Here is a 115343-nt window from a genome sequence, read left to right on the forward strand (position 1 = left end):
ATGAGCGACACGGGCGGATTCGAAAGCCCGGTACCGGATCACCGCAGAAATCGGGAGCCGGTCCAGCTTTCGCTGTTTCTGAATATCGACGGGTTCGAAGGGCCCATCGACGTGTTGCTGCAGCTCGCCCGCGAGCAGAAGGTGGATCTAGTCCACGTCTCGGTTCTCCAGCTCGCCGAGCAGTATCTGGCCTTCGTCAATCAGGCACAGCAGCTCAATCTGGAGCTCGCGGCGGATTATCTCGTTATGGCTGCCTGGCTGGCTTACCTCAAATCCCGGCTTCTTCTCCCTCCCACGGAAAAGGAGGAGGAAGAACAAACGCCGGAAGAGATGGCGGAACTGCTTCGCTTCCAGCTGATGCGCCTTGAGGCGATGCAGCAGGCCGGCGAGGCGCTGATGGCACGTCCCCAGTTCGGCAGCGATTTCTTCGCGCGCGGGCAGGGCGACCGTATCTCGGTGAAGCGCCGTCCGGTCTACGACGTGACTCTCTATGAGTTGCTGAAGGCCTACGCCGACCACAGGGTCCGCCACGACCGTCAGGCGCTGAAGATCGAGGCGACTCATCTCTATTCCGTCGAGGACGCGGTACAGCGGCTGAGCCGTGTTCTGGGCGCCGTGCCGGAATGGCAGACAATATTCTCCTTTCTTCCGCCGGGAATCCGCAAGGGTTTGCGGATGCGTTCCGCCATGGCTTCGACCTTTGTGGCCTCGCTGCAGCTGGTGAAGGACGGCAAGGCCGAGATCAACCAGGCCGGCACGTTCGCGCCGATCTATTTCCGCTCCCGGGAGGGCGATGCGTGAGTTCCGATCAGACCGAGACCAACGGGCCGAGCCGGGCCGAGCGGATCGTCGAGGCCCTGCTGTTCGCCAGCAAGGACCCGCTGTCGCCGGCTGAAATCGACGAGCGGTTACCGGATGGTGTCTCTGCAGACGCGATCCTCGAGACGCTGCAGAAACGCTATGCCGATCGCGGTATCCACCTGGTGAAGATAAAGGACTGCTGGGCGTTCCGGACCGCGCCCGACATTGGCGAGGCCTTGCGGATTGAGGTCGCGGTGCGCCGCAAGCTTTCGCGGGCGGCGCTCGAGACTCTCTCCATCATCGCCTATCACGAGCCGGTCACGCGCGCCGATATAGAGGAGATCCGCGGTGTCGCGGTCAGCAAAGGAACGCTCGATGCCCTTCTGGAAGCCGGCTGGATCCAGCCGCGGGGACGGCGGCAGGTTCCCGGTCGCCCGCTTACCTGGGGCACCACAGAAGCGTTCCTCGATCATTTCGGCCTGAGTTCGCTCGGCGATTTGCCGGGCCTTGAAGAGCTGAAGGCCACCGGCATGCTCGACAAGCGTCCCGGCCTTACATCCATCGCGATGGGCGACAAGGACGATCTCGATGATGACGAGGAAGAGGATGACGGCCAGTTCGAACTGCTCGAAGCAGAGGACGGGTCGTAAGGGTTTCTTCTCCGCTCTCGCCGGTTCGCCTTGAGCAGGTTCCCCCGTTCTGATACGCCCGGTTCTACAATGAGCGTGATGTTGAGATATTGGCCATCATCGGGACTTCGTGCGGTTCCGGCTCCGTCCGGAACACTCCCGGAATGAGCCCCGTGCTGCGCCTCGAGGGCGTAACCCATCGGTTTGACGGTATCCCGGTCGTCGACAATCTTTCCCTGGAGATCGCCTCCGGCGAAGTTGTATGCCTGTTGGGACCATCCGGGTGCGGAAAGACCACGGCCTTGCGGCTTGCGGCCGGGCTCGAACAGCTCCAGACCGGACGCGTTACCCTGGGTGACAGGGAAGTTGCGGCGCCAAGCCAGCAGATTCCACCAGAAGAGCGCGGAATAGGGCTCGTTTTTCAGGATTACGCGCTGTTCCCGCATCTCAACGTGGCCGACAATGTCGCTTTCGGTCTGACGAGCCTTCCGAAACCCGCCCGCCGTGAGAAGGCGCTGCTCGAACTCCGGCGTGTCGGCATGGAAGGCGCGGCGGAGAAATTCCCGCACGAGCTGTCAGGCGGCCAGCAGCAGCGGGTTGCACTCGCGCGGGCCCTCGCGCCGAACCCGCGGATCATTCTTCTCGATGAACCTTACTCGGGACTCGATACCGCTCTGCGTAGCCAGGTGCGCGACGATGTACTCCATCTCCTGAAAGAAAGCGGGGCCGCGACCCTGATGGTCACGCACGATCCTGAAGAGGCCATGTTCATGGCCGACCGGATCGCTGTGATGCGCGACGGCCGGATCGTTCAGGAAGGCTCTCCGCACACGCTCTACTGCTATCCGAATTCTGCTTTCGTTGCGGGTTTTTTCGGCGAAGTGAATGTGTTCAGCGGTCCGGTGAAGGATGGTGAGGTGGAGACTCCGATCGGACCCGTTGCGGCGGGAGGCCTCAGTGAAGGCACAACAGCAACCGTCGTGGTCAGGCCGGAAGGTCTGCGGGTCACGACACTGCAGGCAGGACAAAGCGATTATACAGCACGTGTTATGCAGGCCCGTCTGCTCGGTCGCAGCAGCCTGATCCATTTGCATGTTCAGTCAGGCGAGAACGGCGGCAGCATCGAATGGCACTTCCATTCGCGCATGCCCGGAATATTTCTACCCGAGACCGGCACTCGGCTGCGGATCGATCTCGATCCGGGGCAGATTTTCGTGTTTCCCGCGTCCAACGGGGGCGCCACGTGAAATTGCGGCGGTGCGGGACGTTGCAGTGGCGCTATGAACATGCCTATATACCGCAAAAGTCCCGTAGCGGGACGGAACGAATTGAGACGAATGGGAGCGTGACCTTATGGGTGCGATGAGTATTTGGCACTGGCTGATCGTGATCGCTGTCGCCCTTTTGCTGTTTGGCGGCGGTGGCAAGATCTCCTCGCTGATGGGCGATTTCGGCAAGGGCCTGCGCAATTTCAAGAAGAGCATGAAGGAAGAGGGCGACGAGCAGGGCTCCGAGACGGAGAGCGCGAAGAGCCTGAAATCCGAAGAGTCCGCCGGGACCGAGTCCAAGGCCGATCAAGCTCAGAAAAGCTGACCGGACTGTCTTCTAATGGTCGCCCGGCATCACAGTGCCGGGAACGGATTCGCCCCGTACGGGCGGTCCGCAGGTGTGACTGATGGTATGCGCTGATGTTTGATCTCGGCTGGCAGGAATTCATGCTGATCGCGTTCGTCGCGGTGGTCGTCGTCGGCCCCCGCGACCTGCCGCGCGTGGTCCGCTCGGTCAGCACCTATATCCGCAAGGCAAGAAGCGTTGCGCGCGAATTCCAGAACAGTCTGGAAGAGGTTGCGCGTGAGGCGGAATTGGACGACCTGCGCAAGGAAGCCAAGAGTATCTCCGGCGGGAATCTTGAGAAGAAGATGAACGAATGGGTCGACCCTTCCGGGGAAACCCAGAAGGAGATGGAGCGCATCGCCAGCCAGGCGAAGGACGTGGCATCGTCCCGCCCAGTCGATAGCCCGGCCGAAGACAAGCCCGACGCAAGTCCGGAACCGGCCGCCGAACAGCCTCCCGCAGCGGAGGAGAAGCCGAAACCGGAGACCAAGAGCGCTGAGAAAAGCGCCGCGGCGGGACAATAACCGATGAGTGAAGATATCGAAGAAAAGCGGATGCCGCTGCTGGACCATCTGGTCGAACTGCGCACTCGCCTGATCTATTCCTTTGCCGCGTTTCTCATCGCTTTCTTCGCCTGCTATGCCGTTTCGGAGCAGATCTTTTCGATCCTGGTGGCGCCGCTCGCCGAGCTGACCGAAGGCGAAGCCGGACGCCGGATGATCTACACCGCGCTGCACGAGGCGTTCTTCACTTACCTGAAGGTTGCCTTTTTCGCTGCAGCCTGCGTCGCGTTTCCCGTGATTTCCGTTCAGATCTGGCAGTTCATTGCGCCGGGGCTCTACAAGGATGAGAAAGCGGCGTTCCTGCCATTCCTGATCGCGACCCCGTGCCTCTTCGCCCTCGGCGCTGCGATGGTCTATTTCCTGGTGATCCCGCTCGCTTGGCAGTTCTTTCTAGGCTTCGAGCATCCGGGCACCGACGGCTCTCTGCCGCTCGTTCTGGAGCCCAAGGTCGACCAGTATCTCTCGCTCGTCATGCGGCTGATCTTCGCATTCGGTGTCTGTTTCGAACTGCCGGTGCTGATGATCCTGCTCGCCAAGGTCGGGATCGTGACCTCGAAGGGGCTCGCCTCGAAGCGGAAATACGCGATCCTGATCGCGTTCGTCGTCGCAGCGATCCTTACCCCGCCGGACGTCATTTCCCAGGTCCTGCTCGCCATCCCGGTCGCGATTCTCTACGAGATTTCGATCATAGGTGCCCGCATTATCGAGAAGAAACGCGGATACGAGCCCGACAATTTCGACGATGACGAGGACGAAGACGAGACTTCGTCTAGCACCGCCACCTGACGCCGCGGCGCGCCGTTCTTAGGACCGGCCCCGCCGCTGGACCCGTCGGGTGGCACTGCCTATAAGAGTTCACCGGATTTCCGAACAGAATGGACGTGTGAGATGCACGATATCAGATGGATTCGCGAGGACGGAGCGGCCTTCGACAAGGCCATGGCGCGCCGCGGTTTCGAGCCGCAGGCCGGCGCCATCCTCGAGATTGACCAGAAGTGGCGCGATGCCACGACCGAGCTGCAGACACTGCAACAGCGGCGCAACGAGGCCTCCAAGGAGATCGGCAAGGTCAAGGGGCAGGGCGGCGACGCCGACGCGTTGATCAAGGAAGTCGCCGACATCAAGGCCCGCATGCAGCAGCTGGAAGACGAGGAGCGGGCGCTTTCCGAGCAGCTCGACGGCGCGCTGTCCGCGCTGCCGAACATCATGGCCGATGACGTGCCGGACGGTCCCGACGAGAGCGCGAATGTCGAGATCCGCAAGGTCGGCGAGGCAACACAGAAAAACGCGGCGTCGCCGGATCACGTGGCGATCGGCGAAAGTCTCGGGATGATGGATTTCGAGGCTGCGGCCAAGCTTTCCGGCGCCCGGTTCACGCTCCTGAAGGGCCAGCTCTCGCGCCTTGAGCGTGCACTCGCCAATTTCATGCTCGATATTCATACCGGCGAGTTCGGCTATACGGAGGTTTCGCCGCCCTACATGGTGCGCGACGCCGCGCTTTACGGGACGGGCCAGCTTCCGAAATTCGGCGATGACCTCTTCAAGACGACGGGCGATCACTGGCTGATCCCGACCGCCGAGGTGCCGCTGACCAATATCGCCGCCGGTGAAATCCTCGCGGAGGAGGAACTCCCGCTCCGCTTCACCGCCTATACGCCCTGTTTCCGTTCGGAAGCCGGTTCGGCCGGACGCGACACGCGCGGCATGATCCGCCTGCATCAGTTCAGCAAAGTCGAGCTCGTCTCCGTCACCCATCCGGACAAATCGGAGGAAGAGCACGAGCGGATGACGAATTGCGCCGAAGAGGTCCTGAAACGGCTGGGTCTGTCCTATCGCGTGGTCACCCTCTGCTCGGGCGATACCGGCTTCGGTGCCCGCAAAACCTACGATATTGAGGTCTGGCTGCCGGGACAGGACGACGGCAAGGGCATGTATCGCGAGATTTCGAGCTGCTCCAATTGCTGGGATTTCCAGGCGCGCCGGATGAAAGCCCGGTATAGGGAGGCCGGGGGGAAGAAGACCGCCTTCGTGCATACCCTGAACGGCTCGGCCCTCGCGGTCGGACGGACGCTGATAGCGGTGCTGGAGAATTACGCGGAAGAGGACGGTTCGGTTTCCGTGCCGGAGGCGCTGCAGCCCTATATGGGTGGCCTCACGCGGATCTCCGCCGCCGGCTGAGGGGGACTGCAACATGGCCTGGTCGCTCGATCTTTCGAAGCCACGCATCCTGATCTCCAACGACGATGGCTTCTACGCACCGGGGCTGCAGGTCCTGGTGCGTATGGCGCTCTCGATCTCGGAGGATGTCTGGGTTGTCGCCCCCGAGACCGAGCAGAGCGGGGCAGGACATTCGCTGACATTGCGCAGGCCGCTCCAGGCCCGTGAACACCAGCCGAACTGGTATTCGGTCAACGGCACACCGACCGATTGCGTACTCCTCGCGGTGAACGAACTGATGAAGGGCAAGCGCCCGGACATCGTCCTCTCCGGCGTGAACCGTCATGGCAACCTTGGCGAGGACGTGACCTATTCAGGCACGGTTTCCGCAGCCATGGAGGCGACCATCCTCGGGGTGCCGGCGATCGCCTTCAGCCAGGAACTGATCGACGGCGAGGCGGCGGACTGGAGCCCGGCGGAGACCTACGGTCCCGATCTGCTGCGCCGGGTTTTGAAACAGGGCTTCCCGCCACACACGCTGCTCAACGTCAATTTCCCGCCGGTTCCGGCCGACCGCGTCCGGGGCGTTCGTGTTACCAGTCAGGGCAAGCGGAAGAACGGCGACGACATTTTGGAAGTGATTGATCCCCGGGGCGCCAGGCACTACTGGATCGGCCATATCCAGAGCATGCGTCCCTTTGCCGAAGGAACCGATCTCGAAGCCGTCGACGACGGTTATATCTCTGTAACGCCGATCAAGATGGACATGACGGACCAGGAAACTCTGGCCGAGCTGCAACGCGCGTTCGGACCGGGAGGCCACTGAACGGCGATGACCCTCGACGAAAGCAAGATCCGCCTGATCATGGAACTGCGCCGCGAGGGGATCGCGGACAGTGCCGTGCTTGGCGCGATCGAGCGGACGCCGCGCGAAATCTTCATCCCGACGCCGATCAAAACCTTCGCCTACGACAACAGGGCGCTGCCCATCGGTGCCGGACAAACCATCAGCCAGCCTTATGTCGTCGCCTATATGACGCAGGCGCTGAAGCTCGACGACCGTTGCAAGGTTCTGGAGATTGGCACCGGTTCCGGCTATCAGACCGCCATCCTCGCAAAACTGGCGCGCCGGGTTTACACGATCGAACGTCACAAGAGTTTGGCGGAAGAGGCGGGCGAGCGTTTCAAGGAACTCGACCTGCACACGATCTCCACCCGCGTCGGTGATGGGAGCAAGGGATGGCCGGAACAGGCGCCGTTCGACCGCATCATCGTGACCGCGGCCTCGGAAGACGTTCCGGAAACCCTGCTGGAGCAGCTTGCGGTCGGCGGGATCATGGTGGTTCCGATCGGCCCGCAGGACGGCACACAGCATATTTACCGCTTCACCCGGACCGAGCACGGCTTCGAGCCGGAAAAGCTGCTTCCGGTGCGATTCGTGCCGCTGGTCGAAAGCGAAGTGCGCGACAGCGCCTGATTTTCCAGCCCTTACCGCCTGTTAGCGAACCGTCAACGGCGCCGCTTGAGCGCACATTCGGCAAAACCTAAACTCTGGCCATGGCTGAAAGGCGCTCCCCATTTTTTGCAGTGGCAGTGTTGTCGCTACTGCTTTCCACTCTGCTCGCGGCATGCGGCGGAACCGGCCCCCGGCTGGCGAATGACCGTCCGGGTGCATCCGTGCGCCTCGCCATTCCGCCGGGCGGGCGGATCAGCGCCGGTCCGAACGACACGGTCTATGAGATTTCCCGCCGCTACGGTGTGCCGGTCCGGGACATCATTCTCGCCAACGGCCTGCAGCCGCCCTACAAGCTTGATGTGGGGCAAGATCTGCGGCTGCCTGCGCCGAGCAACTACCTCGTGCGTCCCGGAGACACGGTTTTTTCGATTTCCCGCCGCTTCAATGTCGACATGCGGACGGTTGTCCAGATGAACGGCATAGCGCCTCCGTATCAAATTCGGGTCGGCCAGGAACTGCGCCTGCCTTCGCGCGAAGTTGCTGTTGCGAGCGCCGCTTCGCCTGCGACCTTACCCGAAGGACCCGGCGCTCGCGGCGACCGCACCCGCACGGCGCTTCTCTCGCCCGGAAATGTCGCATTGCCGGCCCCCAATCCGCGCGCCGGAACCTCGGTTGCTTCCGCACCGGCACGTCCGACGGTGCCCGCTCTGGCACCGGTACAGCCAAAGAGAAGCGCGACGCCAACGCCGAAGCAAAAGACCGGGCTCGAGGTCGCCAGGATCCGGCCGCCTGGCCGGGCCGGCTCGACGTTCCGCTGGCCGGTGAGGGGGCGGATCATTGCGAATTTCGGTCCGCGGGCAGGCGGTTTGCACAATGACGGGATCAATATCGCGGCGCCGCGTGGCGCGCCGGTCGGTGCGGCGGAGAACGGCGTGGTGGCCTATGCCGGCGACGGCTTGCCCGGTTTCGGAAAGCTGCTGCTACTCAAGCATTCGGGCGGCTGGATCACTGCCTATGCCCATAGCGACAAGCTGCTGGTGAAGCGCGGCGATGTGGTCCGCCGCGGTCAGACGATCGCGACGGTTGGCTCAAGCGGCAGCGTGGACCGGCCCCAGCTGCATTTCGAGGTGCGCCGGGAAAAACGCGCGGTCGATCCGCGCGACTACCTGGAAAAGTCCTGATTATAGGTAGTTAGGCGAGTTTCTTTCCAAGATCGCCAGCCAGATCCTGGATGAATTGCCAGGCGACGCGGCCGGAGCGCGCCCCACGGGTGACCTGCCACTCCTTCGCCCGGGCGCGCAGATCCTCTGTCGAGATCGGCAGGTCGTATGCGGCCGCATAGCCTTCGATCATGGAGAGGAAGGTATCCTGGTCGCAGGCATGGAAGCCGAGCCAGAGGCCGAACCGGTCGGAGAGAGAAACCTTTTCCTCAACCGCTTCGCCGGGATTGATCGCCGTCGAACGCTCGTTGTCGATCATGTCGCGGGCCATGAGGTGGCGGCGGTTCGAAGTGGCGTAGAAGAGGACGTTGCTCGGACGGCCTTCGACGCCGCCTTCCAGCACAGCCTTCAGCGATTTGTAGGAATTGTCCGCGAAATCGAAGGAAAGATCGTCGCAGAAGACGATCAGCCGACGATCCGTGTCGCGGGCCAGATTGAGAAGACGCGGCAGGGTTTCGAGGTCCTCGCGATGGATTTCGACCAGAGCCAGTATTCCGTCGCGCTTGCTGTTCACCTCGGCATGTACGGCTTTGACGAGCGAGCTTTTGCCCATACCGCGCGAGCCCCAGAGCAGGGCATTGTTCGCGGGCAATCCCTGCGCGAAGCGGTCCGTATTCTCGTAGAGCTGGTCAAGCTGCGGGCCGACGCCTTTCAGGAGGGCGATATCGACCCTGTTGATCTGCCGCACCGGATCGACCTGGCCGGCTTGCGCGTTCCAGACGAACCCTTCGGCATCCCCGAGATCGGCGGCCTTGGCCGGGGGCGGAGCGATCCGCTCCAGCGCGTCTGCGATACGGGCGAGGATCTCGAGCTCACGGGCGTCGGACATGTCACTGAACCTTGGGCAGAAATATCGAACCAGTTCCCGTTGCGGAGGCTCCGGGGCGGCGGGAAAGTATCACACGCCGCCGCGCCGTCAATTCCGCGGGGTTCCGGCCATTGAAATTGCCGGGCGGGGCTTTATAGTCCGCCGTTCCGTGTTTTCGGCTGCAACCGGCTTAAATGGCTGGCAGCGAGGCCGCGAACCGACTATGTGAGCGGGGTATGTGCAGAGGCGCAATGACCCTGCGGCAGTTTGGGAGAACTTGATGCTCATTTCACCGGCCTATGCCCAGGCGGCTGGCGGAGCCGGCGGCGGCTTCGATCTGATGGCGTTCCTGCCTCTGATCCTGATTTTCGTCGTCTTCTATTTCCTTCTGATTCGTCCGCAGCAGAAGCGGGTTAAGGAACACAAGGAGATGCTCTCCAAGGTGCGCCGGAACGACGTGATCGTGACCAATGGCGGCCTGGTCGGCACGGTCACCAAAGTGATCGAAGACAAGGACGAGCTGCTGGTTGAGATCGCCGACGGTGTAAAGGTCCGTGTCGTGCGCAGCATGATCACTGACGTGCGGGCGAAGACCGAACCGGCGAACACGGATGCCGCCGGCAAGAAGCCGGCCTCGGACGAGAAAAAAGAAGAGAAGAAGTAAGACGGTATCGGCGCCGGCAACGGCGCCGACCGCATTCTGTCTGCCTGATCCGGCTAGAGGCACTTAAGAGATGCTCCAATTTCAGCCTTGGAAGATCACACTCGTGGCGCTGGTATGTGCCCTGGGGGTGTTGTACGCGGCGCCGAATGCCATTGAGCGCGACCTGACGCAGGACTTGCCGTCTTCCTGGCTGCCAGGGAAGAAGATCAATCTCGGCCTCGACTTGCAGGGCGGCTCGCACCTGCTTCTGGAAGTCGATGTCGACGTGGTGATCGCCGAGCGCCTCGAATCCATTGTGGATCAGGCGCGCCGTAATCTTCGTGAGGAACGCATCGGATATCGCGGCCTCGGGGTGAACGGGGAGAGTGTCCGCTTCACGGTCCGCAGCCCGGAAGATCTCGACAAGGCGCGGGAAGCGGTGCGCCGGATAGATCCGCAGACACTAACGGAAACCGATAACGGCAATCACGTTCGCATAACGCTTACCGAAACCGCGATCCGGGATCTGAAATCACGCGCGATCTCTCAGTCCATCGAGATTGTCCGCCGCCGGATCGACGAAACGGGTGTGCGCGAGCCGACGATCCAGCGCCAGGGCGACGATCGTATCCTGTTGCAGCTTCCCGGTGTCGACGACCCGGAACGGATCAAGGCCCTGTTGGGGCAAACCGCGAAGTTGACCTTCCGCATGGTAGATCCCACCGCCTCGGTTCAGGACGCGCTCCAGGGCCGTGTGCCGCCGGGCTCTCAGCTTCTCGAAGCGGCTGACGAGCGTCCGGGCGCGCCGCGTCATTACGTGGTGAAACGCCGCGTGATGGTCAGCGGCGAGAACCTCGTCGACGCCCAGCCCAGCTTCCAGGACGGCCAGCCGGTCGTCAGTTTCCGCTTCGACAGCGTCGGCGGCCGCCGCTTCGGTCAGGCGACATCTGAGAATGTCGGCCGCCCCTTCGCCATCGTGCTCGACGGCAAGGTGATCAGCGCACCGGTTATCCAGACCGCCATTCTCGGCGGCGCCGGGATTATTTCGGGCAGTTTCACGGTGCAGGAGGTTCAGGACCTGTCTCTGCTGCTGCGCGCGGGTGCGCTTCCGGCACCGTTGCAGGTTCTTGAAGAACGTACCGTCGGTCCGGGGCTCGGTGCCGACTCGATCGCCGCCGGCAAGATCGCGAGCGTGATCGGCCTGCTTCTGGTGATCGTCTTCATGATCGTTTCCTACGGGTTCTTCGGCCTGCTCGCGAATATCGCTCTGTTCTTCAACATGGCGCTGATCGTTGCCGTGCTATCGACCCTACAGGCGACGCTGACCCTTCCGGGTATCGCCGGCATCGTGCTCACCATCGGCATGGCGGTCGACGCGAACGTGCTGATCTTCGAGCGCATCCGGGAAGAGATCCGCAACGGCCGTACGCCGATGGCCTCAATCGAGGCCGGCTACAAGCGGGCCTTCAGGACCATCGTTGATTCGAACCTGACGACCTTGTTCGCTGCCATGTTCCTCTATTTCGTCGGCTCCGGGCCGGTGAAGGGCTTCGCTGTGACGCTGGGGATCGGAATCCTGACCTCGATGTTCACCGCGACCATGGTGACGCGCTTGCTCGTCGTGCTCTGGATGCGGCGCAGCCGTCCGAGCGAACTTCCGATCTGAGGGAACAAAGAGATGTTCAAACCGCTCCGCATCGTTCCCCACGGAACCAATTTTCCTTTCGTCCAGAACCGGACCAAGGCGTTCATTTTCTCGCTCGCCCTGATGCTGGCCAGCCTCGGGGCACTGCTCGTCAACGGGCTGAATTTCGGCATCGATTTCCGCGGCGGCATCCTGATGGAAGTGCAGACCGAGGGACCGGCCGACATTCCGGCACTGCGGACGGAGCTCGGCGCGCTCGCTCTCGGCGATGTCAGCATCCAGGAATTCGGCGCCGAGGATGAGATCCTGATTCGCATCCAGCGTCAGGACGGGGCCGAGGCCGAGCAGCTCGCAGCCGTCGATACTGTGAAGGCGACCCTTGGCGAGAAGGTCGAGTACCGGCGCACCGAGTTCGTCGGACCGACGGTCGGTCAGGAGCTGATCGAAGCCGGTCTGTTCGCCATGCTTGGCGCTCTTGGCGCCATCCTGATCTACATCTGGTTTCGCTTCGAGTGGCAGTTCGGCGTCTGCGCCCTGATCGCGCTCAGCCACGATGTCTTCTCGACCTTCGGGCTCTTTGCCCTCAACGGGCACGAGTTCAATCTTCCGACGGTCGCTGCGATCCTGACCATTGCCGGGTACTCGATCAACGACACCGTCGTGGTGTTCGACCGGGTGCGGGAGAATTTCCGCAAGTACAAGAAGATGACGCTCGTCGACCTGTTCAATCTCTCGGTCAACGAGACCTTGTCCCGCACAACGATGACCTCGCTCACCACTTTGCTCGCGCTTCTGGCTATCTATTTCTTCGGAGGAGCGGTGCTGGCGGATTTCGCACTGGCGATGATCTGGGGCGTGGTGATCGGAACCTATTCCTCGGTCTTTATCGCGGTCCCGTTGCTGCTCTATCTCGAGCCGCGGCGCGGTGACGAGGAAGACGAGGACGGCGTGCCGGGCGTCGCGGCACAGGGAGCCGACGGCCAGAAGGACTGATCCAATGGACGTAACGCCCCTGATTCCGGAAGGCCGCCAGCTGATCGAGGCTTACGGCGACGGGGCGTTCCGGATCACCGGGGAGCGCTATGCCGGACCCGTCATCGTGTTTCCGGAGGAAACGCTGGACTGGAACCCGGCCGAGGTTGCGGATCTGACGCTCGCCGATTTCGTCCCCGTGACGGGCCGGGAGCCCGCTCCCGAAATCCTGCTTTTCGGCACCGGCGCGCGGACCGAATTCGTGCTCCCGTCGCTTCGTGCGTCGATCCGCGAGAAAGGCCCGGTCGTCGATATCATGGATACCGGCGCTGCCTGCCGCACCTACAATGTCCTGCTGGCGGAAGGGCGCCGGGTCGCGGCGGCGCTTCTGCCCGTTGACTGAGCTCGCCGGAGCGCGGGATATCGCATTTTGCCGCGAGATTGCGGGTCGCGCGAATGCCAATCTGTTGCATGCGGCCCGTCTCTTGCCCCAGTCGCGGCAAGCATTCTTTTTCGCAAGCTATGCTGCAATGAGGCTGATCGACGACGCGGTCGACGATGGTTTCCTCGTGCGCCCTGCGACAGATCGCGCCGCGGCCAGAAGCGAAATGCTGGCTGCTATCGATCACTGGGAGGCGCAATGCCTCGGGAGGGCAGAAGAGGGACCGCTGCCTGCACCGGTCCAGCGCGCGCTCCGGAGAATCGTCCGGATATCGGATCTCGGAGACACGCCGTGGCGTGGCCTCGCGGAAGCCATGCGCCGCGATGCCCGCGAGACGCCAATGGTGGAGTGGGAGGATTTTCTCGCCTACGCATCGGGCGCCACGGTCGCGCCGGCGACAATCTTCATCTACCTGCTCGCAGCCGACCCGAGCGAAGAGGGTTTCCGTTGGCGCCTGCCGTCTCCGCCCGAGGGCTATGCGGAGGATCTTGGCATCTTCTGTTACCTGGTTCATATCCTGCGCGATCTCGCCAAGGACGCTGAGCGTTCAGAGCGGCTCGTCACCATTCCCGAAAGTCTGCTTCGTCGTGCGGGGATCGCAAAGACCGAGTTGTCCGAGGCGGTCAAGCAGCGCGACGGCCGAATTTCAATACTTGCGGCGGATTTGCGGGAGCGTGCGGCCGCTCATCTGGTAAAAGGCCGGGGAGCGCTTGCAGAGCTGGGTCCCCTGATTGGCCGGCGGGAATATCTCGCGCTGAAAGGCTTGATCCGGATTTATGTGTCGCTTTTCGAGCGGTTCGGTACCGACTTCTTTGAGGGGATGGCGGCCGCGCCGGGACTGGAGACGGCATTGCGGGCCGAACTTCTGGTCGCCGAGGCAGAAGAATGACGCCGGACCAAACCGGATTGTCACCGGCGGCAGCGCTGCTTCGCCGGCAGGACCCGGACCGGTTCCGGTTCGCTCTATTCGCTCCGCCTTCCGCCCGCGAGGCACTGTTCACGCTCTATGCCTTCAATCACGAAGTCGCCAAGACGCGCGAAAGTGTGAGCGAAACCATGATCGGCGGGATCCGGCTGCAATGGTGGCGCGAGAGCATCGAGGGCATCTATGGCGGCGTACCGCGCCAGCATGAGATCGTTCTGCCGCTCGCAGCCTGTATCGAAGCCTATTCGCTGTCCCGCAACGCGTTCGACGGGTTGATCAATGCCCGCGAAAGGGATCTGGAAGACCGTCCGATGGACGATCTGAGCGAGGCGGAGCGTTATCTGCGTGCGGCCACGGAACCGCTCATAGAGCTTGCGGGGATGATTCTCGATCCTGCCGGTAAGTTGGAGCGCAACGGTCTCGCTGATATCGCCGCCGGGCATGCCTTCATGGGCAAACTGCGTGCAACCGGTCATCTTGAGGCGGCCCGCAGGCCGTTCTTCCCGCGCAGTCTTCTGGAAAAGCATGGCGGCAGCCCCCGGAAGTTCTCCGAACTCAAGATGGATGAAGGATGCCGTTCGGCCGTTCGTGAGATGGCCGATCACGCGCTTGCCCTGACAGCGCGCGGACTTGCCAGAACCCGCAAGGAAAGAACGCTGGCTCCGCTGCTGCTCCCCGCGCGTCAGACCCGGTCGCGCGGCAGCCAGCTTGCAAAACTTCGCTATGATCCGTTCGACATGCGCTTCGCCGGGCCGGATCCGCTGGAAATCTGGCGCTTCTGGCTCTCCCGGTTCTCCGGCCGGTATTGACCCGTTATTCGGCGGCCTGACGCGTTTCGGCCAGCCAGGCATCGAGATCGCGCAGGGCACGGCCGGCCATGGCAGCCTTTCGGTCCCGGCCTTTCAGCTTGCGGCGCTTGCCGTTCGGTGTGATCTCGGGCTCGACGGGCGGAAAAAGCCCGAAATTGACATTCATAGGCTGGAAGGTCTCGGCGTCCGCATCGCCGGTGATATGCGAGAGCAGGGCGCCGAGTGCCGTCGTCCGGGGTGGCAGGGAAGGATTCTGGCCCAGCCGTTCTGCCGCGGCGAACCGCCCGGCGAGCAGACCGATCGCGGCGCTTTCGACATACCCTTCTACTCCGGTTATCTGTCCGGCGAAACGGAGCCGTGTCTGCGCCTTCATTCGGAGCGTGCCGTCGAGCAGGGTCGGGGAATTGATGAAGGTGTTGCGGTGAATCCCGCCGAGACGTGCAAATTCGGCTTTTTCCAGCCCCGGGATGGTACGGAAGACCTCGGTCTGGGCGCCGTAACGCATCTTGGTCTGGAAACCCACAATGTTGTAGAGCGTGCCGAGCGCATTGTCCTGCCGTAGCTGGACGACCGCATGGGCCCGGGTACCCGTCCGCGGATCCGTCAGACCGACCGGCTTCATCGGCCCGAAACGGAGGGTTTCGCGGCCACGCTCTGCCATCACCTCGATCGGCATGCAGCCGTCGAAATAGGGCGTGTCCTTCTCCCACTCACGGAACTCCATTTTTTCCGCGGCAAGCAGAGCATCGATGAAGGCCTCGTATTGCGCCTCATCCATCGGGCAGTTGATATAATCCTTGCCGTCGCCGCCCGGACCGACCTTGTCATAGCGGGACTGGAACCAGGCGATGTCGAAATCGATGCTGTCCTTGTGCACGATCGGCGCGATAGCATCGAAGAAAGCCAAAGATTGCTGTCCGGCCAATTTTGCCACGGCTTCCGACAATCCAGGCGAGGTGAGGGGGCCGGTTGCGATAATGACCGAATCCCATTCCTCCGGCGGCAGTCCTCCGATCTCACCGCGGTCGACCGTGACCAGCGGGTGATCCGCAAGAGCCTTCTCGACCGACGCAGAGAAATGATCGCGATCCACCGCGAGTGCGGATCCTGCAGGAACCTTGTGCTCATCCGCGGAGCGCAGGATCACGGAGCCGAGCCGCCGCATTTCCTCGTGCAGAACGCCGACCGCATTGCCTTCCGCATCGTCGGAACGGAAAGAGTTCGAGCATACCAGTTCTGCGAGGCCGTCGGTCTGGTGCGCCTCGGTTCCGCGCTCTGGGCGCATTTCGTGCAGCACCACGGGCACGCCCGCGCTCGCGAGCTGCCAGGACGCTTCGGAGCCGGCAAGGCCGCCGCCAATGACGTGGACCGGAGAAATATCGCTCATCGGGATTTCCGTGTTTCGCGTTGGACGCCAAGTGGCGAAGAGATAGCCCCTCCATCCCCGAACATCAACGCGCGGACAATTCTTGATATCCCGTTAACCAGTTTTTCAACTGTTTTCGGCATGATAGAGAGGATAAGACCATGATTTGCAAATTCGATCCCGATCAGCACAAAACGGCCTCATGAGCGACACCGGGTATTTCGAAAGTTTCGACCGTCAGAAGCTGGACCCTACCGACAAGGACGGCTTCAAGACCGCGATGATCGATTTCTGCCGCAGCAACAAGATGGCGGCGGATGCGCTTCTGGCGGGCAATGTCGAAATGCTCGGTCTCGAAAACCTCAAGGAGCGGTTCGGCGATAACTGGGTCAAGGTCCGCGGCAAGGTTCACTTGCTTACCGAGACCATTATCAAGAAAGTCATCACGCCCCACGACGTCTACGTTCTCGCGAACGCTGAGCAGTTCATCGTCCTGTTCGGAAAAGACGATCGCGCCACGGCGCAAATGAAAGCGCAGCAGATCGCCAAGGAGGTCAATCGCCGCCTCCACGGTGCCGGTCCGGATAGCGGGTTCGAAGGCGTTGTCGTCAAATCGATGATCTTCGAGGTCCCGCGCGACGAGCCGGAAAAGCTGACTGGGGTCAAGGAACTGACCGAAACTGTTGAGGAGGCACGGCAGAAGAAGCAGGACGAGGAGACCGAGGCCTTTGAAGCGGCCAAGGAAACCATCCGACTGCATTACTGGCCGATCACCAATATCCGCAAGCGGCTGGTCTCGATGTACCGTGCCGAGCTGACGATCCCGGACGGGATGATGCCGGACGACGGCAGCGAGACCGGAGCGCTGGAATGCGCCATGGATATCGCCACGGTCCAGCTGGCGCGCTCGACGCTCGAAGACAATCCGCGAGCGAAACCGTTTCTTCTGATGCCCCTCCATATGGACACGATCACCAGCAAGCAGTTTCGGGAAGCGATTCTCGTCGAATTGAAGCTCCTGCCCGAGTGGGCGGAAAAACGTCTCCTGCTTTACGTCATAGGCATTGACGACGATGTGCCGCAGACCGTCCTGCACAACAACTTTACCTACCTCTCGCCATTCTGCGCCGGGTTCGTCGGCAGTTTCTCTCGGCAGTTCAAACGCGCCGACCAGCTGCAGGGCGCCGGCCTGATCGGCACGGCCTGTACCGCCGGAGATGCGAAGGAAGTCACGCCCAGCCTGGTCGAGGAACTCAGCAATTTCGTCGTGAACAATCACGGCGGGCGCAACAGAACCTTCTTTTTCGGGGCTCCGGATCTGGACACCGCGACCTCGGCCCGGAAGGTTCACTACGACTATGTCGACGGTCCGGGTGTAGCGCCGGCGCTCGGCAGCTTCGGACCGGTGTTCAGCGTCGCCTGATAATGACTCGCTAAACGAGCACAATGATCGCGGCGCCGGTCACGGCGAGCAGGGCGCCAGCTGTGGCGCGCGGCGACGGCCTCTGTCGCTCAACGATCCAGACCAGAGGCAGGATCAGGACGGGAGCCAGAGAGCCGAGGACGGCCGCGACGCCTGCCTGCGTATGCGCGAATGCGTAGAGAAGTAGCGGGGTCGAAAAGCTGTAGCCCATCAGACCGGGTAGAATCGTGCGAAACAGAAGATTGGGCGTGACTTCGCGCGCCGAGACGCTTCTCGTCTGGTGCCAGAGGCCCGCAAGCGACACAAGCAGTGAGGCGCCGAGTAGTCGGACGGCTCCGAGTGCCATCGGCTCCGTACCGGATTGCATCGCGGGCTTGAGGCACAGAAATCCGATTCCCTGACAGAGAGCCGAGGCGAGTCCGAAGAAAAGCACTGGAGCGACGGAGCCGCGTGTCCCGTTCGAATGCGTGGCGGTAACCGCGAGTGATACACCGCCAAGAGCGATTAATCCGCCTGCCAAGTCGGCCGGTTCAAGCGTCTCATCGTACCAGAAATACGCCATTGCCGCGATGATTGGCGCCTTAAGAGAGATGACCAGTTCGGCGTTTCTGGGCCCACCACGGCGCAGGCACTCCACCATGGCAAGGTTCCCGAGAATGACGCCGATCGAGATACTCACCAGGAAGCTCGGCCAATGCTGCCAGTTCACGCTTGGCCATTGCCCGAGCAGGGCCACCAGCAGTCCGGTAACCAATCCGGCGACCAGGAGCTGGATACGGGTAAATTCGAAAGCACCGAGTTGTTGGGCTGGGCCGTGAGCAAGCACCATGCCCGCAGCCCAGCCGAATGACGCCGTGGTTGCGGCCAGCGCCCCAAGCATGATCATGAGGGCCGAACCCGGGGTGATATTACGACGTGCATACGGCGATTGGCGGTACTGACCAGATAGACGGCAACAGAGATCAGTCCGAGCGCAATGACCGAACTCGCTTTGAGCGGCTCCCCGAGAAGAGCGACGCCGAAGAAGGTTCCGAGCGCCGGAACGAGGAAATTGATCTGCTGCATGCGTCCCGCGCCAAGCAGCGGCACCAGATGGAAATAGATCAGCGTCGCGATCGCGGTCGAACACACACCGAGGTAGAGCATGGCGAGGACCGGAGCTGCGGTCGGCATTTCTCCGGAAAACGGCGCCTCGAAGAGAAAGGCGCCGCTGCATGCGGCCATCGCGCCAAGGACGAGCGATCCGGTTGCCATCTGCAATGGCGGGACGGTGACGTAACGCCGGACATACAGAGTGGTTCCCGTGTAACAGAGCGCCGCACCCAGGATCGCGATCTGGCCGGCGAAGTGCCCACCGATGCCGGAAAGTGCGCTGACGCCAACGAGCGCGACGAGGCCGGCGACACCGAAAAGAATTCCGAGCACCGCACGTGGTGTCAGAAATTCGTTGGGAAGGATCATGGGCGCCAGAAATACCGTCGCGACCGGGGCGATCCCCATCAAGAGGGCGGCAAGACCGCTCTCTACGTAGAGTTCGCCGTAACCGATGAGCAGGAACGGAAACACGTTTCCGAACAGCGCCGAGACGCCGTAGGCAACGAGAGCCGACCTGTCGGTTCTAAGCGTTTCCGAGCGCAGTTTGAGCACGAAATAGAGCAGACAAGCCCCGATCACCATTCTTTGCGCGACAATGGTCATCGGGCCGAATGAGTCGAGACCGATTTTTACAGCCACGTAAGATCCACTCCAGAAGACGGCGAGCAGGAGCCAGAGCGCCAAGAGATGCATGACGACCTCCTTATTTGCGGCTGGTAATCGACGGCCGCAGTTGCTACGATATCAGTAGCAAAAATCGCTACACTTTTAATAGCGCTATGGCAAGAGAGAAACTTACCGACATTCCGCTCCCGGGAGGGCCGGTGCGGGGATCCCGCACCGGGCAGCCCATCATGGTGCTGTTCGATTTGCTGGGACGCCGCTGGGCGCTCGGAATCCTCTGGAACCTAAGCGTGGAACCATTGACCTTCCGCGACCTTCAGAGCCGTTGCGAGTCGGTTTCGCCGACCGTGCTAAACACGCGCCTGAAGGAACTCAGGACCGCGGGGCTGGTCGAGAAGACGGATGCGGGCTACGACCTGACCGAAGACGGAAAGACACTGTTCCGGCATCTTGAGCCGCTCGGGGACTGGGCGATGGGATGGGCGCCAACCCTCTAACAGCGGGTTCTATGCGCTCTTCTTCGCTCGAGCCGCGTCGAGATAGGGCGCGAGATATTTGCCCGTATAGCTGCCGGAGGTCTGCGCGACATCTTCCGGGGTGCCTTCGGCGACGATCTTGCCGCCGCCCGACCCGCCCTCGGGGCCGAGATCGACGATCCAGTCGGCGGTCTTGATCACCTCCAGATTGTGTTCGATCACGATCACCGTATTCCCCTGCTCGACAAGGGCCTGCAACACTTCAAGCAGCTTGCGCACATCCTCGAAATGCAGGCCGGTCGTCGGCTCGTCGAGAATATAAAGCGTCTTGCCGGTCGCGCGGCGCGAGAGCTCCTTCGAAAGCTTGACGCGCTGCGCCTCGCCGCCCGAAAGGGTGGTCGCAGCCTGGCCGATCTGGATATAGCCGAGCCCGACCCGTTCCAGGGTCTCCAACTTGTCCCGGATCGACGGCACCGCCTTGAAGAACTCGGCACCTTCCTCGACCGTCAGCTCCAAGACCTCGGCGATCGACTTGTCCTTGTAGGTGATCTCGAGGGTCTCGCGGTTGTAGCGTTTGCCTTTGCAAACGTCGCACTGGACGTAGACATCCGGCAGGAAGTGCATTTCGATCTTGATGACGCCGTCGCCCTGACAGGCCTCGCAGCGACCGCCTTTCACATTGAAGGAAAAACGGCCCGGCTTGTAACCGCGGGTCTTGGCTTCCGGCAGGCCGGCGAACCAGTCCCGGATCGGGGTGAAGGCGCCGGTATAAGTCGCCGGGTTCGAGCGCGGCGTGCGGCCTATCGGCGACTGGTCGATATCGACCACCTTGTCGAGGAATTCGAGCCCCTCGATGCTGTCGAACGGCCCAGGATGTTCCCGCGCGCCATGCAGCTTTCGGGCGATCGCCTTCCAGAGTGTTTCGATGATGAGCGAGGATTTGCCGCCGCCGGAAACGCCGGTGACGCAGGTGAGGGTGCCAAGCGGTATCGAGACGGAAACATCGTCGAGATTGTTCGCCGTCGCGCCGGTCAGCGTGATGTGCTTGCCTTTCTTGGCCTTGCGCCTCTCGGCCGGGATCGGCACCTGTCGGAACCCGGTCAGATACTGGCCGGTCAGGCTCTGCGGCGCGCGCATGATCTCTTCCGGCGTGCCGGCGGCGACCACGGTACCGCCATGGACACCGGCGCCCGGCCCCATGTCCACGACATAATCGGCGGAACGGATCGCATCCTCGTCATGCTCGACCACGAGCACGGTGTTCCCGAGATCCCGCAGACGGACCAGCGTGGCCAGCAAGCGATCATTGTCACGCTGATGCAGGCCGATGGAGGGTTCGTCCAGAACGTAGAGCACGCCCGTCAGACCGGAGCCGATCTGCGAAGCGAGACGGATGCGCTGGCTCTCCCCGCCGGAGAGCGTTCCCGAAGCCCGCGACATGGTGAGATAGTCGAGCCCGACATTGTTCAGGAAGCCGAGTCTCTCGTTGATTTCCTTCAGGATCCGCTCGGCGATTTCCGCCTGCTTGCCGGTGAGGTTCCCGGTCAGGGCGGTGAACCAGGCGACCGCTTCCGAAATCGACATCTCTGTGACCTCGGAGATGTTGAGCCCGGCGATCTTCACCGCGAGCGCTTCCGGCTTCAGGCGCTGCCCGTGACAGGCGTCGCAGGGCGCGACCGACTGGTATTTGGAGAGTTCTTCCCGGCTCCAGGCCGATTCCGTCTCCCTGAAGCGCCGTTCCATGTTCGGAATGATGCCTTCGAAAGGCTTGTTGGTCTGATAGCTCCGGAGCCCGTCATCGAAGGTCATGACGACGCGCTCGCTGCCGGTGCCGTAGAGCAGGGCGCTTTGCGCCTTTTCCGGCAGATCCTCGTAGGCGGTGTCGAGCGAGATATCGAGATGCTTCGCCAAGCTCTCCAGCGACTGCATATAGTATTTCGAGGAGGAGTTCGCCCAGGGTGCGATCGCCCCCTTGCGAAGGCTCTTGGAGCCTTCGGGAACGATCAGGCCCGGATCGAAATACATGCTGCTGCCGAGCCCGTCGCAGCTCGGACAGGCGCCGAACGGGTTGTTGAAGGAGAACAGCCGGGGCTCGATCTCGTCGATGGTGAAGCCGGAGACGGGGCAGGCGAACTTGGCGGAGAAGGTCGTGCGTTCTCCGCTTGAGGCGTCCTCCGCAATCAGCAATCCGTCGGAGAGATCGAGCGCGGTCTCGACGGAATCGGCCAGCCGGGTCGCGATGCCCTCGCGGACCACGAGCCGGTCGACCACAACCTCGATATCGTGCTTCAGCTTCTTGTTGAGGGCCGGAACCTCGTCGATCTCGTAGAGCTCGCCGTCGACCTTCAGACGCTGAAAGCCCTGTTTGCGCAGCTCCGCCATCTCCTTGCGGTACTCGCCCTTGCGGCCGCGCACGATGGGGGCAAGCAGATAGAGCCGGGTGCCATCGTCCATCTCCAGAATTCGGTCGACCATCTGGCTGACCGTCTGGCTCTCGATCGGCAGTCCCGTCGCGGGAGAGTAGGGGATGCCGATGCGGGCATAGAGCAGACGGAGATAGTCGTAGACCTCCGTCACCGTGCCGACCGTGGAACGCGGGTTGCGCGACGTCGTCTTCTGTTCGATGGAGATCGCTGGCGAGAGCCCCTCGATCAGGTCCACATCCGGCTTCTGCATCAGCTCCAGGAACTGGCGCGCATAGGCGGACAGGCTTTCGACATAGCGCCGCTGGCCCTCGGCATAGATCGTATCGAAGGCGAGCGAGGACTTTCCGGAGCCGCTGAGACCGGTCAGGACGGTCAGGGAGTTCCGCGGGATCGCGACATCGACGCCCTTCAGATTGTGCTCCCGGGCACCCTGAACGCGGATATCTTTCGGTTCGGAAGAGGCTGACATCGGCGGAAATCCGGATTAAGAACGAAACAGAAACATTTATAGGTCGCGCGGCCGTGCTTGGCCACCATGATTTTGCGGGTGCAGCAATTCCGCGCGCCCTCGGGTTTCAAAGGATCGCGACTGGATTAGCGCTCCCGGATATGGGACAGTCCGGCAACAAATTCCCCGAGGGGCAAATTCGTAGAGTGGAATTAGAACCATGGCAGGCAGCGTCAACAAGGTCATTCTCGTCGGCAATCTCGGTCGCGACCCGGATATCCGGAGCATGCAGGACGGCAACAAGGTCGTGAACCTCTCCGTCGCAACGTCGGAGACCTGGCGTGATCGGAACAGCGGCGAGCGCCGCGAGCGCACGGAATGGCACAGGGTGGTGATCTTCAACGAGAACCTCGCCAAGGTTGCCGAGCAGTATCTTCGCAAAGGCTCGAAGGTCTATGTCGAAGGTCAGCTGCAGACCAGGAAATGGACCGACCAGTCGGGACAGGAGAAATACTCGACCGAGGTCGTGCTGCAGCGTTTCCGCGGCGAGCTCCAGATGCTCGATGGGCGCGGCGAAGGCGGCGGCGGTCAGGGCGGCGGCTATGGCGGTGACGACGGGTTCAACCAGGGCGGCGGGTACGGCGGCGGCTCGGGTGGCGGATATGGCGGTGGCAGCGGGGGCGGCCAGCCTCCGGTTGGCGGGCCGGGCGATCTCGACGACGAGATCCCGTTCTGAACACGCTCACAATCGCATGAAACGAGCCCGGTCGGATCGTCCGTCCGGGCTCATTCTTTTTTGAAGCGCCGGTTATCGCACACGTCGATGCCGGCATGAAGATTATCGATTTCCAAGATTGCTACCGTCATGGGCCAAATCTCCCGACTGACAATTGGGAGAAAGAAAGATGGTGCAACGGGAAATTCTGAAACGCGAAATCAAGGCGCTGGTCTTCGATCAGTACGGAACGGTCGTGGACATGCAATCCGGCCTGACCGAAATCGCGGCGCCATTCCTGAAAGCCAAAGGGTGGGACGGCGAAGCGCACCGTTTTGTCACCTGGTGGCGCCGGACGCATTTCGAAAACTCCATGATCGACGCGCTTTGCGACCGGGGACACACGCCGTATCGCCAGATCGGGCACAGAGCCGTTTCCTACGTGCTTGATCGTTGCGGGATCACTTATTCGCAAACCGAGATCAAGTGGCTGGTTTCCGAGATCGAAAAACTCCCGCCGTTCCCGGATGTCCTGAGAGCACTGAGCGCGCTACGAACGGCGGGATACAGGCTGGTAATCCTCTCGAACGGTGACAGTGACATGCTGCAGGCGGCGAAGTCTCATATCGGCTTCGAATTCGATGCGGTGATCTCGGTCGATCAGGCCGGGTATTTCAAACCGCATTGGAAGACCTACGCCAAGGCCGAAGAAGTCATCGGGCTCGACCGGTCGAGCTGCCTGTTCGTCGCGAACCACGCCTTCGATTGCATCGGAGCGAAATCCTACGGCATGCGGACAGCCTTCATCGACCGGCGAAAGCGGCCATTCGGCGAAACGCCGCATCAGCCGGACATCACCGTCGCCGACTTCGCCGAACTCGCGTCCACGATGTGCGATGACGGACATGAGACCGCTTGACGGTATCCGCGTCGTCGATCTGACCCGTGTTGTGTCCGGTCCGTTCTGCACCATGCAACTCGGCGATTTCGGCGCAGACGTCCTAAAGATCGAGCGTCCCGGAACGGGCGATGACGCTCGTGCTTTCGCCCCGCCGTACCAAGGGGATCAGTCGGCCTATTTCCTTTCGGTGAACCGGAACAAGAAAAGCGTCGTGCTCGATCTCAAGGCAGCCGCGGACCAAGAGGCGCTCTGGCAACTCATCGGAAGTGCCGATGTCCTGGTGGAGAACTTTCGTTCCGGCGTCATGGAGCGGATCGGATTCGGGTACGAGGAGGTACGCCAGCGGCGCCCGGAACTTGTCTATGCCTCGATTTCAGGTTTCGGGGACAGCGGTCCGGGAAAGGACCGCCCGGGCTATGACGTCATCGTTCAGGGAGAGGCCGGCCTGATGGATCTGACCGGCCCGGAAGACGGTTCTCCCTTCAAGGTCGGCACCTCGATCGCGGATCTGGCATCAGGTCTAGTCGCCTCGCAGGCGATCATCGCGGCGCTCTATGCGCGTCAGCGCGGCGGTACCGGGCAACACATACAGATCTCGATGTACGAAGTCGTCGCATCGCTGCTGACCTTCAATGCCGGCATCTATTTCGCCACCGGCCAGACACCTCGGCGTCGAGGGAACGCGCATCCGACGATCGTGCCATACGAGCCATTCGAGGCGAATGATGGGTGGATCAATCTCGGCATCGCCAATGATGCGCTCTGGACCTCCTTCTGTCGGGCGATCGAACGCCCGGATCTTGCCGTGGACCCGCGGTTCCTTCAGGCGGAAGAGCGGGTGCGCAACAGGAAGGCCCTGACCCCCGTCGTAGCCTCCATCATCGCCGGGAGGAGCCGGGACGACTGGCTGAATTTGCTGAGTCCTCTCGGGATTCCCTGCGGGGCCATCCGAACGGTTGCCGAGGTCTGCGACGGCCCCGTTCTGGCCGCACGCGATATGATCGCGGAAATGCAGCACGGTACTGCCGGGCGCGTCAAAAATATCAAAAATCCCGCGAGGATGGGCGGAACGCCGCTTGAGGTCTATCGCGCCCCGCCGACGCTGGGAGAACATAGCGAGGAGGTCCTGAGTGCACTTCGGGAAAACAGAGAGAATGGTCATGGCGCGGACAAGTGAGTGTCTGGCCGATATGATGGCGGCATGAGCCTGCACAAGACTGATCTCAATCTTCTCAAGGCTTTCGATGCGCTAATGCAGACGCGCCACGTCTCGAGGGCTGCCGCGCTCATCGGTATGGGGCAACCGGGAATGAGCGCGGCGCTGAGCCGTCTCCGGGCGACGTTCCAGGACGAACTTCTGGTCAAGCAGGGTGGGGAGATGGTGCCGACGCCGCGAGCCCTCGCTCTAGAGCCGGATGTCAGACGGATGCTGCGGGAAATCGGCCGGCTGGTGACGGAACCCGATCCATTCGAGCCGAAACTGAGCCGTCGCTGCGTTCCTGTGAGGCTGTCGGATTTGTTGTCTCGCCTTCTGTTGCCGGAGCTGCTCGAACGATTCGACAGAGAGGCTCCGGGCATGAGCCTGGAAATCCTGCACCTGGGACCTGACGCCACGGTCGACGGACTTGAGAGAAACCTGGTGGAACTGGCCGTGAGCACCGACCTGCACGCGCCGAAATCGATCCAGAGCGAGTTTTATTTCCGGGACAATGTGGTCGTTGTGGCTCGCAACGGGCATCCGGCACGCGAAACGCTCGGAACGCTCGAAGGCTTTCTCGCGGCGCCGCAGGTCAAGATTGCTCAAAGCCCGATCGACGACCGTTTTGCCGACCGTCAGCTCGCGCGCATGGGCCGAAAGCGCAAAATTCGGGCAACTGTGCCGCATTGGCTTGCGGTTCCGGATATTGTCGCGCGCACAGATCTGGTTGCGATCCTGCCACGGAGCATTGCCGGCAAGGAGCAAGAAAATTATGGCCTGATGTTGATCGAACCGCCTTTCGAGGACAGCTCATTCGATTGGTCGCTTTACTGGCGTCGCCGCCTTTCCGACGACCCGGCCATACTCTTCCTGCGTGACATGTTTCTGCGGATCAAGCCCGACTGACGATGCCTCCCCGAGCTTGCCAATAGACCGGAAGTTCCATACTCAATGGTCCAGTCCGAAATGCAGGCCGGTTGTCGGGAAGCCAATCGGACAGTCTCTCGGGGTGGAGAGTGCAATGGACCGGTTTCTGGAAGCCAACAGGCGCAAATGGAATGAGCTGGCGGAGGTTAACTTCTCTTCCTCCAATAGCGACTATGACGTCGGATCATTCATCGAAGCCCCGGATGGAATCGAGGGGCTCCACAAGACAGAGCGTGAGGAACTCGGTTCGGTCGAGGGGCTCGATATCCTCCATCTGCAGTGCCATTTCGGTAAGGACACCATCCGCCTGAAGCGTTCCGGCGCACGTAGCGCAACGGGACTGGACTTCTCCCCGGTCGCAATAGAGAACGCACGCGCATTGGCGGGGGCGACAGGAACCGACGTCACCTTCGTGCAAGGCAACCTCTACGACGCTCCGAAGCTGATCGACGGCAAATTCGATCTCGTCTATGTCACGTGGGGGACGATCTGCTGGCTGCCGGATATCGAGGAATGGGCAAGGATCGTGGCCCATTTTCTGAAACCGGGAGGACGGTTCTATTTCCTGGACCAGCATCCGGTGGCCCTGAGTTTCGACGATCTGGCGCCGGCCCCTCATGCCCCTGTCTACGACTACTTCCACAAGCCCGAACCGATCACTTTCGACGGAAGCGAGGCCTATGCCGACGAAACGGCGGTTCTGAAAACCGAACGGAGTTACGAGTGGACTCATCCGGTCGGCGAGGTTGTAACCGCGCTGATCGAAGCCGGGCTCGGCATCGAGTATCTCCACGAGTTCGATACGGTTGCCTGGAAGGCATTTGCGTATCTGGTGCCGTGCGAGGGCGGCTTGTTCCGATTGCCCGAAGGGATGCCGCGGCTTCCTCTCAGCTATTCGATCTCGGCGCGGAAACAGGACTGAATCGGCGCTTCAGGCGTCGAATTCGAGATGGAAATGCTGCGGATGCGGAGTGCCCCCTGAATCGATCTGGCCCGCTGCCCCCGGGGCCCGCCGGAGGTTCCTTTGCTTCAGCAGCGGTTTCAGGATTGCCGGGATAAGCGCCGCGTTGATGATGGCGCCGAAACAGGTGTGCATGCCATAACCCCAGATGATGTAGTCCTCCCAGGGGCGGTCTGTCCGGAAGCTGTTGGCATCCCGGATCTGGTAATTGTCGAACATCGCCGAAAGCGTGGCCGCGAAGACGAGGGTGCCTTTCCTGATCGTGACCTGCCGGAGCGTCGACGGGGCGATAACGGCATCGCGTGTCGCACGCCGGTAGATGACCGGATTGTGCGGATTGAAACGCAGGGCTTCCCAGATATAGCTCGCCATGCGGGTGTCGTCGTTCGCCTGTGCGGCCTCCTGCGCCCCACGTAGCGCGTCGGGGCGGTTCAGGAGTTCGTCCATGGCAAAGCAGCAAGCCTTGGAAATCGTCGGGATGGCTCCGATCAGAAGGCCTAGCAGATTGTTCCGGATACCAAGATCGTCCATGCCGGGAGTCCCGGCTCCCTGCAACGCGAGGCAGCGGTTCAGCAGGTCTTCCGATTCTGCAGGCGCCGCCTTGCGCGCGGCGATCGCCTGGTCGAGATAGCTCCGCATCCGTTCGGCATAGGTCATTGCCTTGGTGTCGAACGCTGGGTCGGCAGCAAGGTCTTCGAACAGGTACCAAAAAAGAATGGTGGTCCAATCCTGCATTGTGGCCGCGTCCGGCCCGCCGACACCGAAATAACGGTCGGTCATGTCCCACGGCACCGGCAAGGTCAGGCCCGGGGGGAGATCTATTTTTCCTCCCGACTGATTCACAAGGCGCTCGGCAAGGGCCGCTGCACGGGGGGCGAGAACCTCGGCGACATCGGTGTCACGCATCGCCAGATGCATGGCGGACGTATCTCGGGTGTAGTCCCAGCCTGGCTGCATGCCGAGAAAGAAATTGTTGCCACCGGTCAGTTTGCGCATCCGGGGTCCGTAGACGACCTCGAAATCGGCGTTCCGGTTCAGCACATCCAGGCAGTCCTCGCGCAGAGAGATCACCGCGGTGCCGTCATTCTCGTAGGCCTTCACGAAACGGCGAGAGAGCGTCAGGTTGGGCCAGAAGGCTCTCAGAACCGCAAGCGCTCGTCGCTGATTCAATGGAAGAGCGAAAGCGGCGGCGATGTTCTTCTTGAAGCCGCCAGCCTTTGTCAGCGCTCTGGCGCCAACGCAGAGCAGGGCGGCAATGCCCGCCAATCCGCGGCCCCATGCCTGCAGATGCCGAAAGACCCAGATGAAGGGAGTGAAAAGTGCCGCCATGCTTCGGCCGATCAGGTCGGGTCGACCACGCCCATCGCGATCATTCGCAGGGCGGTCAGCGAGGGAATGAAAAAATAGTCCCCGCCACGGCATTCGACGAAGGTTTTCAATTTGCTCATCACATAGGGCGGTTTCTCTGAAACCGGATCGGAAGGGATCGTGTGTCGCTTGTGATGGCTGTGGTCGCCGAGCAGAGGACAGGTGTTGTTGCCTTGATGAAAATCAAGTCCGTACTGGATCCAATGTTGCTGCACGAACTCGAACTGACGGAAAAGGCTGGCGCAAACCAGCATCATTGCCACGCCCTGTTCGGTTTCGTCGGATTTTTGCTCCAGATTGGAAGGCCCGTATGGCAGGCCGCGGCGCAGGATGCGGCGGCGCTTGTTGAGCTGGCTCGTCGCTGCCGCGTTCTTGTATGGCTTCCCGGTCTTCGGATCGGTTCCGATCTTATTTAGGGGGTCGAGATAATCGCGGGTGCTCATGCGCCTCAGATGGGCGCCGACCGGGCATTTGAACCCCTCCATATCATCGGCGTAACGAAAATCGGAGGCTTCCGTCGAGCGAATGAACTTCAATTGGTTCTCAAGCGCTTTCGCCGGATTTGGGTCATCGAAACCGCGATCCTTACGGAAGTCCTGCCATTCCGGATAGGTCGGAACCGTGGCGAGCGGCACCCCGTCCTTCCAGCGCCCGCACATCTTCGCACGAAGGGTTTCCCTCGCCTCCGTGGCAGAGACCCCCATGACAGACCCGTAGCGTGAGGTTTCCTCTTCCAGAACCTCGTCAAAGGTCGCCACATTCTCGTGCAATTTGCGGAACGCCATGAAGCTCCCGTTCTTCATGAATTCCGGCGGCATCGCCGTCGGAGGAAGTTCCTGACTTTCGTCCGAATGCCCGAGGAGAAACTCGCCGGCCGCGAGGGGCTTCCACTCACCGTCCTCCCGTTTACCGCGTCCGATTACGGCCGTGGCCATTTCCGACGGCCGGAGCTGTCCCTCGAACACCGGGTCACCGATGCCGTCCGCAAAGCCGAGATGCTCCATAGCGGTCGGGAGTTTCTGACCGTCGAAATCGTCAAACACCGCAGAGGCCGCTTGGAAATCCTGCGTTCCGTCGCGCCCGATTCCCGAAAGAATGCGCACACCGCCATCCGAGGCAGCGCACAGGTCACGCAACCACTCGGTCTTCTCTTCCAGTGCATCGACGGGTTCCGCCAGACCCAATTGTTTCAGCTGGGCATTGAGCGAGATCCAAATATGGACATTGTCGCTATCGTCGCCGCCGACGCGGTTGCGCCGCCATATAGGGTCCCAGTGCCGATCCCAGTCCGCGTCCTGCTCGGCCGTCTTTGTGACGTCCCGATCGCCCAGAATGAACGCTCTTGCCTTCATACCCTCGATGAATTCGTCCGGCATGCCCTGCAGCGTGCGTGTCGGCAATTCGAGTTTGAGCAACCCCATGAAAGTGAAAGCGATATTCACCGTGCAGGCGGGTTTCTGCGCATTCTCCGGCCAGCGCGCCGCCGTTGTGACCTGGCGTCGAACGGCATCGACAAAAGCGCGGCCCTTTGCGGCATCGGCAATGTTCAGAAAAAAATATCGGGCGAAGGGAAAGGAATATCGTCCATAGGCGCGGGGGATATTTCCCTGAATGTCGGCAAGATCAAGCGTCGCTGTCATGGCTGACGTCCGGTTCTGTCAAATGATATGGCTTTCATGGGGAGCGGATGACGCCGGGCTCCTGTGTCGGCCCTGACCTGTCTCCGAGCCTTGTCCGCTCCAGGAACGCACCGAACTCCCGGTAGAGATCGTCTGCACTCGCTCCTTGCTGCTCCACGAAGAAATCGCTGAATTTCTGCTGCACGTAGAGCGCTTTCAGCACCGATGGCAGATCGTCGAATTCGCCGGGAGCAAGGGGTCTCGCACCGTTTGCGAGGGCGAAGCGGACCGCGAGCAGGAATGAAAGCCCAGTGACCGCGGCCGCCGCGACCGCAGTCCAAAGCGTGCTCCAGCCAAGTACGGGGACGGTAAGGCAACCTAGTATGCGTGCGGCCAACGCCAGAATGGCGATCACTGCCGGTACGGCAACCGCTGCGATCAGCCCTTTGAACGGCAGATCGTGGAACCTGGGCAGCTTCAGATAGTAGTCATGGAACGGCATCGTGGTTTCGACATGGCATTTGTCGAGATAGGCCGCGAACCTGTCAGCGCTGTCGACCTCGTCGAACCCGACGCAATTGCTGTAGATGGCGCGAAGTTCGCTCTCCATCGTTTGCCAGAGTTCGCGCGCATAGGCCGCGCGGACCTCTTTCTGCTGTGCGGGCGAGAGGGAAGTCGGAAGTGGATCGCCATCCTTGGTAATGGCGTCGATATCTGCGCAGAAGACGAGATAGGGGGTTGTAAGCCGGTCTACCTTCTGCGGATCAATGGGATCCTCGCCCTTGATCGTCCCGACGATCGGATTCTGCCCGACGCGGCCGTTGTAAACCACATCGCTCAACACAAACATGCGCGCCAGATGGTTGCGCTTATTGCGGGCGAACGGGCTGTTTCTAGGCGCGTTCACCGTTGCCGGCGACTGCAAAGCTGTTGGCAGCTTGGCAAGCGCGACGCGAACCTTTTGTTCGAAGGACGTCGGCGACTTGTCGGACTTCGTATAGGGCTTGATCGGCGCCAGCGTGGTCAGAAAAATATGGCCGGTATCCAGATCTGGCATTGCGATTTTCCTTTCCGTGGCTAAATCCGGTTTTTTCCGAGAACAGCCTATTCTTGGTGGGTGTATCGCAGGCGGTTGATATCGGCCCGCTCCGTGGCGAGGCTGGCGACGGGGCCGAACCCCGGATCGCCGAGACCGAGCTGGATCTTCAGGCATGCGGCGAGGTAGCTCTTCCGGAACTCTTCCGGGCTTTGCGATCCATGCGCCTGTTCCAGTTTCAGCAGGGCGTCGTAGATCGCCAGACTTGTTTTGATGTCTCTTTGGGCCGCGCCCGGGGTCGCGTTGTAATAATAGTCGGTGCCGATCTGGTTATGGGTGATGTAGTCCTTGAACGGCGTTACCGGGATCGAATACGGGTACTTCGTCGCCGAATACCAGAAAAGGTCGAGGCCACTCGGTATCCCGTCCGAGAACGCGTCGATATATTGATCCCAGGTGCCGTTGAAATTGGAGCAGAACAGCGTGTAGTCGTTCTTCAGAGACTGCTTGCCTTGGCCGAGATCCGGCCATTCGTCCCGCTTGATGATCACCCAACGGGCGAAATGGATTAGAGACAGACCGAGCAACCCCATGAGGTTCTGCGGTAAGCCGCGTGCCGCCATAAATAGCAGGCGATTGATCCAAGTGATCTTGGGATCGCTCGGTGTCACGACATTCATCGCGTACGCTTTTCCGGCAATATTCGTCATATCCAATCCCACGTATCGTGACATCCGAAGGGACTAAACGAAGATGCACAATTTTTGATTGCTTACGATGAAAAATTTTTCTCTTTTATGCAGTCGCCGCGTTTGAAATCTCCTCAATGCCGTGCAGGGGATTCGGAGGGGTGGAACGGACCCTCCGGAGGGGACCAGAGTGCTTCGCCGTGCAAAAATTGAACTTTAGCCTATAACTTGTTGAAATTATGGAAAGAAATGCCGCAACAAAAATGCTCGAAAGATTGTTCCTACGTTGCAGTTCTGTTATAAGAAGAGTGATTCTAAATGTCTGTCAGCACAGCGGAATTCAGAGACTGAAAACACCTTTCCGCAGTCGCCTACACCAACCGGAAATCGCTTGAATTGACCTCGTCAGACACTTCCTCCTTCGACATTTCGCCTGTCTCCATCGAAGACGAAATGAAGCGCTCCTATCTCGATTACGCGATGAGCGTTATCGTTTCGCGGGCGCTCCCCGATGTCCGTGACGGTTTGAAACCGGTTCACCGCCGCATCCTCTACGCGATGAAGGAGGGCGGTTACGACTGGTCCAAGCCCTACCGTAAATCGGCGAACATCGTCGGTGCTGTCATGGGGCAGTATCACCCGCACGGCGACAGCGCGATCTACGACGCCATGGTCCGCATGGCGCAGGAATTTTCCATGCGCCTACCGCTGGTCGACGGGCAGGGCAATTTCGGCTCGATGGACGGCGATCCGCCGGCGGCCATGCGGTATACCGAGGCCCGCCTCGCGAAGGCCGCGGAGGGCCTTCTCCGGGATATCGACAAGGATACGGTCGATTTCGTCCCCAACTATGACGAGACCACGGAAGAGCCGGGCGTGCTGCCGGCCGAATACCCCAATCTCCTGGTCAATGGCGCCGGCGGTATCGCAGTCGGCATGGCGACGAACATCCCTCCGCACAATTTGGGAGAAGTGATCGACGCCTGCTGCGCCTATGTCGACAATCCCGGAATCACCATCGACGAGCTGATCGAGATCGTCCCGGGCCCGGATTTCCCGACCGGTGCGATGATTCTCGGCAAGAACGGGATCCACTCCGCCTATCACACCGGCCGCGGCTCGATCATGATGCGCGCCAAGGCGGACATTCAGGAGATCCGCAAGGACCGCACGGCCATCGTCGTCAGCGAAATTCCGTATCAGGTGAACAAATCCCGCCTGATGGAGCGGATCGGCGAACTTGTGCGGGAAAAAACCGTGGAAGGCATCGCCGAGCTCAGGGACGAGAGCGACCGCGAGGGTGTGCGCGTCGTTATCGAGCTGAAGCGCGACGCGGTGCCGGATGTGGTGCTGAACCAGCTCTACAAGTTCACCCCGCTGCAGACCAGCTTCGGCGTCAACATGCTGGCGCTGAACGGCGGCAAGCCGGAACAGATGAACCTGCGCGACGTGATCGTCGCCTTCATCGCCTTCCGCGAGGTCGTCATCACCCGCCGGACCCGGTTCCTGCTGCGCAAGGCGCGCGATCGGGCGCATGTCTTGGCCGGTTTGCTCGTCGCGGTGAACAATATCGACGAGGTCATCCGGGTGATCCGCGCCTCGCGCGATGCCGCCGATGCCCGTGAGCAGTTGATGGGCCGCGACTGGCCGGCGGAGGAGGTCGAGGAGTTCATCGGCATCATCGACGATCCGGGGCACAAGGTCGTCGATGGCAAGTACCGGCTTTCAGACGCCCAGGTCCGCGCCATCCTGGAGCTGCGCCTGCAGCGCCTCACCGGCATGGAACGCGAGAAGCTGATCGAGGAGACCAAGGAACTCGCCGCGAAGATCGCCGAGTACCTGGAAATCCTGCAGTCGCGTCCGCGGATGATGGAAGTGCTGCGTGAGGAACTGGTGGCGGCGAAAGAAGCCTATGCCACGCCGCGCCGGACCGAGCTCGTCGAAGCCGAGTTCGAGCACGACATGGAAGACCTGATCCAGCGCGAGGACATGGTCGTTACGGTCAGTCACAACGGCTATATCAAGCGCGTCCCGCTCTCGACCTACCGGGCGCAGAAGCGTGGCGGCAAGGGGCGTTCCGGCATGTCGACGCGGGACGAGGATTTCGTCAGCCGGCTGTTCGTCGCCAACACCCACACGCCGATCCTGTTCTTCACCTCGCGCGGCATGGTCTACCAGATGAAGACCTACCGCCTGCCGATCGGCACCCCGCAATCCCGGGGCAAGGCGCTGGTGAACCTGCTGCCGCTGGAGCAGGGCGAGTGGATCCAGACCATCATGCCGTTGCCCGCGGAAGAGGAGGAATGGGCAAACATGCATGTCATGTTTGCGACCTCGGCCGGCACCGTGCGGCGGAACGCGCTCTCCGATTTCACCAATATCAAGCGCAACGGCAAGATCGCCATGCGGCTGGACGAAGGTGACCGCCTGATCAACGTGCAGCCCTGCATGGAGGCGGACGACGTCTTTCTCACGACGCGTGACGGCAAGGCGATCCGCTTCCGGGCGACTGATGTACGTCTGTTCCGCGGACGCGATTCGCTCGGCGTTCGGGGCATTCGACTCGCCAGCGGCGACGAAGTCGTGTCGATGTCGATCCTGCATCACGTGGACTATCAGGATGTTCCGGGGTCGGATGTGCTGGAACGCGATCTCTACCTGAAGCTCGCCGGCCAGATGCGAAGGGCGACGGGCGAAGGCGAGGAAGAGGTCGAGGCACCGTCCGGCGATATCTCGCAGGAGCGTTTCATCCAGCTCAGCGCGGAGGAAGAGTTCATCCTCACCGTGACCGAAAGCGGTCTCGGCAAACGTACCTCGGCGCACGAGTATCGCATTACGAATCGCGGCGGTCAGGGGATCGCCAATATGGAACTGACCAAGCGTAGCGGCGGCGTGGTGGCCGCATTCCCGGTGACCGACACCGACCAGATCATGCTCGTCACCGATGGTGGGCAGGTGATCCGCTGCGCCGTGAACGAAATCAGCATCACTGGGCGTAGAACCCAGGGTGTCTGGATCTTCCGCGTCGATGAAGGCGAAAAAGTCGTATCCGTCAGCCTGACCGGCGAAGAGAACGGAAACGGCGCGGAGGACGCGGAGGAATCGGAAGCCGACGACAGCGGTGACGGAGACGCCACCGAGAGCTAACGGGGGACTTGGAAACATGAGAGTAGGCGTATATCCAGGCACGTTCGATCCGATTACGAACGGGCATCTGGACATCATTCGGCGTGGCAGCAAGCTGGTCGACAAACTGGTCGTCGCAGTTGCGCGCAACGCCGGAAAAGGACCGCTTTTCAGCCTCGACGAGCGCGTCGAGATGGTTCAGGACGAGATAGATCTGCTCAACAAGGCGCATGCCGAAAACGGCGTCCACGGCGAAATCGTGGTGATGTCTTTCGGTAACCTGCTGATGCATTTTGTTGAGGAGAATGGGGCTGCAACAATCATTCGCGGTCTGCGTGCGGTCTCTGACTTTGAGTATGAGTTTCAGATGGTGGGGATGAATGCGCGGCTGAATGCGAATGTCGAGACGGTCTTCCTGATGGCCTCCGACCGCAACCAGTTCATCTCTTCGCGTCTGGTCAAGGAGATCGCTCATATGGGCGGCGCGATCGATCAGTTTGTACCCAAACGCGTGGTGGAACGGGTCGAGGACAAGTTCCGGTAACAGCGCGGAAAAAAACTTGTCGGAAGTGGTTGACCGCCGGGCCCTGTTTGCATAGGTTCCGGCTTCCTTTCGGGGGCGCGTAGCTCAGCTGGTAGAGCATCTGACTTTTAATCAGACGGTCACAGGTTCGAATCCTGTCGCGCTCACCATTTTCCTTCAGATATCCATTTTGAAAGTCTCATTCGCTGTTCTGCGGGTGGTCGGCGTTCGCGTGCTGCCGTTAAATAAAATACAACGCAAAAATCGTTGTAATTTTTAAGTAAAAAATACCCTGATCCCAAAGTGGCTTCAAAGTTCAAACACGCAAGATAGATCAAGGACCCAGGACAGAAGCGCTTTGCAGCGGATTTCCAGCGCCTTAAGCGCTAACTTTAGAGTGATTATTTAGCCGCATCATCTTGATACTTGAAAATTACGCTCAATTTGACGATAGTCTGAATCATGGACGCAACACGCTGAAAGACTTCGGTGTTGAGAGGTTTCTCGGCCACTGGAAAACGGCGTGTAATCGGCTACCTTCTTGACACAAAGACGCTGAACTGGCGCGAACGGCGAAAGGGACTCGGGCGTGGGGCTCCTTGACTTCCTGAAGATCACCGCGGACTCGAAGAAAAAGACGTCGCGGCCAACCAAGGCTCAGGGCATCAAGAGTGTCAAAGCCAAGGGCAAGCTCGATTCCTGTGGAATCGTCAAGATCGACAGCTTCACCTTCAATGTTAAGGACTATAATCTGAAGGGCTTTATCATCGAGCCCTACGACAAGGATCTGTTGATCAAGAGTCAGCGTTTCCGCTTTGAAATCGACGTTTCCAAGGGCCAGCATAAAATGAAAGGCTCTGCGGAAGCCGTAGTGACAAAGGTGACCGAAAACGCGCTCGCCGCGGCGTTCACCATCAAACCTTTTGAACATTGAGACGACGGCCGGTCCATTCTGGTACCGTTCTTGCTAATCATGTCGGCGAAACCGTCCGCCAGAGCGGACATCGCGACCGGCAGGGAGATCCATCGTGGATGAACGCAAGAAACTGCTGCTGATGATGCGGGAGATCCGCAAGAAGATCGACCCCAAGGTCCTGGAGCGCGCCCATCAGGCGGCGTTGATCCAGATGGGCGAGAAACCGGCGCCGCTGCGGGATAACGAGGCATCGCGCCTTTTCAAACTCGCCCGGGCGGACAACGGAGCCCGCAAGAGCGAGGTTCTTGCCTTCCTTGAGAAGAAATTCCGTAACAAGCTGAATTGACGGCTCTACCGGGCGAGGGCTTCGATCGCCTCTGCCAACCGCTCATAGTCGGTCAGCTCGTTGTAGATCTGCGCCGAAAGGCGGCACCAGAGGGTGCCCGTCAACGGATTGATCGGGATCTGCACCCGAAATTCGTCGATCAGGCGATCGCGCAGCGCTTCCGCATCTTCCCGCGTGCTGCCGAACCCATCCGGCAGACGTACCATTGCCATGTGGCCGGTCAGTTCCGGACCGGCACCGCGTTCGGTTTCCCAGCGCGCCGCCAGCATGTCGGCAGCACCGTTGACGAGCGCTTTGTTGTAGCCTCGGATCGCATCGATCCCGAACGCGTCGATGAAGGCGAGGGCGCTTGGCACGCAGAGTTGGCTTGAGGCGTCGCGCGTTCCGACATACTCGAACTCCTCGCCATATCCCTCCTGATACCAGTGAGAAATGGCGAGAGGATGGGTCGATTTCCGCCGTGCCTCGGCGGTCCAGAGGACGCCGCAGCCTTTCGGCGTAAACATCCATTTGTGCAAGTTGCCAGTATACCAGTCGCAGGGTAGCTCCGAGAGATCGAGATCGAGCATCCCCGGCGCATGCGCTCCATCGACCAGAACCAAAGCCCCGGCGTCTCGCGCGGCCGCCGCCATCTCCTTCAGCGGAAGCACCAGAGCCGTCGGTGACGTGATGTGATCGAGGATCACGAGTGCCGGGGCCGGATCCAGAGCTCTTTTGTATGCGGAAAGAATCTCTTCCTTCGAGTTGACCGGGAAAGGCAGGGTAACGCTGTTTAGCTCCCAGCCATTGCGGGCGCTCAAGTGCCGGGCGGCATTTTTAACCGCCCCGTAGGTCTGGTCCGTGATCAGGATTCCGGAGCCTGCCGGCAGATCGAGTTCGCGCAAGACCGCGTTCACCGCCTGAGTTGCGTTCTCGACGAGTGCGAGACCGTCCGTATCGACCTTGAACCTTGGCGCGAGCGCTGCGATCGCCGCCCGCATCGCCGGCTTGTAGTCTCGGCGCATGAACCGGCTCGGCTCCAGTTCCAACTTGTCCTGCCAGATCCGCTGCGCGGCCAGCACCGCGACCGGAGTCGCGCCGTAGGACCCGTGATTAAGCTGGGTGTAATCCCGCTCAAGGGCAAAGGATCCGCGGACCGCGGCGCCGAAACGGGGCGCCGTGTTGCTGAGGGAGGCGGGACGCTGCATGGTGATCTCCAAAGGCCGGAGCTTGAGAGTGCCACGGTCGGAAGAGGGAGCGCAGCAGAATGTTTCATGGGTTCGAGCGGAAAAGCATCCGGACATCCGGGACCGAGATCAATCTGGTCACCGGCGGTCACGGCCCGGGGCTCCTGCTGCTGCACGGCTATCCGCAGACCCACGCGATCTGGCACAAGGTCGCGCCGAAGCTCGCGGAGCACTTCACCGTGGTCGCGGCGGATCTGCGCGGCTACGGCGACAGCGGCAAGCCTCCGACGGACCAGCGGCACACGCCCTATTCGAAACGGGAGATGGCGCGCGATCAGGCGGAAGTGATGAGCGCGCTGGGTATCGAGCGGTTTTCCGTCGTTGGACACGATCGCGGCGCGCGGGTCGGGCATCGGCTGGCACGGGATTACCGGGAACGGGTGGAGAGGCTCGCCGTGCTCGATATCTGCCCGACCTTGGACATGTACGAGACCACGGATATGGCCTTCGCCTCCGCTTACTATCATTGGTTCTTCCTGATCCAGCCGGCGGACTATCCGGAACGGATGATCGGCGCCGACCCGGATTTCTATCTCTCGAAGAAGCTGAAATACCTCGCCGACGAAAGCGCGATTACGGACGAGGCAATGGCCGAATATCTCCGCTGTTTCCGCGATCCGGCGACGATCCATGCGAGCTGCGAGGATTACCGTGCTGCAGCCGGGATCGATCTCGACCATGACCGGCAAGACCGGGACGCGCCGCTCGATATTCCGGTCCTCGCGCTCTGGGGCGAAAAAGGGATCATCGGCAAGCTCTATCGGCCGCTCGAGGTCTGGCAGGACTACACGACCGGGCCGGTGACCGGCGGCGCGGTTCCGTCCGGCCACTACATCCCGGAAGAGGTTCCGGAGCGCCTTCTCGCAGAGCTTTCGGCCTTTCTGGAGGGCTGAGCAGCAGCGATTGCGTCCCGCCCCGGCGTGCCTATATGGTCAGGCTTGGGACAGGGAGTATCTCGCACATGACCAAGGACAATCCCGGCATCGTTCGGCCGACCTTTTTCGGGCGGCTCAGGGCCTATCTGCTCGCCGGCATCCTGGTCACCGCGCCGATCGGCATCACGCTTTACCTCACTTGGGTGATCATCGATTTCATCGACGGCCAGGTGATGCCGCTTTTGCCGGCGCAGTACCATCCGGACAATTACCTGCCGTTCTCCGTTCCCGGCATCGGCCTGATCGTAATGCTGGTCTCGCTGACCGTGATCGGCTGGCTGACGGCAGGCATTCTCGGCCGCTGGATGATCCGGCTGAGCGAGCACCTGATGGCCCGCATGCCGGTGGTCCGCAATGTCTACGGCGCCATCAAGCAGATCATGGAAACCGTGATGGCGCAGCAGTCGAACGCGTTTCGCGAGGTGGTGCTGATCGAGTATCCGCGCCGCGGGATCTGGGCGATCGGCTTCATCACCGGCGCAACCCACGGCGAGGTGCAGAACGCGACGGAAGACGAGATGGTAAACGTCTTTCTGCCGACGACACCGAACCCGACATCCGGCTTTCTTCTCTTCGTACCGGCGCAGGATATCTACCGGCTGCACATGACGGTCGAGGAAGGGATCAAGATGGTGATCTCTGCCGGCATCGTGACTCCGCCTGACCGCCGCCCGAAACAGAAGCAAGCCGAAGTCCTGATCAAGGCTTCGTCCGAGAATTCACCCATATCGGACGAAAACCCCTGAGAACCCGCTTTCTGAACGGAACATCCTATGACGCGTAAACTTGTGTCCTCGGGCTCTTACCTCGAGCCCGAAATCGGTTTCAGCCGGGCCGTCCGCTCCGGTAATTTCATTGCCATCGCCGGAACGGCGCCGATTGGCGCCGACGGCAAGACCGACGGGGTGGGCGACGTGTACCGGCAGACCGTCCGTTGCCTCGAAATCATCCGAAAGGCGATCGAAGATGCCGGCGGGTCGATGGAGGATGTCGTTCGTACCCGTATCATGCTCACCGATGCCAAAACCTGGAAGGAGGCCGCGCGGGCGCATGGGGAGGTGTTCGCCGACATCCGACCCGTGACCACCGTGATGGAGGTCTCTGGCTTCGTCGATCCGGACTGGCTGGTGGAGCTGGAGGTCGACGCGGTCTGCCAATCCGAGGGCTAACCGCCCCTCAGATAGCGGATCGCGGCATCCCGCTCGAAAAGATAGAGCAACACCCGAAGGGCGTCGCCGCGTTCTCCCTTGAGATCCGGATCGTTCGTCAGCACAAGCCGCGCGTCGTCCCGCGCCGCCGCCAGAAGATCGTCATGAACGGCGAGATCGGCAAGGCGGAAGGTCGGCAGGCCGCTCTGCTTAGTACCAAGGATTTCGCCGGCGCCGCGCAGATTCAGATCCTCCTCGGCGATCCGGAAACCATCCTCGGTCTCCCGCATGACCGCGAGCCTTGCGTGACCGGTCTCGGAAAGCGGGGCGCCATAGAGCAACAGGCAGGTCGACGCCTTGCTGCCGCGCCCGACCCGGCCCCGAAGCTGGTGCAGCTGAGCCAGGCCGAAGCGTTCGGCATGTTCGATCACGATCACCGTCGCGTCGGGAACGTCGACGCCGACCTCGATGACGGTCGTGGCGACGAGGATATCGACCGGTCCATTCTTGAACCGGTCCATGATCTCGTCCTTCTCGGCCGCCTTCATCTTACCGTGCACCAGCCCGACGCGGCCCGGATAGAGCGTGCTCAGATGCTGGAAACGTTCCTCGGCCGCGGCGACGTCAAGTTTCTCCGATTCCTCGACCAGCGGGCAGACCCAATAGGCCTTGTTGCCGGACGCGGCGGTCCGGCCGACGGCTTCCGCCACCTCGGACAGACGGCCGAGCGGGATGGTACGGGTATCGATCGGCTGACGCCCCGGAGGTTTCTCGGTCAGACGTGAGACGTCCAAATCGCCGTAGGCCGTCATCGTCAGGGTGCGCGGGATCGGCGTCGCGGTCATCACCAGCGTGTCCACGGCCGCTCCTTTCTCACCGAGACTCATGCGCTGGTGCACGCCGAAACGGTGCTGCTCGTCGATCACCGCGAGTGCCAGATCCCTGAAGGCGACGGTTTCCTGGAAGAGGGCGTGCGTGCCGACGACGATATCGACTTCGCCGCCCGCGATCCGCGCAAGCAGTTCCGTCCGGCTCTTGCCCTTGTCGCGCCCTGTCAGAACCGCCATCCGGACGCTCGCGGCCTCCGCCAGCGGCTGCATCGAGGCCATATGCTGGCGGGCCAGGATTTCAGTCGGCGCCATCAGGGCCGCCTGCGCCCCGCACTCGACCGCATTCAGCATGGCGAGCAGGGCGACCACGGTCTTTCCGCTGCCGACATCGCCCTGGATCATCCGCAGCATCCGCTCCTCGGCGCCCATGTCGCCATAGATATCGGCGAGCGCGACGGTCTGCGTATTGGTCAGCTTGAAGGGCAGGGCCGTCTCGGCCTTGGACCGCAACCGGCCGTCGCCCTTCAGGACGCGGCCCTTGCGCCGCTTCTGATGCGCGCGGACCAGCGCCAGCGCGAGTTGGTTGGCGAGCAGTTCGTCGTAGGCGAGGCGCTGGCGCGCGAGGGAGGAGGGATCGATATCCGCCATTGATCCCGGCGCGTGGGCCGCCATGAGCGCTTCGCGCCAGGCCGGGAATTGCCGCATGGCGAGGAACGGCTTGTTGCCCCATTCGGGCAGCTCCGGAACCTCCGGGAGGGCGGCCGTAATTGCCTTGCGCAGGGTCTTTTGCGTCAGGCCATGTGTCAGCGGATATGTCGGCTCCACCTGCATGACGCTCTGGATCTCGGCTTCCGGAACCATATGATCCGGATGGGTCATCTGCAGACGATTGTTGAAATGCTCGACCTTGCCGCTGATGGCGCAGCGCGTGCCGGTCGGCAGCATCTGCGAGATGTAGTCCGCCTTGGCGTTGAAGAAGACGATTTCCATCTCGCCGGTCTCGTCCCAGGCACTCACCCGGTAGGGCTGCTTGCGGCTGCGCCCCGGCCGGTGCTCTCCAATCGTCACCACCAGTGTCGCGACCACATCGTCTGGCGCCTCGGCGATCTTCGGATTGAAACGGCGGTCGATGATCCCGCTAGGCAAATGCCAGAGCAGATCGATCACCGAACGGCCGGCGAGCGTCTCCAGCAGTTTCGCGATCCTCGGACCGACGCCGGGCAGGCGCGTCGTGTCGGCAAAGAGGGAATAGAGAATTTCCGGTCGCAAGTTATCCGCCGATGCTATTAAGTGCGCGGCTCCAGGTCGCGGGCCGAGGGCTGACACGCCAAGGCTTCGATTTATATCCTAGCCGATGCTTCAGACAAACCGGGAGTGAGACCGATGAGCGGGCTCGACGATCGCCGCAAGAAACTGATTTATCGAAGCGCCTATACCGGCACCAAGGAAACCGACCTCCTGCTCGGCGCCTTTGCGCGCACGCATATCGCCGAGCTTGATGAAGAGGGCCTGGACACCTATGAAGCGCTGCTCGAAATCCCCGATCCGCGGCTCTACAAGTGGATCACCGGGCAGGAAGAGGCGCCGGAGGAATACGAGACGCCAATCCTCGCAATGATCCGAAACTTCAAACTCGTCGACTAGTCTCTTGATCTACAATAAGCCTCTCCTCGAAGGGACCGCGAAGGTCGCTTTCTCCGCTGCGCCGGAAGGCCACGATGCTCGGGCATTGCTCGAAATCGCAGAGACTCACGGCGGCATCGTACATGTCGCCCGTGACGACTCGCGGCTCGCTATCCTCCGCCAGTCTCTCGCCTTCTTTGCTCCGGATGCGACGGTTCTTACGCTCCCTGCCTGGGACTGCCTGCCTTATGACCGCGTCTCGCCGCACGGAGACCTGATCAGTCAACGCGTGGAAACCCTTGCGCGGCTTGCTTCAAGTGGTCTTCAGGGCGGCGCGATCCTCCTGACGACGGTGAACGCCTTGCTGCAACGTGTTCCGCCGCGGAGTTTTTTCACCGATGTCGGTCTTGCGATCGCGCCCGGCGAAAGCAAACCGGTCGAGGAGATAGCCGCTTTTTTTGAGGCGAACGGTTACCACCGGGCCGCAACTGTCCGCGAGGCGGGCGAATATGCCGTGCGCGGGGGCATCGTCGACGTCTTCCCGCCGGGCGCCGAGGAACCGCTCCGGCTCGACTTCTTCGGCGACGAGCTGGAGACGATCCGCGCGTTCGACCCGGTCAGCCAGCGCACCACTGGAAAGCTTGATTCCTTCGAGATCTTCCCGGTCGGCGAGTTCCGCCTCGACGAGGAGAGCATCCGTCGCTTCCGCTCCGGATACCGGACCTATTTCGGCGCCGAGATTTCCAAGGACCCGCTCTACGAGGCGGTGAGCGAGGGCCGGCGCCATGTCGGCATGGAACACTGGCTGCCGCTCTTTCACGACGATCTCGAAACCCTGCTCGACTATACCGGCGGCGCGCCGATCACCTTCGACCACCAGGCGGATGCTTCCATCGGCGCGCGGTTCGAGCTGATCGAGGAGTATTTCGAGGCGCGGAAGAGTTTCCATGACCGCGGCACCCCTGACGGCGGCGTTATATACCGCCCCCTGCCGCCGGACAGTCTCTATCTGACGCCGCGCGACTGGGAGAGCCTGGATCGCGGACACCCGACCGGGCGTTTCACCCCGTTCGCCTTGCCGGAAGGCGGCAGCGAAGGACGGATCGTCGTGGACTGCGGCGGGCATGGCGGAACAGGCTTCGCCGAAGCCCGGGCGCGGCCGGATACGGACCTCTACGGCACGGTGCGCGATACGGTCCTCGAAGAACTCGAAAAGCGCCGGGTACTGATCGCCGGATATACGTCCGGCTCCCGCGACCGCCTGGTCTCGCTGCTGCAGGAGCACGGGCTGGAGCGCCTTGAGCCGGTGAACTCCTTCAAGGAGGCGGCCGACCTGCCGGCGGGCACCGCAGCCGGTGTCGTTCTGCCGCTGGAGCAGGGTTTCGCCAGTGATGATCTGCTCTGCATCGCCGAACAGGACATTCTCGGCGAGCGACTTGCACGGCCGACGGTCCGTCGAGGCCGCCGGGGCGAGGAGTTCCTGCAGGAAGTCTCGGCACTGCACGAAGGCGACTATGTCGTCCATGTCGAGCACGGAATCGGCCAATATGACGGTCTGGAAACGCTGGAGATCGGCGGTGCACCGCACGATTGCCTGAGGCTGATCTATCTCGGCGGCGACAAGCTCTTCGTGCCGGTCGAGAATATCGAGGTGCTGTCACGCTATGGCTCTGGCGAGAGCGGAGCGCAGCTCGACAAGCTCGGCGGCGCCGCGTGGCAGGCCCGCAAGGCGCGGGTGAAGAAACGGCTGCGAGACATGGCCGAGCAACTGATCCGTCTCGCGGCTGAGCGCGAGATCCGGGAAGCGGAGCCGGTTGCGCCTCCGCCCGGAATTTTCGACGAGTTCTGCGCCCGCTTCCCCTATACGGAGACTGACGACCAGCTGAAGGCGATCGAGGACACGCTTGACGACCTCAATCGCGGTCGTCCGATGGACCGGCTGGTCTGCGGCGATGTCGGTTTCGGCAAGACCGAGGTTGCACTGCGCGCCGCGCTCGTCGTTGCCATGCAAGGCTTCCAGGTCGCCGTCGTGGTACCGACCACGCTGCTCGCACGCCAGCACTACAACCAGTTCACCGAGCGCTTCAAAGGCCTGCCGATAAAGATCCGCCAGCTATCCCGGATGGTTCCGGCAAAGGACCAGACGGCGGTGAAGGAAGAGCTGGCGAGCGGCGATTGCGGGATCGTCATCGGCACTCATGCCGTGCTGGCGAAAAACATCCGCTTCTCCAATCTCGGCATGGTCATCGTCGACGAGGAACAGCATTTCGGCGTGGCCCAGAAAGAGCGCCTGAAAGAACTTCGCTCCTCGATCCATGTTCTGACCCTGACCGCGACGCCGATCCCGCGCACGCTGCAGATGGCGCTGAGCGGCGTCCGGCAAATGAGCCTGATCACCACACCGCCGGTCGACCGTCTGGCGGTCCGCACCTTCGTCATGCCCTATGACGGTCTCGTCATCCGGGAAGCGATCATGCGCGAGCACTATCGCGGCGGTCAGACCTTCTATGTCTGTCCGCGCCTGGAAGATCTACCCCGCGTCCACGACCGGCTGACGCAGCTGGTACCGGAAGTCCGCGTCGCAACCGCGCATGGCCGTATGACTCCGGCGGAACTGGAGAAGGTGATGACCCAGTTCTGCGACGGGCATTACGACATCCTGCTCAGCACCAACATCGTCGAATCCGGCCTCGACATCCCGAACGCGAACACGATCATCATCCATCGCTCGGACATGTTCGGCCTCGCCCAGCTCTATCAGCTGCGCGGCCGGGTCGGGCGCTCCAAGACGCGGGCTTATGCCTACCTGACGACCCATCCGACCAAGATCCTGACGGCCGACGCAAAGCGCCGGCTGGAGGTCATGCAGACGCTTGATAGTCTCGGCGCCGGCTTCAGCCTCGCAAGCCATGACATGGATATACGCGGCGCGGGCAACCTGCTCGGCGAGGAACAGTCGGGGCAGGTGAAGGAAGTCGGGATCGAGCTTTACCAGACGCTGCTGCAGGAAGCGGTGCAGGCGGCGCGGGACGGTGGCTTCGCCGCGGATCACGAGCCGGAGGAGCAGTGGACGCCGCAGATCTCCCTCGGCACCCCGGTGCTGATCCCCGAGAGCTACGTGCAGGACCTGACGGTGCGGCTCAGCCTCTATCGGCGCATCGCCAATCTCGTGGACGAGGCGGAGATCGACAGTTTCGCGGCCGAGCTCGCGGACCGGTTCGGCACCCTGCCGCCGGAAGTGGAGAACCTGCTCAAGATCATCGCGATCAAGCAGCTCTGCAAGCTGGCGGGGGTCGAGCGGGTCGATGCCGGGCCGAAGGGTGCCGTGATCAGCTTCCGCAACAACGATTTCGTCAATCCGCGCGGTCTCGTCGGCTTCATCGCCAAGCAGGCCGGCAGCGTCCAGCTCCGCCCGGATCACAAGCTAGTCTACCGGCGGGCCTGGGAGAAGAAAGATGTCCGCGTACGCGGCCTGACCGACCTGATGCAGGAATTGGTCGCGATCGCTGCCTGACACGCTCCCGGGATCGCTACGCACACATTAGTGTTCAGTCGGCATTGGCAACCCGACGCATGACCCGGTAGCCTTTCCTGCCATGGAAAGCGTTTGGGGAGCTTGCCATGTTGGAACAACCGTTCGAACTGCCGTGCGGGGCGATCCTGAAGAACCGGATCGCAAAAGCCGCGATGTCGGACGATCTTGGAGACGGGCGGGGGTGCCCAACCGATGCGCAGGCGCGCCTCTACCGCCTGTGGGCGCAAGGCGGGGCGGCCCTGTCGTTGATCGGCGAGACCCAGATCGGCCCCTGGGCACCAGAGACCTATGGCAATCTCGTTCTGGACCCCTTGCAGGGGGCACCCGAATTCAGGCAGCTCACGGCTGCCGCCACGGAGCACGGCACCCACTTCTGGGCACAACTCGGGCATGCGGGCGTCCTTGCTGCTCCGGTTGACGGGAAAGCGATCGGACCATCTGATATCGATCATCCGGAGATCCAGGCACGGGCCATGACCGGCGCGGAGATTGCCGCACTGCCGAAGGCTTACGCACGGGCCGGAGCAAACGCCCGGACACTGGGCTTCACAGGCGTCGAGATCCACGCGGCCCACGGTTTTCTCCTCAGCCAGTTCTTATCGCCTTTCTTCAACCGGCGGACCGACGAATGGGGCGGCAGCCCCGGCCGGCGGATACGGCTTCTGCTTGAGGTGATCGAAGCGGTGCGAGCGGAAGTCGGGGCCCGTTTTCCCGTGGCGGTGAAGATCAACGCCACGGACCAGCTCAAGGGTGGCCTCACGGAAGAAGATGCGCTCGGCATTCTGGCCGTATTGCAGGAAGCCCCGGTCGATCTGATCGATATCAGCGGCGGTGCCTATTTTCCCGGTGCCGCAGCGGCAAGCGACGGGGCGGGAAAGGGGCCTTATTTCCTGGACTTCGCCCGGGCGGCACGGGCACGGATATCCAAACCCCTGATGAGCGCCGGCGGGTTCAAGCACCGCGAAGAAGCGGAAAAGGCGGTTTCGACAGGCGCCTTGGACCTCGTCGGACTGGCGCGGGCTCTGGTCGTGGAGCCTGCGCTTCCGCGCGCGTGGATATCCGGCGATAGCCTAGAGCCGGCTTTCCCACGTTTCGACGAACGCCCGCCCGGCGGAGTGACCGCCTGGTATACGGAGCGGCTTCGGGAACTCGCCTCACTGGACGCTACCGGCCGGGATCAGCCGCTTTCGGCCGCGCTTGAAGCGGTCACCCGTCGCAAGGCCGCGAACGGCGATCTCTGGAAGCGGCATTTTGTGGAAGCGTGAGAGGTCAGCGCTCTTCCGGTGCTATCCCGCGTATCCGAGCAACATGAGCGTCTATGTCAGCGCGCTCGTATTTCGAATGCACGCGCTTGTCGGACGGCGGGCGGAACTCCCGGCCGAGCTTGAGGTCGGGCCTCCAGGAACGAAGCGGACGGACCGGCCGCGGCACAAAGTTCCCGCCACAGGTCGGGCATACATCGAACAGCACCGTCTCGACGCAGTCCGCACAATAGGTGCATTCGTAGGAACAGATCCGGGCTTCGGGCGAGTCAGGAGGCAGGTCTTTGTCGCAGAGCTCGCAGTTCGGCCGGAGTTCCAGAGCGACCATGGGCCGGATCAGGCCTGATTGGCGACCGCGGAGCTTTCGGACGCATCGAGATCGAAGAGCGGGAAGAAAGCCTCCGGCTCCTGCGCGCCTGAGACCGCATATTGCCGATTGAAGATGAAGCAGGGCACCCCGTTTATCCCGTTCTCGTAGGCAAAGCGGGTTTCGGCCATCACTTCTGTCGCGCCGCCCTTGCCTTCGAACCATTCGCGGACTTCACCCGCATCCATGCCTGATGCCTCGGCAAGCCGCACGAGATTGTCGATGTCGCCGATATCGACGCCTTCGATGAAATAGGCGTTGAACAGGTTCTCCACCAACGCGTCCGAGGTGCCTTGCGCGGTCGCGAGATTGATCGTGCGATGCGCAAGAACCGTGTTTGGTGTCCGCTGAATGAGGTCGAAACGGAAATCGATCCCTTCGCCGTCACCGGTCCGCCGGATGTTGTCGTATATCTGCTGCGCACGTTCCGGGCCGCCGAACTTGTTCTCGAGGTAGGCTTGGCGCGACATGCCCTCTACCGGCATATCCGGATTGAGCTGGAAGGCGCGCCACTGGATCGTCAGATCCGGCAGCGGTCGGGATTTGAGGGCGCGCTCAAGCCGGCGTTTTCCGATGAAACACCAGGGGCAGATTACGTCGGAGAAGATATCGATCTGGGTCATTCAGGTCCGGCTCCCGGGGCCGTCATGCTCGCTTTCGTGGCGCTCTCGCAGCTTTCGCCCCCGCGCTTGACGCCAAATTGAAACGAAGAAACGATGTCACGCAATTAACACAGGGAAACATCTGGGGGCGGCGATGTCGATATTTGAAACAGGGCTGGAGAGGAACGACGCGAATTACGCGCCGCTCACCCCCTCCGATTTCTTAGAACGGGCCGGGACGACCTTTCCAGAGAAGATCGCGATTATTCACGGTGAGTTGAACCGTACATACGGTGATTTTCTGAACCGGTGCCGCCGTTTAGCCGACGCTCTTCGCAAACGCGGAATCGGCTCCGGCGACGCCGTGTCCGTGCTCGCCCCAAACACACCGGCGATGCTCGAAGCGCATTACGGCATTCCCATGTCGGGAGCAGTGCTGAATGCGATCAATACGCGGCTGGATGCCGCGACCATTGCCTTTATCCTCGATCACGCCGATTCGAAGCTCGTCCTGGTCGACAAGGAATTCGCGCCGGTCATGGAAGAGGCGCTTTCTCTGGCCGAGGTATCGCCCCCGGTGATCTGGATCGACGATCCGCTTGCTGAAGACGGCAAGCCACTCGGCGAGAAGGAATATGACGACCTGCTTGCGGAAGGCGAGCCGTCGCCGCACTGGCCGCGTCCCTCGGATGAGTGGCAATCGATGTCCCTCAACTACACTTCCGGGACGACGGGTAACCCGAAAGGCGTCGTCTATCATCACCGCGGCGCCTACGTGAACGCGATGGGGAATGCCATCGCATTCGGGCTGACCTCCGCCTGCCGCTATCTCTGGACCCTGCCGATGTTCCACTGCAACGGCTGGACCTATACTTGGGGCGTGACGGCAGTCGGCGGGACCCATGTCTGCCTGCGCAAGGTCGACCCGGCCCAGATCTTCGACCTGATCGCGCGCCACAACGTGACCCATATGTGCGGCGCGCCGATCGTGCTCACCATGCTGATCCACGCGCCGGCGGAGCAGAAAACCAGCTTTTCGCAGCGGGTCCATATCGCCACCGGCGGGGCGGCCCCGCCGAGCGCAGTGATTTCCGCGATGGAGACGATGGGCTTCGCCGTGACCCATCTCTACGGGCTGACGGAGACCTATGGTCCGTCGACGATCTGCGCCTGGCCGCCAGAATGGGATTCGCTGGAATTGGAAGAGAAGGCGCAGAGAATGGCGCGTCAAGGCGTCTGGTATCCGACCCTGGAAGGCATGAAGGTCGCGAATCCCGATACCGGTGAAAACGTTCCGGCCGACGGCAAAACCATCGGCGAACTTTGCCTGCGCGGAAACACGGTGATGAAAGGGTATCTCAAGAACCCGAAAGCGACCGCCGACGCGCTCGGCGACGGCTGGTTCCGAACGGGGGATCTCGCCGTGCTCCATCCGGACGGCTATGCCGAGGTCAAGGACAGATCCAAGGACATCATCATCTCCGGCGGCGAGAACATTTCCTCCCTTGAGATCGAGGAAGTGCTCTACAAGCACCCGAAAATCATGGAGGCGGCCGTGGTCGCCAAGCCGGACGAGAAGTGGGGCGAGACGCCCTGCGCCTTCGTGACGGCCGCTCCGGGAGCCGGAGGTATCGGTGCGGAGGAAGTGACTGCCTGGTGCAAGGAACATATGGCGTCCTTCAAGACCCCTCGCACGATCGTCTTCGGCGATCTGCCGAAGACCTCGACGGGAAAGATCCAGAAATTCGTGCTGCGGGAGAGGGCAAAGGGGCTCTGAGCCCGGCTTGCTAGACCCGGAACCGGTCCAGCACCGCCGGATCCGGCTCGAACCCGATGCCCGGTCGATCCGGCACCGCGACCGTCCCTTTTTCCGGAAGCGGGATGGATGGGTCGAGATATGCCGCCGGTTCGATATAGAGATGTTCGAACTGCTCGCAATTCCGCCGGGCGGCCATCAGATGCAGCGTCGCCCAGTAACCAGGACCGAAATAGGGGGCGTGCGGCATGACGGCCGATCCGTGCCGCTCCGCGAGATCGCACACCTTGAGGAACTCCGATATCCCTCCGACCTTCGTCACACTAGGCTGGATATAGCGGATCGCCGGAGCGGTTCGCGCGAACTCGACGGCGGTGCAGGCATTCTCGCCGCTGGCGATCGGCACTCCGAAGTCGCGCTGGAGAGCGCCTAGCGTAGCCGCATCGTCTGGCGGGAAGACGGGTTCCTCGACCCAATAGAGGTCGAGCCGCTTCATCTCCGGCAGGATCTCGCGGGCCTGGTCCATTGACCAGTTGCAGTTCACGTCGGTCGACATTTTCGTCGCCGCGCCGGCGCCCTCCCGGCCCGCCTCGATTGCATCGAGCGCGATCTCGTGCAGTTTGACCGTACGATAGCCTTCCGAGACCACCTTGGATGTAAAGCTGCGCACCAAGTCCGGTTCGCCGTAGCGCACCAAGCTCGCATATGCGGGCAGGGTGGTGCGGGGGCTGTCGGCGAGCAACGCGGCAAGGGGAACGCCTTCCGACTTCGCCTTCAAATCCCAGAGCGCGATATCGACGGCCGATATCGCGAAGACGGTTATGCCATAGCGTCCGTGCAGGTGGAGGCGCTGCTGCAGCTCGAGATTGAGCGCGCCGATGTCGCTAACATCACGGCCGACGAGCAGCGGCGCCACCATGTCCTCGATTGCGGCGACCGTCGCCCGGCGACATGAGTAGGCGAAGCCGTCGCCCCATCCGACCAGCCCGTTTTCTGTCTCAAGCCGGACCAGCACGAAGTCGAGCATGGTCCATTTCGTCGGCATGAGGCCGACACCCGGACTGCCATCCTCGAACGGGATCCGCAGCGGGATGACGTCGACGGATTTGATCTTCATAATTTGGTTTCCCCCTGACGCTTCGCGCCTCCGCGATCTTATTTTTTGTCGAGATTGAGGCGGTAGACCTGAACCGCGCCGCTCCTTCCCCTGAGTTCATGCTGCCCCACCTCTTCGAGATCAGGTGGGTTACCGGCCGCTTCCGCAGTCTCTTTCGAGACAAGCACACAAAGATCGGTGTCCGGAGCGATCTGCTTCCCGAGCTGTTCCAGACGGTTCGCGACATTCACAGTGTCGCCGATCATGGTGTAGTTGATCCGGCCCGGCGCCCCGATATTGCCGACCACAGCCCGGCCGGTGGCGATCCCGAGACGAATCCGGACGACGCGCTTGCCTTCCTTTTGCCGACGCTCATTGTCGGCCCGGAGCAGCTCACCAATCCGCCGGACCGCCCTGAGGCAGGCTTCGGCATGATCCACCCGTTCGGCGGGTGCGCCCCAGAAAGCCATCACGCTATCGCCGACATACTTGTCGATATTGCCGCCCTCGGCCTCAATCGCATCGTTCATCAGCGTGAAGTGATCGTTCAGCAGCTCGACGATCTCCGCGGCCGGCGCACTCTGCGAGATCGTGGTAAAGCCGACAATGTCCGAGAACAGCACCGTGATCTCGCGATCCACGGAGGAAATGCCGCTCGGTTCGGCCTGGTCGAGGATCGCGCGCACGAGTGAACGCGGCACGTAGATGCCGAACTGGGCGAGGCCGAGCACCATCTGGTTGAAGGCCGAGGCGGCGTCGTTGAACTCCCTAACGGAGTTTCCGCCGATCGGCGGGACATCGTTGAAGTCGAGTTTGGCGACGGCATTGGACGCCGACGCGAGTTCCGTGACCGGCCGGCGTATTCGCTCGGCCAGTTGCCACAGACGCAGCATCGCGAGCGCCATGACGACCAACCCCGCAAGACCGCCATAGGTCAGGTAACGGATCATATCCGTATAGCTGGAAGCGTTCTCATCGACATAGATACCGACAAGATAATCGCCGTTAAGCGTGGCCGGGATTCTAAGCGTAAGGGCGAGGTAAGTCGTCCCGTCCACTTCGGCCCGGAGGACATCGATCCCATCGCCGTCTTCCAGTTCGGCCATCTCGTGCAATTCAGGATCGAGAAACGCCTCCAGGATGGTGTCCCCAATGTCGGAAGCGTGCAGGAGAGGGCGCTCGGAGGTCATCATCCCGGAGACGCTTCTATCAGTTAGCTTCGGGTGCGCGATAATGTAACCGTTGTCGTCGAGGACGAAGACCTGGCCGCCGACGAGATCCACCCGGCTCGCGAAGACCGATAGGTCATAGAGGGAGATGGCGCTCGCCGCGAATCCGAGATAGGTGCCGTCGTCGCCATAAACCGGACTCCGGATCGTCACCAGCGTGGTGCCTGCCACTTCAGAGAAGATCGGACGGGCAATGTAAGGCTCTCCGGCCAGGCGCGCTTCCTCGACCACGCGCGCAGCCTCGGATCCGGGCGCATACGTTTCCATGCGGCTTCGACCGTTCGACTCGATGATCTGATAGCGGCCGTTGGTCCAGAAGAATGCCATTCCGCGAATCTGCCTATGCAACGTCATCGCGGTATGCGTCATCTCGACTTCGAGTGGATCCAGCGGTTCCGGTTCCGCAAGGACGCGAGCACCAATCGCCTCGGCGGCGTCTCTGGCGGGCTCCATATGCGCTTCGAGGAAACGGGCCGTGGTGTGAATGACGTTCCCCGCATTCTCCCGAAGGACGACGAGCGCGCCCTGGGTTCCGAAGAACATCGTCACCGCCATGATCGCGACGAGGGCGGCAAGAAACAGTCCGCCAATGTCCCTCAGCAAAAGAGTGCGAATTGTGATTCGTGCTTCGGGCGAGAGATGCTGCGTGTCGCTTTTCATGAGACCCCGAAACGCTCCCGGTAGCTCTCTGCGTTGCCCAGACTCTCGGCCTCGTACAGGCCACGTGCGATGGCGCGGGCAAGACAGTTGGCCGCATATCCACCCAATCTGGCAAGGTCCGACGCCGGATCGGCCAGCGGACGCTGTCCGGTAGAGACTCCGAACACCGTATCGCCGTCGAAAGGCGTATGGGCCGGCCTGATCGCATGGGTGAGCCCCTGTTGCGCCATGATAGCAAACTGTCGGCACTGCGCCTTGGAGAGCGCGGCATCGGTCGCGACGATGGCGATCGTTGTGTTTTCGCCGCGCCCCGCGAGTTTTGGCAGTTCGACGGCGGGGTTACGGTCTTCCGCAACCGGCACGATCCCGCCGAACTCGCCATCGATCTCGAGATCCCAGGAAAAGAAGGCACCGGAAACCGGATGGGCGGCCGCACCGACCGCATTCACCGCCACGAGCGCGCCAACCATCGTCCCGTCCTGCAATCGGATCGACGCGCTGCCTAGCCCGCCTTTCAGGCCGCTCGCCTGCGCGCCATATCCGGCCCCCGCGTTACCGAGCCCAAACCGCTCCCCGACGTCACCGAGCGCGGCCAGGCCAAGGGCAGGATAGGGACTGGTTTCGCCCCACGCCTTGTCGCCTTCATTGTTGAGATCGAACAGGATCGCCGACGGCACGATCGGCACGATCGACGCACCTGCCTGATAGCCGATACCACGTGTCCGCAGGCCGCTCATCACGCCGCCCGCCGCATCGAGACCGTAGGCGGAGCCGCCGCTCAGGACGATTGCATTCACGCGTTCGACCGTGGCTTCAGGCCGCAACAGATCGAATTCGCGGCTTCCCGTGCCGCCGCCCCGCGCATCGACGGAAGCGACCATCGCTCCGTCCGTCGGAAGCAGCACGGTAACGCCGGTCCGCACGCCCACATCATGGGCGTTCCCGACGCGCAAACCCGGTACATCAGTGATCAGGTTACGGTCGCCCGGCCTCGGCTCCATGTGCCCTCCCCAAAACGGCATACCCGATGCCCTAGGATCGTCTATTGGACTGATCGGACAAAGTCTTTATATACACGGCGTTCTCCAATAAGGACGGATTGATGAGTTCCCTGGACCAAGCGGTCGAGCGTCGGCGCACATTCGCGATCATCGCGCACCCCGATGCCGGTAAGACCACGCTTACTGAAAAACTGCTGTTGTTCGGCGGCGCCATCCAGATGGCGGGTGCTGTCAAGGCGCGCGGACAGCAGCGGCGCGCGCATTCCGACTGGATGAAGGTCGAGCGCGAGCGCGGCATCTCGGTTGCATCTTCCGTCATGACCTTCGATTACGGGACCAACACCTTCAATCTGCTCGATACGCCGGGTCACGAGGACTTCTCTGAGGACACCTACCGGACCCTGACGGCGGTCGACAGCGCGATCATGGTGATCGACGGCGCGAAGGGTATCGAGGAACAGACCCTCAAGCTGTTCGAGGTCTGCCGCCTGCGCGACGTGCCGATCATTACTTTCGTCAACAAGATGGACCGCGAGGCGCGCGACAGTTTCGAGCTGCTCGACGAGATCGAGCAAAGCCTCGCGCTCGACGTCACTCCGGCCAGCTGGCCGATCGGCATGGGGAAAAGCTTCAAGGGCTGCTACGACCTGCTGAACGACAAGCTCATCCTGATGGATCGCGGCAGCCACGATGCACCGGACGAGGGTCTGACATGCAACGGCCTCGACGATCCGAAGCTGGACGAGCTGTTACCCGCCTCGGCTGCGGCCCAGCTCCGCGAGGAAGTCGAGATGGCGCGCGAGCTCTGCCCTGCATTCGATGCCGAGGCATTTCTTGGCGGACACATGACTCCGGTCTATTTCGGCAGCGCAGTAAACAATTTCGGCGTGCGCGAGCTGCTGGGCGGTGTCGCTAAATATGCGCCGTCCCCGCGCCCGCATCCGACGAAATCCCGCTCGGTCTCCCCGGACGAGAAGAAGGTCGCGGCCTTCGTCTTCAAGATCCAGGCGAACATGGACCCCAAGCACCGTGACCGTATCGCTTTCGCTCGCATCTGTTCCGGCCATTTCAAGCGCGGCGCCAAACTGAAACATGTGCGCAGCGGCAAGACCGTAAACATCCACAACCCCGTGATGTTCCTGGCCCAGGACCGCGAGATCGCGGACGAGGCCTGGCCGGGCGACATCATCGGCATTCCGAACCACGGCAACCTGCGCATCGGCGATGCGCTGACCGAAGGCGAGGATTTGCAGTTCAGCGGCATCCCGAGCTTTGCGCCGGAACTTCTGCAGCGGGTTCGGCCCACCGATCCGCTTCGGGCCAAGCATCTTGAGAAGGCAATCGTGCAACTCGCGGAGGAGGGCGCTGCGAAAGCCTTCAAAACGAGGATCGGCGGAAGCTGGATCGTCGGCGTTGTCGGTGCGCTGCAGTTCGACGTTCTGGCGGACCGTATCCGGACGGAATATGACGTACCGGTCACCTTTGAGACAGCCGGTCTCCACACCGCCCGCTGGCTCGAGGCGGACGACCCGGCGGAATTGAAGAAGTTCATCGACGCCAATCAGGGCGACCTCGCCGACGACCATGACGACATGCCGGTCTTCATGGCCCGCAACGGCTGGCACTTACAGCACACCGCCGAGAATTGGCCGAAGGTCCGCTTTCTCAAGGTGAAGGAACAGATGGCCTAGTGCCGGTAGCGGCTTTCCAAACCGTTGTTTTTCCCGCATTCGCGAGAACGACGATTTTCGCCTACGGCTTGGTGGCTCATCCCTCTAGCTGGGTCTTCCAGAACCCGAGCAGATCCCGCTCCATGTTTTCCATGCTGTAATAGCCGGCCGTCTTCTTTCCCGCGGCGATCCTTGCGGCCGTGGCCGTCTCGTCCTCCAGGACTTCGACAGCTTCGGCGACGCGTTCGACGCAGCGTTGGACATCTTCCTGTCCGCACCAGAACCCGTTCATGTCGTTCGCGTACTCGTCTCCCCCCTGGCCGGTGAATCCCACCACAAGGCAGCCCGCCGCCATCGCTTCGATCGGCGGCAGGCCGAAACCTTCCATCCGGTTCAGACTGAGAAAGAGGGCGCATTCGCGCAAATGCCTGGCCGCCTCCTTCTCCTGCATGTTCTCGACGCGGATCCATTCGAGATCTCCGTGATCGGGAAAACGGAGCCGGAAGGACTGCCGGATGAAATCCGCCTGCAGCCCGAGCTTGCGCGGCATATAGGCGATCCGATGCTTCTTTGTCTCCGGATGGTAGAGCGCCGGATCGATGCCGTAGCGGATCACCGGCACGTCCTTCATCGCGAAATTCTGTTCCAGAAATTCCGCGATCTTGCGGCTGCTGGCGACCACCGTTTGAACACCGTAGGCGGCGAAATCCACTCCTTCGCCGAGGCCCGGGAAGACATAATGATGGTTCTGGCAGAAGACGATTTTCCTTACCGGGAGTCCTGCAACCTGCCGGTAGATCTCGTTGCGGTCTTCCGGAATGACGAGGATATCGTCTGCCTGAAGCTGGAAACTCGCATCAAGATTGATCAAGGGGACGTCGACCTCGAAGAACGGGGAGCCCGTTCCCCCGGCCTGCAGGATGGAGGCTTCATACCCGTGCCGCCGCAGCATGCCGACATGTCGGTAAAGGGTTCGGACCCCGCCGGTCGGCTGGGAGAAATTGATCGAAAGAAACAGAATGCGCGGGCCGGCCACGGGCGGCATCTCCCCAACTCAGGAAACGATGCCGCCACTATGGCGGAAAGCGGATCAAAGGGCCAACCGCCCGCCCGCCGCATCAGCCGACAGGTTCTATCCGGCACTGATAGCAATTGTTCCTGGCCGAGCGGGCATGGACATAGCGAACATCAGGATGTCTCAGGATGTCGTCCGCAGTCGCGGCGATTTCGCTCACATCGACGACTGTTCCGGTCCCGTAGACTATTCGGTCGTCCGCGCCGTAGCCGCGCAGCATGATTGTCTCCCAGTCCCGGAACATTGCGGGTAGCTCTGAGAACGCCTCGTAGCGCGAGCAGGCTCCGGCATGCAGGAAGATTGGACCGATCTCTGCATAAGGCTGCGCCGCGGGGAAGGGGCGATGGGCGAACACCAGATACTCTTCGCCCGCCGCGATGTTCTGGAGGCAGTGCCGGCATGGCATCGAGCCGCCTTCCGAGACCTTGCGTTCCGGCACCTGGCCGTTGGCGTCGGCTCCACCGGACTGATAATGGCGGGCTATTTCGGTTTCGAGGGCGAGGTAGCGCTTTTCAGTCATTAGTCCGGCTCCGTGAATTGGGTCTCGATGATCCCAATCCTTCACGCTGCCGGCCCGACGCGATATCCGAGTCTTGCGGCGCAAGTCTATTTCGATTTCCAGGCCTGCCAGAGATCCTGCAACTGGAACCCCCAATATGCGCATTGCGCGATCGCCGGTCCCAGCGGGCCGCCGGCGAAATCGAGACCGAACGGCGCGAACAGCTTGTAGCTTTCGTCGCCTTCCGCGATCGCCTTCGCAACGACCTCGCCGCCGGCGGTTGTCGCGCACATGCCGTGGCCGCCATATCCCTGATTGTACCAGACTCCCTCTGAAAGCTGCCCGATCTGCGGCATCTTGTGCACCGCGTAGCCCATGGTCCCGGGCCAGGCGACCGCGGCCCGGACCCCTTCGAGCTGGGGATAAATGCGGAGAATGTCGCCGATCATCTTCTGTTTCAGATTACGCGGCGACAGGTTGGAACTGACCCGTCCGCCCCAGAGCAGGCGCGTATCCGGCAACGCCCGGTAGTAGTCGCCCGCGAGGCGGCTGTCGGAAGTGCCGTACGGAGCCTTGATCGCCTGCTCCAACCGATCGCCGAGCGGTTCCGTCAGGACGACATAGGTACCGACCGGTAACGTCGCCCGCGAGAGTTTCGGGTGCAGATGGCCGATATAGCCGGAGCAGCAGATCACCACCTGGTTCGCGGAAATGCTGGCGTGCGCGGTGTCGATCCGCTTCCGGTCGCCCGTCAGGTCCATATGCGTGACCGCGGCATTCTCGAAGATCCTCGCGCCATTGCCGGCACAGGCATCGGCAATGCCGTTGGTGAAGTTCAGGGAATGGAACTGGAACGCGGTCGGATCGAGGAGGCCTTCGTAATATCTTTCGGTTAGATACAATTCGCGCATCCGCTCGCGGCTCTGAAAAGTGAGTCCGATTCCGAAACGCTCGTTCATCTTGTCCGCGTGGGCCCTCAGGCTATCCGCATTCGCGAACCAGGACGCCTTCATGATGCCCGGCCGCATCGGTCCGGCATCAATTCCGTAGCGCTCGATACGCTGCTTGATCAATTCAAGCGCATCCAGCGTCAGTCGGGCGAGGGCATCCGCATCCTCGCGGCCGACCCGGGCTTCAATGTCGCCGATGCCGAGGCTGTAGCCACCGCCGACAAAGCCCCCATTGCGGCCGGAGGCCCCCCAACCCACGCGTTTTGCTTCTAAGAGCACTACGTCGCGGCCCCGTTCGGCGAGCCCCAATGCCGTCGCGAGACCCGCCATTCCCCCTCCGATGATACAGATGTCGCAATCCGTATCCTCCACAAGCGTGGGACGGGCGGCCGGTGCGCGGAGCGTCCGGTGGTAATAGCTATCGATGTAGGTAGCAGCTTGTTGCACCGGGATGATCACTCTTCTTGCTTGTTTTCGGTATCGCGGTCATCGACCGGCAAGGTTCTTATCCCGTGTCGGGAACGAGGGGTCAATTTGTGGGGAGTCTCACAGCTCTGATGCGATGAAGCGACTAGTTCGCATAGTCGAGCCACCCTTTGGCTTCGCAGTTAAAAATTTATTCAGGAATTTCGTTTAAATTTTTATTTAGAAAACAGGGGATTAGCCGCCGAAATGATGTCATATTATGCGCTGACAATCGTTCATAATGTCTTTCGCTCTTTAAACTTTACAAATCGAAACCATTTTGATGGAATAGTAACAGTTCGTAAGCACACGCTCATCCGATGCGGAGGCAAACCATGACCGTCCAGACCCTTCGACGCTCTGCCCTGAAGATAGATTCGGCCGATATCGCCCTCGACGGCGGTTCCGTCGAAGATGTCCGCGCGAGCTATATGGAGCTGACGGCAATGCTTGATCGGCTGCACCGGCGGTATCTTGATGTCGTCCGTGTGGAGCTGGAGAGCATGGGGATCAACAACATAAATCCCTCTCAGGCTCTTATGCTTGTCGGGATCGGTGACGAGGACATTCCCGTGCGGGATCTCATCCATCGCAAGGGTTATCAGGCCTCGACCGTGTCCTATAACGTCAAGAAGCTCTCCGAATACGGATATCTGGAGCAGGAGCGGGCTGCGCATGACCGCCGCTCGGTACGTCTGCGGCTTTCCCCCAAGGGCCGCGACGTCGTCGCTCGCCTGCGCGACCTGGAGCAGCGTCACATGGAATTCACCAACGGCCGCGCCGACCTTGCCAAGGAAATGGAAGCGGCAACGGCGACTTTGCGCCAGCTCGATCAAATCTGGGCCGAATACATAACTTTCGGCTAAGCCCCACCCCCGAGGGACCCTGAACGCGCCGCTTTTGCGGCGCGTTTTTTATTGGCTCTGACGGTCTAGAGTTCGCCGGTCATGACATAGCGGAGAATCGCGGCGACTTGCGCCGGTGTTTCGGCGACGGCCAGTGCCGCTCCGTCCACCTCTTTCAACGGATGTGTCAGGGATGGATCGTGCTGCACGATAAGCGGTTTTCCGAGCGCGGCCGCGTATCCAGCGTCGAACGCCGCGTTCCACTGCTTGTATTTGTCGCCGAAACGCACCACGACGACATCTGCCCGCTCGATCAGCGTGCGGGTCCGGATTGCATTGACTTTCGCCCCCTTGTGATCAGCCCAGAATTTGTTTTCCTCCGCGCCGAGGATGGCCACTCCGCAATCGTCGCTGTTTTCGTGCACTGTAACCGGCGCCGTAAAGGCGATGTGCAACGCCGCTGCTGTAACCGCGTCCTCGATCTCCCGCCGCCAGTCCGTATGAATTTCTCCGGATAGATAAACTTCGAGCTCTGCCATTTTTTCCTCCTCTCGGATCCGCACCTCTTGATACCCGATATGCCGGGTGATTCCAGTGGGCATTCCGCAAGCGGAAGACGGAATGGGGGCGGATTTCCGCATTGCCGCTTTGTAGAGCATGTTTACGAATCTTTATTGAAATACAGTCAAATTTGAGCCGGTTTCGCTATGGAGAGGATCCCATGCGTCTGGTCAGAATTTTTCCGGCGATCGCCGCCGGACTGCTCCTTCTCGGCGGATGCGGTGAGCCGGCCCCGATCAAGGTCGGCTTTGTCGGCGGGCTGGAAGGCCGCGCCTCCGATATTGGCATTGCCTCGCGCAACGCGCTTCAAATGGCCGTCGATGAAGTGAACGGCAGCGGCGGGATCGATGGGCGTATGATCGAGCTCTTCGCTCGGGACGACAACGGGACGGCAGAAGGAGGTGCTGAGGCCTCCAGATCCCTGGTCGAAGAAGGCGTGGCGGCCATTATCGGCCCGAACCTGAGTGTTGTTGCCTCAGGGATGTTGCCTGTCATCAACGATGCGAAAGTGGTGACGATATCGCCGACCGTTTCATCAACCGCGTTCGTCGGCAAGAACGACTACTTCTATCGGATCGGCTCTTCGACCACCCAATATGCCGAGGCCTATGCGGAATACTGCTGGAACGCAGGATACAAGACCGTCGCGGCGGCGCTTGACGGCCGCAATGCGGTGTTTTCTGAAAGTTGGCTCAAGGAGTTCCGGCGTGCGTACGAGAATCTGGGCGGCAAAGTCGTCACCGCAGAACTTTTCGACGCGTCGCTTGGCGGGGAGTTTTCCCGTATCGCCGATATCCTGCTGGCAAGCGATCCAGACGCGCTTCTCTACATTGCGAATGGTGTCGACACCGCCCAGTTCTCACAGCAAATCGTAAAGAGAAACAGCCAGGTGCCGAGCCTCGCGGCCGAATGGGCCGCCTCCGAAGGTCTGATCGAGCTCGGAGGCAAGGCGGTGGAGGGGCTGGTCGTCCTCCAGACATACGATCGATATGACAGCACGCCGCGCTACACGAAGTTTCGCGATGCCTATATAGATCGTTTCCGTTCCGATCCCGGTTTCTCCAGCATCGCTGCATACGATGGCGCCGAAGCATTATTTTCTGCCTTGCGCGCATGGGATGGTGAAGGGGATCTCAAATCGGAGATGGACGCGCTTCCGGACGTGCGTGGGCTACAGCAGACCGTCGATTTCGATGAATTCGGCGACAGCAGGCGCAAGCTTGTCTTTGTCTCGGTTCGCGACGGCAAATTCGTCCGTCAATGAAGGCTCCCTTCGCGCTGTCTCTTCGGTCGGCCCTGACCCTTTTATTTGTCGTAACCCCGCTGGTCGCGATGATCGTCGTTGGCTCGATTGCCTTGGCGGTTCGCCTGCCGCAAATCGCGGAAGAAAACAGTGCGCTCGCCAAGGATGCCGCGAGTGACGTTGCGGCTCGTCTGGAAGGTTACCTGCGTTCGCTTGAGGACCGTTTCAGGGTTCTCGCCAACGCAATCCCGGAGATGCCTGTCCACGAGATCTATCATCTACTGGAATCTGCGCGGGGAGGCGGTCTCGATGCGATCTTCCTGCTGGACAAGAGCGGAACACTGGTTGATGCCAGCATCGAAGGTTATGCCCCCGAATTCGTTGAAGAACTTGAGGGTATCGACATGTCCGGCAACAAGCTGTTTCGGGAAGTTCTGGATACCGGGGCTGTTGCCTGGAGCGATACGCATCTTTCGGCGATTACCGGCAAGGTGACCGTCGGAGTCGCCGCTCCGGTGCACGCGACGGGACAGGTGATCATCGGCGAGATCCCGCTTCAGCAAATCGTATCCATCAGCCGTTTCACTCGCAGCGGACCGCAACTCGAGCTCTGGATCATCGATCGACTCGGCGAAGTGGTCGCCGATACCGGCATGGCCCGCTCGGGAAGGCAAAATCTCTATCACTTGCCGATCGTGCGAGCTGCAATCGATGGCCTGCCTTTTCCCGACAGGCTGACCTTCAACGGCCGGAAATATTTCGCCGGAGCGGAGTATTCCGAATCCTTCGGATGGCTTTTCGTGAGTAGAATTCCCAGCGGCATGGACAATGCGGCGACTCGGAATACGGTAGCCATCATCATCGTCGGTTTCGTCGCAACGTCCATCCTTGGCGCGCTTCTCGCACCGCTCTGGGCGCAGGTAATGACGAAGACGGTGCAATCGGTCATCGGCCGTTCACGTATGCTCGCCTCCGGTCAACCGCCATCGTCCTGGCCGTCCAGCCCGATAAGGGAATTTGATCAACTATCGAAAGACCTTGAAGCTATGGCTGGCGCGCTGGTGAACCGCGAGGAAACCCTGAAAGGCATGAACGAGGCCCTGGAAACACGAGTTCAGGAACGAACCCGGGACCTGGAAAAAACGAACGCTGAACTTTCCGAAACACTCGGCAATTTGCAGCTGGCACAGGGCGAATTGATCGAGGCCGAGAAACTCGCCGCCCTCGGTCGGCTGGTTGCGGGCGTTGCGCATGAGCTGAATACGCCTCTCGGCAACAGCAAGCTCAGCCTTTCAGCCCAGGAACATGAGATTAAGCGTTTTGAGGAACTCGTCCGGAAGGGCCTGCGGAAGTCGGATCTAACGGCTTTCATCGACCGAATGAAGCAAGGCACCTCGGTCGCCGGGCTCAATATCGATCGGGCATGCAACCTGATTGTCAATTTCAAGCAGGTCGCCGTCGACAGGACCGCATCTTACCGCCGGAACTTCAGGCTCTCGGAGCTGGTCAGTAGCACCGTGCTCACGCTCGAACCGTCGATACGGAAAGAGATAGAGGTTGTCGTCGAAGAGATACCCGACCGGATCGAACTCGACAGTTATCCGGGCGAATTCGGGCAGGTCATCACAAACCTCATCGACAATGCCAACAAGCATGCATTTCCCGACAAGGCGGGCAATATTCGGCTGACCGTGTCGGAGCCGGATCCCGGGACCGTCTGTCTGACGGTCGAAGACAATGGAATCGGGATGGAAAAGAATGTCGTCGAGCAGGTCTTCAACCCGTTCTTCACCACCAAGTTCGGGCAGGGCGGAACAGGCCTCGGGATGCACATCGCCCATAACGCGGTGACCAATATCCTTGGCGGGACCCTGACGGTTACGAGCGTTCCGGGTGAAGGCACGCGGTTCGTTGTCACGGTGCCCCTGGTTGCGCCGGAGCCGGATGCCGAGGCCGAAAGCGAAGATGCGACACGCTCCACAGCAGACCTCGAGCCAAACTACGAGATCTGACCCGCCGGTTCGAAGTCGCGCCCCCCAAGCCTGTGCCGCGTTTCGTTGACAATCCAAATTCAAAAAGCTGAAATCAAGCTGTCACATGCGATGGCATCGGCGGCCCGAAATAAATGTGGGCTCCCCGCGGAGAGGGGCGATGTGCAGAAGAATGCCACGGATGCGGCGGGAGGATTTGGCACAACGAAATTCGGTGAAATGTGTCCGGAGGGGTCCGGAACACAGGCCGTTTTGCTTTTCGGGGGACTGATATGACTTTTATTTCGCGCCGCCAGGCTCTGACCACGCTGGCCGCTCTCAGCGCCGTATCCATGCTGCCGGTGGCCGCCAACGCCGCCGACAAGATCAAAGTCGCGGGCATCTACACACAGCCGATCCAGCAGAAATGGGATGCCCGACTCCACCAGGGTCTGGAGGCTGCCAAGGCCGCAGGCAAGATCGAATACTCCTATTCGGAAAAGGTCTCCAACACCGACTATATCCGCGTGTTGCGCGAATATGCCGAGAGCGGCGTCCAGCTGATCGTCGGCGAGGCCTTCGGGATCAGCCGGGAGGCGCGCAAGGTGGCGGACGAATATCCGAATGTCGCCTTCCTGATGGGCGACCCGTTCAAGCCCCACGGCAGCAATTTTTCCGTCTTCGACAACTACATTCACGAGCCCTGCTACCTGATGGGCATCATCGCCGGGCACATGACCAAGTCGAAAAAGATCGGCATGGTCGGCGGTTACCCGATCGGCGAGGTGAACCGGCTGTTCCACGCCTTCATGAACGGCGCGCGCTCGGTCGATTCCTCCATCCAGTTCAAGGTCACCTTCATCGGCTCCTGGTACGACCCGCCGAAGGCCAAGGAAGCCGCCTTCGCGCAGATCGAGTCGGGTGTCGACGTGCTCTATGCCGAGCGCGCCGGCGTTGTCGATGCGGCGCGCGAGAAAGGCATCATCGCATTCGGCAACGTGAACGACATGAACAAAGAGGAGAACGGCAAGGACGTCGTCGTCACCTCCGCGCTCTGGCACATGGAAGAGGCGATCGCCCATGCCATCGACCTCGTGAAGGCCGGCAACTTCAAGGCCGAGGACTACAAGGAATGGACCATGATGCAAAAGGGCGGCGCCAGCCTCGCCCCGTATTATGAGTTCGAGGACAAGATCCCGGCCGAGGCGAAGGCCAAGGTTGCGGACCTGAAGGCGAAGATCCTCTCCGGCGAGTTCACGGTCGAGATCAACGACGAAGAGCCCAAGTCGACCTTCTGATCCTGCGCGGGGTTTCCCCTGTGACAACATCACCTGACTCTGTGACGCCCCTGCTTTCCTTCAGGGGCGTCACCAAACGCTTCGGCCCGCTGACGGCGAACGACGCGATCTCGCTCGACCTTAGGGAGGGCGAGGTCCTGGCGCTGCTCGGCGAGAACGGGGCCGGCAAGACCACGTTGATGAACATCCTCTTCGGCCATTACGTCGCGGACGAGGGGGAAATCCTGATCGACGGCACACCGCTGCCGCCGGGTTCGACCGATGCCGCGATTCATGCGGGGATCGGCATGGTGCACCAGCATTTCACCCTTGCCGAGAACCTGACGGTCCTGGAGAACATCACGCTCGGGACCGAGCCGCTGTTCTCCTGGCGCCGGAACATCCGCGCGGCGCGCGCGAAAATCGCTTCCATGGCTGCCGATTACGGCCTTGAGGCCGATCCGGACATGCTGGTCGGCGAGCTATCCGTCGGCGAGCGCCAGCGGGTCGAGATCCTGAAGGCGCTCTATCGCGACGCCCGCATCCTAATCCTCGACGAGCCGACCGCGGTGCTGACGCCGCAGGAATCCGACAGTCTCTTCCAGACCCTGAAGAAGCTGACCGCACGCGGCCTCGCGGTGATCTTCATTTCCCACAAGCTGAACGAGATCCTTAGCCACACCGACCGGGTCGTGGTCCTTCGCCGCGGCAAGGTCGCAGGGACGGTCAGAACGTCTGACGCCGACCGTGCGGGCCTGGCTCGGATGATGGTGGGCGAGGAGGTCAAGCGCCCGACCGCCGAGCAGATGGCGCCGGGCGCGCCCGTCGTCCGGCTAGCTGCGGTTTCCTGCAAGGCCGGATCGGAAGCCCAAAGCCTAAAGTCGGTCAGCCTCGAAATCCGCGCGCACGAAATCGTCGGCCTCGCCGGAGTCGCCGGCAACGGACAGCGCACGCTCGCGAGCCTGCTGTCGGGCCTCGCCGTCGCGGACAGCGGCAATGTCGAGATCCTCGGCGCGCCCGGAACCGACGATCCTACGGAGCTGGTCGCACGCGGTGTTGCCCGCATCCCGGAGGACCGTCATGCGACCGGCGTGGTAGGCGAGATGCCTCTCTGGGAGAACATCATCAGCGAGGAGCGCCGCAGCGCGGAGATCGCCCGCGCCGGGATTGTCATAGACAAGGCTAGGGCGCTCGAACGGACCCGGGATCTGATCAGGGAATTCGACATCCGCTGCGAAGGCCCGGAAGCCGAAACCCGTTTGCTTTCAGGCGGTAACATGCAGAAGCTCATTCTCGCGCGGGTGCTGTCGCGCGGGCCGCGCTTCATCCTCGCGAACCAGCCGGTGCGCGGTCTCGACGAGGGGGCGATCGCCTATGTGCAGCGCCGCCTGCTTGAGGCCCGCAAAGAGGGCGCCGGCATTTTGCTGATTTCGGAGGACCTGGACGAGCTCTTCGCGCTGAGCGACCGGATCTCGGTAATGTATCACGGTCATCTGACTCCGGCACGGCCGGTTTCGGAGCTCACGGTCGGCGAGGTCGGGCTGATGATGTCCGGCCAGGGCGCGGAGGCCGCCTGATGCGTATCGAGGCACGGCAGCAGGTCGAGGTCTGGCGCGTCGTTCTGGCACCCCTTGTCGCTGTCCTGGCGGCCCTGGTACTCGGCGCGGGGCTGATCCTCTGGGCGGGTGAGGCGGTGCTAGCCTCTTACTGGGCTCTGCTGAAAGGCGCCCTCGGCTCCGCTTTTGCCATCAACGAGACGCTGACGCGAACCACGCCGCTGATCTTTACCGGTCTCGCTGCGGCAGTCGCCTTCCGCGCCAAGTTCTACAATATCGGCGCCGAGGGGCAGCTCTATTGCGGGGCGCTGGCCGCGACCTTTTTCGGCACCGGTCTGATTACCCTTCCGCCTGTCCTGATGATCCCCTTCCTGATGCTGGTCGGCGCCATCGCCGGCGGCGCCATCCTGATCGTGCCGGTGCTGCTGAAGACCCACATGAAGGTCGACGAGGTGGTCACGACGCTGCTGCTGAACTTTGTGATCCTGCTGCTCGTCGGCTATCTCCTCGAAGGTCCCTGGAAGGACCCCATGTCCCTCGGCTGGCCGCAGGCCGCGCCGATCGTGGACGAGGGGATCTGGCCCCTGCTGCTTGCCAAGGGACGCCTTCATCTCGGTTTCATCTTCGCGCTGATCGCTGCCGTGCTGGCCTGGGCGCTGATGCGCTTCACCGTCTGGGGCTACGAGATCCGCGCCGTCGGCCTGAATGCGTCGGCCGCCGGGTTCGCCGGCATCGGCGTCAATGCGACGGTGATCCGCACCGCGCTCATTTCGGGCGGCCTCGCCGGGCTCGCCGGTGTCAGCGAGGTGGCCGGGCTCAAGGGATACCTGACACTCGATCTCTCCCCAGGCTTCGGTTATGCGGGCATCGCCGTCGCCATGCTGGCGCAGTTGCATCCGCTCGGCGTCATCCTCTCCGCCTTCTTCATCTCGGCCGTCTATGTCGGCGCAGACGCGATGAGCCGGAGCACGGACATCCCGACCTATATCGCGGACGTCCTGGTCGGCCTTTCCGTCCTTACCATCCTGGTCAGTGTCATGCTGACCCGCTATCGCATCCGCTGGAGCTGAGGCGATGATTGGCGACCTGCTCGAAATCCTCGTCACCGCCGGCTTCTGGGCCGCGACCATCCGGATCGTCAGTCCGCTCATCCTCGGCACCCTCGGGGAGCTGATCTGCGAGCGGGCAGGGGTGCTCAATCTCGGCATCGAGGGCATCATGACGATGGGCGCGATGGCCGGATGGATGTGGGTCTACCAGGGCGGAGACCTCTGGGGCGGCATCGTCTTCGCTGCCTTTATCGGTTCGCTTTTCGGCTTGTTTCACGCGAGTTTCACGGTCTATCTCGGCCTCTCGCAGCACGTGACGGGCATCGGTATCACGCTGTTCGCCTCGGCCCTCAGTTACTACGTCTTCCGCATGCTGCTGCCCGATGCGACGACGCCACCGAAGATCGTTCCGTTCCAGCCATTCGCCGTACCGGTGCTCTCCGACATCCCCGTCTTAGGCGAAGCGCTTTTCACCCAGACGCCGCTGACCTACCTGGCGCTGCTTTCGGTGCCGGCCGTCTGGTACGTGCTTGAGCGCACGCCGCTCGGCCTCGCCGTCCGGATGGCAGGGGAAAACCCGGTCGCGGTCGAGAGCCAGGGCATCGACGTGCTGGCGGTGCGTACCGGCGCCGTCATGATCGGCAGCGCCTTTATGGCGATCGGCGGCGCCTTCATCACCATGAGTGCCTTCGATGCCTTCTATTTCGGTATGATCAACGGCCGTGGCTGGATCTGTGTCGCGCTGGTGATCTTCGCTTCATGGCGTCCCGGCAAGGCGCTGCTCGGTGCGCTGCTTTTTGCCGGACTCGACGCCCTGCAGGTCCGGGCGCAGCAGCTTGCCGGCGCGCAGATCCCCTATCAATTCTTCCTCATGGCCCCGTACCTACTCTCCATCGCCGCCATGGTGGTCATGGCGCGGCGGGCGCGGTATCCGAAGGCGCTTCTGGTGCCGTTCCGGCGCGGTGACCGGGTCTGATCAAAAGGTTCCAAAGATGCTCGATATCCTGATCACCAATGCGACGCTGCCCGACGGGCGCACAGGACAGTCCATCGCCATCGTGGGAGAAGAGATCGTCGAGGTCGGCCCGAACGTGACCGGGGAAGCTGGCCGGAAATTCGATGCAGCCGGGTGCCTCGTCACGCCGCCCTTCATCGACCCGCATTTCCATCTCGATTCCACCCTCAGCCTCGGCGAGCCGCGCCTGAACCAGTCCGGCACGCTGCTGGAGGGGATCCAGCTCTGGGGCGAGCTGAAGCCGCACCTGACCGGCGACGCAATCAAGAACAGAGTGCGCGAACTCGCCCGCTGGTCCATCGCCAAGGGGACGCTGGCGATCCGCAGCCATGTCGATACCTCCGACCCGCGGATGATCAATGTCGATGCGCTGATCGAGGTACGCGAGGAGCTGAAGCCATACATAGATATTCAGCTCGTCGCCTTTCCGCAGGACGGTTACTTCCGCTCGCCCTCGAACGTCGAGAATGTCGCACGGGCGCTCGACAAGGGCGTCGACGTGGTCGGCGGCATACCGCATTTCGAACGCACAATGGAAGACGGCGCGCGTTCTGTCCGGGCGCTCTGCGAACTTGCGGCGGAGCGCGGCCTCCGGGTCGACATGCATTGCGACGAGACGGACGATCCGATGTCGCGCCATTTCGAGACGCTGACGGCGGAGACCAAGCGCCTCGGGCTCGAGGGCAGGGTGGCCGGCTCTCACCTGACCTCGATGCATTCGATGGACAATTACTACGTCTCGAAGCTCCTGCCGCTGATGGCGGAGAGCGAGATCCATGCGATCCCGAACCCGCTGATCAATATCACCCTGCAGGGCCGCCACGACACCTATCCGAAGCGCCGCGGCATGACCCGGGTGAAGGAGATGACCGCGCAGGGCATCAATGTCGCCCTCGGCCACGACTGCGTGATGGACCCCTGGTACAGCCTGGGCAGCCACGACATGCTGGAAGTCGCCCACATGGCGGTCCATGTCGGGCAGATGACCGGCATCGAAGAGATGAAGGCGATGTTCGCCGCCGTGACGGAGAATTCGGCGAAGGCGATGGGGCTTGAGGGCTACGGCATCGCCAAGGGCTGCAATGCCGATCTCGTCATCCTCCAGGCAGGCGATCCGATCGAGGCGATCCGCCTGAAACCGAACCGGCTCGCGGTCATCCGGCGCGGCAAGGTAATCGCCGAGGCGCCGCCGCAGACGAGCAAGGTCACCATGGGCGGCGAAAGCTACGAGGTCGATTTCAGGCGAAGCTAGGCTAGTTCTGCGTCCAGCGCCTCGAACAGTCTGTCGATATCGTCCATGTCGTTGAACAGATAAGGACTGATCCGCAAAGCGTTGTTCCGGAAGGAAATGTGAATGCCGCGCGCAGCGAGCTTCTGCGCCAGCCCATCCGGCCACGGCGTCTCCCGGTAAAGACCGATGAAATGCCCGATCCGCCGATTTTTCGCTGGATGGATGAGGCCGCGTTCGGCCGCACGGTCGGCGACCGCATCGACCAACTCCGTCAAGTAAGCGTGGATAGCCGCAGGCGTCCAATCCGTGATTTGCTCCAGCGCAGCGACCGACATCGGCATATGGATCATGCTGTCAGCGGCCCCCATGTCGTAACGCCGCGCATTTGGCTTGAGCGCGCCGCCGATCCCGTCACCGCTCTCCATGGAAGGCGCGTCGATCCGGCTTTGCTGGTTCAGTTCCAGTGGCATGCCGCGGTGATGCTTCGGCGCGACATACATGAATCCCATCGTGTCCGGACAAAGCAGCCACTTGTAGCCCGAGGCGACGACGAAATCGGCTTGGACCGTCCTCAGGTCGAAAGGCCGGGCGGCAATGGATTGCGTCGCATCGACCACGAGCGGAATCCCGCGCCGGCGGCACTCCGCGCTGACCGCTTCCAAATCGACCAGAGAGCCGTCGGACCAGTGGCAATTCGGCAGCGCAACAATGCCGACTCCGTCATCGAGCGATTCCAGAACCGGTCCGGTCCAGTCGAAATCCTCCCCGCGGCGAACCAGTCGCACATCGCCTCCGGCGATCCGGGCAAGGCGAATCCAGGCATAGACGTTGGACGGGAACTGCCCGCCCAGCATCAGCACGTCCTTACCCGGTTCCAGGCGAAGGTTGGCCGCCGCCGTTGCGATGCCGTAGCTGGTGGAGAAGACGATCGCCACGTCATCCGTCTCAGCACCGATCAATCCCCCGAACAAAGACCGGCAGCGCTCCATTTCGCTCGCGAGATTGGCTCGCTCCGGTGTCCAGGGATGAAGCTTCCGCCTGAGACCGCGCATCCCGCCTTCGAAGCTGGTCCCGAGCGCGGGAGACTGGCTCGCAGAGTTCAGATAGGTGATGTCGTCAGGCAGGTCGAAAAGGGCGCGTTGGCAGGAGAGTGGCATGAAGATAGCTCATACTGATTTCGGCAGATCGCGAGAAAGTAGGTCGAAATTTGTTATGTGAAGAAGTTTAGCATTGCACAACAGCATAACTTTGGCCGACTAAGAAATCTGGAATATCCGACCTGTTGAGATGAGCGTGCGCATGGCCGTATACGACTGCTTCATGTTCAACAATGAACTCGACATCTTGGAACTGCGTCTTCGGGAACTCGAGAATGTGGTCGATACGTTCGTCCTCGTTGAAGCCGCCCAAACCCATACCGGTTTGCCGAAACCGCTTCATTTTGCCGAAAACAGGGAGCGCTTCACGCCCTGGCTCGACCGGATCAGGTATATTGGTATCAAGGAGTTCCCTTCCGGCCTGAAGCCATGGGGACGGGAGAATGCGCAGCGCAGGGCCATATCCCTCGGCCTGAAGGACCTGAAGAACGACGATTTGGTGATCATTTCCGATGTCGATGAAATTCCCCGGGCTTCGTCGATCGAGGAAACGCTGACGCGCAAAGACGTCGATGTCATCGGCTTGCAGCTCACTCATTTCCATCTGCGCCTCAATTACCTGCAACTTGAGGGACGGGACCCGATATTCGTCTGGCCCGTCGCCGCGTGGGGATCCGCCTTCAAACAGAGTCATCCCCAGAAACTCCGCGATTTCCGGATTACGTTGAAAAAAAAGCAGGCGACAAACCGACTCGACGACAACCTCGCGGTTCTGAACCATGCCGGCTGGCATTTCTCCTATATCGGAGATGATGACCACGTCCGACAGAAACTCGCGAGCTTCGCGCATACGGAACATGCCGTCTCGGAGGTGATAGAAACGTTGGGGGTCGAGGAGGCTATTCGACGGGGCATGGACACACTCGGGCGGCCCGGTTTTCGCTGGAAAAGCGTCGCCATCAACGAATACTTCCCGGATTTCGTTCGCCGAAGCAGGGATCGGTTCACGCATCTCATCGCGCCCGATCCGACGCACGAGATCAATCCGGACTTAGTCGTGGATACGCCGGCGATGGTATTGGCGCCGATCCGAGGGACTGGCTCCCGGGGCGGTTAAATTCGCAGAAAATTCCATCCAGATATGGCGGATGGGGTGGGATTCGAACCCACGAGACGGTCACCCGCCTGCCGGTTTTCAAGACCGGTGCCTTCAACCGCTCGGCCACCCATCCGCGTTCCCCGTCTCACGCGCGCACGGTCCGGTGAACGGACATGCGACACCTGCGGGAGGGGTGTCTATACGCAACCGTGCACGCTCCCGCAACAGCGAAGCGCCAAGTGAATCATCGATGCCGTCGACCGTGAATTGCGGCGACGGCAAACAGGTTCGAGTATTGATCAATTCGCTTTATTAGTATTACATTTTATACCAACTAATCATATTTATGGGTGCCGTTCTTCGTGATCGAAAAATCCTCCAGCCCGCCTGGCGGCGGAAACCTCACGCAACAGACCACCGAAGCCCTGCGTGCGAAGATCGCCTCGGGGCCGATGAAGACCGGAGACCGTCTTCCGACCGAAAAGGAGCTGGAAGCCGAATTCGGCGTCAGCCGTACGGTCATCCGCGAAGCGATTGCGGTGCTCAAGGCGGACGGATTGGTCGAGCCACGCAGGGGAGCAGGGATATTCGTCCGCGATCCGGCAGGTACACGCGGGAACAAGCTGCCGTCATTCGCCCCTTCCGATGTACACGAGGCCCTCGATCTGCTGGAATTGCGGATGGCCGTCGAGATCGAGGCGGCCGGCCTTGCCGCGACCCGGCGCACACTTTCCCAAGATGCCCGGATCCGCGAATGCCTCACCCAGTTCGAGCACGCGATCGAGGCCGGCGCCTCTGCGGTCGAAAAGGACGCCGCCTTCCATCTCGCGATAGCTCAGGGAACCAACAACAGCCTGTTCACATCGTTCCTCGAAGCGCTCGGCAGCAATGCTATCCCGCGCAGCAGGCTCTCAGAGGAGGATCGTGCGCGATTGATAGACAAATCCTATCTTGAGCGGGTCAATAAGGAGCACCGCGCCATCGTCGAAGCGATTTCCGCTGGGGATGCCGATGCGGCCCGCATTGCGATGAGGGACCATCTGAGCGGCAGCATCACTCGTTATCGGAAGTCGCTCTCAGCCTGACATCCCTCTCGTTGACCACAGGAGCCTCACCTCATGCCCGTGACCGTCGACTGTGTGCTCAAAGCGAAAGCCAAGCTCGGGGAAGGGGCCGTCTGGGACAGCGTCTCGGAGGTGCTCTGGTGGGTCGATATAGCGGCACCGGCGCTGCACTCCTTTTCTCCCGGCGCTGATCGGGCCGAAGTCTGGAAGATGCCGTCTGCAATCGGCTGTGTCGCGCCGCGGCGGGGCGGCGGAGCCATTCTCGGACTAGAGGACGGATGGTCGGCCTTTGACCCCGCTACCGGCGCCATCAGCCTTCTCAACAACCGCGCACCGGGCCGGCCGACACACCGGTTCAACGATGGCTGCGTCGATCCGAATGGCCGGTTTTGGGCCGGAACGATGCCGAAGACGGGGCCGCGCGATTCGACTGCGGGAGAGACTGGCGACGGCGAGCTGTTCTGTCTCGAGGCGGACGGCTCCTGCCGGTGCGAACTCGGCGAGCTCTACATCCAGAACGGCCTCGCCTTTTCGCCGGACGGACGCCGGATGTATCTCTCGGACAGTTATCCCATGGTCCGCACGATATGGCGTTTCGATTACGATCAAGAGAACGGAGTGCCGAGCAATCGGCAGGTCTTCTTCGATACCCGCGCCGTTCCGGGGCGTCCGGACGGGGCCGCGATGGATGCGGACGGCTGCTACTGGATGGCGGGTGTGGACGGCTGGCAGATCCTGCGTCTTACGCCGGACGGCCGGATAGACCGCACCATCCCGGTCCCGGTCGAGAAACCGACCTGTCTCGCATTCGGCGGCCCGGACCTGACGGACCTCTACATCACCTGCATGGGTCCCGGCCTGATCACGCCCGGTACAGAAGACCGGCAACCGGACGCCGGCGGACTCTTCGTCTGCACGCCCGGCGTTGCCGGATACGCGCCGCCGCCGGCCGCCGCCTGAACTCTAGCCCGCGATCAGACGCGGCAGGGTCATCGAAATATCAGGGATGAATGTCGTCAGCATCAGCGCGACGAAGATCGCGGCATAGAACGGCCATATCGTTTTCACCGCGCGTTCGATCGGAACCTTGCCGACTGCGCAACCAAGGAAGAGACAGGCCCCGACGGGCGGCGTACAGAGTCCAAGTCCCAGATTCATCATCAGGATCATGCCGAACTGCACCGGGTCCATGCCGATGGACATCACGACGGGCAGGAAGATCGGGGTGCAGATCAGGATCAGCGCCGCCATGTCCATGATCATGCCCAGCACCAGCAGCATCGCGTTGATCATCAGCAACATCGCGACCGGGTTCTCTGTCACGCCGGTCATGAAGTCGATCATCCGGGACGGCACCTGATAAAAGGTCAGCATGTAGGCGAACGCTGTCGCAGAGGCGACGAGGATCAGCACCATCGATGTCGTACGCACCGAGTTCAAAACCGCGGTCTTGAACGCCTCCCAGCTGAGTGAGCGGTAGACGATCAGCGTGACCAGAAAGGCGTAGAGCGTTCCGAACGCGCCGGACTCGGTGACCGTGAAGACGCCGGAGAGCACGCCGCCGACGATGATCACAGCGGTAAAGAGACCGGGCAGGGCGGCTACGAAACTGAGGAAGAGGGCATGGAAGCCCGGAAAGACCTCGACCGGGTATCCGCGCCGGACCGCGATCACGTAGGCCGCGACGGCGAGACAAACGCACATCAGGATCCCTGGCACCACGCCGGCGAGGAAGAGCTGCGAGATCGAGATCCCGCCGCCGGCCGCAATGGCGAAAAGGATCATGTTGTGGCTCGGCGGAACGAGGATTCCGGCGATCGAGGAGGTGACGGTGACGTTCACCGCGTAGTCGTCGTCATACCCTTTCTCCTTCATCACCGGGATCAGGATCGACCCGAGCGCGGAGATATCGGCGACGGCGGATCCGGAAATCCCTCCGAAGAGCATGGAGGAGAGCACGTTCACCACCCCGAGCCCGCCCCGGATCTTGCCGACCGCGGCCGAGGCGAAGCGCACCAGGCGGATCGCGATCCCGCCGTGGAACATGAGTTCGCCGGCGAAGATGAAGAAGGGGATCGCCATCAGGGAGAAGACGTTGATACCGGAGATGATGCGCTGGAAAGCGACCACCAGCGGCAGTCCCTCGATGAAGAACGCTGTGACCGCGGCGACTGCGAGCGCGAAGGCGACCGGCACGCCGATGACGACGCAAACGGCGAAGACGCCGAGAAGAATCAAGAGGCCCATTACATATGTCCCGTCAGCTCTCGGTCCTGCGACCGGGTTCGCGGAAAAAACGGATCAGGTGGCCGACGGAATAGAGCAGGCAGGCGCCGCCGCAGAACGTCAGCGGCACGGCCCGGAGGCCTTCCGGCAAGTGAATCAGGGGGATCTGGGTGCTCCACTTGAAGAGCACCAGCTTGTAGGTCTGCAGCATCATGACGAGGCCGAACACTCCCATGATCAGGTACGTGACGAACTCCATCACGCGCTGCACGGGACGCGGCGCCACGTCGCGGAAGAAGGACACGCCGAGATGGGTTCGCTCGTGCACGCCGGTTGAGGCGCCGACGAAGCCGATCAGCGCGACCAGCAGAAGCGCGATCTGCTCGACCCAGGTCGGTGTCGCGTTCAGTACATAGCGCCCGAAGACCAGCCAGCCGAAGATGACCGTGAGCACGACCATGGCGATCCCCGTGGTCCAGAGGCTGAGGCGGCAGATCGTGTCGAGGAACCTGTCGAAATACCCGAGCACTTCGCTGACCGGGGATCTGGAATCCTGCGCCCCAGTGCGGGCATCCGTCGATTGCATGGAATTCATCGGCGTCTTCCGGTTCGGGGCCGCGGTAGCGGCCGGCGGCGGATCGGAAAGGAAAAAATGCCGCCGGGGCTAGTGCGCGAACACAGCCCCGGCGGCCACGGGACAGGAGCTTACTGAGTCGCCTGAATCGCTTCGACGAGCGGCTTCAGTTCCTGGTTGCTCGCCAGGAACTTTTCGTAAACCGGCTTCATCGCGTTCTGGAACGCCGCCTTGTCGGCCACGTCGTTGAACTTCACACCGGCCTTCATCACCATCGCCCGGCTGGCTTCGGCCCGCTCGGCCCAAAGCTTGCGCTGCAACTCGGCGGATTCGCGCGCCGCCGCTTTCACGGCTGCCTTGTCCGTATCCGAGAGGCCGTTATAGACGTCCGCGTTGATGCAGACGCATTCCGGGATGATCAAATGCTGGGAGAGCGAATAGTAGCCCGCCACCTCGAAATGCCCGGTCGACTCATAGGACGGCCAGTTGTTTTCCGCGCCATCGACCACGCCGGTCTTCAGCGACTGATAAACCTCAGAGAACGCCATCGGCGACGGGTTGCCGCCCAGCGCCGCGATCATGCCGGAATAGAGGTCGTTGTTCATCACGCGAACCTTCATGCCCTGCACGTCCGACGGCTGGTTGATCGGACGCTTGGAATTGTAGAAGGAGCGCGCGCCTGAATCGTACCAGGCCAGTGCGATCAGGCCTTTCTTGGCCATGCCGGCGCTGATTTGGTCGCCCGGTGCGCCGTCCATGGCACGGTGCATATGGTCCATGTCCTTGAAGACGAACGGCAGGGAAACCACGTTGGCCTCCGGCGCGACGGGACCGATCGGACCGAGATTGAAGTTACCGATCTCAATGCCGCCGATGCGCAGCTGCTCGATCGCATCTGGCTGGTTACCGAGCACGCCCGAATGGAACATCTTCAGCGTGTGGCGGCCCTCGGTCTTTTCCGCGACCAGTTCCGCAAACTTGTCCATCGCGACCGTGTTCGGATAGCCGGGCTTATGGATATTCCAGCCTTTCCACTCCGCCGCATGCGCCGCTCCGGCGAGACCGGCAGCGATCGCCACGGCAAGCGCCGTCGAACCGATTTTCCGAATAAGTGTCATGTTTTCCTCCCTTTTGGTCCGGCTCGTTGGCCGGGGCAGGGGCACCGATTGTTTTCTTATCGTTTCGTGTGCCCGGTTCCGGGGATACGGCGCCGGTCGACGCCGTTCCTCGCTGATAAGAAGTATGCCTTCTCCGTAAAATTGGTCAATCTATTGCGAAATAGATCTTACTTCTTTTTCATGCCGCGCGCCTCAAGCCCTCGATTACGCCTTCGAGTTCAACCACATCGCTCTCATATGCCGAGCTCAGGGGCGGGCGGACCGGGCCCGGATCGCGGCCGACCGCGCGCAAACCTCCCTTGATCAGGCTAACGGCGTAGCCAGGAACCCGATCGCGGATTTCGGCAAAGGGATGGAAGAAATCCTTCAGTATCCGGTCTGTTGTGGAGCGGTCGCCCGCGCGGAGTGCCCGATAGAAGTCGAGTGCAAGTTCCGGGACGAAATTGAAAACGGCTGAGGAATAGGTGCTGAAACCGACACCGTCATAGGCCGACGCGAAAAGCTCATGCGTCGGCATGCCCCCGACATAAACCAGCCGGTCTCCGAGCAATGTTCGAATACGCGTGACCTCGTCGATCTCGCCTACACCGTCCTTGAAGCCGATCAGGTTGGGGCATTGTTCTGCGAGACGCGCGATGGTTTCCGCCGTGAGCCGGCAGGTCGCGCGGTTATAGACCACCACCCCGATCCCAATGGAATCGCATACCGCCTTTACATGCGCGAACTGGCCGTCCTGCGTCCCCGCCATCAAGTAGGAGGGAAGCAGGAGGACACCGTCCGCACCCGCGGCTTCAGCCGCTTGCGCATCTGCGATGGCACGGGCCGTATTCACGCCGCAACCGGCGACAACCGGACACCGGCCGTCCGCAGCCTCGACGGCCGTTCGGATGATTGCCGGATACTCCTCCTGACCGAGGGAGAAGTATTCGCCCGTGCCGCCAGCTGCAAAGAGCGTCGCCGCGTCGAACGACGAGAGCCAGCTCACATGCTCCTTGTATGGTTCCGGGGCGAAATTGAGATTGGAGTCGAAATGTGTGACCGGAAACGAGAGGAGCCCGCTTCCCATCCGGGTTTTGAGCTCTTGCGGCGAAAGAGGCACGATTGCGCTCCCAGGTTTGAATTCAGGATTTCTGTTCGGTGACGCGCTTCGGGTCACCCTCGTAGCCGGTACTGGCGAAAGGCCCGCCCTGGACGGCGAGGGCGACCTCGTTGCCGGGCTCCGGCGCCCCGGCTTCGACCTCGGCGATCCATTGATCGGATGAGTCCTGCGGTGCGTACCCGAGCCGGCGCGCGGTTCTGTTGTCCCACCAGGTCCGGGAATTGTCGGAGACGCCAAAGACGATCTCGTGATGCAGACCGGGCATTTCGAGACCGAGCCGGCAAAGCTGGGTCAGATCCCCGATGCTGACCCAGGAACCAAGCGTGCGCGGCGTGTCGGATTTCTCGAAACACCAGCCGATCCTGATAGAGAGGATGCCGAGCCCGTAATTGTCCGCGAAATACTGAGACAGCGCCTCGCCGAAAACCTTGCTGAGGCCATAGCGACAATCGGGCCGGGGACGCTCGGTTCCATCCAGAATCTGCCCCCTCGGATAAAACCCGACCGCGTGGTTCGAGCTGGCGAAAACGATCCGCCGGACACCGGCCTCGTACGCCTCTTCATAGAGCCGGTAGGTTCCGTCGATATTCACTTTCAGGATATCGGACCACTCGTTCTCAACCGAGAGCCCGCCGAGATGGATGATCCCGTCGACCCCGTCGACCAGCCGTTTCAGATCCGCCGGATCGGTAAGGTCCGCGATCATCACTTCCTCGCCGTCGGCCGCTGGGCCGATATCGACGACATCGCTTACCCTCAGCACGGGATAAACATTTGCGAGAGCCTTGCGCATGCGGCGGCCGATACCGCCGGCAGCGCCTGTCAGTAGAACACGTCGCATCAAAATCTCATTAATATGATTAATTGCTATATTGAGGATACTTAATGCGATCAATGAGTCCAGATCATTCTGTCCGCTCAAGTGATTTAGTGATCGAATCCCCGACCGATTCATGTGAGGCAACGCAGCGCCGCAACCTTCCGCGACCGCCATCAATCAATGGCTTAGGCGGTTTATTCCCGCTTTCTTGCGGGCCTTACGGCCCTGTGTCACAACATCCGGAACAGGTTTTCGACACAGACATTGGCAACAGGCGCGCGCATCATGATCGGACGTTACCTACTCGCAGCAGGACTTCTCGTGACCGCCGCGTTCGGCCCGGCGGAGGCGATAGCGGCCCAGCCGTTCGAGGACTGGGTCAAGGAACTCAAGGCCGAGGCTGCGGGGCAGGGGATCGATCAAAAGATCCTCGATCAGGCATTCGCCGGCGTCGCACCGATCCCGCGCGTCATCGAACTCGACCGCAAGCAACCCGAATTCACGCTTACCTTCGAGCAGTATCTGACGCGGGTCGTTCCAAACGCCCGGATACAGAAAGGGCGCAAGCTCCTTGCAGAAAACAAGGCGCTGCTGACCGAGGTCTCCGAAAAATACGGCGTCCAGCCGCGCTTCATCGTCGCGCTTTGGGGCGTGGAGACGGATTTCGGCCGCATCACCGGCGGCTTTCCCGTTGTGGCCTCGCTGGCGACGCTCGCCCATGACGGACGGCGCAGTGCCTTCTTCCGCAAGGAATTGCTGCTCGCACTGAAAATCCTCGATGAAGGCCATATTGCGCCGGGCGACATGAAAGGATCCTGGGCCGGCGCGATGGGGCAGAGCCAGTTCATGCCGTCGAGTTTCCACAATTTCGCCGTCGACCATAACGGCGATGGACATAAGGACATCTGGGGCACGAAGGAGGATGTCTTCGCCTCCATCGCCAACTATCTTTCCCGCTCGGGTTGGAATGCCGACACCAACTGGGGCCGCGCCGTCGCGCTGCCGGCGGGTTTCGACAAATCGCTGGTCGATTCCAAGAAACAAAAGACGATGCGCGAGTGGGAAGCGCTCGGCGTGAAGCGGCGTGATGGCGGCCCCTTGCCGGAGCGCAACCTGAGCAGCCATCTCGTGGTCCCGGGCGACGGAGAACTGGCACCGGCCTATCTTGCCTATGCGAATTACGACGTGATCCTGAAATGGAACAGGTCGAGCTATTTCGCGACCGCGGTCGGAACTCTCGCGGACGCAATCGGACGGCCATAGATCGGCCTCCAATCGGCAACAAAATGTGGTAGAGTGCGCGTCAAATCTGCATATCGGTAGTTGGTCAGGCGTCTCCGGGACTTAAAAGGGCCTCAAATGAAATCTCTTGCAACGCTCTCCGTTGTCACGCTCGCCATTTTACTTTCCGCCTGCGCAGAGACCGAATTCGTCGTGCATACGGCAAAGCAGTTGAACAACGCGACGTCGGACGGGCAGCCGCTCGGTCGTTACAAGGTCGGGTCGCCCTATCAGATTAACGGCGTCTGGTACTATCCGCAGGTCGATTACGGCTATGTGGAGACCGGGATCGCATCCTGGTACGGGCCGAATTTCCATAACAAGGCGACGGCGAACGGTGAGGTCTTCGACCAGAACGACGTCACTGCGGCGCACCGGACCCTGCCGATGCCGAGCGTGGTCCGTGTGACCAACCTAGAGAATGGACGTGCCTTGGTGGTGCGGGTTAACGATCGCGGGCCTTTCGCCCATGGCCGGATCATCGATCTGTCGCGCCGCTCGGCGCAGCTTCTCGGCTTCGAGCGGCAAGGCACTGCGAAAGTCCGGGTCGAGATCCTCCCGGAAGAGAGCCGGCTGATGGCCGAGTCCTACAGCAAGGGACGTCCGGTCAGGCTGGCCAGCCTAAATGCGGACAGCGTTCCTGTTCCGGCCCCGAGCGCCGCACCGAGCGTCTCGGTATCCAAGAGCAGTGTGGCGACGATCCCAGGGTCGGTCACCCTTACCCCGCCGCCGGCTCCGACTCCAGCCCCCGTGACTTCCAGCGCAGCGAGTCCGGCCGCTCAGGGCAGTGCGGTCGATCTTGCACGGCAGTCGCGCGACACGGCGACTGTGATCCAGACGGAACCGGAGAAAACGGAAATCTTCGTCCAGGCGGGCGCCTTCACAAATGCGACGAATGCCGACAAGCTGACCACTGTCCTCGCCTCGGTCGGACCGGTCGCGATTTCTCCAAAGCTGGTCAACGGAAAATACTTCTACCGCGTTCGCCTCGGCCCGCTCGAGACTGTCGAGGATGCGGACAAAATACTCGAAGCGGTCATTGATCGTGGCTATCCGGGTGCGCGTGTCATTGTTGAATAGAACGATACCGATGTACCGGCTCAGATCCGGCTCGTATGTCTCATTTAAATCAAATTTGTCCGTTACCATTCCCTTCCCGTGGGGATATAGAAACCTCAGGTTCACTTGATAACGATCATTCGGCCGACCGACCGGAGGGGGACTCTTGATGACTATCGCCAGCAACCTGAATGCAGCAATCCGGCGCGGCGTGCGAATAATCCCGCTCGCGCTCCTGATTCTTGCCATCCAGACGCCGGCGTCCGAGGCGCTCGACACGAGTGCGCGCGAAGCCATCCTGATCGATTACGACACCGGCGCGGTGCTCTTCGAGAAGGACGCGGACAAACCCATGCCGCCAGCCTCGATGACGAAGATCATGACCGTGTTCATGGCCTTCGAACGTCTCAAGGACGGGCGTCTCTCGATGGACGACACCATCGCGATTAGCGAGAAGGCCTGGCGCAAGGGCGGCTCCAAGATGTTCGTGAAGGTGAACACACGGGTCGCGATCAAGGATATCCTGCGCGGCATTATCGTGCAGAGTGGCAATGACGCAGCTATTGCGCTCGCCGAGGCGCTCGCAGGCACCGAAGAGGCCTTCGCCGCCGAGATGACCCGGCGCGCCCACGAACTCGGCCTCACCGGCAGTACGTTCAAGAATGCGACCGGATGGCCCGACCCGGAGCACCGGACAACTGCGCATGATCTGGCAACTCTGGCCATGGAAACCATCCGCCGCTTCCCTGAATACTACCCGATCTATTCGGAAACCAAGTTCACCTACAACAAAATCAAGCAAGGCAACCGCAATCCGCTGCTGTACAAGAACATGGGCGCGGACGGCCTGAAAACCGGACACACGGAAGTCGCGGGATACGGTCTGACGTCATCCGCGATCCGTAACGGACGGCGGCTCGTCCTTGTCGTGAACGGTCTGGACAGTGTGAAGGCGCGCTCGCAGGAATCCGAAGCGCTTCTCGACTGGGGGTTCCGGGAGTTCGAGAATTACGAACTTTTCACTAGCGGAGCAACCGTGGCCGAAGCCGACGTCTGGCTCGGCGGCGCGAAGACGGTTGCGCTCACGACGGACCAAGATGTTCTGCTGACGATCCGTCGAACCTCGCGCCCGAAAATGAAGGTCAGCGTGGTTTACGAAGGCCCGATCCCGGCTCCGATCACCGCCGGGACCCAGCTTGCCACCCTGAAAGTGACCGCCCCGGAAATGGACGAAGTCTCGATCCCGCTTTACGCCGCTAATGATGTCGGTGAACTGGGCGTCTTCGGAAAGGTCGGTGCGGCCGTAGAATATCTGGTCTGGGGTAGCGGTGGCTGATCTGCCGGACCGCGCGCGCGGACGTTTCATAACTTTCGAAGGCGGAGAGGGAGCCGGCAAAAGCACCCAGATCCGCAAGCTGTCGGCGTCCCTTGAGGCCGCTGGAATTGAGGTTTGTCTGACGCGCGAGCCGGGAGGCTCGCCTGGCGCGGAACAGATCCGGGAGTTGCTGGTGACCGGTGAAACCGGCCGCTGGGACGCCATTACGGAGCTGCTGCTGCTCTATGCGGCGCGGCGCGATCACGTGCAACGCCTGATCGAGCCCGCTTTGGCCAGAGGCTGCTGGGTCCTCTGCGACCGTTTTGCAGACTCGACCATGGCATATCAAGGATACGGGCACGGCCTGGATCTGCAGAAAATAACCGATCTGCATCGTATCGTATTGGGTGAACTGAAACCGGATCTGACACTCGTGCTCGACCTGGCGCCGGAAACAGGTCTGGCCCGGACACGGGCGGGTGAAGAAGCCGCTCGCCGCGGCGGCGAGGACCGCTTTGAGCGGATGGAACTGGCGTTCCACGAACGCATGCGCGAGGGATTTCACGCAATCGCATCGTCAGAGCCCGACAGGGTCGTTCTGATCGATGCCGGAAAGCCACTGGAAAAAGTTCAAGACGCGGTCGCGACAGCGGTTCGCGAACGCTTGAAAGTGAGATTATGAGCGAGGAGAGAAGTATTCCCCTGCCGCGCGAGTCCGAAAACCTGATCGGACACGAAGCAGCGGAGAGCGCCATGGCGGAGGCTGTGGCGTCGGGAAAGATTCCCCATGCTTGGCTCATCACCGGACCGTCCGGCATCGGCAAGGCGACGCTCGCTTACCGGTTCGCGCGCCATGTCCTGTCCGGCGCCGGCGCAGCTGATGAGGGGCCCGGCCTTTTTGGGGACGAGCTTCCCAAGACCGCGGTCGGCATGCATGTCGCCCGGGAGAATCCGGTCTTCGCCCAGGTCGCCGCCGGCAGCCATCCGGACATGCTGGTCATCGAGCGTGGTTACGACGAGAAGCGAAAAAAGATGCGGGGCGAGATCGTCGTCGACGACGTCCGCCAGATCGGAAGCTTCCTGCGCCTGACTCCGTCGCTCGGCGGCTGGCGCGTCGTCGTGCTCGACAGTGCCGACGAGATGAACCGCAACGCCGCCAACGCCGTACTGAAACTCCTTGAGGAGCCGCCGCGTCAGGCGCTGCTTCTGTTGGTCAGCCATGCGCCGGGACGGCTGCTCCCGACGATCCGCTCCCGCTGCCGGGTGCTGCGGCTCGGCCCGCTCTCCGACGCGCAGGTCTCCGAACTGCTAAAGCAACATGTGCCGGAGCTAGACGCGGCGACCTCCGAAACTCTCGTCGCGCTCTCCGAAGGCAGTATCGGGCGGGCGCTCTCGCTTGCTGCAGACGGCGGCATCGATGCGCTCAGGGAGCTTTTCAAAGCGCTCGGAAACTATCCGCAGGTAAGCGATCTCGCGGTGCTCGAACTCGCCGACCGCTGGACCCGGGCGGTGAAAGCGGAGGAGAGCGATCCGTTCGAAACCGGCGTCGGATTGCTCGACTGGTGGCTCGGGCGCACGGCGCGGGACGCGGCCGCGGGAGAGGCGCCCGTCGACCGTATTCCAGGGATGGGCGCCGCCGCCGAGCGGCTTGCGGCGACACTCGGCCCGGCGGGGATCGCCGACCGGCGCGCCAGCATCACCTCGATGATCGGGCGCGGCAGCCGGCTCAGTCTCGACAAGCGGCAGATGCTCGTGGATGCCTTCCAGATGCTCGGCCCAGATCACGCCGCCCCCTGACGTTTCGTCTTGAAACTGAGGGGAGCGGACGGTACCTCAGGACACCAGATTCACAGACCGTCCAGGAAATCGGGCGGCGACCGCCGATCGGACCCATTCCATGAGCGCGCATTACTACCTGACGACGCCGATCTACTACGTCAACGACAAGCCCCATATCGGCCATGCTTACACCACGCTGGCCTGCGACGTACTCGCGCGCTTCAAGCGGCTCGACGGTTATGACGTGAAGTTCCTGACCGGCACCGACGAGCACGGCCAGAAGGTCGAGACTGCGGCGGCCAATGCGGGCGTCGATCCCCAAAGCTTCACCGACACGGTCTCGCAGAACTTCCGCGATCTCGCCAAAGCGATGAACTATTCGAACGACGATTTCATCCGCACGACGGAAGAGCGCCACAAGAAGGCCTGCCAGGAGATCTGGAACAAACTGAAGGAGAAGGGGCACATCTATCTCGGCGCCTATGCCGGCTGGTATTCGGTGCGCGACGAGGCCTTCTTCACCGAGACCGAGGTCGTCGACGGCAAGGCGCCGACCGGCGCCCCGGTCGAGTGGGTCGAGGAACCGAGCTATTTCTTCGATCTTTCGAAATGGCAGGAACCACTGCTGAAGCATTACGAGGAGAACCCCGATTTCATCGCGCCCCAGGCGCGGCGGAACGAGGTGATCAGCTTCGTGAAATCTGGCCTCCGCGACCTCTCGGTTTCACGCACCAGCTTCAAGTGGGGCGTGCCGGTGCCGGGCGACGACGCGCATATCATGTATGTCTGGCTCGACGCGCTCACCAACTACATCACCGCCGCGGGCTATCCCGACACGGACAGCGCCGATTACAAGGCCTACTGGCCGGCCGACCTGCACATGGTTGGCAAGGACATCCTGCGCTTTCATGCCGTCTACTGGCCGGCCTTCCTAATGGCCGCCGACCTGCCGCTGCCGAAACGGGTTTATGCCCACGGTTGGTGGACCAACGAGGGGCAGAAGATCTCCAAGTCGCTCGGCAACGTGATCGATCCGCTGGAGCTGGTGGAGAAATACGGTCTCGACCAGGTGCGCTATTTCCTGCTCCGCGAGGTGCCCTTCGGCAATGATGGCGACTTCTCGCATCAGGCAATGGTCAACCGCATGAACAGCGAGCTGGCGAACGATTTCGGCAACCTCTCGCAGCGCGTGCTCTCGATGATCGCGAAAAACTGCGGTGCGGCGGTGCCGCCGCATGGCGACTTTACCGAGGCGGACCGCAAGTTGCTCGACGCTGCGTCGGGGCTGCTCGGCGAGCTGCGCGCCTCTTATGACGCGCAAGCCTTCCACAAAGCGCTGGAGCAGATCTGGCAGGTGATCGGGGACGCGAACCGCTATGTCGACGAGATGGCGCCCTGGGCGCTCAAGAAAACCGATCCGGACCGCATGGCCACGGTGCTCTACGTGCTGGCCGACGTGATCCGCGTGCTCGCGGTGCTGATGCAGCCGGTGGTGCCGGAAAGCGCCGCGAAGATGCTCGACCAGCTCGCCGTCGGCGAGGAGGGACGGAGCTTCGATGCGCTCGGCACCAGCCTCGTCCCGGGCACGCCGCTTCCCAAGCCGAGCGGGGTCTTCCCGCGCTATGTCGAACCGGAAGCGGCGGAGGCCTGAGTGAGCGTTCCGGCGATCGTCGATTCCCACTGCCATCTCGATTTCGAGGCCTTCGAGGAGGAACGGGACGAGGTCATCGCGCGCGCCCGCCGTGCCGGCGTCTGTCGTATGGTGACGATCAGCACGCGGATCTCGACCTTTCCCCGCATCCGCGCCATCGCGGAGCAATATGATGACGTCTATTGTTCCGTCGGCATCCACCCGCATCAGGCGGGCGAGGAGACTCCGGTCACGGTCGAGGAACTGGTCGAGCTGGCGGCCCATCCGAAAGTGGTCGGGATCGGCGAGTCCGGATTCGACTATTATTACGACAGCTCGCCCAGGGATGCGCAGCGCAGCAGCTTCACTACCCATATCCGCGCGGCCCAGGAAACCGGTTTGCCGCTGATTGTCCATGCCCGCGATGCGGACGAGGACACGGCGGCGCTGCTCGAAGAGGAATATGCCCGCAAGCCCTATACCGGCGTGCTGCATTGCTTCAGCAGCGGCCGGGAACTGGCGATGCGTGCGCTCGATATCGGTTTCTACGTATCGCTCAGCGGCATCATCACTTTCAAGAATGCCGAGGATATCCGGGCGACGGTGCGCGACGTTCCGACCGACCGGCTGCTGGTCGAGACCGACGCGCCCTATCTGGCGCCGGTGCCGAAACGCGGCAAGCGAAACGAGCCGGCCTATGTCGCCTATACCCATGCGGCGCTGGCGGAGCTTCGCGGCGTCTCTGAAGCGGAAATGGCGTCCGACACGACCCGGAATTTCTTCCGTCTCTTTTCCAAGGTCCCGCCGCCGGCGGATCTAGATCTCGGCAACGCGGCCTGACCTCGCGATGAAGATCACCATGCTCGGTTGCGGCCCGTCCTCGGGCGTCCCCGTGGTGGGCGACGGCTGGGGCGCCTGCGATCCCTCAAATCCGAAGAACCGGCGCCGACGACCTTCGATCCTGGTGGAAGAGGGGGGCGTCTCCGTCCTCGTCGACACCACACCCGATTTGCACGATCAGCTGGTCGATGCGGGCGTCACGGATCTCGATGCGATCATCTACACCCACAGTCATGCCGATCATGTTCACGGCATAGACGACGTGCGCCCGCTCTGCTGGGGCACGGGAAAGCAGATCCCGGCCTATATGGACGCCAAGACCTGGAAGGACGTGAACCAGCGCTTCGGCTACATGTTCGAGAAGACGCCGGAAAGCCCTCCGCATTTCCGCTCGCCGCTGACGATGCGCGAGATCGTGGCAGGCCAGACCCTGCGGATTGGCCCGCTTTCGATCGAGATCGCCGAGCAGGATCACGGGCCGAGCGGTACGTGTCTCGGCTTGATCTTCAACAACCGCTTCGCCTATTCGACCGACGTTGCCGTCCATACCGAAGCGGAGCTCGACCGTCTGAAGGGAATTCCGGTCTGGATCGTCGATTGCCTCAGGCTCGAGCATGCGCGCAGCCACGCCAATCTGGAGACCGCGCTCGGCTGGATCGAACACGTTCAACCGGGGAAGGCCTATTTCACCCACATGGCCGCCTCGCTGGATTACGAGGAAACCCTCGCAAAGTGCCCGCCCGGCGTCGAACCGGGCTATGACGGGCTGGTGATCGAGATCTAGGCGAGGGGCCGGATCAGTCGACGCTATCGCGGATCAGCGGCGAGGTGGAGCAATGGATGCCGCCGCCGCCCTGGAACATTTTCGCGTAGTCCACATTCACGATCTCGATCCCGAGCTTGTCCAGCGTGTCCGAGGTCCGCGGCGAAAGCCCCGCTTCCATAATGACCCGTCCCGGCCTGACCGCGATGCAGTTGACGGTGCCTGAGGGATCGTCCGGATGCACCTCGATGGTCCGGATACCGAGGTCTTCCAGCTTTTCCAGAAACCAGAAGGGCAGGATGGTCGGATTGACGATCGCGGTATCGACATCGATCATCACCATCGCCCCGTCTATATGCAGCCGGTAGCCGGTAAGATCGACTCGCAGTAGATCGACGCCCTGTTCGTTCAGCACCTGTTCGACCTGCCGCGTCCCTTCCTCGTTCACGCGCGATGACCTACCGATCACCGCAGTTTTCGAATTCAGCCAGATGAAGCTCCCACCTTCCATCAGGCCGGTACCGTGCACGGTACGAAGGATCGGCATGCCGATGGAGCCGAGGGTTTCCGTCACCGGCGCTTCCTCGCCGCGGCGCACGATCGGACCGAGGCGGGTAACGATGGCACCGCCTTTCACGCCGATGCAGGAGTCCCGCGTATAGACCGACTTGTGCTTCCCGGGTGCGCAGCGCTTCAGGTAAACCACCTCGACACCCTCGGCGCGGAGCGCGTCGGCCAACCCGTCATGCTGTGCCTGCAATTCCTCCAGCGGATAGACCTCGTCGCCGCGCCAGTACCAGGTCTGGCCTTCCTCATCGCCGTAGGAGCCGAGATGCTCCAGCCGTTTCGCGGGGTCGATGATGCTCATTTCCTCGCCCGGGCGATGCATCAGCACCATGCGCAACCGGCCGACATCGTTGTCGCAGCCCCATTGCCGGCCCCAGACCTGCTCCTGCTGGGCCGCGCTTTCGAAACCCGGCTCCGCGTGGGACGGAAAGGCCTTGATGGTCATGTTGTAGCGGTACTCGAACTCACTCACCGCGCCCATGGTCGTTGTACTCCTCGGGGAAAGACAGGAAGGTTCGGTAGCCTACGACGCGTGTAAGGACACACGGCATTCCGCTTTACTCAGACACTCGTTCCCGCACTGCAGCGAAAGCTCCCGTCGATTTCACTTTCGTGCCTGAACCGCACCGCTAGGATGCAGCCGTCCCGGGTTGGGGACCGGTCGGCATCGGGAGAGCGATCAATGCTGAAAATCTGGGGCAGGCGAAGCGCCTTCAACGTGCAGAAGGTAATGTGGCTCGTCGGAGAGCTCGGACTGGAGCACGAGCACACGACTCTCGGCGGCGATGCCGGCGGACTGGACGACCCGGCGTTCCGGCGCATGAACCCGCACGGCAAAGTCCCGGTGATCGACGACAACGGCACGGTGATCTGGGAATCCCACGCTATCCTGCGCTATCTCGCGGCGGTCTACGGCGATGCGTCGCTCTGGCCCAACGATCCCGCTGAACGCTCCTGGGCCGACCGCTGGATGGACTGGACCCAGAGCAGCCTCCAGCCGACCTTTCTGACCGGCATCTTCTGGGGCTATTTCCGCACGCCCGAAGCGCAGCGCGACTGGCCGGCAATCCGGAAAAACCAGGAACTTAGCAATCAATACTTCAAGCGTCTGGACGAGGCGCTGGAGGGCAGGGACTATCTCGGCGGCGCCCGTCTCGGCCTCGCCGACATACCGGCCGGAACCCATCTCTACCGCTATTTCGGCATGGATCTCGAGCGCCCGCCGCTGCCGCGCGTCGAAGCATGGTACGAACGCCTGCAAGAGCGTCCGGCCTACCAGGAACATGTCAAGATTCCGTTCCAGGATTTGAAGGGAAAAACGAGCTTCTGAAGCCGAAACTTTCAACACTCTCAATTTGATAGAACGCGTTCTTTATCTGCTGAGTCAGATTGTGCGCAAATCGAGAAGAGACCAGTCGGTGGGACGGCCTTCGGCTTCGGCACGGCGACGCAGCATGCTTCGGAACCCATTGCGCGCCATTTCCAGATCGAGGCGCAGATCGAACCTCCCGGCGACCGTTTCCGCGACATCAATAAGGGTCTCGAACCCCTTGAGACACTTGGCTTCCGACCGGGCGTTCTGGTTCGCCAGAATGAGCCAGCGCGGCTGCGATCTCTGGATCGCATCGACGAAACCGGCCGCGCCGCCGGCGCCTCCCGGATCAGGCAGTGGCGGTATGACCTCGCGGACATAGAATTCCATCCAGCGCTCGAAATAGCCGCGCAGTTCCAGGATAGGTGCCGCGTCGAGCGAAATTGCGTCCGGGTTGGCGCGTTCCGCCTCGAGGCGCTCGTAAAGCAACTCCTCAACGAAAAGCTCCAGAAACTCATAGAGCGTCGTTGTCGACCCGATGGCGGGCAGCATGCCTGCAAGCTCTTTCGGGACGACGGTGATGTAATCCTCCCGCGTCGATGTCTTGTGCGAGCGACTACGTTCGCCCGCATGCCAGGTGATGACCCGGCCAGGTTTCTTGAGAGCGTCTTCGAGTGCTATCCTGCCCACATCGTCATCCGCAATGCCGCGACCGAAGGACACGCGTTCATGATAGACCCAAACCTCATCGGCGAGCTGCAGAAAGATCACAAAAAACTGCTGCTGAACAAGGAAGAGGCCGCAGCCTTTCTGGGCGACCTTGCCGCGCTGTGCCGTCAACACAATGTCCTGCTGCGTACGACGGACGGCATGATCCGGTTCTCGAAGGGGTTCGACAATTCGGATACGCGAACGACCTTCAAAGCCGCGCTGGATCAGGGCGGGAACGTGCCCGCTGCGAAGATCGCGATTAAAGGGTGAGTGATTTCAATTATATCCTATATTTCCCATAATATACATTATGGGACAAATGCCCAGTGCGACCTTTCGCACAACCACTCTTAATTCGCGCCCTCCGCCAATACCTTTGGCTCAAGCTCTCAATGCGACGTGAATCTTTTGCAGAAACTTCCCTTTTGCCACTCCAAGCCCGGTACACGGGTCCCAACCTCTACTGGCCGGCCCGACACCGTTAGATTCCGGCGCATCGCAGGGCTCTTATCCGTATGTCGGCATGATTTCACTCTTCGCAGGAACGATTACCCCTGACGGATGGGCATATTCCGACGGAAGTCTGATATCGATCGAGGACAACCCGAACCTTTATTCACTCATTGGAACGAGTTACGGCGGAGATGGACAATCGCAATTCGCGCTTCCCGACTTGCGAGGCAGAGCTCCGATCGGAATCGGACAAGGGAACGGATTGTCCGACATTTCACTCGGCCAAATGATTGGCAGTCCGAATTTCCTACCCTGAGGATATCGGGGCCGAAGGCACTCGCCTGGCGTATCTCGCGATCGACCAATCGGCTCGCAAGATTCGCTTTGGCCCTCTCCAACCAGCCTTCCTTCTGGAACAGCGATCGTTCGGGTCATATTGCGGCACCATGGCTGTAATCGTCCCGAATCAATCGGTTAGGCACCTCAGCCCCGAGCCTCCAATCGATAAATCTTTCCTGCCCCCTCCGCCCTCTTCCTGTAACGGCTGGCGCGTAAATCGTGTCTTTGCGCGTTTACCGCTTTTAGCGCCTTCCCTCAGTCATTAAGGTGCCGCCATCATGAGCGCCCAATCGCGAAAACCGACTGCCGTCACTCCGCCCGCAGCCGACCTGCCGCCCATCGAGCGTCTGCGCCGGGTCATGGCTGCGTTGCGCGACCCCGAGAGTGGATGCCCCTGGGACATCGAACAGACGTTCGAAACCATCGCCCCCTACACGATCGAGGAAGCTTACGAAGTTGCGGATGCGATCGCGCAAGGCGACATGCCGCACCTGGAAGAGGAACTCGGCGATCTCCTGCTGCAGGTGATCTATTACACCCAGATGGGCAGCGAGGCCGGGCATTTCGATTTCGACAGCGTGGCCGAGGGCATCGCGGAAAAGATGATCCGGCGCCATCCGCATGTCTTCGGCACCGACGATGTCGCGGACTCCGAAGCGCAAACCCGAAACTGGGAAGCGCAGAAAGCCGAAGAGCGTGCCCGCAAGGCTGCTGAGACCGGAATGCGCCCCAGCTCACTCGACGGCATACCCGCCTCTTTCCCTGCACTAATGCGGGCCGTCAAACTGCAGAAGCGCGCCGCGCGCGTCGGGTTCGACTGGCCGGCCGCCGAGCAGGTGCTGGACAAGCTCGACGAGGAGATCGGCGAGGTCCGCGCGGAAATGCGGCCCAACCCGTCCGAGCAGGATATGGACCGTCTCGAGGACGAACTCGGCGACCTGCTCTTCGTCTGCGTCAATCTCGCACGCAAGCTCGGAGTCGATCCGGAAAGCGCATTACGCCGCTGCAATCGGAAGTTCGAAACCCGCTTTCGTGCTGTCGAAACGATGATGCAGGACGAGCACGGCAAATCCATGGAAGAGTCGGACCTCGACGAGATGGAAGCGCTCTGGCAGCGCGCCAAGCAATCCGAGAAATCCTGAAATCACTTTAAGAGCGAGCGGCAACACCTTGCCCGGACTCATTTCCCAGAGGAAAACAGCAAATGGCGAAGACAGTATTCATCACCGGCGCCACCTCCGGTTTCGGCGAAGCGGCGGCACGTCGCTTTGCCGCCGAGGGTTGGCAGACCATCATCGCCGGCCGCAGGGCGGAGCGGCTGGAGAAACTCAAGGGCGAGCTGCCGACGCCGAGCCATACGATCACGCTCGACGTGCAGGACAAGGCTGCCGTCGACGCAGCTGTCGCGGGTATCCCGGACAGCTTCAAACCGGTCGACGTCCTGGTGAACAATGCCGGCCTCGCGCTCGGCCTCGAAGGCGCCGACGAAGTGGCGATCGAGGACTGGGAAACCATGATCGATACCAATATCAAGGGCCTGCTCTATTGCACGCGCGCCCTGCTCCCGCACATGGTCTCGGCCGGTAGCGGGCATGTCATCAATCTCGGCTCCGTTGCCGGCAACTGGCCCTATCCGGGCGGCAACGTCTACGGCGCCACCAAGGCCTTCGTGAAGCAGTTCACGCTCAACCTTCGCGCCGACCTTGTCGGCAAGAACATCCGCGCGACGGATATCGAGCCGGGCCTGGCCAATACCGAGTTTTCCGCCGTCCGTTTCAAGGGCGATACCGACAAGGCCGACGACGTCTATAGCGGTGTGGACCCTCTCAAAGCCGAGGATATCGCAGACGCCATTTTCTGGGCGGCCTCGCGTCCCGCAAACGTCAACATCAACCGGATCGAGATGATGGCGGGTTGCCAAGCCTTCTCGCCTTTCAATATTGTGCGGAAATAGGCGCGGCAGAGGGCCGCGCATGCAAGGAGATCCGCTATGGCGGTACGCATTTTCATCGACGGAGAAGCCGGGACCACGGGCCTGCAGATCCGCGAGCGGCTGATGGGCCGGGACGATGTCTCGCTGATCAGCCTCGGCGCGGAGGAACGCAAGGATACCGACGCCCGACGCCGTGCGCTGAACGAGGCGGATCTCTCCATCCTCTGCCTGCCCGACGCGGCAGCCGTCGAAGCCATATCTATGATCGAGAACCCCGAGACCAAGGTGATCGACGCCTCGACCGCGCACCGTGTGGCCGATGGCTGGGTCTACGGTTTCCCGGAAATGACGGAGGGCCACGAGAACGCCGTTCGGCACGCCCGCTTCGTAGGCAATCCGGGCTGCTATCCAACCGGCGCCATCGGCCTGATCCGGCCGCTGGTGGAGAACGCGTTGCTGCCGGCCACCTATCCAGTCACCGTGAATGCGATCTCCGGCTATTCGGGCGGCGGTAAGAACCTGATCCAGTCCATGGAAGACAGCTCAGCGGATGATCACATCTCCTCCGCGGTGTTCGCCTACGGACTGCAGTTGCAGCACAAGCATCTTCCCGAGATGCAGCAATATTCCATGCTGGAGCATGTGCCGATTTTCCAGCCGAGCGTCGGACGCTACTACAAAGGCATGGCGGTCTACGTGCCGCTGCATCTCTGGGCGCTTCCCGGCGGCGTCGGGGCGGCACGAATCCATCAGTGTCTCAGCGATCACTATAGCGGGCACCTGTTCGCCGAGGTCGCGCCACTGGAACAGTCAAGCGCCCTGCTCCGGCTCGATCCGGAGGAGATGAACGACACCAACACGATCCGCTTCCACGTCTTTGCCAATGAGAAGAGCGGGCAATGCGTGCTCGCGGCCACACTGGACAATCTCGGCAAGGGAGCGTCCGGGGCCGCGGTGCAGAATATGAACTTGATGCTGGGACTGGAAGAAGGGCTCGGCCTCAACTTCGAGCGTGCGGCCTGATCGCAAGGTTCGGAGTAATGCGCCGGGCGGACGGGTCGCCCGCCCGGTGTCCAAGAATTTCGCGGATAGCCGGCCGGACATTCGCGTAACCGGGAGCTTTCCAGCCAACGCCACTTGCTGAAACAGGACGCCGGATCATGCGTAACATCCTCCTCCTGCTCGCAGTTCTTCTGCCGTTTGCCTCAATGTCGCCCGCTCTGGGCCAGACGCCGGGACAGACCGGCACCTCAGACATCGACCCCTTGTTGGAACATGCCCTCACGCGCTGGACGGGCGATCTCGACGGCATTCTGGAGCGCGGATTCATCCGCGTCGCAACAGCGAACAGTCCGATGTATTTCCGGGCCGACGGCGCGACGGAAGGCGGTCTCGCCGTCGAGTTCCAGCATATTTTCGAGACATACCTGAACAATCATTACAAGAAGCAGCGCAAACGCCGATCCTATGCCGTGGTCCTGATGCCGATGGCCCGGGACAAGATTATCCCTGCCGTTCTCAACGGTGTCGCCGATATCGCGATCGCCAACCTCACCATCACGCCGGAGCGCAGAAAGGAGGTCTCCTTCACGATCCCGACGCGGAAGAATGTCCGCGAACTGGTCGTCGCGGGGCCCTCCGGCGCCGGCGTAAAAAGCTTCGACGATCTCGCCGCGACGCCAATTCATGTCCGCCGTTCAAGCAGCTATTTCGAGCATCTATCTGCACTGAACACGAAGCGGAAGGCCGCCGGCAAACCGGAAATCGAAGTGCGCGAGATCGACGACAAACTAGAGGATTTCGATATTCTCGAGCTGGTCAATTCGGAAGTCATCGCGGCGACCGTGGTCGACGATCACAAGGCCGAGATCTATGCCGAGGTTCTCGACGGATTGCGCGTCATCCCGGAACTCGCCGTCCACGAAGGCGGTGAGATTGCCTGGGCAGTCCGTCCGGACAACCCGGACCTTCTCAAAGCGATGAACGCATTTGCGAAAACCGTGAGGAAAGGCTCACTGACCGGAAACATTCTGATCAAACGGTTCTTCAACAAGGAAACTCTCGTCGAGAATGTGGGCACGGATACCGCCGTCAAACGCTTCGAGGAAACCGTCGATATTATCCGCAACTACGCAGGGCTCTACGAATTCGACTGGCTGATGATCACCGCGCAGGGCTATCAGGAATCCCGGCTGGACCAATCAAAGAAAAGCCATGTGGGGGCGATCGGAATTATGCAGGTGATGCCTCGGACCGCGCGCGATCCTGTCGTCGGCATTCCGAATATCGAAATAGCGGACGCCAATGTTCACGCGGGCGTCAAATATCTCCGGCACCTCTTCGATCACTATTTCGACGATCCTGAAATCTCCGACCTCGATCGCGTGCTGTTCTCTTTCGCCGCTTACAATGCCGGGCCCGGCAACATTGCAAAGTCTCGGCGTAAGGCGGCCAAGATGGGGCTCGACCCCAACGTCTGGTTCGACAATGTGGAAATCGCCACGGCGCGGAGCGTCAGCCGCGAACCCGTGATCTACGTACGGAATATTTACAAGTATTTCGTTTCCTACAAATTCCTGCAGGTCGCGCACCGATCGAAAGCAGGGCCCGCCAACAGTCAATAGAGGCCACTGAAGCGGCGATGGCAGATCAGGGCCAGAGCCGGTCCCTTAGATCGTCCCAAGACGGCTCATCGGGGGCAAGCAGCAGGCCGCCGTCCAGCTGATGCGGAATATAAGGCATCTTGTTGAAACGGGCATGGAACCCGCCCGCTTCCTCGTGCAGCAAGGTCCCGGCCACGTGATCCCAGGGCATGTTCTTCGGATACATTGCGAAATGGGCCGCGCCGGTAAGCAGGGTCAGATATTCGTGACCGGCGCAGCCGTACCGGAAATGCTCCCCGACGGCGGTTTTCGCGCGTTCCTTCATCTCCTCCTTCAGAGGCGAGGAAAGAAACCGGAAATTCAGAGCGCCACGCATCTCGATGCAGGGGCGGCCTCCCAGAACGGATAACCGCTCTTCCCGTCCGCCGTTGTAAACCATCCACGCCCCGCTTCCGCGCGACGCGACCGCACAGCGTTCGCCGAGCGGGTCGAGAATGCAGCCCAGTATGGATTGCCGGCGGTGAAGCAAGGCAACCATGACGCAGAATTTGCGGTCGCCCCGCGCGAAGTTCCGCGTCCCGTCGACCGGATCGACGATCCAGACCGGCGCGTCCTCGGTCAGTGCATTTAGAACCAGATTATCGGCCGATACCGCTTCCTCTCCGACGACGTAGGATCCTGGCAGGAGATCTTTCAGCAGCGGCGTCATGCGCCGTTCGGACTCGATATCTGCAATCGTCACGAGATCGTCGGGGCCGGTCTTTTCCTGGATTTCCCCGCTCTGAAGCGATCTGTAGCGCGGTAAAATCACAGAATTCGCGGTCTCCCGCATGATCCCAATGACGGCGGATGGATCTGGGTATCTGTTCATCAGTGCCTATGGTGGAATGCCGACGAGCGTCGAATCAAAGAAGCCACAGACTAGCCTCATCCGTAATGCTTGTAAGTGTGCTTCCGCACGTTATTGGAATCACGCGTTAAATCGCGCTTCGAACCGCTCGGCGTCGACTGGCGTCATGCGAACTTTCATGAGGATCTCGGAATCCAGATCCTGCCTGTCCACGACCTGACCATGCTCATAAAGCCAGGCGAGCGCGGCCCCGTCCGTCACGTCCAGCTCAAAAGTCCGCGTCACGTCACCTGCCCCAAGCATCTCGTCCAGAAGCGTGAGGACATCCTTGCAACCGGTTCCGTCGAGCGCCGATACAGCGATCTTGCGCATTTTGCCGCCGGCGAGCGCTTCGTGGCGCTCCAGAGGTTCCAGCAGATCGATCTTGTTCAGAACCTCGACCGTATGTTCCTCAAGCTTTTCCTCTTCCAATCCGAGATCGCGCAGCACGGAGAGCACGTCCCTGCGCTGCGCTTCGCTATCCGGATGCGAGTAATCGCGAACATGAAGGAGGATATCCGCCTCGCGGACCTCCTCCAGGGTCGCCCGGAAGGCGGCGACCAGATGGGTCGGAAGATCGGAAATAAAACCGACCGTGTCGGACAGGATGATCGTGCGTCCCGACGGCAAATCGAGCCGGCGCATGGTCGGGTCGAGAGTCGCGAACAGCAGATCCTTCGCGAACACCTCGGACTCGGTCAGCCGGTTGAACAGCGTCGATTTTCCGGCGTTCGTATAACCGACCAGCGCGACGATCGGATAGGGCACCTTGCGGCGCGAATCCCGGTGCAGCTCGCGCGTCCGCTTCACGTCCTCGAGTTCCTTGCGGATCCGGGAGATCCGCTCGCCGATCAGCCGCCGGTCGATTTCAAGCTGACTTTCGCCCGGGCCGCCGACGAAACCGAGTCCCCCACGCTGGCGTTCAAGGTGTGTCCAGGACCGCACCAGCCGGCTGCGTTGAAAAGTCAGCGCGGCGAGTTCGACCTGCAGGCGCCCTTCATGCGTCCGGGCACGCGCCCCGAAGATCTCAAGGATCAGTGCGGTCCGGTCGATGACCTTGCATTCGAGCGCTTTCTCTAGGTTGCGCTGCTGCACCGGAGAGAGGGACGCATCGACGATGGCGACCTCGATCTCCATCGCCTTTACCGTGCCCGCGAGGCGCTCGACCGCTCCCCCGCCGATATAGGTCGAAGGGCGGACACGATTGAGCGAGACGACCTCGCTGTGAACGACGTCGAGCTCAATCGCTGCCGTAAGGCCGACCGCTTCGGCAAGGCGCGACTCCGGGTCCCGCGTCGCCGCAGGATCGTTTGCCGGTCCTTGTTTCTCGAAAGGGTGGACAACAAGTGCCCGACCGCTCTTTGCATCCGGCGTGCTAGTCATGCACGCCCCGCTCTCTCAAGCTCAACTGCCCTCTTCTTCCCGTGCCGGCTCAAACAATTGAACGGGCTGGGACGGCATAATCGTTGAGATCGCGTGCTTGTAGACCAACTGGGAATGCGCATCACGTCGCAGCAGCAGCGAGAAATTGTCAAACCAGGTCACGATGCCCTGGAGTTTCACGCCATTGATGAGAAAGATGGTGACTGCGGTCTTGTTCTTCCGGATCGTGTTGAGAAACACTTCCTGAACGTTTTGATTCTTATCGTTGGCCATTTGCACGGACCTTTTGTTCGTTGCCTATCAAGCGTGTGCCGGAACAAGCTTGGCACCGCCACTCATCTCGCAAATGCGAGATGAGTATCCTCTTTATATAACTATTTCCCTGCCCAACTCAATCGGTCAGCGCACGCCTCATTTCGTCGCAATCAGCGAAATGAAAGGCGGGAGGCCATTTTTCAAGGTCGGCTTCCGAAATCGGATCGTCTCCGATCAGGACAGCGGTACAGCCGCTCTCGATCCCGCACTGGAGATCTACGAGCGAATCTCCGACGAACCAGACCCTCTCGCCTGCCGAGTGGCCCGAATCCATAAGCGCCAAATCGACCGGCTCCCGGGCCGGCTTGTCTTTCTTCGCATCGGTCGCACCGACGATACGGTGGAAATATCCGGACCAGCCGAGTACTTCCGCCTCTGCCCTCAGAAAATCGCCGTTCTTGTTGCTGACGACCCCCAGAAGCATGGAACGGTCCCGCAATGCCGACAGCAAGTCCTCCGCGCCGGCCAGCGCCTGAAGCGCGCTCAGATGGCGTTCCTCGAAAGCCTTGTAGAAAACGTCCCGCGCCTCTTCCCAGCGCGCGCCGAAAATCGTCGGAAAATTATCCCGCATCGAACGCTTCGCTCGCGCCCGCATTTCGGTCTCGGTCCAGGACGGCAGATCGAAGGCATTAAGCGCGGCGTTCATCGCCGCCGTCACGCCCGGCCAGTTGTCGACCAATGTGCTGTCCCAATCGAACAGAATGGCGTTAGGTCTCGCGCTCATGACGATCAGAAGAAATCGAGCCGAACGGCGAACAGCTTCTCGACCTTCTTCACAACCTCGTAGGTCGCGAACAAAATTACGCGGTCCTGGGCCTGGATCACCGTATCGCCCCGTGGCACCAGAACGCTCTCTCCGCGATAAATGGCGCCGACGATAACGCCGGCCGGCAGCTTGGCGTCCCGAAGCTTGCTCCCGACGAGTTGAGAGGTCTCCAGCGCTTCCGCCTCAATGACTTCGCCGAAGTCCCCGCGCAGGGAGTAGACACCGCGGATCCGTCCTCGACGGACATGCTGCAGGATTGTCGAAACGGTGATCGCCCGCGGATTCACCACGGCGTCGACGCCAAGGGTGGAAATCAGCGAGGCGTATGTGCCTTTGTTGATCAGCGCGACCGTGCGGTCGGCCCCGGCGCGTTTCGCCAGCAGCGAGCCGATAATATTCACTTCCTCGTCGTTGGACACTGCAACGAAGGTTTCCGTCTGCGCGACGTTGGCTTCCTCAAGGATCTCGATGTCGAGCGCATCGCCGTTGAGCACCATCGTATGATCTAGAGTCTGCGCAACGAGTTTCGCGCGCTCGCGGTCGAACTCGATCACCTTCACGCTTACGCCGGAGTGTTTGGACTCGATTTCCTCCGCCAGCATCAGGCCGATATTGCCTCCGCCGGCGATAATGACGCTGCGCCCCTCCTCCTCTTCGTGCCCGAAGGCCGCCATCGCGCGCGTGAGGTGGTCGGCATCGCAGACGAAATAGACGTCGTCGCCAGGCAGCATGTGATCATCCGGTTTCGGCACGATGCCGCGATCGTCCCGGATGATCCCGACGACCACGATGTTGAGATCGGCAAATAGGCTCGTAAGCTGGCGCAACGGCGTGTTGACGATCGGGCAATCCTCGTCGCACCGGACGCCGACCACTCGGACGGCTCCATCCGCCATGGGCACCACATCGAACGCGCCGGGAACCTGGAGCCGCCGGCCGATCGCCTTCGCCACCTCTCGCTCCGGCGAGATGATGTGATCGATCGGCATATTCTCGCGACTGAAGAGATCCGCCCAGATCGGCTGCAGATAGTCCTGCTGGCGGATCCGTGCGACGCGGGACGGCACGTTGAAGAGCGAATGTGCGACCTGACAGGCCACCATATTGACCTCGTCGGAATAGGTCACGGCGATCAGCATGTCGGCGTCACGCGTCCCCGCATCCTCGAGAATCGTGGGCAGCGAGGCGAGACCGTGGACACCTCGTACATCAAGCGTCTCGGTGATCTTCCGGATCAGGACCGCATCCTGATCGATCACGGTCACGTCGTTGTTTTCGCCCGCAAGATGCTGGGCAATGCTGGTGCCGACCTGACCGGCCCCGCAAATGACGACTTTCATTCTGCGATCCTGTTCCCAGAAGGATTAGGCGGAGCGTTCGGCACTGACCCCGAGTGACTTCAGCTTGCGGTGCAGCGCTGAGCGCTCCATCCCGACGAAGTTCGCCGTCCGCGAGATATTGCCGCCAAAACGATTGACCTGTGCAAGCAGATATTCGCGCTCGAACATCTCGCGCGCCTCCCGGAGCGGCATGCCCATGATCTCGACACCCTTGTCGAAATTGAGACTCACCGGCGCCGCAGAGCCGATTTCCGGCGGCAGCATATCGGACTTCACCGGGTCGCTTGCCGCCCCCGGTGCCATGATCAGCAGCCAGTCAATCACGTTACGCAACTGACGGACATTGCCCGGCCAGTCATAGGACTGCAAAGCGGCAATCGCATCTTCGGCCAGCATCCGGTGCGGCATGCCGGAGCTGCGCGCCGACCGTTCGATGAAATGCTGGCTCAACATCGGGATGTCCTCCCGGCGCTGCGAGAGTGCGGGCACCGAGATCGGAACCACGTTCAAACGGTAATAGAGATCCTCGCGGAACCGGCCGGTCGAGATTTCCTGCTGCAGATCACGGTTGGTCGAGGCGATCACCCGCACATCGACGGCAACCTCCCGCTCGCCCCCGACGCGGCGGAACCTTTGTTCCTGCAGTACCCGGACGATCTTGCCCTGAGTCTCCTTCGGCATGTCGGCGACCTCGTCGAGGAACAGTGTCCCCTTATGGGCCTGCTCAAGCATGCCGACACTGCGCCCGCTGTCCTCGCCGTCGCCGTCCCAGCGCTCGGCTCCGAACAGCTCAATCTCCAGGCGTTCCGGACTGAGAGTGGCACAGTTCAGGACCGTAAACGGACCTTCGGCGCGCGCCGACTTCGTGTGGATCATCCGGGCAACGACTTCCTTGCCGGCGCCCGCCGGTCCAGTGATCAACACCCGGCTGTTGGTCGGCGCGACCTTCTCGATCGCCTGTACTACCTGCGCAATTCCCGTGGAATTGCCGATCAGCTGGTCGTCCGTATCAGTCCGCGCCTTCAACTCGGCCACTTCGCGCTTCAGCCGCGCGGCCTCAAGCGCCCGACCGATCTGCAGCAGCAGACGCTCGGTCTCGAATGGTTTCTCGATAAAGTCGTAGGCACCTGTCTTGATCGCCGAAACCGCAGTCTCGATCGTACCGTGCCCGCTGATCATGATCACCGGCACTTCCGGATGCGCAGTCCCGACCCGCTCGAGAATACCGAGGCCGTCGAGCGCGCTGTTTTCCAGCCAGATGTCCAGAATGACCAGTCCCGGACGCCGCGTGTCTATCGCCTCAAGCGCTTCGTCACTGTTGGCGGCCTGGCGGGTTTCGTAGCCTTCGTCCTCGAGGATACCCGCAAGCAGCGTGCGGATGTCGGCCTCGTCATCTACGATCAGAATATCATGCGCCATGAGAACTCAGCCCGGGAACGCTTTCGTCTGATTGTGATTTGTCATCATTGTCCTGCGCTTCGGCAGTGTCGCGGAAAGTAAGCCGCACACGGGTACCGCCTTCCTCGCGATCCATGAGCGATATCGACCCTGAATGATCTTCCATGATTCTTTTGACAATTGCCAGACCGAGACCCGTGCCTTTTTCGCGTGTCGTGACATAAGGCTCCGTGAGGCGTTCACGATCCTTGTCCGGCAGCCCCCGCCCCGTATCGTCGACATCGACAATGACCCGGTTTTCGTCGCGCTGAACCGAAACGGATACGCGGTGCCTCGGAGCGTCCGCCGCACGCTTCCCGTCGCTCTCCACCATCTGAATTGCATCGATCGCGTTCTGCAACAAGTTAGTCAAAACCTGTCTCATTTGCCTCTGATCGCACTCAAGTTCGATCGGCTCCGGACCGTCATCGAAATCAAATGCGATCCCGGACTGCGCCGAGCGCTGAAGAACCACCTGCTCCCGGATCAGATCGATCAGGTTTTCCTTCCGCATGACCGGGGCCGGCATCCGCGCGAAGGCGGAAAACTCGTCGACCATCCGGCCAATATCCCCTACTTGTCTCACGATTGTGTTCGTGCATTCAACAAAAGTCTCAGGATCCGCCTCTATCTGTTTCAGATACTTACGTTTCAGGCGCTCAGCCGAGAGCTGGATCGGGGTCAGGGGATTCTTGATCTCGTGCGCGATACGCCGCGCCACGTCGGCCCAGGCCGCCATGCGCTGCGCCGACAAGAGCTCGGAGATATCGTCGAACGTGAGCACATAGCCTGAAACCTTGCCATCCGCGACTTCCGCCTTGATGCGCGCGAGGAGCGTAATCTTCCGCGTCCCCCTGTTGATCTCGATCTGCTTTTCCGATTGCCGGAACGGATTGCGCCTCGCTTGCTCCAGTAGATCCGACATCTCCGGAATCTGCTCTTCAAGCGATTGCCCCACCAGAGAATCCGTATTCACGCCGAGCAACCCCGCCGCGGAACGGTTCGGCAGATTGATTCGCGCCTCTGTATCGAGGCCGATGACGCCTGCGGAAACCCCGCCGAGGACCGTCTCGGTAAACCGCCGGCGAGCATCGATCTGCCGATTCGCGCTCATCAGCTCGCTGCGCTGCATTTCGAGCTGACGCGTCATCCGGTTGAAGGCGCGGGCGAGCAACCCCATCTCGTCCGCCTCGACAGGTCCGGAGACCCGTGCGGAGAGATCACCAGCGCTGATTCGCTCCGCCGCCCCGATAAGATCGCTGATGGGATGCACCATTCGGGTCGCGAGATTGAGACCGATCCAGACCGCCGCGAGCAGCAGAAGAAGGGCCACCATCGCGAAGATCATGATGAACGAGACCTGAATGTCGAAGCGCCGCCCTTCGAGTTCCGTGAACTGGTCGACGGCTTCCTTGGTGCGAACAATATAGCTGATGATATCGGCATCGACGAAGCGGCCGACGAAGAGATAGGCATCGACGAACCTGTCGAGACGCATCAAGGCCCGGAGCCGGTCTTCGGAATCCGTCGTAAGCACCACGACTTCTCCGAGCTGAGCCTGGGACATTGCCGATTCCGGCGGAGGTTCGTAATCGAAAGAAAGCGCGAGATTCGTCCGTGCGAGCACCCGTCCCGTATTGTCGAAAACGACCGCCTCGGTCAGGTTGCGAAGCGCCGCCTGAGCGCGCAGAACCTGGCTGAAACGCTGTGGATTGTTCACCAGAAACGGCGCTTCCCGGTTTATATCGTTGGCCATGGCGAGCACATCGCCACGGATCACCTGACGGTGTTCCTCCAGATACCGTTCCGCGACCGCGACGGATCCCGTGACTGCGGTCGAAACCCGTTCGCTGAACCAGGAGCGAATCCCGAAATCGAACATCACCAGCGAAAAGACAGAGACAAGGATGGTCGGCGCCACGGTAAGTACCGAGAACATGATCACGAGCCGGACATGCAACCGCGATCCGGCAAGTCCCTGCCGCCGCTCGACCCAGAGACGCGCCATCCGCCATGCGACGAGCACGCCGAGGAGGAGGAGGAGCGAGAAATCGAGATAGAGGATCGCGAGGACGACGTCAGGATCCGGGCCGGCCGGTCCGGCCTGAGTGAAAACGCCGTACGTTCCAAGCCCCGCCAGAATCGCAAGCCCGGCGAGCACATAGGCCGCTTTCCGCTCGAACCCGACACGCTGGGCCCAGAGCCGGAACCGGCGGGTGAAACTGGCAAAGCGCCCGGCCGAGCCGGACGGTGCTGTCTCGGGAGTGTGGGCCTCGGTACTGGCTTCGGCCGGCATGCCTCACCTGCTGGTGCAAAATCGGATAAAGAGTTCTAACTCAATCGGCTGGCCGGTGCACGAGCTCTGAAGTCCGGGGCTTAGCGCGCGCCCCGCACGACGGGAATGCCGAGATCGCGAATCTTCTTGCGCAGCGTGTTCCGGTTCAGACCGAGCATGGAAGCGGCCTTGAGCTGGTTGCCTTTGGTCGCATCAAGCGACAGCAGGATCAACGGCCGCTCCACTTCGCGCAGGATCCGGTCATGCAAACCGGCGGGCGGCAGATTATCGCCGTGGGCGGCAAAATAGGTCCGCAAATGGCGCTCGACCGCATCCGAGAGGTTCTCGCTCCTGTCACCCGCCTCCTCACCCGCTCCCGCAGGCGTATCGGCCAGCTCCTGCTCGATGGCGGCGGCGCCGATCACTTCTTCCGAATAGAGCGCAACCAGACGCTTCACGAGGTTTTCCAGCTCGCGGATATTGCCGGGCCAGTTATAGGCAGTGAGCCGCTGCATGGCCGCGCCGTCGATGGTTTTTTCCGGCAGGCCTTCCTTCTGCGCCAGCATCAGGAAATGGCGCGCCAGATCCGGAATGTCCTCCTTGCGCTCGCGCAGCGGCGGCAACCGAAGCGGAACGACATTGAGGCGGTAAAACAAATCCTCGCGGAACATGCCCTGACGGATCAGTTGGCGGAGATCGCGGTGGGTCGCAGCAACGATACGGACATCCGCCTGGATCGCCGAGCGGCCGCCGACAGTGGTGTACTCGCCTTCCTGCAGCACACGCAGCAAACGCGTCTGGGCCTCGATCGGCATATCGCCGATCTCATCGAGGAAGAGCGTGCCGCCCCGCGCCTGTTCGAAACGGCCGCTTGAACGCGTGGTCGCCCCGGTGAACGCGCCTTTTTCGTGCCCGAACAGTTCGCTCTCGATCAACTCGCGCGGGATCGCCGCCATGTTCACGGCGACGAACGGCCCTTCGCGGCGCTTGCCGTAATCGTGCAGCGCACGCGCTACCAACTCCTTGCCGGTCCCGGACTCGCCCGCGATCATCACCGTCAGGTCCGTACCCATCAGGCGCGCGAGAACGCGATAGATTTCCTGCATCGCCGGGGAACGGCCGATGAGCGGCAGCTCCTCCTCCGAGACTTCCGCTTCCTTGACGGTCGGCACTGCGCCTTCCGCGCGCGCCATCAGCGCCTTGCGCACCACCTGCACCAGTTCGGCGAGATCGAACGGTTTCGGCAGATATTCGAAGGCACCGCGCTCGCTCGCCTTGACCGCGGTCAGAAGTGTGTTCTGTGCGCTCATCACGATGACCCGTAGGTCCGGGCGCACCTTGCGGATACGCGAGAGCAGATCGAGACCGTTTTCGTCGGGCATGACGACATCGGTGATTACCAGATCACCCTCGCCCCTCTCGACCCATTGCCACAGGTTTGCGGCGTTTCCGGTGGAGCGGACATCCATACCGATCCGGGTCAGAGCCTGCGTCAGTACGGTACGGATCGCCTGATCGTCATCAGCGATCAGGATGGAAGCGCTGTCCATTGTCATGCCAGTGCGTAAGTCTCGGAAATATCCGCGATCGGCAGCGAGAGCCGGAACTCGGTTCGCCGCGGCTGGGAGTCCACTTCGATTACCCCGCCATGATCGGCCACAGCCTTGGCCACAAAGGCCAGCCCAAGGCCGGAACCGTTGCGCTTGGAGGTTACGAAGGGATCGAAGATTGTGGCTTTCATATCGTCCGGAATACCCGGGCCGCTGTCGCGGATGGTCACCTGCAGAGGCAGATTGACCCGCCGGGCCGATCCCGGAACCGAGATCCGCATGCCGTGGCGGTAGGCCGTCGACATGTGGATCTCTCCGTCCGCGTCGCCGATCGCCTCGGCGGCATTCTTCAGAAGGTTCACGAAAATCTGCACCAGGATGTCCCTGTTTCCAAGCACCGGCGGCAGGGACGGATCGTAACGCTCATGGTACCTGATACGGCTGCCGAAGCCGGATTCCGCGATCTTCTGACAGTGATCCAGCACTTCATGGATATTCACCGGGCTGCGCTCGATCGGACGATCGTCGGTGAAAACCTCCATACGGTCGACGAGCCCGCATATCCGGTCCGTCTCGTCGCAGATCAGCTTGGTGAGAGGGCGGTCGGCCTCGATCGCGTTTTGCTCGAGCAATTGCGCCGCGCCCTTGATCCCCGAAAGCGGATTCTTGACCTCGTGCGCCAACATCGCGGCCATTGCCGTGACGGAACGCGCCGCCCCCTTAAAGTTGAGCTGGCGGTAGAGCTGGTTCGCGATCGAGCGCATCTGCAGGGAAAGCACGACAGCGCCCGGGCGGTCCGTGAGCGGCGAGACCTGTACGCTCACAATGTTCGAGCCGATCCGCGGGCCTTCCAGGATCAAGTCGTAATCGAACAGGACCGAAGATTGCCTCCGGCATTGCTCGACCATGCTGAAGACCGGGCTGTCCGGCGGCAACAGGTCCGATAGCGGCGTGCCGTCCAGAACAGCGGCGCTACCTTGCAGGAAATGCTCGGCCGCCATGTTCACATAGACGATGCAGTTCCGCTCATCGAGCCCGATGACCGGCGTCGGAACGGCATGCAGCACGCCAGTCGGATCGATTGCCGCCGGAGACGCAGTGACGGAACGCGGCTCCGGATTGATGACCATGCTCATGCCGCCTGCCTCTCGAGCGCCGTACCGAAGAACCTCACAATCGCCTGCTCGACGATCTGACGGTCCATGGTGTTGTTGACGATCTTGCGGAACTCCGCGGAACCGGAAATGCCGGCCGCGTACCAACCGATATGTTTACGCGCCAGCTTCAGACCGAGGTGTTCCCCGTAATGAGACAGCATCCCGGCAAGATGGCGCTGCAAGATCTCGGCCCGCTCTTCGATTGTCGGATCTGCCGGCGCGGCCCTGCCGGCAAGATGCGCCGCGACCTGGCCCGGGAACCACGGACGTCCGTAAGCGCCGCGCCCGATCATCACACCGTCGGCGCCGGATTGCGCGAGGCAGTTGTCGGCGTCTTCCAGGCTGTTGATGTCGCCATTGGCAACGATCGGCAGCGCGACGGCGTCCTTGACCGCGCGGATGAAGCGCCAGTCGGCCGTGCCCTTGTACATCTGGCTGCGCGTGCGCCCATGCACCGTGATCAGGCGGATACCCGCCTCCTCCGCGATCTTCGCGAGGCGTGGCGCGTTGCGGTCGGTCTCATCCCATCCGGTACGCATCTTCAGGGTCACAGGAACCGGTACCGCCTTCACGACGGCCTCCATGATCCGGCCCGCCAGTACTTCGTCGCGCATCAGGGCGGAGCCGGCGAGCTTGTTGACGACCTTTTTCACCGGACAGCCCATATTAATGTCGATGATCTCGGCCCCCCGATCGACATTGAAGCGGGCGGCCTCGGCCATGATCCCAGGATCCCAGCCGGCGAGCTGAACCGCGAGCGGACGCTCCAGATCCATATCCTGCGGGATCTTGAACATCTCCTCGCGTTCCGCCCTGAGGACGGCGGCGCTCGCTATCATTTCGGAAACCACCAGACCAACACCGAATTCACGCACGAGACGCCTAAACGGCCGGTCGGTCACCCCGGACATGGGGGCGAGAAATACCGGGCTCTCGAGAGCGATATCGCCAATCCTGATGGTCATTAACTGTGCACCTGCGAAGCTTTGCTCAGGAATTAAGCAACTGCTCGCAAAATTGTCAAAATAGGAATTTGTTCAGCTATAGGGAAATTCCGCCGGTCAGGCGAGAATTTCGGCCACGAACTTGACGCCGGGATAGGCAAGCGTCAGTAACAAATATGCAACAAGAACCAGTCTGGAGACAGTTCGGCCACGCATTCCGAACCGGCTATGCACGATCCAGAGCCCGGCGAGCACCAGAAAAGTCACGACCGACAGCACCGTCTTGTGGTCGAACTTGAGCACATGGCCCGACCGGTATAGCTGAAGAGCGATCCCCGTCGCGAGCCCGCCAAACAGCACGATGACGGCGCCGCCCAAAAGCTGGTCCTGCAGCCGCTCGCAATCCGCCACGGAGGGGAGAACGGCGGCTATTCCGGAGGACATCTGCTTCCTCTTGAGCGCCCGCTCCTTCAAGAAAATCGCAAGCGCGGTGATCGCCGCCAGCGTCAGCAACGCATAGGTCGCGAGCGCGATGGCGATATGGGCGGAGAACCAGCCGCCCGGCAGATGCTCCGAGAGCGCGACCGCCGGTTCGACCGCACCCGCCAGGGTGGCGCCCAGCGCCATCAGAAACAGGTACGGCACCAGCAGCGCGGTCAGTCCGCGTGCGGCGGGCCGGATCAGGCAGAGCGGCAGAAAGACCAGCAAACTTGCGGAAACCGCCAGCCAAAGGGCCATCGCGAGGTCGGACCGCCAGCTCGCACCGAGCGAGATCACGACATAAAGCAGAGGCCCCGCCGTCGCCACAGCAAGCAATGCCCAGAACAGCCCGCCCGTTCGCGCCGGCGCGCGGAGCGAGAACAGGCCGACCGGTAGCAGCGCCAAAAGGGCCGAGAGGTTCAAGAGCAAAGACATTGGCATGTCACCACTATATCATGCCGCCCGCTCAGAAGTGCCAGAGCAAATTGAGGTGATCCGTGCCCCGGTCAAAGACCGCTCTCCTGATCGTCGCCGCCGGCCGCGGAACCCGGCTCGGCAGCGAGATTCCGAAACAATATCTGAAACTTGCCGGCGTTCCTGTATTGCGGCACGCGCTGGATAGGTTCCGCGCTCATCCGGAAATCGGGACGATCCGCGTCGTCATCGATCCGGCGCACCGGGCGCTTTACGAGGCAGCGGTCGCCGGACTGGACCTGCGGCCTCCTGTCGAGGGCGGTGCGGAGCGCGGACAATCCGTGATGAATGGCCTTCGGGCGCTTGTCGAAGACGCACCCGAACAGGTGCTGGTACATGACGCGGCGCGCCCCTTCGTCGCCGGCAGCGTCATAGACCGGGTGCTCGCCGCGCTCGACGAGGCCCCGGGAGCAATCCCCGCCCTCCCCGTCGCGGACACTTTGAAGCGTGCCGCCGCGCTGGACGGGCCGGTCGAAGGCACGGAGGACCGAAACCGGCTGTTCCGTGCCCAGACGCCGCAGGGCTTTCACTTCAAGACCCTGCTTGAAGCACATGAAAAGACTCAAAAATCGACGACCGACGATGCGGCCCTCCTGGAAGAACTCGGACTTGACGTACGACTGGTCGAGGGCGACGAAACCCTCTTCAAGATCACGACGGAGGATGATTTGACGCGCGCGGAACAAATGGCGGGAACCGAGATGGAGCCGCGGATGGGGACCGGCTTCGACGTTCACCGGCTCGGCCCCGGCGAGTCGATCATGCTCTGCGGCATCGAGATCGCGCACGACCGAACCCTGATCGGCCATTCCGACGCCGATGTCGGCCTGCACGCGATCACCGACGCTCTGCTCGGCGCCATCGCCGACGGCGATATCGGGAGCCACTTCCCGCCGAGCGATCCGCAATGGAAAGGCGCAGCATCCGACCGGTTTCTCGCCCATGCCCGCGATCTGGTACTCGGGCGCGGCGGACGGATCACCCATATCGACGTCACGCTGATCTGCGAACGCCCCAAAGTCGGCCCGCATCGCCCCGCGATGCGCACGCGGATCGCCGAGATACTGGGACTATCCGAGGGGCGGGTAAGCGTGAAGGCCACGACCTCCGAGAAGCTCGGTTTTACCGGCCGCGGCGAAGGTATCGCCGCGCAGGCAGCCGCGACGGTGCTCCTGCCTGCGGAAGCACCGTGACCGCACCGCTGCCTCTCCTGCACCCGGCGCGCATCGCCGCGACCTTCTTCTGGGTCGGGCATGCGCCCGTCGCACCCGGCACATGGGGCTCCCTTGCCGCCGTTCCCTTCGCTTGGGCGATGCTTGCCTTCGGCGGCTGGAAACTGCTGGCAGGCGGCGTCATCGTTGTGACACTGATCGGGTTCTGGTCGTCCGGGACCTATTCCAAGGCACTCGGGTGGAAGGATCCGGGGGAAGTCGTCATCGACGAGGTCGCCGGGCAATGGCTCGCCCTGCTCCCGGCGGCGCTCGATCCGGTCAGTTTCGCCATAGGCTTCGCCGCCTTCCGCATTTTCGACATCACCAAGCCATTTCCCGCGGGCTGGGCCGACTCGAAACTGGACGGAGCGGCCGGTATCATGGTCGATGACCTCTTCGCTGGCGTCTATGCCGCGCTAATGGTCCTCGCCTACCAGCATTTCGTCTGAAGGATCCGCGCCCATGGACAATTTCGATACAGAGATCCGCGCGAGCGCGACCCAGGTGCTCAACGCTTGCCGCAAGCGAGGCTGGAAAGCGGCGACGGCGGAAAGCTGCACCGGCGGCCTGATTGCGGGGGCACTGACCGAGATCGCCGGATCGTCGGACGTGGTCGATCGCGGCTTCGTCACATATTCCAACGAAGCCAAGATGGGGATGCTCGACGTCCCTGAACAGACGCTCGCCACGCATGGCGCGGTTTCGGAACCGACCGCACGCGCCATGGCCGAAGGCGCGCTCGCCAACTCCCTCGCCGACGTCACGGTGGCCGTCACTGGTGTCGCGGGTCCCGGCGGCGGATCCGTGGAGAAACCGGTCGGCCTCGTACATTTCGCCGCGGCGACCAACGGGAAAACGATCTCGGATCACAGGGTTTTCGATGGAGACCGCGGCAGTGTCCGCCACCAGACGGTACTGCATGCGCTCGGGATGCTCCGCGCCCTGGCCGAGGGCTGACCTCAGCTCAGACAGGCCAGGAACGCATCGATATCCGCTTCCAGTTCCTCGATGGCCTCGAGGCCCACGCTGAAGCGGACGAACAGGTCCTCCCCCACGACAGGCGCAACCGTCCGCGCTTTCCCAATCGACATCGGCGCGACAAGACTGCGTGTCCCGCCCCACGAAGCCCCGATAGCGAACGTTCTCAACGCCCCCAACGCCCCGTCCAGCCCGGCCGACTTGCCATCCGCGAGCACCACGGTGAAGACTCCGGCCGCGCCGGTAAAATCCCGTTTCCAGAGCGCGTGGCCCGGGTTGCTTTCCAAAGGCGGCCAATAGACCTCGGCAATCGCCGGGTGGGCCTGCAAACGGCCTATCAGGCGGCGTGCGCCCGCTTCCGCATGGGCGAAACGAAGCGCCATGGTCTCCATCCCGCGCAGCACCAGGGCCGCGTCGTCCGGCGACACGCCAATCCCCGTGCGCCCCATGAAGGCCCGGACCTTCAATGCGACCTCCTCGTCGGCGAAAGACATGGCGCCCATCAGAATGTCGGAATGGCCCGAGGCGTATTTGGTGAGCGCTTCGGAAACGATATCGACACCGAATGCATGCGCCTTGAAGGCCAGCGCCGTCGCCCAGGTATTGTCGCAGCCGACGAGTGCCCCAGCCGCGTGCGCGATCTCGACGATGGCCGGGATGTCCTGAACTTCCATGGTGGTTGAACCCGGCGACTCGCACCAGACCAGTTTCGTCTCCGGACGTATCCGGCGCTTCAGGTCGTCGAGTGAGAGCGGGTCATAATAATCGACACCGACCCCAAAGCGCTTCAAATCATCGTCGGCATGGGTGCGCATGGGCGGATAGGACGTGTCCGCGATCAGAATGTGATCACCGGCGGAAAGCAGCGCCATCGCAGCGACCGCGTTGGAGGCCTGGCCGGACGGCACCAGCAGTGTCCTTGCCGCGCCAGAAAGTGCCTGGAGTTTCGCTTCGAGCTGACGCGTTGTCGGGGTTCCGTAGAGCCCATAGGTATAGCCGTCCGGCCCGCGCTCACCCCGCGTTGCGTATTCCTCAGCATCGGCGAAAACAATGGTCGACGCCCTGTGGACAGCCGGCGCCAGACTCTTGAACCTCGCTTCTTTGACCCCCGGGGTCAGCACGCATTTCGTCTCGTCTTTCATCGCCCGCTCCAGCATTTACCGGAAGCGAACCTAGACGGCCACAACATGGAAGGCGAAGGAATTTAATCGTCCTTCGCTTCAACGATTTTGTACCGGAAACGGCATCGCCATTGCGCATTCGAAACGAATAACGAAAAGCAACTCACAATGCGGTTTCGCGCCTGCTTTTTCAGTTTCTCGCTTCTTTCCCGATACTTACTCGGCTAAAGACGAACCTGAACCATAAAGTTCGTATGCGCGGCTCTCAAAGGCTGCGACCATGCGCCGGACAGCCTCATTGAAGAAGACTTCAATGATTTTTTGCAGCATGCGCGACTTGAATTCGAAGTCGACATAGAAGTCGATCATGCAACCGTGGTCATGCGCCTCGAAGACCCAGTGGTTGTTCAGGTATTTAAAGGGACCGTCGGCATACTCGACATCGATCCGGTTGCGCTCCGGGCTCAATGTGACTTTCGAGGTGAAGCGCTCTCGGATCATTTTGTAGCCGATGATCAGATCGGCGACGATCAGATTGCCTTCCCGCTTGCGAATCCTGGCGCCCACGCACCACGGCAGAAATTCCGGGTAACGCTGGACGTCTGCTACGAGGTCGAAGAGTTGCTGCGGGCTGAAGGGAACAGCCCGTTTCTCGGCATGGGTAGGCATGAAGACGCCTTAGCACATGTCAGTCGGAGGCCGATACCGCCATTTGCGCGAGATCGGTGAGCGTTAGGTCCTTTCGCACGACGCCGCGCTCAACACCGACCCTGCGATCCCGTTCAGCCCGCATCCGGGCGAAATCCTCGTCGGCATGATAAGAAGAACGGGTCAGGGGTGACGACGCCACCATCAGGAACCCCTTGCCATAGGCGATGGTCTTGTAGGCCTCAAACTCGTCGGGAGTGACGAAACGGTCGACGATCGCGTGCTTCGGCGTCGGCTGGAGGTACTGGCCGAGCGTGATGAAATCGACATCCGCCGAGCGCATGTCGTCCATCACCTGATAGATCTCTTCCTTCGTCTCGCCAAGCCCCACCATCAGACCGGACTTGGTGAAGATTGTCGGATCGAGCTCCTTCGCCCGGTCAAGGATCTTAAGCGAGTGGAAATAGCGCGCACCCGGGCGAATCCCTGGATAGAGCCGCGGCACGGTTTCAAGATTGTGGTTGAAGACGTCCGGCCGTGCGTCCACGACGATTTCCAGCGCGCCTTCCTTGCGCATAAAGTCCGGCGTCAGCACCTCGATGGTTGTCTCGGGCGACATCAACCGGATCTTCCGGATCACCTGGGCGAAATGCCCTGCCCCGCCATCGTCGAGATCGTCCCGGTCGACCGAGGTAATCACGACATGCCGCAGGCCCATCTTCGCAACGGCTTCCGCCACCTCGTCCGGCTCGTGCGGATCGAGCTTGTCCGGCCGACCGGTCGCGACGTTGCAGAAGGCGCAGGCCCGTGTGCAGACCGAGCCGAGGATCATCATCGTCGCGTGCTTCTTTGACCAGCACTCGCCGATATTCGGACAGGCCGCTTCCTCGCAGACCGTGACCAGCTTGTGATCGCGCATGAGCTGGCGAGTCTCGAGATAGGTCTTCGAGGTCGGCGCCTTCACACGGATCCAGGACGGCTTGCGCTTCACCTCGTTGTCGGGGCGGTGCGCCTTTTCCGGATGCCGGGCGGCGCCGAGGCGCGGCGCCTTGCTCTGCTCAGTGCTCATTGCAGCTCTCTTTCGCGCGCCCAGAGTACCTGCTCGATGGTGACGCGGTCAAAATAGTCGCCCTCGGAGATGATCTCCTCCGCCGTCTCGATGACGGCGTCGGCCTTCTTACGGTTCTTGCCGCCGTCCGGACCATCGAGCGGGAAGTCCACCTTGATGACCAGCTCTTGCGCAACATCGCCTTCGGCTTCCGCGCTGCTCCGGACCAGAATGGCCGTTACGCCATCCAACGCCTTGATACGCTTGAGATCCAGATCCATTCGCTCATACCCGCCATGCGCGGCCTTAAGACGGCCGCTATTCGTCAGAAGTGGATCGCGCGCCCGTAGGCGTCAAGAACGGACTCGTGCATCATCTCGCTCAGCGTGGGGTGCGGGAAGACCGTATGCATCAGCTCGGCCTCCGTCGTCTCCAGCGTCTTGGCAATGCTGTAGCCCTGGATCAGCTCGGTCACCTCGGCGCCGATCATGTGCGCGCCGAGCAACTCCCCGGTCTTGGCGTCGAACACGGTCTTCACGAGGCCTTCCGGCTCGCCGAGCGCGATCGCCTTGCCGTTGCCGATGAAGGGGAAGCGCCCGACCTTCACCTCGTAGCCGGCTTCCTTCGCCTTCGCCTCGGTCATGCCGACGCTGGCGACCTGCGGCTGGCAGTAGGTACAGCCCGGAATGCGCTTGGTGTCGAGCGGATGCACGTCCTTCAGGCCGGCGATCTTCTCGATGCAGATGATCGCCTCGTGGCTGGCCTTGTGCGCCAGCCAGGGCGCACCCGCGATATCGCCGATGGCATAGACGCCGGGCTCGCCGGTGCGGCACCATTCGTCGATCTCGATATGGGTGCGATCGACCTTCACCTTGGTATTCTCGAGACCGAGATCCTCGACATTGCCGACGATTCCGACGGCGGAGATCACCCGGTCGAAGGTCATCTCACTGGACTTACCGTCCTTCTCGACGGTCGCGGTCACATCCTTAGCGCCGCGCTTCAGCGACTTCACCGTCGCCTTGGACATGATCTTCATGCCCTTCTTGGTGAAAGCCTTCTCGGCGAAGGCTGAGATTTCCGCATCCTCGACCGGGAGGACGCGGTCCATCACCTCGACCACTGTAACGTCGGATCCGAGGCTGTTGAAAAAGCTCGCGAATTCGATCCCGATCGCGCCGGAGCCGATGACCAGAAGGCGTTTCGGCATGGTGTCGGCGACGAGTGCATGCTTGTAATTCCAGACCAGCTTGCCGTCGGCCTCGAGGCCCGGCAGATCGCGGGCGCGGGCGCCGGAGGCGAGGATGATGTGCTTGGCGGCGAGAGTCTGTTTCTTGCCCTTCTCGTCGATCTCCACCTTGCCTTTTCCGGCAAGCTTGGCATGCGCCATGAAGACTGTGACCTTGTTCTTCTTCAGCAGATGACCGACGCCCTGGTTGAGCTGCTTGGCGACCCCGCGGGAACGCTGCACCACTTTGTCGAGGTCGAAGCCGAAATTGCCCGCTGTGAGCCCGAAGCTCTCGGCATGCTTCATGTGGTCGTAGATCTCGGCCGAACGCAGCAGCGCCTTGGTCGGGATGCAGCCCCAGTTGAGGCAGATGCCGCCGAGATGCTCGCGCTCGACCAGCGCGGTCTTCATGCCGAGCTGGGCCGCGCGGATCGCGGCGACATAACCGCCCGGGCCGCCGCCGATCACAAGGATGTCGAACTGGGTATCAGCCATCTTTTTCCTCCGGTGCCGGCGCCCTCACCCGCGGGATCTCGGGGCCCAGCCAGTCATATCGCGCAATCGGGAAACGGGCGGCACAGCCGCCCGGCCCTCAAAGCAGCATGGTCAGCGGATCTTCGATCAGCTTCTTGAAGGCGGCGAGGAACTCGGCCCCGACGGCACCGTCCACAACACGGTGGTCGACCGAGAGCGTGCAGCTCATCACCGTGGCGACCGCGAGGGCACCATCCTTCACGACCGGGCGCTGTTCGCCCGCGCCGACGGCGAGGATCGCGCCCTGCGGCGGGTTGATCACAGCGGCGAAATCCTTGATCCCGAACATGCCGAGATTGGAAATCGAGAAGGTGCCGCCCTGGAATTCCTCGGGCATCAG

Annotated in this window: 109 protein-coding genes and 2 tRNA genes (1 of these 111 running past the window's edge); 65 read left to right on the top strand and 46 right to left on the bottom strand. The window is 61.7% G+C overall.

Annotated features, from left to right (window positions below):
- The 10 genes from NUH88_RS00005 to NUH88_RS00050 all read left to right on the top strand — a co-directional run bounded on the left by NUH88_RS00005 (window position 1) and on the right by NUH88_RS00050 (window position 8401).
- Entirely contained in the window at window positions 1-801 is an 801-nt protein-coding gene (locus NUH88_RS00005) for a segregation and condensation protein A (protein ID WP_257769109.1), read from the top strand.
- Complete coding sequence (gene scpB / locus NUH88_RS00010) at window positions 798-1451, top strand: SMC-Scp complex subunit ScpB (RefSeq protein WP_257769110.1); 654 nt, start codon at window positions 798-800, stop codon at window positions 1449-1451. Before NUH88_RS00005 ends, scpB begins: the two co-directional genes overlap by 4 nt.
- Before the next feature lie 143 nt (window positions 1452-1594).
- Window positions 1595-2677: an ABC transporter ATP-binding protein gene (locus tag NUH88_RS00015; RefSeq protein ID WP_257769111.1), complete on the top strand. Its 1083-nt coding sequence runs from the start codon at window positions 1595-1597 to the stop codon at window positions 2675-2677.
- A gap of 106 nt (window positions 2678-2783) precedes the next feature.
- The gene (locus NUH88_RS00020) at window positions 2784-3023 is read left to right on the top strand and encodes a twin-arginine translocase TatA/TatE family subunit (RefSeq protein ID WP_308220081.1); all 240 of its coding nucleotides are present in this window, start codon (window positions 2784-2786) and stop codon (window positions 3021-3023) included.
- 95 nt (window positions 3024-3118) lie between these two features.
- Window positions 3119-3568: a Sec-independent protein translocase protein TatB gene (gene tatB / locus NUH88_RS00025; RefSeq protein WP_257769112.1), complete on the top strand. Its 450-nt coding sequence runs from the start codon at window positions 3119-3121 to the stop codon at window positions 3566-3568.
- A gap of 3 nt (window positions 3569-3571) precedes the next feature.
- On the top strand, window positions 3572-4393 hold the full coding sequence (gene tatC, locus NUH88_RS00030) for a twin-arginine translocase subunit TatC (RefSeq protein WP_257769114.1): 822 nt from the start codon (window positions 3572-3574) through the stop codon (window positions 4391-4393).
- A gap of 102 nt (window positions 4394-4495) precedes the next feature.
- A complete protein-coding gene (gene serS / locus NUH88_RS00035) occupies window positions 4496-5785 on the top strand; it encodes a serine--tRNA ligase (protein WP_257769116.1) in 1290 nt (429 codons plus the stop codon).
- A 13-nt stretch (window positions 5786-5798) separates the two neighbouring features.
- Window positions 5799-6590, top strand: a complete 792-nt coding sequence (gene surE, locus NUH88_RS00040) for a 5'/3'-nucleotidase SurE (RefSeq protein WP_257769118.1) — start codon at window positions 5799-5801, stop codon at window positions 6588-6590.
- 6 nt (window positions 6591-6596) lie between these two features.
- On the top strand, window positions 6597-7241 hold the full coding sequence (locus NUH88_RS00045) for a protein-L-isoaspartate(D-aspartate) O-methyltransferase (RefSeq protein ID WP_257769120.1): 645 nt from the start codon (window positions 6597-6599) through the stop codon (window positions 7239-7241).
- A 119-nt stretch (window positions 7242-7360) separates the two neighbouring features.
- Complete coding sequence (locus NUH88_RS00050; RefSeq protein WP_257769122.1) at window positions 7361-8401, top strand: LysM peptidoglycan-binding domain-containing M23 family metallopeptidase; 1041 nt, start codon at window positions 7361-7363, stop codon at window positions 8399-8401.
- Between the two features lie 10 nt (window positions 8402-8411).
- Here the strand turns inward: NUH88_RS00050 and NUH88_RS00055 are convergent, their stop codons facing one another.
- The gene (locus NUH88_RS00055) at window positions 8412-9269 is read right to left on the bottom strand and encodes an ATP-binding protein (RefSeq protein ID WP_257769124.1); all 858 of its coding nucleotides are present in this window, start codon (window positions 9267-9269) and stop codon (window positions 8412-8414) included.
- Between the two features lie 259 nt (window positions 9270-9528).
- On the opposite strand from NUH88_RS00055, the gene yajC reads away from it, so the two are divergent.
- The 6 genes from yajC (at window position 9529) to NUH88_RS00085 (ending at window position 14684) form a co-directional block, all read left to right on the top strand.
- Window positions 9529-9912, top strand: coding sequence for a preprotein translocase subunit YajC (yajC, locus tag NUH88_RS00060; protein ID WP_257769131.1), 384 nt, complete (start codon window positions 9529-9531; stop codon window positions 9910-9912).
- A 70-nt stretch (window positions 9913-9982) separates the two neighbouring features.
- On the top strand, window positions 9983-11557 hold the full coding sequence (gene secD, locus NUH88_RS00065; RefSeq protein ID WP_257769133.1) for a protein translocase subunit SecD: 1575 nt from the start codon (window positions 9983-9985) through the stop codon (window positions 11555-11557).
- Window positions 11558-11569: 12 nt separating this feature from the next.
- Entirely contained in the window at window positions 11570-12529 is a 960-nt protein-coding gene (gene secF, locus NUH88_RS00070; protein WP_257769135.1) for a protein translocase subunit SecF, read from the top strand.
- A 4-nt stretch (window positions 12530-12533) separates the two neighbouring features.
- On the top strand, window positions 12534-12911 hold the full coding sequence (locus NUH88_RS00075; RefSeq protein WP_257769137.1) for an Mth938-like domain-containing protein: 378 nt from the start codon (window positions 12534-12536) through the stop codon (window positions 12909-12911).
- Window positions 12856-13839, top strand: coding sequence for a phytoene/squalene synthase family protein (locus NUH88_RS00080; protein ID WP_257769139.1), 984 nt, complete (start codon window positions 12856-12858; stop codon window positions 13837-13839). Before NUH88_RS00075 ends, NUH88_RS00080 begins: the two co-directional genes overlap by 56 nt.
- Entirely contained in the window at window positions 13836-14684 is an 849-nt protein-coding gene (locus NUH88_RS00085) for a phytoene/squalene synthase family protein (RefSeq protein WP_257769141.1), read from the top strand. Before NUH88_RS00080 ends, NUH88_RS00085 begins: the two co-directional genes overlap by 4 nt.
- A 4-nt stretch (window positions 14685-14688) precedes the next feature.
- On the opposite strand, the gene trmFO is transcribed toward NUH88_RS00085, so the two are convergent.
- A complete protein-coding gene (gene trmFO, locus NUH88_RS00090) occupies window positions 14689-16071 on the bottom strand; it encodes a methylenetetrahydrofolate--tRNA-(uracil(54)-C(5))-methyltransferase (FADH(2)-oxidizing) TrmFO (protein WP_257769143.1) in 1383 nt (460 codons plus the stop codon).
- A 181-nt stretch (window positions 16072-16252) separates the two neighbouring features.
- On the opposite strand from trmFO, the gene NUH88_RS00095 reads away from it, so the two are divergent.
- Window positions 16253-17473 (top strand): hypothetical protein, encoded by a 1221-nt coding sequence (locus NUH88_RS00095; RefSeq protein ID WP_257769145.1) that lies wholly within the window; start codon window positions 16253-16255, stop codon window positions 17471-17473.
- Between the two features lie 10 nt (window positions 17474-17483).
- Here the strand turns inward: NUH88_RS00095 and NUH88_RS00100 are convergent, their stop codons facing one another.
- Window positions 17484-18353 carry a DMT family transporter gene (locus NUH88_RS00100; RefSeq protein ID WP_257769147.1) on the bottom strand — a complete coding sequence of 290 codons (870 nt, stop codon included), beginning with the start codon at window positions 18351-18353 and terminating at the stop codon, window positions 17484-17486.
- A 2-nt stretch (window positions 18354-18355) separates the two neighbouring features.
- Entirely contained in the window at window positions 18356-19261 is a 906-nt protein-coding gene (locus NUH88_RS00105) for a DMT family transporter (protein WP_257769149.1), read from the bottom strand.
- Window positions 19262-19392: 131 nt separating this feature from the next.
- On the opposite strand from NUH88_RS00105, the gene NUH88_RS00110 reads away from it, so the two are divergent.
- On the top strand, window positions 19393-19689 hold the full coding sequence (locus NUH88_RS00110) for a winged helix-turn-helix transcriptional regulator (protein ID WP_257769150.1): 297 nt from the start codon (window positions 19393-19395) through the stop codon (window positions 19687-19689).
- Window positions 19690-19698: 9 nt separating this feature from the next.
- Here the strand turns inward: NUH88_RS00110 and uvrA are convergent, their stop codons facing one another.
- Window positions 19699-22563 carry an excinuclease ABC subunit UvrA gene (gene uvrA / locus NUH88_RS00115; RefSeq protein ID WP_257769151.1) on the bottom strand — a complete coding sequence of 955 codons (2865 nt, stop codon included), beginning with the start codon at window positions 22561-22563 and terminating at the stop codon, window positions 19699-19701.
- Between the two features lie 199 nt (window positions 22564-22762).
- On the opposite strand from uvrA, the gene ssb reads away from it, so the two are divergent.
- The 5 genes from ssb (at window position 22763) to NUH88_RS00140 (ending at window position 27205) form a co-directional block, all read left to right on the top strand.
- Entirely contained in the window at window positions 22763-23278 is a 516-nt protein-coding gene (ssb, locus tag NUH88_RS00120) for a single-stranded DNA-binding protein (protein WP_257769153.1), read from the top strand.
- 169 nt (window positions 23279-23447) lie between these two features.
- Window positions 23448-24176, top strand: coding sequence for a haloacid dehalogenase type II (locus tag NUH88_RS00125; RefSeq protein WP_257769155.1), 729 nt, complete (start codon window positions 23448-23450; stop codon window positions 24174-24176).
- Window positions 24163-25335, top strand: coding sequence for a CaiB/BaiF CoA transferase family protein (locus NUH88_RS00130; RefSeq protein ID WP_257769156.1), 1173 nt, complete (start codon window positions 24163-24165; stop codon window positions 25333-25335). The genes NUH88_RS00125 and NUH88_RS00130 overlap by 14 nt, the downstream gene beginning before the upstream one ends.
- Window positions 25336-25359: 24 nt before the next feature.
- On the top strand, window positions 25360-26262 hold the full coding sequence (locus NUH88_RS00135; protein ID WP_257769157.1) for a LysR family transcriptional regulator: 903 nt from the start codon (window positions 25360-25362) through the stop codon (window positions 26260-26262).
- A gap of 115 nt (window positions 26263-26377) precedes the next feature.
- Window positions 26378-27205, top strand: a complete 828-nt coding sequence (locus NUH88_RS00140) for a class I SAM-dependent methyltransferase (RefSeq protein ID WP_257769159.1) — start codon at window positions 26378-26380, stop codon at window positions 27203-27205.
- A 9-nt stretch (window positions 27206-27214) separates the two neighbouring features.
- Here NUH88_RS00140 and NUH88_RS00145 read toward each other — a convergent pair whose 3' ends face one another.
- From NUH88_RS00145 to NUH88_RS00160, 4 genes are read right to left on the bottom strand one after another with little or no spacing between them, the layout of a single operon-like run.
- A complete protein-coding gene (locus NUH88_RS00145; RefSeq protein ID WP_257769160.1) occupies window positions 27215-28573 on the bottom strand; it encodes a cytochrome P450 in 1359 nt (452 codons plus the stop codon).
- An 11-nt stretch (window positions 28574-28584) separates the two neighbouring features.
- A complete protein-coding gene (locus NUH88_RS00150; protein ID WP_257769161.1) occupies window positions 28585-30252 on the bottom strand; it encodes a Dyp-type peroxidase in 1668 nt (555 codons plus the stop codon).
- 34 nt (window positions 30253-30286) lie between these two features.
- On the bottom strand, window positions 30287-31288 hold the full coding sequence (locus NUH88_RS00155; RefSeq protein ID WP_257769162.1) for a hypothetical protein: 1002 nt from the start codon (window positions 31286-31288) through the stop codon (window positions 30287-30289).
- Window positions 31289-31335: 47 nt separating this feature from the next.
- Window positions 31336-31977 (bottom strand): hypothetical protein, encoded by a 642-nt coding sequence (locus tag NUH88_RS00160; protein WP_257769164.1) that lies wholly within the window; start codon window positions 31975-31977, stop codon window positions 31336-31338.
- A 375-nt stretch (window positions 31978-32352) separates the two neighbouring features.
- Here NUH88_RS00160 and gyrA point away from each other — a divergent pair, with 375 nt between their 5' ends.
- The 5 genes from gyrA to NUH88_RS00185 all read left to right on the top strand — a co-directional run bounded on the left by gyrA (window position 32353) and on the right by NUH88_RS00185 (window position 36867).
- Complete coding sequence (gyrA, locus tag NUH88_RS00165) at window positions 32353-35103, top strand: DNA gyrase subunit A (RefSeq protein ID WP_257769166.1); 2751 nt, start codon at window positions 32353-32355, stop codon at window positions 35101-35103.
- Window positions 35104-35119: 16 nt separating this feature from the next.
- Window positions 35120-35626, top strand: a complete 507-nt coding sequence (coaD, locus tag NUH88_RS00170; protein WP_257769168.1) for a pantetheine-phosphate adenylyltransferase — start codon at window positions 35120-35122, stop codon at window positions 35624-35626.
- Between the two features lie 73 nt (window positions 35627-35699).
- Window positions 35700-35775 (top strand) — tRNA-Lys (locus NUH88_RS00175).
- 419 nt (window positions 35776-36194) lie between these two features.
- Window positions 36195-36539, top strand: coding sequence for a hypothetical protein (locus tag NUH88_RS00180; RefSeq protein ID WP_257769170.1), 345 nt, complete (start codon window positions 36195-36197; stop codon window positions 36537-36539).
- Between the two features lie 94 nt (window positions 36540-36633).
- Entirely contained in the window at window positions 36634-36867 is a 234-nt protein-coding gene (locus NUH88_RS00185) for a hypothetical protein (protein ID WP_257769172.1), read from the top strand.
- Between the two features lie 5 nt (window positions 36868-36872).
- On the opposite strand, the gene NUH88_RS00190 is transcribed toward NUH88_RS00185, so the two are convergent.
- A complete protein-coding gene (locus NUH88_RS00190) occupies window positions 36873-38054 on the bottom strand; it encodes an aminotransferase class V-fold PLP-dependent enzyme (protein WP_257769174.1) in 1182 nt (393 codons plus the stop codon).
- 59 nt (window positions 38055-38113) lie between these two features.
- Between NUH88_RS00190 and NUH88_RS00195 the strand changes: the two genes are divergently transcribed.
- From NUH88_RS00195 to NUH88_RS00205, 3 genes are all read left to right on the top strand, one after another.
- Window positions 38114-38986 carry an alpha/beta fold hydrolase gene (locus NUH88_RS00195; RefSeq protein ID WP_257769176.1) on the top strand — a complete coding sequence of 291 codons (873 nt, stop codon included), beginning with the start codon at window positions 38114-38116 and terminating at the stop codon, window positions 38984-38986.
- Window positions 38987-39054: 68 nt separating this feature from the next.
- A complete protein-coding gene (locus tag NUH88_RS00200; protein WP_257769178.1) occupies window positions 39055-39774 on the top strand; it encodes a DUF502 domain-containing protein in 720 nt (239 codons plus the stop codon).
- 27 nt (window positions 39775-39801) lie between these two features.
- Window positions 39802-40197: a RidA family protein gene (locus NUH88_RS00205; RefSeq protein ID WP_257769180.1), complete on the top strand. Its 396-nt coding sequence runs from the start codon at window positions 39802-39804 to the stop codon at window positions 40195-40197.
- Here NUH88_RS00205 and recG read toward each other — a convergent pair.
- Window positions 40194-42275 carry an ATP-dependent DNA helicase RecG gene (gene recG / locus NUH88_RS00210; protein ID WP_257769181.1) on the bottom strand — a complete coding sequence of 694 codons (2082 nt, stop codon included), beginning with the start codon at window positions 42273-42275 and terminating at the stop codon, window positions 40194-40196. The two genes, NUH88_RS00205 and recG, sit on opposite strands and share 4 nt — an antisense overlap.
- 114 nt (window positions 42276-42389) lie before the next feature.
- Here recG and NUH88_RS00215 point away from each other — a divergent pair, with 114 nt between their 5' ends.
- From NUH88_RS00215 to NUH88_RS00225, 3 genes are all read left to right on the top strand, one after another.
- Window positions 42390-42650: an FAD assembly factor SdhE gene (locus NUH88_RS00215; RefSeq protein WP_257769182.1), complete on the top strand. Its 261-nt coding sequence runs from the start codon at window positions 42390-42392 to the stop codon at window positions 42648-42650.
- 4 nt (window positions 42651-42654) lie between these two features.
- Window positions 42655-46143 (top strand): transcription-repair coupling factor, encoded by a 3489-nt coding sequence (mfd, locus tag NUH88_RS00220; RefSeq protein WP_257769183.1) that lies wholly within the window; start codon window positions 42655-42657, stop codon window positions 46141-46143.
- A 107-nt stretch (window positions 46144-46250) separates the two neighbouring features.
- Window positions 46251-47429: an oxidoreductase gene (locus NUH88_RS00225; protein WP_257769185.1), complete on the top strand. Its 1179-nt coding sequence runs from the start codon at window positions 46251-46253 to the stop codon at window positions 47427-47429.
- 4 nt (window positions 47430-47433) lie between these two features.
- Here the strand turns inward: NUH88_RS00225 and NUH88_RS00230 are convergent, their stop codons facing one another.
- Together NUH88_RS00230 and NUH88_RS00235 are read right to left on the bottom strand one after the other, a co-directional pair.
- Complete coding sequence (locus NUH88_RS00230; protein ID WP_257769187.1) at window positions 47434-47754, bottom strand: DUF1272 domain-containing protein; 321 nt, start codon at window positions 47752-47754, stop codon at window positions 47434-47436.
- A gap of 8 nt (window positions 47755-47762) precedes the next feature.
- Entirely contained in the window at window positions 47763-48416 is a 654-nt protein-coding gene (locus tag NUH88_RS00235; protein WP_257769188.1) for a DsbA family oxidoreductase, read from the bottom strand.
- Window positions 48417-48549: 133 nt separating this feature from the next.
- On the opposite strand from NUH88_RS00235, the gene NUH88_RS00240 reads away from it, so the two are divergent.
- A complete protein-coding gene (locus tag NUH88_RS00240) occupies window positions 48550-50172 on the top strand; it encodes an acyl-CoA synthetase (protein WP_257769190.1) in 1623 nt (540 codons plus the stop codon).
- A 10-nt stretch (window positions 50173-50182) separates the two neighbouring features.
- Here NUH88_RS00240 and NUH88_RS00245 read toward each other — a convergent pair whose 3' ends face one another.
- From NUH88_RS00245 to NUH88_RS00255, 3 genes are read right to left on the bottom strand one after another with little or no spacing between them, the layout of a single operon-like run.
- Window positions 50183-51268, bottom strand: a complete 1086-nt coding sequence (locus NUH88_RS00245; RefSeq protein WP_257769191.1) for a mandelate racemase/muconate lactonizing enzyme family protein — start codon at window positions 51266-51268, stop codon at window positions 50183-50185.
- Between the two features lie 38 nt (window positions 51269-51306).
- Complete coding sequence (locus NUH88_RS00250; RefSeq protein WP_257769193.1) at window positions 51307-53136, bottom strand: adenylate/guanylate cyclase domain-containing protein; 1830 nt, start codon at window positions 53134-53136, stop codon at window positions 51307-51309.
- Window positions 53133-54137, bottom strand: coding sequence for a P1 family peptidase (locus NUH88_RS00255; RefSeq protein WP_257769195.1), 1005 nt, complete (start codon window positions 54135-54137; stop codon window positions 53133-53135). The genes NUH88_RS00250 and NUH88_RS00255 overlap by 4 nt, the downstream gene beginning before the upstream one ends.
- Window positions 54138-54238: 101 nt before the next feature.
- Here NUH88_RS00255 and NUH88_RS00260 point away from each other — a divergent pair, with 101 nt between their 5' ends.
- Window positions 54239-55828: a peptide chain release factor 3 gene (locus NUH88_RS00260; protein ID WP_257769196.1), complete on the top strand. Its 1590-nt coding sequence runs from the start codon at window positions 54239-54241 to the stop codon at window positions 55826-55828.
- A gap of 76 nt (window positions 55829-55904) precedes the next feature.
- Here NUH88_RS00260 and NUH88_RS00265 read toward each other — a convergent pair whose 3' ends face one another.
- From NUH88_RS00265 to NUH88_RS00275, 3 genes are all read right to left on the bottom strand, one after another.
- Window positions 55905-56843 carry a glycosyltransferase gene (locus tag NUH88_RS00265; protein ID WP_257769198.1) on the bottom strand — a complete coding sequence of 313 codons (939 nt, stop codon included), beginning with the start codon at window positions 56841-56843 and terminating at the stop codon, window positions 55905-55907.
- Window positions 56844-56925: 82 nt separating this feature from the next.
- Window positions 56926-57402, bottom strand: a complete 477-nt coding sequence (locus NUH88_RS00270; protein ID WP_257769200.1) for a DUF1203 domain-containing protein — start codon at window positions 57400-57402, stop codon at window positions 56926-56928.
- A gap of 86 nt (window positions 57403-57488) precedes the next feature.
- Window positions 57489-58790 (bottom strand): NAD(P)/FAD-dependent oxidoreductase, encoded by a 1302-nt coding sequence (locus NUH88_RS00275; protein WP_308220082.1) that lies wholly within the window; start codon window positions 58788-58790, stop codon window positions 57489-57491.
- A gap of 341 nt (window positions 58791-59131) precedes the next feature.
- Between NUH88_RS00275 and NUH88_RS00280 the strand changes: the two genes are divergently transcribed.
- A complete protein-coding gene (locus NUH88_RS00280) occupies window positions 59132-59662 on the top strand; it encodes a MarR family winged helix-turn-helix transcriptional regulator (protein WP_257769203.1) in 531 nt (176 codons plus the stop codon).
- Window positions 59663-59727: 65 nt separating this feature from the next.
- On the opposite strand, the gene NUH88_RS00285 is transcribed toward NUH88_RS00280, so the two are convergent.
- Window positions 59728-60180, bottom strand: a complete 453-nt coding sequence (locus NUH88_RS00285; RefSeq protein ID WP_257769204.1) for a YtoQ family protein — start codon at window positions 60178-60180, stop codon at window positions 59728-59730.
- Window positions 60181-60362: 182 nt separating this feature from the next.
- Here NUH88_RS00285 and NUH88_RS00290 point away from each other — a divergent pair, with 182 nt between their 5' ends.
- The 7 genes from NUH88_RS00290 to NUH88_RS00320 all read left to right on the top strand — a co-directional run bounded on the left by NUH88_RS00290 (window position 60363) and on the right by NUH88_RS00320 (window position 69564).
- Window positions 60363-61466: an ABC transporter substrate-binding protein gene (locus NUH88_RS00290; RefSeq protein ID WP_257769205.1), complete on the top strand. Its 1104-nt coding sequence runs from the start codon at window positions 60363-60365 to the stop codon at window positions 61464-61466.
- Window positions 61463-63457, top strand: a complete 1995-nt coding sequence (locus tag NUH88_RS00295; RefSeq protein ID WP_257769206.1) for a sensor histidine kinase — start codon at window positions 61463-61465, stop codon at window positions 63455-63457. The genes NUH88_RS00290 and NUH88_RS00295 overlap by 4 nt, the downstream gene beginning before the upstream one ends.
- A 251-nt stretch (window positions 63458-63708) precedes the next feature.
- The gene (locus tag NUH88_RS00300) at window positions 63709-64713 is read left to right on the top strand and encodes a BMP family protein (RefSeq protein WP_257769207.1); all 1005 of its coding nucleotides are present in this window, start codon (window positions 63709-63711) and stop codon (window positions 64711-64713) included.
- A gap of 20 nt (window positions 64714-64733) precedes the next feature.
- Window positions 64734-66269 carry an ABC transporter ATP-binding protein gene (locus NUH88_RS00305; protein WP_257769208.1) on the top strand — a complete coding sequence of 512 codons (1536 nt, stop codon included), beginning with the start codon at window positions 64734-64736 and terminating at the stop codon, window positions 66267-66269.
- Complete coding sequence (locus tag NUH88_RS00310; RefSeq protein ID WP_257769209.1) at window positions 66269-67318, top strand: ABC transporter permease; 1050 nt, start codon at window positions 66269-66271, stop codon at window positions 67316-67318. Before NUH88_RS00305 ends, NUH88_RS00310 begins: the two co-directional genes overlap by 1 nt.
- 4 nt (window positions 67319-67322) lie before the next feature.
- Window positions 67323-68273 carry an ABC transporter permease gene (locus tag NUH88_RS00315; protein WP_257769210.1) on the top strand — a complete coding sequence of 317 codons (951 nt, stop codon included), beginning with the start codon at window positions 67323-67325 and terminating at the stop codon, window positions 68271-68273.
- Window positions 68274-68289: 16 nt separating this feature from the next.
- Complete coding sequence (locus NUH88_RS00320) at window positions 68290-69564, top strand: amidohydrolase family protein (protein ID WP_257769214.1); 1275 nt, start codon at window positions 68290-68292, stop codon at window positions 69562-69564.
- On the opposite strand, the gene NUH88_RS00325 is transcribed toward NUH88_RS00320, so the two are convergent.
- Window positions 69561-70700: an aminotransferase class V-fold PLP-dependent enzyme gene (locus tag NUH88_RS00325; RefSeq protein ID WP_257769218.1), complete on the bottom strand. Its 1140-nt coding sequence runs from the start codon at window positions 70698-70700 to the stop codon at window positions 69561-69563. The two genes, NUH88_RS00320 and NUH88_RS00325, sit on opposite strands and share 4 nt — an antisense overlap.
- A 163-nt stretch (window positions 70701-70863) precedes the next feature.
- Here NUH88_RS00325 and NUH88_RS22270 point away from each other — a divergent pair, with 163 nt between their 5' ends.
- Complete coding sequence (locus NUH88_RS22270; protein WP_372743574.1) at window positions 70864-71757, top strand: glycosyltransferase family 17 protein; 894 nt, start codon at window positions 70864-70866, stop codon at window positions 71755-71757.
- Between the two features lie 25 nt (window positions 71758-71782).
- On the opposite strand, the gene NUH88_RS00335 is transcribed toward NUH88_RS22270, so the two are convergent.
- Window positions 71783-71872 (bottom strand) — tRNA-Ser (locus NUH88_RS00335).
- A 229-nt stretch (window positions 71873-72101) separates the two neighbouring features.
- On the opposite strand from NUH88_RS00335, the gene NUH88_RS00340 reads away from it, so the two are divergent.
- Window positions 72102-72824 (top strand): FadR/GntR family transcriptional regulator, encoded by a 723-nt coding sequence (locus NUH88_RS00340; protein ID WP_257769222.1) that lies wholly within the window; start codon window positions 72102-72104, stop codon window positions 72822-72824.
- Window positions 72825-72857: 33 nt separating this feature from the next.
- On the top strand, window positions 72858-73763 hold the full coding sequence (locus NUH88_RS00345) for an SMP-30/gluconolactonase/LRE family protein (RefSeq protein WP_257769223.1): 906 nt from the start codon (window positions 72858-72860) through the stop codon (window positions 73761-73763).
- Window positions 73764-73766: 3 nt separating this feature from the next.
- On the opposite strand, the gene NUH88_RS00350 is transcribed toward NUH88_RS00345, so the two are convergent.
- The 5 genes from NUH88_RS00350 to NUH88_RS00370 all read right to left on the bottom strand — a co-directional run bounded on the left by NUH88_RS00350 (window position 73767) and on the right by NUH88_RS00370 (window position 78661).
- Window positions 73767-75050: a TRAP transporter large permease gene (locus NUH88_RS00350; protein ID WP_257769225.1), complete on the bottom strand. Its 1284-nt coding sequence runs from the start codon at window positions 75048-75050 to the stop codon at window positions 73767-73769.
- Window positions 75051-75063: 13 nt separating this feature from the next.
- Window positions 75064-75624 (bottom strand): TRAP transporter small permease, encoded by a 561-nt coding sequence (locus NUH88_RS00355; protein WP_257769227.1) that lies wholly within the window; start codon window positions 75622-75624, stop codon window positions 75064-75066.
- A 110-nt stretch (window positions 75625-75734) separates the two neighbouring features.
- Window positions 75735-76721 (bottom strand): TRAP transporter substrate-binding protein, encoded by a 987-nt coding sequence (locus tag NUH88_RS00360; RefSeq protein WP_257769229.1) that lies wholly within the window; start codon window positions 76719-76721, stop codon window positions 75735-75737.
- 178 nt (window positions 76722-76899) lie between these two features.
- The gene (kdgD, locus tag NUH88_RS00365) at window positions 76900-77820 is read right to left on the bottom strand and encodes a 5-dehydro-4-deoxyglucarate dehydratase (protein WP_257769231.1); all 921 of its coding nucleotides are present in this window, start codon (window positions 77818-77820) and stop codon (window positions 76900-76902) included.
- A 22-nt stretch (window positions 77821-77842) separates the two neighbouring features.
- Entirely contained in the window at window positions 77843-78661 is an 819-nt protein-coding gene (locus NUH88_RS00370) for an NAD-dependent epimerase/dehydratase family protein (RefSeq protein WP_257769233.1), read from the bottom strand.
- 264 nt (window positions 78662-78925) lie between these two features.
- On the opposite strand from NUH88_RS00370, the gene NUH88_RS00375 reads away from it, so the two are divergent.
- The 8 genes from NUH88_RS00375 to NUH88_RS00410 all read left to right on the top strand — a co-directional run bounded on the left by NUH88_RS00375 (window position 78926) and on the right by NUH88_RS00410 (window position 87328).
- Entirely contained in the window at window positions 78926-79903 is a 978-nt protein-coding gene (locus tag NUH88_RS00375) for a lytic murein transglycosylase (protein WP_257769234.1), read from the top strand.
- A gap of 96 nt (window positions 79904-79999) precedes the next feature.
- Window positions 80000-81001, top strand: coding sequence for a septal ring lytic transglycosylase RlpA family protein (locus NUH88_RS00380; protein WP_257769236.1), 1002 nt, complete (start codon window positions 80000-80002; stop codon window positions 80999-81001).
- A gap of 148 nt (window positions 81002-81149) precedes the next feature.
- Window positions 81150-82316, top strand: a complete 1167-nt coding sequence (locus NUH88_RS00385; RefSeq protein ID WP_257769238.1) for a D-alanyl-D-alanine carboxypeptidase family protein — start codon at window positions 81150-81152, stop codon at window positions 82314-82316.
- Window positions 82309-82977, top strand: coding sequence for a dTMP kinase (gene tmk / locus NUH88_RS00390; RefSeq protein WP_308220083.1), 669 nt, complete (start codon window positions 82309-82311; stop codon window positions 82975-82977). Before NUH88_RS00385 ends, tmk begins: the two co-directional genes overlap by 8 nt.
- A complete protein-coding gene (locus NUH88_RS00395; RefSeq protein WP_257769239.1) occupies window positions 82974-84092 on the top strand; it encodes a DNA polymerase III subunit delta' in 1119 nt (372 codons plus the stop codon). The genes tmk and NUH88_RS00395 overlap by 4 nt, the downstream gene beginning before the upstream one ends.
- A gap of 100 nt (window positions 84093-84192) precedes the next feature.
- Window positions 84193-85725, top strand: a complete 1533-nt coding sequence (gene metG, locus NUH88_RS00400) for a methionine--tRNA ligase (protein ID WP_257769240.1) — start codon at window positions 84193-84195, stop codon at window positions 85723-85725.
- Window positions 85726-86544, top strand: a complete 819-nt coding sequence (locus tag NUH88_RS00405) for a TatD family hydrolase (RefSeq protein WP_257769242.1) — start codon at window positions 85726-85728, stop codon at window positions 86542-86544.
- Window positions 86545-86551: 7 nt separating this feature from the next.
- A complete protein-coding gene (locus NUH88_RS00410) occupies window positions 86552-87328 on the top strand; it encodes an MBL fold metallo-hydrolase (RefSeq protein WP_257769243.1) in 777 nt (258 codons plus the stop codon).
- Window positions 87329-87341: 13 nt separating this feature from the next.
- Here the strand turns inward: NUH88_RS00410 and NUH88_RS00415 are convergent, their stop codons facing one another.
- Window positions 87342-88355, bottom strand: a complete 1014-nt coding sequence (locus NUH88_RS00415; protein ID WP_257769244.1) for a dimethylarginine dimethylaminohydrolase family protein — start codon at window positions 88353-88355, stop codon at window positions 87342-87344.
- A gap of 201 nt (window positions 88356-88556) precedes the next feature.
- On the opposite strand from NUH88_RS00415, the gene NUH88_RS00420 reads away from it, so the two are divergent.
- The gene (locus tag NUH88_RS00420; protein WP_257769245.1) at window positions 88557-89204 is read left to right on the top strand and encodes a glutathione S-transferase family protein; all 648 of its coding nucleotides are present in this window, start codon (window positions 88557-88559) and stop codon (window positions 89202-89204) included.
- 54 nt (window positions 89205-89258) lie between these two features.
- On the opposite strand, the gene NUH88_RS00425 is transcribed toward NUH88_RS00420, so the two are convergent.
- Entirely contained in the window at window positions 89259-89876 is a 618-nt protein-coding gene (locus NUH88_RS00425) for a hypothetical protein (RefSeq protein ID WP_257769246.1), read from the bottom strand.
- Between the two features lie 39 nt (window positions 89877-89915).
- Between NUH88_RS00425 and NUH88_RS00430 the strand changes: the two genes are divergently transcribed.
- From NUH88_RS00430 to NUH88_RS00455, 6 genes are all read left to right on the top strand, one after another.
- Window positions 89916-90167 carry a hypothetical protein gene (locus NUH88_RS00430; RefSeq protein WP_257769247.1) on the top strand — a complete coding sequence of 84 codons (252 nt, stop codon included), beginning with the start codon at window positions 89916-89918 and terminating at the stop codon, window positions 90165-90167.
- Window positions 90168-90420: 253 nt separating this feature from the next.
- Window positions 90421-90666, top strand: coding sequence for a phage tail protein (locus NUH88_RS00435; RefSeq protein ID WP_257769248.1), 246 nt, complete (start codon window positions 90421-90423; stop codon window positions 90664-90666).
- 301 nt (window positions 90667-90967) lie between these two features.
- Window positions 90968-91831, top strand: coding sequence for a nucleoside triphosphate pyrophosphohydrolase (gene mazG / locus NUH88_RS00440; RefSeq protein ID WP_257769249.1), 864 nt, complete (start codon window positions 90968-90970; stop codon window positions 91829-91831).
- Between the two features lie 62 nt (window positions 91832-91893).
- Window positions 91894-92643 (top strand): SDR family NAD(P)-dependent oxidoreductase, encoded by a 750-nt coding sequence (locus NUH88_RS00445; RefSeq protein ID WP_257769252.1) that lies wholly within the window; start codon window positions 91894-91896, stop codon window positions 92641-92643.
- A gap of 36 nt (window positions 92644-92679) precedes the next feature.
- Window positions 92680-93645: an N-acetyl-gamma-glutamyl-phosphate reductase gene (gene argC / locus NUH88_RS00450; RefSeq protein ID WP_257769253.1), complete on the top strand. Its 966-nt coding sequence runs from the start codon at window positions 92680-92682 to the stop codon at window positions 93643-93645.
- Window positions 93646-93782: 137 nt separating this feature from the next.
- Window positions 93783-95246 carry an MltF family protein gene (locus tag NUH88_RS00455; protein ID WP_257769255.1) on the top strand — a complete coding sequence of 488 codons (1464 nt, stop codon included), beginning with the start codon at window positions 93783-93785 and terminating at the stop codon, window positions 95244-95246.
- A gap of 25 nt (window positions 95247-95271) precedes the next feature.
- Here the strand turns inward: NUH88_RS00455 and NUH88_RS00460 are convergent, their stop codons facing one another.
- The 11 genes from NUH88_RS00460 to NUH88_RS00510 all read right to left on the bottom strand — a co-directional run bounded on the left by NUH88_RS00460 (window position 95272) and on the right by NUH88_RS00510 (window position 108196).
- On the bottom strand, window positions 95272-96036 hold the full coding sequence (locus NUH88_RS00460) for an inositol monophosphatase family protein (protein ID WP_257769256.1): 765 nt from the start codon (window positions 96034-96036) through the stop codon (window positions 95272-95274).
- Window positions 96037-96195: 159 nt separating this feature from the next.
- Window positions 96196-97497, bottom strand: a complete 1302-nt coding sequence (gene hflX / locus NUH88_RS00465; protein WP_257769257.1) for a GTPase HflX — start codon at window positions 97495-97497, stop codon at window positions 96196-96198.
- A 21-nt stretch (window positions 97498-97518) separates the two neighbouring features.
- On the bottom strand, window positions 97519-97770 hold the full coding sequence (hfq, locus tag NUH88_RS00470) for an RNA chaperone Hfq (protein ID WP_257769259.1): 252 nt from the start codon (window positions 97768-97770) through the stop codon (window positions 97519-97521).
- 118 nt (window positions 97771-97888) lie between these two features.
- Window positions 97889-98536 (bottom strand): HAD family hydrolase, encoded by a 648-nt coding sequence (locus NUH88_RS00475; RefSeq protein ID WP_257769261.1) that lies wholly within the window; start codon window positions 98534-98536, stop codon window positions 97889-97891.
- Between the two features lie 5 nt (window positions 98537-98541).
- Window positions 98542-99918, bottom strand: coding sequence for a Trk system potassium transporter TrkA (trkA, locus tag NUH88_RS00480; RefSeq protein WP_257769263.1), 1377 nt, complete (start codon window positions 99916-99918; stop codon window positions 98542-98544).
- Window positions 99919-99942: 24 nt separating this feature from the next.
- Window positions 99943-101337 carry a nitrogen assimilation response regulator NtrX gene (gene ntrX, locus NUH88_RS00485; protein WP_257769266.1) on the bottom strand — a complete coding sequence of 465 codons (1395 nt, stop codon included), beginning with the start codon at window positions 101335-101337 and terminating at the stop codon, window positions 99943-99945.
- Window positions 101327-103651 (bottom strand): sensor histidine kinase NtrY-like, encoded by a 2325-nt coding sequence (locus NUH88_RS00490; RefSeq protein WP_257769267.1) that lies wholly within the window; start codon window positions 103649-103651, stop codon window positions 101327-101329. Before NUH88_RS00490 ends, ntrX begins: the two co-directional genes overlap by 11 nt.
- A gap of 80 nt (window positions 103652-103731) precedes the next feature.
- On the bottom strand, window positions 103732-105180 hold the full coding sequence (gene ntrC, locus NUH88_RS00495; RefSeq protein ID WP_257772297.1) for a nitrogen regulation protein NR(I): 1449 nt from the start codon (window positions 105178-105180) through the stop codon (window positions 103732-103734).
- A 2-nt stretch (window positions 105181-105182) separates the two neighbouring features.
- Window positions 105183-106316: a two-component system sensor histidine kinase NtrB gene (locus NUH88_RS00500; RefSeq protein ID WP_257769269.1), complete on the bottom strand. Its 1134-nt coding sequence runs from the start codon at window positions 106314-106316 to the stop codon at window positions 105183-105185.
- Window positions 106313-107302 carry a tRNA dihydrouridine synthase DusB gene (gene dusB / locus NUH88_RS00505; RefSeq protein ID WP_257769271.1) on the bottom strand — a complete coding sequence of 330 codons (990 nt, stop codon included), beginning with the start codon at window positions 107300-107302 and terminating at the stop codon, window positions 106313-106315. The genes NUH88_RS00500 and dusB overlap by 4 nt, the downstream gene beginning before the upstream one ends.
- Before the next feature lie 96 nt (window positions 107303-107398).
- The gene (locus NUH88_RS00510) at window positions 107399-108196 is read right to left on the bottom strand and encodes a cytochrome C assembly family protein (RefSeq protein ID WP_257769276.1); all 798 of its coding nucleotides are present in this window, start codon (window positions 108194-108196) and stop codon (window positions 107399-107401) included.
- 62 nt (window positions 108197-108258) lie between these two features.
- Between NUH88_RS00510 and NUH88_RS00515 the strand changes: the two genes are divergently transcribed.
- The 3 genes from NUH88_RS00515 to NUH88_RS00525 are packed head-to-tail and all read left to right on the top strand — an operon-like array spanning window position 108259 to window position 110403.
- Window positions 108259-109428, top strand: a complete 1170-nt coding sequence (locus tag NUH88_RS00515; RefSeq protein WP_257769283.1) for a bifunctional 2-C-methyl-D-erythritol 4-phosphate cytidylyltransferase/2-C-methyl-D-erythritol 2,4-cyclodiphosphate synthase — start codon at window positions 108259-108261, stop codon at window positions 109426-109428.
- The gene (locus NUH88_RS00520; RefSeq protein ID WP_257769284.1) at window positions 109425-109895 is read left to right on the top strand and encodes a phosphatidylglycerophosphatase A family protein; all 471 of its coding nucleotides are present in this window, start codon (window positions 109425-109427) and stop codon (window positions 109893-109895) included. Before NUH88_RS00515 ends, NUH88_RS00520 begins: the two co-directional genes overlap by 4 nt.
- A gap of 13 nt (window positions 109896-109908) precedes the next feature.
- Window positions 109909-110403 (top strand): CinA family protein, encoded by a 495-nt coding sequence (locus tag NUH88_RS00525; RefSeq protein ID WP_257769285.1) that lies wholly within the window; start codon window positions 109909-109911, stop codon window positions 110401-110403.
- A gap of 2 nt (window positions 110404-110405) precedes the next feature.
- Here the strand turns inward: NUH88_RS00525 and NUH88_RS00530 are convergent, their stop codons facing one another.
- From NUH88_RS00530 to NUH88_RS00555, 6 genes are all read right to left on the bottom strand, one after another.
- Entirely contained in the window at window positions 110406-111566 is a 1161-nt protein-coding gene (locus tag NUH88_RS00530; RefSeq protein ID WP_257769287.1) for a trans-sulfuration enzyme family protein, read from the bottom strand.
- Window positions 111567-111761: 195 nt separating this feature from the next.
- Window positions 111762-112214, bottom strand: a complete 453-nt coding sequence (locus NUH88_RS00535) for a type II toxin-antitoxin system RatA family toxin (protein ID WP_257769289.1) — start codon at window positions 112212-112214, stop codon at window positions 111762-111764.
- Window positions 112215-112233: 19 nt separating this feature from the next.
- On the bottom strand, window positions 112234-113262 hold the full coding sequence (lipA, locus tag NUH88_RS00540; RefSeq protein ID WP_257769294.1) for a lipoyl synthase: 1029 nt from the start codon (window positions 113260-113262) through the stop codon (window positions 112234-112236).
- Window positions 113259-113522 carry a hypothetical protein gene (locus tag NUH88_RS00545; RefSeq protein ID WP_257769295.1) on the bottom strand — a complete coding sequence of 88 codons (264 nt, stop codon included), beginning with the start codon at window positions 113520-113522 and terminating at the stop codon, window positions 113259-113261. Before NUH88_RS00545 ends, lipA begins: the two co-directional genes overlap by 4 nt.
- Before the next feature lie 44 nt (window positions 113523-113566).
- Window positions 113567-114964: a dihydrolipoyl dehydrogenase gene (lpdA, locus tag NUH88_RS00550; protein ID WP_257769296.1), complete on the bottom strand. Its 1398-nt coding sequence runs from the start codon at window positions 114962-114964 to the stop codon at window positions 113567-113569.
- A gap of 97 nt (window positions 114965-115061) precedes the next feature.
- Window positions 115062-115343, bottom strand: partial view of a pyruvate dehydrogenase complex dihydrolipoamide acetyltransferase gene (locus NUH88_RS00555; protein WP_257769297.1) — the end only. It continues 1041 nt past the right edge of the window; the window shows 282 of its 1323 coding nt (coding positions 1042-1323); the start codon falls outside the window, past its right edge — the gene reads right to left on this strand; it ends in the stop codon at window positions 115062-115064.

The sequence above is a fragment of the Nisaea acidiphila genome (assembly GCF_024662015.1).
In the GTDB taxonomy this organism is placed as follows: Bacteria; Pseudomonadota; Alphaproteobacteria; order Thalassobaculales; family Thalassobaculaceae; genus Nisaea; species Nisaea acidiphila.

Coding starts and splice junctions, on each gene's coding strand:
- NUH88_RS00005 (WP_257769109.1), top strand. CDS start 1: ATGAGCGACACGGGCGGATTCGAAAGCCCGGTACCGGATCACCGCAGA.
- NUH88_RS00015 (WP_257769111.1), top strand. CDS start 1,595: ATGAGCCCCGTGCTGCGCCTCGAGGGCGTAACCCATCGGTTTGACGGT.
- NUH88_RS00020 (WP_308220081.1), top strand. CDS start 2,784: ATGGGTGCGATGAGTATTTGGCACTGGCTGATCGTGATCGCTGTCGCC.
- tatB (WP_257769112.1), top strand. CDS start 3,119: ATGTTTGATCTCGGCTGGCAGGAATTCATGCTGATCGCGTTCGTCGCG.
- tatC (WP_257769114.1), top strand. CDS start 3,572: ATGAGTGAAGATATCGAAGAAAAGCGGATGCCGCTGCTGGACCATCTG.
- serS (WP_257769116.1), top strand. CDS start 4,496: ATGCACGATATCAGATGGATTCGCGAGGACGGAGCGGCCTTCGACAAG.
- surE (WP_257769118.1), top strand. CDS start 5,799: ATGGCCTGGTCGCTCGATCTTTCGAAGCCACGCATCCTGATCTCCAAC.
- NUH88_RS00045 (WP_257769120.1), top strand. CDS start 6,597: ATGACCCTCGACGAAAGCAAGATCCGCCTGATCATGGAACTGCGCCGC.
- NUH88_RS00055 (WP_257769124.1), bottom strand. CDS start 9,269: ATGTCCGACGCCCGTGAGCTCGAGATCCTCGCCCGTATCGCAGACGCG.
- yajC (WP_257769131.1), top strand. CDS start 9,529: ATGCTCATTTCACCGGCCTATGCCCAGGCGGCTGGCGGAGCCGGCGGC.
- secD (WP_257769133.1), top strand. CDS start 9,983: ATGCTCCAATTTCAGCCTTGGAAGATCACACTCGTGGCGCTGGTATGT.
- secF (WP_257769135.1), top strand. CDS start 11,570: ATGTTCAAACCGCTCCGCATCGTTCCCCACGGAACCAATTTTCCTTTC.
- NUH88_RS00075 (WP_257769137.1), top strand. CDS start 12,534: ATGGACGTAACGCCCCTGATTCCGGAAGGCCGCCAGCTGATCGAGGCT.
- NUH88_RS00080 (WP_257769139.1), top strand. CDS start 12,856: ATGTCCTGCTGGCGGAAGGGCGCCGGGTCGCGGCGGCGCTTCTGCCCG.
- NUH88_RS00085 (WP_257769141.1), top strand. CDS start 13,836: ATGACGCCGGACCAAACCGGATTGTCACCGGCGGCAGCGCTGCTTCGC.
- trmFO (WP_257769143.1), bottom strand. CDS start 16,071: ATGAGCGATATTTCTCCGGTCCACGTCATTGGCGGCGGCCTTGCCGGC.
- NUH88_RS00095 (WP_257769145.1), top strand. CDS start 16,253: ATGAGCGACACCGGGTATTTCGAAAGTTTCGACCGTCAGAAGCTGGAC.
- NUH88_RS00100 (WP_257769147.1), bottom strand. CDS start 18,353: ATGCTTGGGGCGCTGGCCGCAACCACGGCGTCATTCGGCTGGGCTGCG.
- NUH88_RS00105 (WP_257769149.1), bottom strand. CDS start 19,261: ATGCATCTCTTGGCGCTCTGGCTCCTGCTCGCCGTCTTCTGGAGTGGA.
- uvrA (WP_257769151.1), bottom strand. CDS start 22,563: ATGTCAGCCTCTTCCGAACCGAAAGATATCCGCGTTCAGGGTGCCCGG.
- ssb (WP_257769153.1), top strand. CDS start 22,763: ATGGCAGGCAGCGTCAACAAGGTCATTCTCGTCGGCAATCTCGGTCGC.
- NUH88_RS00125 (WP_257769155.1), top strand. CDS start 23,448: ATGGTGCAACGGGAAATTCTGAAACGCGAAATCAAGGCGCTGGTCTTC.
- NUH88_RS00130 (WP_257769156.1), top strand. CDS start 24,163: ATGAGACCGCTTGACGGTATCCGCGTCGTCGATCTGACCCGTGTTGTG.
- NUH88_RS00135 (WP_257769157.1), top strand. CDS start 25,360: ATGAGCCTGCACAAGACTGATCTCAATCTTCTCAAGGCTTTCGATGCG.
- NUH88_RS00140 (WP_257769159.1), top strand. CDS start 26,378: ATGGACCGGTTTCTGGAAGCCAACAGGCGCAAATGGAATGAGCTGGCG.
- NUH88_RS00145 (WP_257769160.1), bottom strand. CDS start 28,573: ATGGCGGCACTTTTCACTCCCTTCATCTGGGTCTTTCGGCATCTGCAG.
- NUH88_RS00150 (WP_257769161.1), bottom strand. CDS start 30,252: ATGACAGCGACGCTTGATCTTGCCGACATTCAGGGAAATATCCCCCGC.
- NUH88_RS00155 (WP_257769162.1), bottom strand. CDS start 31,288: ATGCCAGATCTGGATACCGGCCATATTTTTCTGACCACGCTGGCGCCG.
- NUH88_RS00160 (WP_257769164.1), bottom strand. CDS start 31,977: ATGACGAATATTGCCGGAAAAGCGTACGCGATGAATGTCGTGACACCG.
- coaD (WP_257769168.1), top strand. CDS start 35,120: ATGAGAGTAGGCGTATATCCAGGCACGTTCGATCCGATTACGAACGGG.
- NUH88_RS00190 (WP_257769174.1), bottom strand. CDS start 38,054: ATGCAGCGTCCCGCCTCCCTCAGCAACACGGCGCCCCGTTTCGGCGCC.
- NUH88_RS00195 (WP_257769176.1), top strand. CDS start 38,114: ATGTTTCATGGGTTCGAGCGGAAAAGCATCCGGACATCCGGGACCGAG.
- NUH88_RS00200 (WP_257769178.1), top strand. CDS start 39,055: ATGACCAAGGACAATCCCGGCATCGTTCGGCCGACCTTTTTCGGGCGG.
- NUH88_RS00205 (WP_257769180.1), top strand. CDS start 39,802: ATGACGCGTAAACTTGTGTCCTCGGGCTCTTACCTCGAGCCCGAAATC.
- NUH88_RS00215 (WP_257769182.1), top strand. CDS start 42,390: ATGAGCGGGCTCGACGATCGCCGCAAGAAACTGATTTATCGAAGCGCC.
- NUH88_RS00225 (WP_257769185.1), top strand. CDS start 46,251: ATGTTGGAACAACCGTTCGAACTGCCGTGCGGGGCGATCCTGAAGAAC.
- NUH88_RS00230 (WP_257769187.1), bottom strand. CDS start 47,754: ATGGTCGCTCTGGAACTCCGGCCGAACTGCGAGCTCTGCGACAAAGAC.
- NUH88_RS00235 (WP_257769188.1), bottom strand. CDS start 48,416: ATGACCCAGATCGATATCTTCTCCGACGTAATCTGCCCCTGGTGTTTC.
- NUH88_RS00240 (WP_257769190.1), top strand. CDS start 48,550: ATGTCGATATTTGAAACAGGGCTGGAGAGGAACGACGCGAATTACGCG.
- NUH88_RS00245 (WP_257769191.1), bottom strand. CDS start 51,268: ATGAAGATCAAATCCGTCGACGTCATCCCGCTGCGGATCCCGTTCGAG.
- NUH88_RS00250 (WP_257769193.1), bottom strand. CDS start 53,136: ATGAAAAGCGACACGCAGCATCTCTCGCCCGAAGCACGAATCACAATT.
- NUH88_RS00255 (WP_257769195.1), bottom strand. CDS start 54,137: ATGGAGCCGAGGCCGGGCGACCGTAACCTGATCACTGATGTACCGGGT.
- NUH88_RS00260 (WP_257769196.1), top strand. CDS start 54,239: ATGAGTTCCCTGGACCAAGCGGTCGAGCGTCGGCGCACATTCGCGATC.
- NUH88_RS00270 (WP_257769200.1), bottom strand. CDS start 57,402: ATGACTGAAAAGCGCTACCTCGCCCTCGAAACCGAAATAGCCCGCCAT.
- NUH88_RS00280 (WP_257769203.1), top strand. CDS start 59,132: ATGACCGTCCAGACCCTTCGACGCTCTGCCCTGAAGATAGATTCGGCC.
- NUH88_RS00285 (WP_257769204.1), bottom strand. CDS start 60,180: ATGGCAGAGCTCGAAGTTTATCTATCCGGAGAAATTCATACGGACTGG.
- NUH88_RS00290 (WP_257769205.1), top strand. CDS start 60,363: ATGCGTCTGGTCAGAATTTTTCCGGCGATCGCCGCCGGACTGCTCCTT.
- NUH88_RS00295 (WP_257769206.1), top strand. CDS start 61,463: ATGAAGGCTCCCTTCGCGCTGTCTCTTCGGTCGGCCCTGACCCTTTTA.
- NUH88_RS00300 (WP_257769207.1), top strand. CDS start 63,709: ATGACTTTTATTTCGCGCCGCCAGGCTCTGACCACGCTGGCCGCTCTC.
- NUH88_RS00310 (WP_257769209.1), top strand. CDS start 66,269: ATGCGTATCGAGGCACGGCAGCAGGTCGAGGTCTGGCGCGTCGTTCTG.
- NUH88_RS00315 (WP_257769210.1), top strand. CDS start 67,323: ATGATTGGCGACCTGCTCGAAATCCTCGTCACCGCCGGCTTCTGGGCC.
- NUH88_RS00320 (WP_257769214.1), top strand. CDS start 68,290: ATGCTCGATATCCTGATCACCAATGCGACGCTGCCCGACGGGCGCACA.
- NUH88_RS00325 (WP_257769218.1), bottom strand. CDS start 70,700: ATGCCACTCTCCTGCCAACGCGCCCTTTTCGACCTGCCTGACGACATC.
- NUH88_RS22270 (WP_372743574.1), top strand. CDS start 70,864: ATGTTCAACAATGAACTCGACATCTTGGAACTGCGTCTTCGGGAACTC.
- NUH88_RS00345 (WP_257769223.1), top strand. CDS start 72,858: ATGCCCGTGACCGTCGACTGTGTGCTCAAAGCGAAAGCCAAGCTCGGG.
- NUH88_RS00350 (WP_257769225.1), bottom strand. CDS start 75,050: ATGGGCCTCTTGATTCTTCTCGGCGTCTTCGCCGTTTGCGTCGTCATC.
- NUH88_RS00355 (WP_257769227.1), bottom strand. CDS start 75,624: ATGAATTCCATGCAATCGACGGATGCCCGCACTGGGGCGCAGGATTCC.
- NUH88_RS00360 (WP_257769229.1), bottom strand. CDS start 76,721: ATGACACTTATTCGGAAAATCGGTTCGACGGCGCTTGCCGTGGCGATC.
- NUH88_RS00370 (WP_257769233.1), bottom strand. CDS start 78,661: ATGCGACGTGTTCTACTGACAGGCGCTGCCGGCGGTATCGGCCGCCGC.
- NUH88_RS00375 (WP_257769234.1), top strand. CDS start 78,926: ATGATCGGACGTTACCTACTCGCAGCAGGACTTCTCGTGACCGCCGCG.
- NUH88_RS00380 (WP_257769236.1), top strand. CDS start 80,000: ATGAAATCTCTTGCAACGCTCTCCGTTGTCACGCTCGCCATTTTACTT.
- NUH88_RS00385 (WP_257769238.1), top strand. CDS start 81,150: ATGACTATCGCCAGCAACCTGAATGCAGCAATCCGGCGCGGCGTGCGA.
- NUH88_RS00395 (WP_257769239.1), top strand. CDS start 82,974: ATGAGCGAGGAGAGAAGTATTCCCCTGCCGCGCGAGTCCGAAAACCTG.
- metG (WP_257769240.1), top strand. CDS start 84,193: ATGAGCGCGCATTACTACCTGACGACGCCGATCTACTACGTCAACGAC.
- NUH88_RS00410 (WP_257769243.1), top strand. CDS start 86,552: ATGAAGATCACCATGCTCGGTTGCGGCCCGTCCTCGGGCGTCCCCGTG.
- NUH88_RS00415 (WP_257769244.1), bottom strand. CDS start 88,355: ATGGGCGCGGTGAGTGAGTTCGAGTACCGCTACAACATGACCATCAAG.
- NUH88_RS00420 (WP_257769245.1), top strand. CDS start 88,557: ATGCTGAAAATCTGGGGCAGGCGAAGCGCCTTCAACGTGCAGAAGGTA.
- NUH88_RS00430 (WP_257769247.1), top strand. CDS start 89,916: ATGATAGACCCAAACCTCATCGGCGAGCTGCAGAAAGATCACAAAAAA.
- NUH88_RS00435 (WP_257769248.1), top strand. CDS start 90,421: ATGATTTCACTCTTCGCAGGAACGATTACCCCTGACGGATGGGCATAT.
- mazG (WP_257769249.1), top strand. CDS start 90,968: ATGAGCGCCCAATCGCGAAAACCGACTGCCGTCACTCCGCCCGCAGCC.
- NUH88_RS00445 (WP_257769252.1), top strand. CDS start 91,894: ATGGCGAAGACAGTATTCATCACCGGCGCCACCTCCGGTTTCGGCGAA.
- argC (WP_257769253.1), top strand. CDS start 92,680: ATGGCGGTACGCATTTTCATCGACGGAGAAGCCGGGACCACGGGCCTG.
- NUH88_RS00455 (WP_257769255.1), top strand. CDS start 93,783: ATGCGTAACATCCTCCTCCTGCTCGCAGTTCTTCTGCCGTTTGCCTCA.
- hflX (WP_257769257.1), bottom strand. CDS start 97,497: ATGACTAGCACGCCGGATGCAAAGAGCGGTCGGGCACTTGTTGTCCAC.
- hfq (WP_257769259.1), bottom strand. CDS start 97,770: ATGGCCAACGATAAGAATCAAAACGTTCAGGAAGTGTTTCTCAACACG.
- NUH88_RS00475 (WP_257769261.1), bottom strand. CDS start 98,536: ATGAGCGCGAGACCTAACGCCATTCTGTTCGATTGGGACAGCACATTG.
- trkA (WP_257769263.1), bottom strand. CDS start 99,918: ATGAAAGTCGTCATTTGCGGGGCCGGTCAGGTCGGCACCAGCATTGCC.
- ntrX (WP_257769266.1), bottom strand. CDS start 101,337: ATGGCGCATGATATTCTGATCGTAGATGACGAGGCCGACATCCGCACG.
- NUH88_RS00490 (WP_257769267.1), bottom strand. CDS start 103,651: ATGCCGGCCGAAGCCAGTACCGAGGCCCACACTCCCGAGACAGCACCG.
- ntrC (WP_257772297.1), bottom strand. CDS start 105,180: ATGGACAGCGCTTCCATCCTGATCGCTGATGACGATCAGGCGATCCGT.
- NUH88_RS00500 (WP_257769269.1), bottom strand. CDS start 106,316: ATGAGCATGGTCATCAATCCGGAGCCGCGTTCCGTCACTGCGTCTCCG.
- dusB (WP_257769271.1), bottom strand. CDS start 107,302: ATGACCATCAGGATTGGCGATATCGCTCTCGAGAGCCCGGTATTTCTC.
- NUH88_RS00510 (WP_257769276.1), bottom strand. CDS start 108,196: ATGTCTTTGCTCTTGAACCTCTCGGCCCTTTTGGCGCTGCTACCGGTC.
- NUH88_RS00525 (WP_257769285.1), top strand. CDS start 109,909: ATGGACAATTTCGATACAGAGATCCGCGCGAGCGCGACCCAGGTGCTC.
- NUH88_RS00530 (WP_257769287.1), bottom strand. CDS start 111,566: ATGAAAGACGAGACGAAATGCGTGCTGACCCCGGGGGTCAAAGAAGCG.
- NUH88_RS00535 (WP_257769289.1), bottom strand. CDS start 112,214: ATGCCTACCCATGCCGAGAAACGGGCTGTTCCCTTCAGCCCGCAGCAA.
- lipA (WP_257769294.1), bottom strand. CDS start 113,262: ATGAGCACTGAGCAGAGCAAGGCGCCGCGCCTCGGCGCCGCCCGGCAT.
- NUH88_RS00545 (WP_257769295.1), bottom strand. CDS start 113,522: ATGGATCTGGATCTCAAGCGTATCAAGGCGTTGGATGGCGTAACGGCC.
- lpdA (WP_257769296.1), bottom strand. CDS start 114,964: ATGGCTGATACCCAGTTCGACATCCTTGTGATCGGCGGCGGCCCGGGC.